The organism is Ochrobactrum sp. S1502_03 (genome assembly GCF_044435015.1).
Lineage (GTDB): Bacteria > Pseudomonadota > Alphaproteobacteria > Rhizobiales > Rhizobiaceae > Brucella > Brucella chromiisoli.
Window position 1 is genome coordinate 1 of the sequence record NZ_JAYEXN010000008.1, and the last position, 115,343, is coordinate 115,343.

Below are 115,343 nucleotides of genomic sequence, written 5' to 3' on the forward strand. Positions count from 1 at the left end.
AAACCCAATCCCTTGACCAAACCATGATCTGAAAAACATACTCGAAGGTGGCTCAATTCTCGGTGAAAAAACCGGCTCAGTTCCGCGTGAAAACCAACACTTTACGCTCTGTTTGCGTGACGCACGACACCGTCTGCCCCATTGAGTGCACCCGGTACCAGTTCGCAGGCGAGCATCCGCCGGGGATTGACTGGTGCAGGCATAATCATCGAACCGGGCTGCACCATATGAAACCCAAATGGTCCATAATAGGGCTCATCGCCAACAAGAATGACCAGTTTGTGGCCAGCATTCTTTGCAGCTTCCAATGACATCCGCATCAATGCGCTGCCAATGCCGCGCTTTTTCCAGTCCGGCCGCACAGCAAGTGGCCCCAGCAGCAAGGCCGGAGTTTCCCCCACGACAACAGGTGTCATACGCAGCGATCCGATAACAATGCCGCCCATCAGCGCGACAAACGACAGGCTCTGGTCGTGAGGCCCACCCTCCCGGATAAAGTGCGCTGCACGGGTAAAACGACCGGGACCGAACGCTTCCGCATTCATATCTTCGATCTCAATGTCGTGCGCCGGGTCTTCCTGCGCGTAGGTCAGTTCAAGCTGTTGCATGGGTAAAATTGCCTGAAGAGAAGTCGGCAGCCAAAAGGCCAATGGAATGCATTCCGTGCGTTTTAAGCACAGTCCCAATTTCATCGTCGGATGAAACGCATTCTGGTCATACTTCTCTCCTGAGCGGCGGAACATCAACGGGTGCCGCAATTTGAAACCCACCTATCACCAAATTGATCAGTCGTAAAACATTTTCTTTCAAATTGGCGGTACTAACTTCTCTTTTTGGCACCGTTACGCACTGTTCACGGCTTTGACGGGTGCAAAATGGCAGTTTTCGCTCTATTTTCCTGTCAAAAGGAGAATTCACATGGGACTTCTGGTCGATGGCAAGTGGCACGATGTCTGGTACGACACCGAAAGCACAAAAGGCCGCTTTGAGCGTTCAAAATCGCAGTTTCGCAACTGGGTGACAAAGGATGGCAGCGCAGGCCCAACCGGCGAAGGTGGCTTTAAGGCTGAAGCAGGTCGCTATCACCTCTATGTCTCCTATGCCTGCCCATGGGCGCATCGCACGCTGATCGTCCGTGCTTTGAAAAAGCTCGAAGATGTCATCTCCATCTCGGCTGTCGATTATCTCATGGTCGAGGAAGGCTGGACCTTCTACGGCACCACCGGCAGCACGGGCGACACGCTTTATGGCGCAAAGCGCCTGCATGAGATTTATACCCGCGCCGATCCGACCTATTCCGGCCGTGTGACAGTGCCTATCCTCTGGGACAAGCAACGCGAGACGATTGTTTCAAATGAGTCATCTGAGATTATCAGAATGCTCAATTCGGCTTTCAATGCGTTTGGCGATGCGTCACTTGATCTTTATCCAGAAGCCCTTCGCAGCGAGATCGACGCCATTAACGAGTTTGTCTATCCAAACATCAACAACGGTGTTTACCGGGCTGGCTTTGCGACTTCACAAGAAGCCTATGAAGAAGCCTTTGGACAAGTCTTCACAGCGCTTGATGCGCTGGAGGAAAAACTTTCGAAGCAGCGCTATCTGGCAGGCCCAAGCCTCACAGAAGCCGACTGGCGTCTGTTCACCACGCTATTGCGCTTTGATCCGGTCTATGTCGGGCACTTCAAATGCAATCTGCGACGCATTGCGGATTATCCAAATCTCTCCAATTACACGCGCGACCTGTATCAGGTTACGGGCGTGGCCCCGACCGTGAATATGGAGCACATCAAAGGCCATTATTATCGCAGCCACAAGACGATCAACCCGACCGGCATTGTTCCTGCTGGCCCGCAAATCGACTTCTCCGCACCGCATGACCGGAACCGCTTCGACAATTGAGACTTTCCTGCAACAGTCCCCTCCAAACAGCATCTGCTGCACATAACCAGAGCGGCCCATTGATCCAAATCAATGGGCCGCATTGTTGTGTGGTCCAGATTGCGGCCATCACTACCCAGGACTTTCAGGTTAAGAATTTTAGGAGAGACTGATGAACCGCTTTGCCAAAGGGCTCCTCGCAGCAACAGCACTGACATTTACAGCACCCACAGCTTTTGCTGCTGATGCGATTGTGGCCCAGCCTGCGACCGAAATCGTTGCCGTGCCACAGGCTTTGTCGCCATGGCAGATTCGCGTGCGTGCGCTTGGTGTGGTCGCCGAAAACAAGGGTTACGTAAACGGCGTTGATGGTTCCGGTCTCGATTACTCAAAGTCGATCACGCCTGAACTCGACATCACCTATTACTTCACCGACAATCTGGCTGCTGAACTCATCCTTGGCACCACCTATGCCAACATCAACGGCAGGGGTTCGATCGAAGGTCTGGGCAAGATTGGCAAAGTCTGGATGCTGCCTCCAACGCTCACCATGCAGTATCACTTCACCAACTTCGGTGCGTTCAAGCCCTATGTTGGCGCAGGCGTGAACTACACAATCTTCTACAATCAGGATGCCGCAGGCGTTGATTATCTCAAGGTCAAGAACACCTTTGGCGGTGCGCTTCAGGTCGGCTTCGACTACATGCTCAATGAGCATTGGGGTATCAACTTCGACGTGAAGAAGCTGTTCCTTGAACCAAAATTCGACGCCACTCTGGCAGGCGGCACGCAGGTCAGCGGCAAGGCCAAGCTCAACCCATGGCTGATCGGCACCGGTATCACCTACCGCTTCTAATATCTCAAATGGAGGGCGCGAAAGCGCCCTTTCTCCTACCAGTGTGGCAGAGGATCAAGATCATGCAGCGCTTCCTGCAAGCGACGCTTGGTTGAAGGCGTTGTGCCTTCAGGCAAATTATCCAACGAAAAAAAACCGGCCTCGGCGATCTCCCTGTCTCGCTGTTTAGGCTCCGTCTGCTCGAACGCACGGCAAACATAAAGCGCCACATGATCTCGGTTTGAAGCATGGGCGTTTTTATAAAGCGCAAAAAGCTGCGGTCGACCGGTGAGGTAAATATTGCCTTCCTCACGCAGCTCCTTTTCCAGTGCCTGCGCAAATGTCTCACCACGATCAACGCCGCCGCCTGGCAATTGCCAGCCGGGTACGTAAGTATGCTTGACCAAAAAAACAGAGTTTTTTTTCTCATCAAATACAACTGCCCTGACACCCAGTGTCATCGGGCGCGTAAGCAAAAAATAGGTATGAAATAAAAAATGGCGGAAGGGCATACCGTCGATCCTGAGCAAATATTCCTGATAAAATCATTGAAGCAAAGTCATCAACAAAAAGTCGCTAAACACGGTTTCGATTTAAAAAATAATACAGTACACCAATTATATGTTTCGTCTTGCCCATATTTCCGACATCCATCTGTCGCCTCTCCCCCGCATTCGCTATCGCGAATTGGCGTCGAAACGTATCACAGGTTATATCAACTGGCTGCGTAACCGTAAAAACGCGATGCACGGCACAGTGCTGGACAATCTGATTGCCGATATGCTGGCGCAAAATCCCGATCATATTGCGGTCACTGGCGATCTGGTAAACCTTGCGCTCAATCTGGAAATCGACATCGCCCATGACTGGCTCATGCAACTGGGCGACCCTGACAACGTATCTGTCGTTCCGGGAAACCACGATGCCTATGTGCCCGGTGCGCTGGATAAATCCTGCCGCAAATGGGAGCCATGGATGCGTGGCGATGGCGTGCATAATCACGGCAAGCGACCCGTGTTTCCCTATATGCGCGAACGCGGACCAGTGGCGCTAATCGGCGTATCGTCTGCACGCGCGACCGCTCCCTTCATGGCCAGTGGTGATTTTAAATCCGCGCAGGCCAAGCGCCTTGCCATGGCGCTTGATGAAGCAGGCGCACGCGGACTTTTTCGCGTTGTGATGATCCACCATCCACCCATCCGCGGCGCCACGCCGACGCATAAGCGGCTTTATGGCATCCGTCGTTTCCAGAATGTCATTCGCAAGCACGGTGCCGAACTGGTCATTCATGGCCATACACATCTCGCAACCCGCTATGATATCGATGGGCCGACCGGACAAGTGCCGGTTATCTGTGTGCCGTCAGCCAGCCAGAATTTCGGCGGGCATAAGCCCCCCGCACGTTATAACATCTTCGCTGTTGATCGGAAGCCGCAAGGCGGCTGGCTATGCCAGTGGGAACAGCACGGCATTGAAGATGAGAGCGAACGCATCATCAAAATTTCTGAAGACAAACTCTATTAGAGCGTATTTTAACACGCATCTTTGTCCGAAAGCCGTTTCACACTTTTCGGGATGCGCTCTAAAAAAGGCGGCATAAAAGCCGCCTTTTCTTTCAACTCACTTACCAATCACCCGATTGGCCGCCGAGACAATCGCTTCAAGCGAAGCGCTCACGATATTGTCGTTGATACCAGCGCCGAACAATTTTCCATCGGGATAGGCAATTTCAACATAGGAAATTGCCGATGCATCAGACCCCTGCTTGAGCGAGTGCTCGGAATAATCGACAACCGACATCTTCACACCGAGGTATTTCGACAGCGCATCAATAAAGCCGTCAATTGGGCCTGTGCCCTTGCCTTCGATATTCTTCGTCACGCCATTATCGGTGATTTCGGCGGTCAGGATGCGGCGACCCTTCTGTTCCGGATCAGGATAGGTGTGGTGATCTACGAACTTGATACGACCCTCCGCCTGCTCAACATAGAGTTTCTGGAACTCGTCATGAATGCGCTTGGATGGCAGTTCCTTGCCTTCATCATCCGTGATGTTCTGAATGATCTCACGGAACTCAACCTGCAAATTGCGCGGCAGGTTCAGACCATAGTCAGCCTGTAGAATATAAGCGATACCGCCCTTGCCTGACTGCGAATTGATGCGGATGATCGCTTCATAGGAGCGGCCAACATCCTGCGGATCAATTGGCAGATAAGGCACTTCCCAGATTGGCGAATTGGCGGTCTTGCGAACCTTCATGCCCTTGTTGATCGCATCCTGATGCGAGCCTGAGAAAGCAGTGTAAACCAGTTCGCCAACATAAGGATGACGCTCTGCGATCTTCAGCTGGTTCGAATATTCGTAGACATCCTTCATACGATTGATGTCTGTGCAATCCAGCATTGGATCAATGCCCTGCGTATACATATTCAGCGCCAGCGTCACCACATCGACATTGCCGGTGCGTTCGCCATTGCCAAACAACGTGCCTTCAACGCGATCAGCACCCGCCATCAGGCCCAGTTCAGTTGCGGCGATACCCGTTCCACGATCATTGTGCGGATGCAGCGAAATGATCAGGTTTTCGCGATTGTCGAGATTACGGCACATCCATTCGATCTGGTCGGCATAAACATTTGGCGTGTTCATTTCGACAGTGGATGGCAGATTGAGGATCAGCTTGTTTTCCGCAGTCGGCTTGACGATTTCTGTCACCGCATTGCAGATTTCCAGCGCCACTTCCAGCTCGGTGCCGGTAAAGCTTTCCGGCGAATACTGGAAGCGATAGCCACCGCCCGCCTTCGCAGCCATATCCATGATCATCTTTGCGGCATCGGTCGCAATCTGCTTGATGCCCTTGACGTCCTTGTTGAAAACGACGCGACGCTGCAATTCACTGGTCGAATTATAGAAGTGTATGATTGGCGTTTTTGCACCTTCCAGTGCTTCAAAGGTCCGCGTAATCAATTCTGGACGGCACTGCACAAGCACCTGCAAGTCAACGTCATCAGGCGTATCGCCCTGCTCGATTGCCCAGCGGCAAAAGTCGAAATCGGTCTGCGACGCCGATGGAAAGCCAATTTCGATTTCCGGGAAACCCATATCGACCAGCAGGCGGAACATGCGTTCCTTGCGATCATGACCCATCGGGTCAACCAATGCCTGATTGCCATCGCGCAGATCAACCGAACACCAGATTGGTGCCTTCTCGATGCGCTTTGACGGCCAAGTACGGTCATCGAGCTTTGGGTAAGGAAACGGCGAATATTTAGTAGCCGCGTCTGGCATACCTTTATGCTGCGCTGCGGGATTCAGTGTGTTTGCATTCTGATTCATGGTCATCTCATCCTCCCGGCGTACTGAACAGTTCTGCACTGTCGTAACGACACGGATATCTCGTCTTAAAATTCAAATTCGGATTTTGAGAAAGGAGCATGCGTCAGCGGGACCTCAATCGACCGCCGGACGCTCCTTTCAACGAGCCCGGCGATCGCCGCTAAGGCCGAGGGTAAGAAGCGAGTTTAGAACGCAGACATTTACGCGCGCGCTCAAAGCGGCTGCGTAATGTTCCAAAGATGTTGCGTTCTTCATAACCATGGAGACGCTTTTACACGTGAGGTTTGAAACGTGCAAGACTGCGGCAAGCAAAAACAAAATCCATCAGCTTTTATTTTTTACAGGTAACCGCCACTAAAACATCGCAAAGCCTGCCTATGCGCCGCCCTTTAAAGAACGGAACTTGAAATGCGCTTAACTTTGATTCCCACGCTTGCCGTGTTCGCACTCTGCACACAACCAGCTTTTGCAGCCTGCACAGTTTCAGGCGCTTCATCCCTGCAAGTGAAGAATGAAACCGTTCTTGATACCAAAAATGGCCTTATCTGGCAGCGTTGCGCCAGCGGAATGGCCTGGAACGAAGCGCTCGCACGATGCACAGGCCAACCTGATTTGATGACCCAGACAGATGCAGTTTCTGCTGCTCGGACGAAGGGAGCTGGCTGGCGGTTACCATCCGGCGAAGAACTGGAAACGCTTTTAAGCGCAGCCTGTGACGGCTCAAAAGTCAACCCGGCAATTTTTCCAAATATTGCGGCTTCAGACTTTGGCGAAGGCGCAAAATTCTGGACAACGAGTGAAGCCCTGCCGGGCATGTTTTACTACTTTAATTTCACGCATCATTACGCCGATATGCACAGCGCAGGTTTTGGTCTTTCAGCTCTTTATGTGAAAAATAGGTAACAGCTGAAAGATTTAAGCAAAAGGCACTGAACTCGTGCCAATGGGTAGTTTCGCCTCGTCCTCCGGTTCAACATGGATCACGACGCGCGCACTGTCGATCTGTGCCTTCAACGCATCTTCGATTCGGTCGCAAATGATATGCGCGTCGCCAACACTCATATCAGCGGCCACAACCAGATGAAATTCGATGAAGGTCACACTGCCTGCAATGCGGGTCTTGAGATCATGAACCTCAATCGCACCGCCGGCATTTGCCGAAATCACATCGCGAATCCGCATTTCCTCCACAGGCTCGACACCAATATCCATCAAGCCCTGTATGGATTTATTGATGACACCCCAGCCCTGCCAGAGAATGTTGATCGCAACCAGAATGGCAAGCAACGGATCAAGGATTGCCCAGCCTGTGACCACGGCTCCAACAAGGCCGATCAGAACACCGACCGATGTAAACACGTCAGTCATAATATGCTGGCCATCGGCTTCCAGCGCCGGTGAACGCGCACTGCGGCCCGTGCGAATGAGCAGCATGGCCCAGAAGGCATTTATCGCAGCAGCACCCATATTAATCGCAAGGCCGAGCCACGGCTCTTCCATCTGGTGCGGCGCCTGCAATGCTGACCACGCTTCTTTGGCAATCAAAAGTGCTGCGATCGTGATCAGAACACCTTCGACGACCGCTGAGATATACTCGGCCTTATGATGTCCAAAAGGATGATTGCCGTCCGCAGGTTTATGACTGACACTGATCGCCCACCACGCCCCAACTGCCGCGATGACATTGACGATAGATTCCAGAGCATCCGAATAAAGTGCCACAGAGCCGGTCAGCGCATAGGCCAGATATTTCAGCCCCATCACGCCCAGCGCAACAGGAATCGACCAAGCGGCGAGCCGCCGAACTTTTACATTCGCGTTCATCATGAACCTTCAGATACTTATATTCTTATCCCGCCAGGCGGGTTCAGGCTAACCAATCAGCCTATTGCGCATTCACCCTGGCCGAGCCAGTCAGCAGCATTTCAATAGCCGTTCTATAACCCAGATAGTTCAAATATCGAACCCCTCTTCTGCACTTCTCGCATTAAATTTTCTCTTGCAAATGCAAGGCATTACAGTTGCAAATGGTTCGCCAAAGCAGTTCCGAAAAGACGTTATTTTTGAAACCCATAAACGAAAAACCAGCCGCAGTTTTCACTACGGCTGGTCCTTTGGGTGCCACGTAAAATCAGGTTTAATAGTTACTGCGGCGCGCTTTATGCTTACCTGCCAGATGCGTGACAACATTTTCAATCATCCGCATCCCCGCATTATGACCCAGCGTCATGATGGATTCGGGATGGAACTGGACCGCCGCCACCGGCTCTTTCTTATGTTCAAAAGCCATGATGACACCGTCTTCCGTTTCCGCCGTGACCAGAAAATCATCTGGCAAACGTTCAGGGTCGGCAAAGATCGAATGATAACGACCAACAGTCACTTCCTTCGGCAGACCAGAGAAGATGCGCTCAGGCTTTGAGACCCGGATACGCGATGGCTTGCCATGCATCGGAATGCGCAGCTGGCGCAGCGTCCCGCCATAGGCTTCTGCCAGCGCCTGAAGGCCAAGGCAGACACCGAAAATCGGCAGCTGACGCTTGCGCGCCTTGTCGATGGTTGCCTTGCAATCAAAATCCTGTGGCGTGCCCGGTCCGGGCGACAGCACGACAAGATCAGGATTGATGCGGTCGAACACTTCTTCGGCGACCGGCGAACGCACCGTTGCAACCGTTGCACCCGTCTGGCGGAAGTAATTCGCGAGTGTATGCACGAAGGAATCTTCGTGATCGACCAGAAGGATCGAAATCCCCTCGCCCACCTTTGCCGCCACGCGCTCTTCTGCAACCTGATTGCTCTTCTGCGCTTCACGCACAGCAGCGATCATCGCGGATGCCTTTAATTCGGTTTCGGCTTCTTCCTCTTCAGGATTGGAATCAAACAGCAGCGTCGCACCAGCACGAATTTCGGCCACACCTTCCTTGATGCGGATTGTGCGCAGTGTGAGGCCGGTATTCATGTCACCGTTAAAGTGCATCATGCCGACAGCACCACCATACCATGCACGCGGGCTGCGCTCGTTTTCTTCAAGGAAACGCATGGCCCAGAGCTTTGGCGCGCCGGTCACAGTCACAGCCCAGGCATGGCTGAGGAAGCCATCAAAAGCATCCATACCATCACGCAAACGGCCTTCAATATGGTCAACCGTGTGGATCAGACGCGAATACATTTCGATCTGACGACGACCGATTACCCGCACCGAACCCGGCTCACAAACCCGGCTTTTGTCGTTGCGATCAACATCCGAGCACATGGTCAGCTCGGACTCGTCTTTCTTGGAATTGAGCAGTTTCAGAATCTGCTCAGAATCCGAAATCGCATCTTCACCGCGCTTGATCGTGCCGGAAATCGGGCAGGTTTCAATGCGGCGACCATTGACGCGCACAAACATTTCCGGCGAAGCGCCGACCAGATATTCATTCTCTCCCAGATTGATGAAAAATGAATAAGGCGATGGATTGATCGACTTCAGACGACGGAAAATTTCCGAAGGTGCTGTGTGGCAACGCTCATAGAAAGTCTGCCCCGGCACCACTTCAAACAGATCACCGCGCTTGAAGCTATCCTTCGCGCGTTCAACCAGCTTGGCATATTCGCCCGGATTGTGATCGCCACGCGGCAGATCACGCTCGGCAGGCTTGAAGGGCTGCACCGGCGTCGCCCGCGCCAGATCATGCGTTGAAGAACCGCCACAGGAAAATTCATAGCGATCCACCCATGCGCGCGCCGAGTAATGATCCGCCACAAAGATTTCGTCCGGGATGAAAAGTACCAGATCACGCTGATCGTCCGGGCGCTTCAGCTTGTACTGGATCGGATCGAACTGGAATGCGAGATCGTAACCAAACGCACCATAAAGGCCGAGATTTGCATCCTCTTCGGAGAAGAACAGGCCGACAATCGCACGCAGCACAGTAAAGACCGATGGCATGCGGGAGCGTTCTTCTTCGGTGAATGTGCCGGTAGGTTCAGCAATCGTCAGCTCGATCCGATCTTCATCGGCCTTATCGACCTTGACTTCACCAAGTGCCTGCACCGTCTTGAGGATCGGGCGCAGCAAGATCACGCCGCGCTTGTTCAGCGCTTCAATCCGCATTTGGCGCGCGCGTGAGGTGATTACCACAGGCGGATCAACAATTGCCGTGTCCCATCGCGTGTAGCGGCCCGGATATTCGTAATTGGAAGAAAAGACCGCGCCCCGCCGCTCATTCAGAGCATCGATATAAGTCTCGATGGCCCCCTTATAAGCGGTCAGATGGCGCACACGTTCGACAACAATGCCGCCCGCTGTCTCGTGCGTGAATATCTCGCTATCCGCAATCTTCGCATTCATGACTGGCAATTCCCAAGTGTTATTCGTTATCGAGCACTTCCAAGACCCGGTCTTATTCAAACAGCCAAACAAAAAGGCCGCCCGGATAATCCCAGCGGCCTGTTTCTGAAACGCAAATGCACAAACGCCTGCGTGGCCGCTTTTAGCGAGCCCACCACCAGATTTTTGTGTCAATGCGCGAAATGTTCATGGCGATACTGTTAGCCTTCCCTTGCATCGCTTGCAACTGGAAAATTTAAAACCGCAAAACCAGCCGCTTTCGCTATCAGCGCGGCTAGTGCCTTACCAAATAAAAGCGTTCCGACTGTTTCAGCAGCAACACGAACAGAAAATCCGGACTTCTTTAAATAGTCCGGATTCTCCCTTGTCCTTGACACGGACAAATTGGCTAAAGGCTGGAGTACCTTTTCCGGCCTGCCGTGGGTATAACACCTGCCCAAAGCCATTATGCAAAGCCTGAATGCTATGCGTGCAGTATCACTTTCAGTACGCGCACATACTGCTATGGATTTGCACCATCCTACAACTGTCAAGACTATCGCTGTAGCCTTCTACCAAACCGTGTAGTGCAGCCGTAATTTAACTATGCTTCAAAAATTTTGCCTTGCGCCCGGCCTGGAATTCAGATTCATTTCGTACGCAGATTATTTGCAAACAAACAAAGAAGCCACCCATGCAGGTGGTCGATGGGGACAAGATGAAAAATCTCGATGTGATGGACAAAAACATTTTGTCTGCGCTTCAGGAAAACGGGCGCCTGACCAACACTGAACTTGCCGATCGCATTCATCTTTCGCAGACGGCCACCGCTGAACGGGTGAAACGACTGACACGCGAGGGTTATATTCTGGGCTATTCAGCCCTCCTGTCGCCCAAAATGCTCGATCGCTCAATGCTGGTTTTTATTGAGATCAAACTGGATCGCACCACCCCGGAAGTTTTTGAAACCTTCTCCAGCTTTACGCGCAGCAACCCCGACATTATGGAATGCCACATGGTCGCCGGCGGCTTCGATTATCTGATCAAGGCACGTGTCGCGGATATGGATCACTATCGGCGCTTTTTATCAGAAGCACTTCTATCCCTGCCAGGTGTGCGCGAATCCCACACTTACGCTGTAATGGAAGAGGTCAAGGAAACATCTCACATCGCCGTGTGAAGATGACGGCAATATCCAAAGGCACTTGCCAGCAATTATTTACGGGTATATACCCGCATTATGTCGAATCCATGTTTCTGCATTCTTCTGCGTCAGGCAGCCAGAAAATCGTCCGGCGTTTATGACAAGGCGCTGGCACCGCTTGGCATCAATGTCGCGCAGTTCAGCTTGCTGCGAAAAATCGCACGTGCAAGCTCTATCTCATTAACGGAGCTTGCACGGCTTGCCGACCTTGACCGCTCAACAATGGGCCGCAATGCAAAGGTGCTGCAGCGTATGGGTTTGATTGAACAGACGCACGGCGAAGACCATCGTGAAATCCAGATCACGCTGACCGAACACGGCCACGATCTCGTCAAACAAGGTGGACCACTTTGGGATGCGGCTCAGGAAGAAATCGAAGCCAAACTGGGCAATGAAGGCGTGGAGCAATTGCTTACTCTGCTGCGTGCCTTTGACTAAAAACAATGACCAAAGCCCATTGTGCCTTTAACTGGCGACCGGGTTGACCTTCAATTTGCGGCTGTTCAAAACATCAGCCCACGTCCGAAAGCATCGACGATGATTTCTGCGAGACTTGCCAGCTTTCTTCAGGAACGAAACATCCATTATGGATGGGTTGTTGCTGCCATCACATTCGTGACCATGCTTGCGACCGCTGCGGCAATGGGCTCGGCTGGCATTCTCATTGAACCGCTTCAGAGAGAATTTGGCTGGACCAATGCCAATATTTCCTTCGCCATGGCGCTGCGTCTGGTGCTCTTCGGACTGATGGGGCCTTTTGCGGCGGCTTTCATGAACCAGTTCGGCTTGCGCAGTGTCGTTGCGACGGCACTTGTCATGATCGCCGGTGGGCTGATCGGGTCGATTTTCATGACGCAAGAATGGCAGATGGTCGGTCTTTGGGGCATCATAATCGGCCTTGGTACCGGCATGACTGCACTCGTTCTGGGCGCAACCGTTGCTGCACGCTGGTTTGAAAAGCGTCGCGGTCTTGTGGTTGGCCTCATGACGGCCAGCAATGCGACCGGCCAGCTTGTCTTCATGCCCATTCTTGCAAGTGTCAGCCAGACGATTGGCTGGCGCACATCTTTGACCATTGTTGTTGGTTTTCTGATGACAGCACTGGTGCTGGTGCTCGTCTTGATGCGTGATCACCCGGCAGATATCGGCCTCAAGCCTTATGGCCGCACGGCCCCCCTTCCCGCTCCTGAACCAAAGAAAAGCTTTGCATCGCTGCTTGCGTCACCGCTGATCACCTTGCGCGAAGTATCGTCAACCTCGACCTTCTGGGTACTGTTCATCACCTTCTTTGTCTGTGGCTTTTCAACCAACGGTCTGATCCAGACCCATTGGATTGCCCTCTGCGGTGATTTCGGCATCGTGCCAGTCGGTGCCGCCGGCATTCTGGCGGTCATTGGCGCGTTCGATCTGATCGGTACGATCGGCGCTGGCTGGCTTTCCGATCGCTTCGACAATCGCTGGCTGCTGTTCTGGTTCTATGCGCTGCGCGGATTATCGCTGATCTATCTGACTTTCACCGATTTCACGCTTTATGAGCTCGCCCTTTTCGCTGTGTTCTACGGCCTCGACTGGGTTGCAACCGTTCCACCGACCGTGAAGCTTGCCGCTGAAAAATTCGGCCCCGAAAAAGCTGGAATGGTTTTCGGCTGGGTATTCACAGGCCATCAGGTGGGAGCAGCAGCCGCAGCAGCCTTCGCGGGCTTTGTCCGCACCGATTATGACAGCTACCTGCCAGCTCTCATCCTTGCAGGAGCCCTGTGCTTTGCAGCGGCGGCAATGGTGTTCATCATCAACAGACCCGCAGCACAAACAGCGCTTCAGGCGTCATAAATAAGCGTCACCCCAATCAGCACGGCGAGCCCAGCGGAAAAGCTCGCCGTCACGCTTGGTCACAAGGCGTTCTTCCGAAGATCCATTCTCATTACAAAGCTTGATTGAGACCTTGCCGCCACCGACACGCGTCGGTGCGATCACCCGCGCAGAAGCATGAAGGGACGGATCGCGTGTCGCTGCAAGATAGATGAACTTCTCATCTTCCCACGGCACTTCCGCATCTTTGGTCAGACGGTGAATACGCGAACGCGCAACGCGGCGCGAAAAATGGCACCAGTCCGGTGCAATCAGTGGACACTCAAGCTGGTGAGCACAGGGCGCTGCAATGTAAGCGCCTTTGGCGATAAGCACCTTGCGCGCGTCCAGAATACGTTGCCAGCCAGCAGGCGTCCCCGGTTCGACAATGACAAAGCTCTGTCGGGCCGATGCCCAAAGTTTCTCAATAAGTGTTTGTCGATCAAGAGGCGCCAGCTCATCCAGAACATAGGCAATCGTCACAAGATCAGCCTTTGGAAAATCAAGCTTTTCCTTAATCAGATCACCCGCGCGCCATTCCGTATCAAGACCGATATTTTCGGCAAGCTTGCTTCCAACCGCGCGGATGGCCGGGCTTGCCTCGATCATGGTAGCAGATGATAAATCAGGCCAGCATTCGCGCGCAGCCCATAGGGCCGTCCCCGGCCCGCAGCCGACATCCAGCATGGTCTGCGGTGCAAAATCAGGGCATACCTCTGCAACACTCTCTAAACTCGCACGGACGGCGGCATAGGTCGCAGGCAGTCGTGCAGCCAGATAAGCTTTTGCAGCAAGCTCATCCGAAATATGCAGCCGCCCATCGCGCGTTTCCGCACGATAACGACGCGACAGCATATCGGAAGCGCGTTTCAGATCAGCCAATGCCACGCCCTCAAGCGCAGCATCGACGGACTGTCGCAGTCGTGATGGCAATTCCATTAAAGACTATCGCTCCAAGACTTGCTTGATGTCCACCAGATTGGAGCGAACGCGCAATATGTAAAAGCCCATAGTTGTCAGATGCGACGGGGTAAACCATGCATCCGGGCTGCCGTTGGAAACGATGAATGGCTGCATATCAAGCGCCGAACGCAACTGCTTTTCCATTTCGTCCCAAACACCGTCAAGATGCTTCTCCGCCAGCACAGCACGGAAATCCGAATGCGCCGCACGCAGCAAACCGTAATAGGCGTAGAGCTGACCATAGGCGAACCAGAAGCGATCATCGGCACGGGTATCAAACCAACCGGCATGATAATTCTCGGCGCGATCCTTGAGGATCGCAGAGGTTGAGCCAAGATCACTGGCAATACGATCAACAAACTGGATCAGATTGTCTGCACGTGCATCAAACGTCGCCTGACAGTTTTCAAGCCGCGTATTGAAGGAGCGCAGATCCTTGATCGCCGAACGATAGTAGCTTGGCGTCGGGGTCTTGGGACCAAAGGGGCTCAGACCAAAATACCACGCATCCTCTGCAAACTGGAGGTTGCCGCGTGCCTTTTGCAGATCGCTATCAATCTGCGATGTACCACGCAGACGACCAATATTATCCACCAGTTCAATGGCGGTACGGCGCACCGCTGAATTGATGCCGCGCTGGAACGAAGCCTTGTTATCCAGGAACGGCGTCCGGTCCCAGTCGAGACCGAAAAAACCAAGTTTGTAAAGCAGCATGGAAGAAATCCATGCATTTTGATTGACGTTGAAATCCGTGAGATCAGCAGCGACTTCGGCAATGGCCGATGGCGAGCACTTGCGCGCAGTCGAAGGGATCTGTGCGGCCTGCATCGGCTGCGTTTGAGGCTGACTATCAGGCTGTGTTGCCGTGTCGGCATCGCCAGCGGCAGGCGTGGTGTCTGTTCCGCTGATGCTGCTTTCAGACGGCGTTGGCGTTACAGGTTCCTGTGTTGCCGCAAGTGGTGCAGGCGTATTCTGAACCTGCTCGCCAGGCGTAACCGCATCCTGATAGCTATACTTGGCCGGATAGTCTGGATTGAAATTTGCCCAGGCCTGTGTTTGCCAGATAAAATAGGCATAAAGGCCACCAAAGCCGATCACGACCACTGCAACGGCAAGTTTCCACAAATTTCCGAGCTTCATAAAAAGCCTCCAAAGAGCGCCAAGCGGAACCGCGATCAATCGTGCCAATGCCGCGATAAAACGGCCAAGGAAGGAGAAAACGCCCCGAACTGCATTCCACACTGTATCAAGTCCTTCCTGTTGCCTGCAATGACAGGCTCTCTGACACTTTTACCTTACCGGCAATGGCGGGCTAAAAATCCCGTCCAGCACTGGCCAGCATGCGCTGACAACTTTTACCCTCCTCAAATAGAGTGTGGCTGGCTTTTCGACAACCATTGAGCAGCGTCTCACACCAATTATCGAAGCTTTTCCTGTTGCGAGGGTTGAAACGAAACAAGCGGTGGGTAACATGGCGCCACTTCACCCTGCTTCGGCCAGAACGCTTTATGTGCCGAATTTTTTACCTGCCGGTCCAGAAAAACGAGTACAACGCCCCCGAAAGTCGCAATCAGAAATATTTTCGCCGCAATGGTACTTGATCGGCGAAATCTTTGGTGTTTGCTAAAAGCTGGAACCGGAAAAACAATCAACCGTCAAAACGGCCCGGTTAATGGAGAGAAAAATGAAGTCCACATCGACGCCTTCGCTGAAACGCGCCCTGAATATGCTGGCTATCACCACAGCAATTTTTGCGATTCCCGCAGCAGCCCAGGCTGCCGAGCCTGAGAGCTGCTCAACGGTGCGCTTCTCCGATGTTGGCTGGACCGACATCACTTCGACCACGGCTGTCGCCACTGAAATTCTCAAAGGCCTTGGCTACAAGACCGACATCAAGGTTCTTTCCGTGCCTGTGACCTATGCGTCGCTGAGCAAGAAGGACATCGATGTGTTCCTCGGCTATTGGAACCCGTCCATGAGCGCCGATCTCAAACCATATCTTGATGACAAAAGCGTCGAGACGCTGCGCACAAACCTGACGGGCGCAAAATATACGTTGGCTGTGCCAAAATATGCCTATGACGAAGGTCTCAAGGACTTCAAGGACATTGCCACTTTCAAGGATAAGCTCGGCGGCAAGATTTACGGCATCGAGCCGGGCAATGACGGCAACCGTCTCATCCTCGACATGATCACCAAAGATGCGTTTGGTCTGAAATCGTTTGAATTGGCGGAATCTTCTGAACAGGGAATGCTGGCGCAGGTCGCACGCAGCATTAAAAGCAAAGACCCGATTGTCTTTCTCGCATGGGAGCCGCATCCGATGAACAAGCGCTTTGAAATCGCTTATCTCACCGGCGGCGATGATTTTTTTGGGCCGAATCTCGGCGGCGCAACGGTCGAAACCAATATCCGCGCAGGCTATGCGCAGGAATGCCCCAATGTCGGCAAATTCCTGACCAATCTCGAATTCCAGCTTGAAATGGAAAACGAGATCATGGGCAAGATTCTGGATGATGGCGAAGAACCGGCGAAAGCTGCAACCGCATGGCTCAAGGCGAATCCTGCTGTCCTCGACAAATGGCTTGATGGCGTCACAACCGTTGACGGCAAGGAAGGTCTGCCAGCTGTGAAAGCGACACTCGGCCTGTAACGTTCACGCATAAAAAGGCCGCGGGACCCCGCGGCCTACTCTTTTGCACAAGATGAAAACCAGAAAGCACGCAGCAGGAGTCACAATCGTTGAACTGGCTGACGGATTATAAAATTCCGGTCGGACCCACCGCAAAGTCGGTAGTCGACTGGCTTACAGACAATATGGGCGGCTTTTTTGATACGCTGGCCGCTGTCATGCAGTGGCTTATTGATGGCTTGCTGTACCTGTTGCAACTGCCGCACCCGCTTGTTCTGATCCTCATTTTTGCAGCCATAGCCTGGTTTATACAGCGCCGCATATCCGTGGTGATCCTCACCATCATCGGCTTTCTGTTCATCATCAATCAGGGCTATTGGGACGCGACACTTAAAACGCTGACGCTGGTTCTATCAGCCTGTTTTCTTTGTATGGCAATCGGTGTGCCGCTTGGCATTGCAGCCGCACACCGCCCCACGCTTTATGCTGTTATGCGGCCCATTCTCGATCTCATGCAGACGCTGCCAACATTCGTCTATCTGATCCCGGCCATCGTCTTCTTCGGCATCGGCATGGTGCCGGGACTTCTGGCAACGGCGATCTTTGTTTTGCCCGCGCCAGTACGTCTTACACATTTGGGCATTTCGTCCACGCCCTCCGCTCTGATTGAAGCCGGTGAAGCCTTCGGCGCATCTCGCCGACAACTTCTCTGGAAGATCGAATTGCCCTACGCGATGCCGCAAATTCTGGCAGGCCTGACACAAACGATCATGCTGTCACTCTCCATGGTGGTGATTGCAGCGCTTGTGGGGGCTGATGGACTTGGCGTTCCAGTGGTTCGCGCTCTGAACTCGGTCAACACTTCGCTCGGTTTTGAGTCGGGCTTCGTTATCGTCGTGGTTGCCATTGTGCTCGACCGCATCTTCCGCGCCGGGCGCGAAAAATAGGAGAGCCGACTATGACGATCATTTCTGTAGAAGATGTCAGCATCATTTTTGGCAAAAATGTCGATAGCGCGCTGGAACTGGCTGATCGCGGGGCATCGCGCTCAGAAATTCAGGCTGAAACCGATCTCGTTCTGGGCGTGCATGATTGCTCGCTCAACATTCAGGAAGGCGAAATTCTTGTCCTGATGGGATTGTCGGGCTCTGGCAAATCGACGCTTCTGCGCGCCATCAATCGCCTTAATCCGATTTCACGAGGCCGCGTTTTGATCCGTGATGGCGAACGTACATTTGACGTGGGAAAAGCAGACCGCAAGACATTGCGGCATCTTCGAACCGAACTCGTTTCCATGGTTTTTCAGCAGTTTGGCCTGCTGCCATGGCGAAGCGTTGAAGAGAACGTGGCCTTTGGTCTCGAAATATCCGGCATGGGTAAGCAGGAACGGCTTGCACAAGCACGCCAGCAGCTTGAGCTGGTGGGTCTTCAGGATTGGGCCAGCCGCAAAGTAAGCGAGCTTTCCGGCGGCATGCAGCAGCGCGTGGGCCTGGCCCGCGCCTTTGCAACCGGCGCGCCGATCCTGCTGATGGACGAGCCTTTTTCAGCGCTCGATCCGCTGATCCGCACACGTTTGCAGGATGAGCTTCTGACCTTCCAGTCGCGGCTCAAGAAGACCATTGTTTTCGTCAGTCACGATCTCGATGAAGCGATGAAAATCGGCAACCGCATTGCCATCCTCGAAGGGGGGCGGATCGTCCAGTGCGGCACACCGCAGCAAATTCTCTTGCAGCCTGCCAATCAGTATGTAGCGGATTTTGTCGCCCATATGAACCCGCTTGGTGTCTTGCGCGCAGGCGATATCATGACACCTTTTGACCGGAACGCGGCACCCCGCCCCTTTGCCGCCACCACACGCCGTGAGACGCTTGTGCGCGAGTTGATGAGCGCTGTTGCAGACAGCAGCGGCGATGTGGGCATCGTCGAAAACGGCGCCATCATCGGCAAGGTCAATGCGGATGACATTGTGCGCGCGCTCGCGTGGCACCAACAGCGATAAACAAGACAAAAAACAAACAAAAACGCCGCCTCAAAGGGCGGCGTTTTTATTATCGATAGAAGGCTTTACGCCCTTGCTGATTCTCGTGCTGCCGCACGCGCTGCAACACGGGCGCGGATCGCATCCACATCGGCACGCGGTGTGGCTGCAAAAAGCTTCTTCGTGTAGTCATGCTGTGGATTGTTGAAGACGTCATCACGCGAGCCGTACTCAACAACCTCACCAAAATACATCACCATCACATCGTCAGCGATATAACGCACAACCGAGAGATCGTGGCTGATAAACACGTAAGTCAGGCCAAACTCTTCCTGCAAATCCGCAAGAATATTAAGCACCTGCGCCTGCACCGAAAGATCAAGTGCCGAAACCGGCTCATCAAGAATGAGCAGCTTCGGATTGAGCATCAAGGCACGTGCAATCGCGATACGCTGACGCTGGCCGCCCGAAAACATGTGCGGATAGCGATTGAAGTGCTCTTTGCCAAGACCAACCTTGAGCAGCATTTCCATTGCTTTTTCACGGCGTTCCGCTGCTGACATCTTGGTATTGAGCAGCAAAGGCTCCGCCAGCACATCACCGATCTTCTGGCGTGGGTTGAGCGAGCCGTAAGGGTTCTGGAACACGATCTGCACCTTCTGGCGCATTTCGGCGGTCAGACCATCACGGGCAATATTGACATCCTGTCCACCAATCAGCAATTCGCCGGATGTCTGCGGGTCAATCATCGTCAGAATGCGCGCAAGCGTTGACTTGCCACAACCCGATTCGCCAACGATTGCCAGCGTTTTACCCTTCTCAACCTTGAAGCTCACACCTTTAACGGCATGGACGACTTTCGGCTTGCCAAAGAGACCGCCACCAACATGGTAATCGCGCTTGATGTCGCGCGCTTCGAGAACAATCTCGCTCATCACGCTTCTCCTGCCGCACTGTTCTGATACACAAAGTCGGAAACCGTCGGCAGACGATCACCGGTCGCATTTTCCGGCAGCGCCGAAAGCAGCGCGCGTGTGTAAGGGTGCTTAGGCTCCGTAAACAGCGACAAGACGTCAGAATCCTCCATCTTGTGGCCCTTATACTGAACGATCACACGGTCAGCCGTTTCCGCAACAACGCCCATGTCATGCGTGATCATGATGAGGCCCATGCCATGCTCGACCTGGAGACGCATCAACAGATCAAGAATTTGTTTCTGGATCGTCACATCAAGCGCAGTTGTCGGCTCATCCGCAATCAGCAGCTTTGGATTGCACGCAATCGCAATCGCGATCATCACACGCTGGCACTGGCCACCCGACATCTGGTGCGGAAAGCTCGACAGGCGTTCGCCCGCATCACGAATGCCGACCAGTTCAAGAAGTTCAATCGCGCGTGCGCGACTGGCCGAACCTCTCAACCCCATATGCTGCTTCAGCACTTCCTCAAGCTGATAGCCGACCGTGAAACACGGATTAAGGCTCGCAACCGGTTCCTGAAAGATCATCGAAATATCACGTCCGATGATCTGACGGCGCTCCTTGTCAGACATTGCCTGCAAGTCTTTGCCGTCAAACATCATCCTGTCGGCGGTCACCGTGGCAGTTTTGGGCAGCAGACCCATGACTGCAAGCATACCAACCGACTTACCCGAACCCGACTCACCCACGATAGCAAGGACTTCGCCCTTATCCACCGAGATGTCGATGCCATCGACTGCTTTGAAAGGCCCGGTGGATGTTTCAAACGAAACCGTGAGATTCTTGATATCAAGCAAAGCCATCGATCAGCTCCTCTTCAGTTTCGGATCAAGCGCATCGCGCAGACCATCGCCGATCAGATTGATCGCGAGAACGGTGATCAGGATCGCAAGACCGGGGAAAGTCACAATCCACCAGGCACTCAGAATGAACTCACGCGCTTCCGCGAGCATCGTGCCCCATTCCGGTGTCGGCGGCTGCGCACCCATGCCAAGGAATCCAAGCGCTGCAACGTCCAAAATAGCGTTAGAGAACGACATGGTTGCCTGAACCACAAGAGGCGCAAGACAGTTTGGAAGAATCGTCTTGAACATCAGACGCAACTTGCTTGCGCCCGCGAGCTTAGACGCAGTCACATACTCGCGCTCCTTTTCAGCCATCACCGCCGCACGGGTCAGACGCGAAAAATGCGGAAGCAGCACAAGCGTGATTGCGAGAATTGCGTTGATCAGACCCGGTCCGAGAATGGCCACCAGCACCAGTGCCAGCAACAGCGATGGAAAGGCCAGAATAACATCCATAATGCGCATGAAGATCGTATCAACGCCACCACCGAAATAACCGGAGATGAGGCCGATGGTGATCCCAAGGCACATCGAAATGATGACGATCACGAAGCCTACGAGCAGCGAATATTGTGCGCCATAAATCAGGCGGGACAGGATATCGCGACCCACCGCATCTGTGCCCAGAAGAAACTGCGTCGTCCCGCCCTGCTCCCAGAACGGCGGGACCTTAACAAAATCCCGAAACTGTTCGACCGGATTATGCGGTGCAATTAAAGGCGCGAAAATCGCAACCAGAATAATCGCAAGAAATACGAAAAGACCAAGAACAGCGCCGCGGTTGACGCTGAAATAGAACCAGAAATCTTTCAACGCGCGGATTTTTCCGACGTCGTTTGCGGCTTCCGGCTGAATTGCTGAGTGTGTCATGATACCCTCACTTATGCCGGATACGCGGATTGATAAGACCGTAAAGCAGATCAACGATCAGGTTTACGATCATGATCATGAACGCAATGATGAGCAAACCGCTTTGAACGACCGGATAGTCACGACGGAAAATGGAATCGAGCATCCATTTGCCAATACCGGGCCATGAGAAAATGGTTTCCGTCAGGATCGCCCCTGCCATCAGCACGCCAACCTGCAGGCCAATCGTCGTGATCACCGGGATCATCGCATTGCGCAGCGCGTGAAGGCCGATCACGCGACGAAGCGGCAGACCCTTTGCACGTGCGGTGCGCACATAATCTTCACCGAGCACTTCCAGCATCGCCGAACGGGTCTGGCGCGCAATGACCGCAAGTGGAATGGTTGCAAGCACAATGGTCGGCAAAATGAGGTGTGAAGCTGCGGAAGCAAACGCGCCTTTCTGGCCAGACAACAGGCTGTCAATCAGCATAAAGCCGGTCACAGGCGGGAAGTAGTAAAGCAACGAGATACGACCCGAAACCGGCGTCCATTGCAAAACACCTGAAAACAGGATGATCAGCAGCAAGGCCCACCAGAAAATCGGCATCGAATAGCCAACAAGCGAAATGCCCATCAGGCCCTGATCGAACCAGGAACCGCGCTTTACAGCAGCAAAAACACCTGCGGGAATCCCCAATGCAACGGCAACGATAATGGCGCAGACTGCAAGTTCAACCGTCGCGGGGAACAGGGAGAAAAACTCATCCAGCACTGGCTTTTTCGTTACAAGCGACTGCCCGAAATCACCATGCAGGAGGTTCCACACATAGTGAAGATATTGCTCCCAAATGGGCTTATCAAACCCGAGCTGGGACAATAGCTGCGCATGGCGCTCAGGACTGACGCCGCGCTCGCCCGCCATCAGAAGGACAGGATCCCCCGGCAACACGCGAACGAAAGCGAAAGCGACAATCGTGATGCCGATAAATGTCGGTATCAGATAAAGAAGTTTGTTTAATACAAAACGAAACATACAAAAACTCCGACCGGGTGCGGAGGAAACCTCCACACCCGGCCGCTGGTGTTGTTAAATATTACTCTGCGATATCAACTTCGTCGAAGCGATAATCGCCAAGCGGGCTCTGCTTGAAGCCGGTAACCTTGGCCGACATCGGCACGAAAACCGTCGAATGCGCAATGGTGTTCCATGGAGCCTGCTCCTTGAAAATCACCTGAGCTTCTTCATAAAGCTTCACACGTTCGTCGTGGTTCGTCGAAACCTTTGCCTTCTGGATCAGGTCTTCAAATGGCTGATAGCACCACTGAGCACGGTTGTTCGAGCCAACGCCAGCGCAGCCGAGAAGCGTGCCGAGGAAGTTGTCCGGATCGCCATTATCGCCGGTCCAGCCAAGGATAACAGCGCCGTCGCGGTCCTTTTCGCCCGACTTCTTGAGGTATTCACCCCATTCCATCGAAACGATTTCCGCATCCACGCCAACCTTGGCGAGATCGGACTGCATGAGTTCAGCTGTACGGCGCGCATTTGGCATGTAAGGACGGCTGACAGGCATCGCCCACAGCTTCATCTTCAGATTCTTGACGCCAGCCGCTTCAAGAGCCTTCTTAGCAGCTTCCGGATCGTATTTGTCGTCTTCGATCTTGTCGTTATAACCCCACATTGTCGGTGGGATCGGGTTCTTGGCAACTTGGCCCTGACCTTCATAAACGCCATCGATGATCGCCTGCTTGTTGACAGCCTGATTGAGCGCCTTGCGCACTTCTGGCTTATCAAATGGAGCGACCATCGTGTTGTAGGCGAAGTAAGCAACGTTCAGGCCGGCCTGTTCGTCAACCTTGAGGTTCTTATCAGCCTGAAGACCCTTGATGTCAGCAGGTGCGGGATAAGACATCAGGTGGCATTCGCCAGCCTTGAGCTTCTGCGCGCGAACGGCAGGATCAGTGGTGATTGCAAAGACGAGATCGTCGATCTTTGGCTTTCCACCCCAATAGTCAGGGTTAGCCTTGAAGCGAACAACTGCGTCTTTCTGGTAAGCAACAAACTGGAAGGGACCAGTGCCAACCGGAACCTGATTGAGATCCGACTGCTTGCCATCCGCTGTAAGCTTGTCCGTGTATTCCTTCGAGATAATCGAAGCGAAAGGCATCGCAATATTGGCAAGGAATGCGGCTTCAGGGCGATTCAGCACGAACTTGACCGTGTTGTCGTCGATCTTCTGAATTTCCTTGATCAGCGACCCCATTTCCATGGAATCAAAATATTCGTAGGTGATCCCCGCTGTATATTCGTGCCAAGGATTTTCCTTGTTGCCCATGCGGTCAAAGGACAGGATCACGTCATCGGCGTTGAAATCACGGCTTGGCGTGAAATTGTCACTCGAATGGAACTTGACACCCTTGCGCAAATGAAAGGTGTATTCCTTACCATCTTCAGAAACGTCCCAGCTTTCAGCAAGGCCCGGTACAACTTCCGTCGTGCCGTTCTTGAATTCTGCAAGACGGTTATAGACAGGATGCGCGGACGCATCAAACGTATCACCGCCTGTGTAAGCTGCCGGATCGAAGCCCTCAGGCGATGCAGGCGAGCAATAGACAAAGGTCTTTGCCGATGCCGCGCCGCTCATGAGAGCGACAACTGCCGTTGCCGCCAGGAGTGTTTTATAAAATTTCATTTGGTGCCCGCCTCCACGGAAATATTATTGCGCGCACCCTAAGCACGCAACCTGCTCTTATCGAAACGCTTGCCATGTCACAATGCAAGCGGAATTTTTAAAATAATGTCGCATTCTCAACTGTTTTTGGCCGATCGAATTAGATTTTCATTTCTCAATCTTATTATTTTATAGAAAATTGCGCTAAGCACGGATTATTTATAATATTATTTGCTTTGTTACGATGCCTGTCCCCAGGGGCGAAACACATCTCCAGCATTGCCTTCTAACGAATATGAAAGAGGTACGGTTTTCTCATTTTTGACATGCAGTCTCGGTGCAGCAGCCGTGAGACTGTTTTCATTTCGATGCAATCACGCAAATTAAGCATAATCTTATCAATCCTCGTTTCGCTCCGGCAGGACTTATGCTGTAATCAAAACATATTCGAACGAGGACCCGTTGCAATGCCAGAGATCAATCCCATTCGCCCCACGACGCCCGAAGCAATTCAGCTTGCGCAGACTATGTTACGGGTATCACGCTATGGCGCACTGGCCGTTCTCGACGCAAAAACCGGCAAGCCAATCGCAACGCGTGTTGCTGTTGCAACGGATACGGATGGAACGCCGATCATTCTTGTCTCAGGCCTTGCGGCACACACGCCCAGCCTCATTGCGCATCCTTCCTGTTCGTTGCTTTTAGGCGAAGTGGGCAAAGGTGATCCGCTGGCGCACGCGCGCGTAACACTTCACTGCGAAGCTGAAAAAGTGGACCGCAATTCGCCGGAATATCCCCAAATTCGGCGGCGCTATCTCAATCACAATCCAAAGGGCAAGCTTTACGTCGATTTAGGCGACTTCATTTTCTTCCGGCTAAACGTGGAAACCGCTAGTTTGAACGGGGGTTTTGGCAGAGCTTTTGATCTAACGCATGACGATTTAATCAGCGACCAGTCCGCCTCTAAAGCGATAGCATCAGGCGAGCAACAAGCGCTCGAGATACTCAACCAGCAGTACGCTCCAGCGATTAAAGCCTATATAGCTGGTATTAAAGACAGCTTGGCAAATTGGAAAATAACAGGCTTAGATCCTGATGGCTTTAATCTCGCCAATGGTGATCAAATTGTCCGCGAGCATTTTTCATCCCCCTGCGATTCCATCGAAAAGTGCAGCGACGCGCTTGCCAAGCGGCTGAAAGATTGCGCCTGAAACAAAAAGCCAAAAGTTTTGGGACATATATACAAACCTTTTATGTCTACGAATATAAGCAAGGGCTTTTCAATTTATCAATATAGTATTAGTTTTGAATTGTCGGCCACACTAAAAAGTGGCGGGCATTTTTTTAACCGATGCAGTCTTACGGGGGTATGACCGCGAATGACTACAGATAATAATTTTATTGATTTAATAGATAATGCAGATCAAGTTGCCGATTTCTTATCAGCACTTGCAAACAACAAGCGACTGCTCATTTTATGCAAGCTTTTGCACAATGAAATGTCAGTCGGCGCCTTGGCCAAGGCTATTGATCTTAGCCAATCCGCACTTTCGCAACACCTTGCCAAGCTACGAGCCCTTAATCTCGTATCGACGCGACGCGATGCTCAAACGATCTATTACATCGTTTCATCGCCGCATATCGAACTGATGTTGTCTACGCTTTCAAGTCTGTATATGAGTCCAACACCGCGTCGACGTGAAATGGCGGCGGTCGTTCACCAGTAGCACATCCTATGAGGCATAAGTCGTGCGATGAAGGAACCCCAAACCGGATCGCACGACTTTGTCGTAGAAATTTCTGATCCCGGCGATCAGCGCCTGTCTCCCTACAAAAACATACGTGAAAAAGATCTGATCGGTCGCCATCAGCGTTTTATTGCTGAGGGCAAAGTCGTCCTGAATGTTCTCTTTTCAGAATCGGCCCGTTTTGAAACGGAATCGCTGCTTGTTCTGGAAAATCGTCTGAACGGCCTTCGCGAACAGCTTGATCATCTGCCAGCCGGTGTCGACGTCTATTCTGTTCCGCAGTCAGTCATGGACGAAGTGGCCGGCTTTCACGTCCATCGCGGAATTTTGGGCGTCGGACGCCGCAAACCGCAATCAGAACTTGGCGAAATAATCAGCCAGTTGCCAGAAACATCGCTGGTCGTTGTCTTATGCGGCATATCCAATCACGACAATCTCGGCTCGATCTTTCGCAATGCCGCAGCTTTCGAAGCTGACAGTGTTCTGATGGATGAAACCTGTTGCGATCCGCTTTACCGAAAAGCGATCCGTGTTTCTGTCGGAGCGACGCTGAAAGTCCCCTATTTTCACGGCGCATCCATTGAAACGATTGTCGCAGCGTTGCAAGCAGCGCAATTCGATATCCTGGCGCTCAGTCCATCCGCTGAAATGAATATCTATCAGGCACCGCAGCATAAACGTCAGGCGCTGCTGCTTGGCACGGAAGGTGACGGACTTCCAGCGCATCTACTCGAACGACTGACCGGTGCGCGCATTCCTATGTCCAAAAGCTTTGACAGCCTTAACGTCGCCACGGCCTCCGGGATTGCCCTCTCCCGCTTCAGTAAGTTTACCTGACCGCAAAAAAGCCTCCGGCAAATGCCGGAGGCTTTCATATTCAATCAAGAACAACAGCACTCAGGCCGCTGAAACATTGCCGGCATTGGCAGCCAGACGGCGCAGCATTTCTTCCGCCCGTGGTTCACGTTCGGAGCGACCAATAAAGCCACCGCCAAATACCCGCGCCGTATTGCTGTCGTCCGAATAAAGGACACAGGCCTGACCGGGTGCGATACCGCTTTCGCCATCCACCAGCTCGACCCAGGTCTTGCCATCTCTATGATGCAGCACAGCAGGACGCGGTGGACGCGTTGAACGAACCTTGGCAAACACTTCGACGCCGCCTTCGGGGAGTGCGTCAAGCGCATCATCGCCAAGCCAGTTCACATCGCGCAAAAACACCTTGTGCGTTTCAAGTGCCTCGCGCGGGCCAACAATCACCCGCGTATTGGCAGCATCAAGATGCACGACATAAAGCGGCTCACCTGTTGCAACGCCGATTCCACGACGCTGACCAACGGTATAATGCACAATCCCTTCATGGCGACCCAGCACACGCCCATCAATATGAACAATATCGCCCGGCGTCGCAGCTTCCGGCTTCAGCTTGGAAATAATGTCGGAATATTTGCCCTGTGGAACAAAGCAAATGTCCTGACTGTCCTGCTTTTTGGCAACCGTCAGGCCCATTTCTTCAGCAATTTCGCGGACCTGCGCCTTCGGCAAATGCCCAAGTGGGAAGCGCAGATAATCAATCTGCTCCTGCGTGGTCGCAAACAGGAAATAGCTCTGATCGCGGTCCGTATCGACCGGGCGGAACATCGCACGGTGATCGCCATTGATACGGCTACGGATATAATGCCCGGTCGCCAGTGCATCTGCCCCCAGTTCGCGTGCCGTCTGCAACAGATCGGCGAATTTGACAGTCTGATTGCAGGAAACGCAAGGAATCGGTGTCTCACCGCTCACATAGGAATTCGCAAATGGATCGATCACGGCTTCACGGAAACGCGCTTCATAATCCAGCACATAATGTGGAATGCCGAGGCTTTCTGAAACGCGACGGGCATCTTCGATATCCTGCCCCGCACAGCACGAACCAGCGCGATGCACAGCCGCGCCATGATCGTAAAGCTGCAGCGTTACACCAACAACATCATAGCCTTCACGTTTGAGGATACCGGCCACAACAGAGGAATCGACGCCACCCGACATGGCAACGACAACGCGCGTGTCTTCCGGCTTTCCCGGCAGATCGAGGCTGTTCAGGCTCATGATTAAATCCAGCTTCCGGGCAAAGGCCCTGCTTCTCACAGTTCAGATTTGCGCCTTATATAGGTCACATAGGGGGTACTTGCCAAGATGTCGCAGTAAAAACAAGGCGCATTTTGCAGCCATGCGGTCACAATTTCGCGTGAATCCTTCAGGCAAAGGGCGGGAAAAGGCGCCTTTTTAAAACTTTCTCTCTAAATAAGGCTTTTTTTTGCAAGTGTTACCAGAGAGTTACCAGCAGTTTAGGTAATTCTTAAAGCTGTGCGGTTAGTCTCAATCTCGATTAGGTCCTTGAGTGTTGTGTAGAGAGTACAATGACCGATCTGGCAAGACCGCGTATAAAATATGTTATTGGTCCCGATGGCAGCCCGCTGACCATCGCTGACCTCCCCCCCGCCAATACAAGGCGCTGGGTCATTCGCCGAAAGGCTGAAGTTGTCGCCGCTGTTCGCGGTGGGCTTCTCAGTCTTGAGGAAGCATGCCAGCGTTATACATTGACGGTGGAGGAATTTCTGGGTTGGCAATCCTCGATCGATGAGCATGGTCTCGCCGGTCTCAGGACGACACGAATCCAGCAATACAGACACTAAGAGTCTGCCCGATTCTTCGGAAAAGGCAGAAACGCAAATTAAGCCCCGGCTGGGTCAACTGGCCGGGGTTTTTCGTTGGTCAATTCTGATTATAGGAATAGGAATGACAGCGCTTAAGGCATTTCCAGCAAAAGTGCGAAGCCGTTTTGCGTGGGATCATGCTTAAAACAAGAAGATAGAGCGAGCATATTGGGGGCGACTAAGCGCGATAGGCTCTAGCGTAACTCGCGAATCCGCGATGCAAGGCTCTTGGGTCGTGCTTTATCACTCTTTTCAGAGCTGTCTTCTTTGATAAGCGCAGGGATAGGTGAGTCCTCACCTTCCTTTTCGGCAGTTGCCGCAACCATCCGTGCGGCCAAAGCCGCCATTTCTTCCCGAAGAATCGCGTTTTCTTTGACCATGTCTACCGACATAACAGGCTGTGCGCCGGGTGTGGGACCACTGCGCATATGGCGTTCAAGCCGCTCCTGCGCATCCGAAAACTCTGAAATCAGCTTGTCCAGCTTCTGTTGCAACTCCGCATTACGGCGCTTTTCAGTTTTCAGTTCTGTTTGTGCTGCGGTCAATTGCGTCGAAACCTCATTATAGCGCGCAGATGCATCTTTCCGTTCCCGACGCATTTCGCTCATTTCATTCATCAGACGACTTTGATCAGCCTCTTTGGCTCCCAGTTCGATGCGAAGCGTATCGGACAGATTTTCGAGAGACGAAAGATGATTTTGCAGACGTTGAACTTCAGCCTCAATAATTTCTGACTTTTCCGCAGAATTATCGCGTTCTACGATCATGTCCTGTATGTTCTTATCCCGCTCAGCCAGCGTTTCTCTCAGCTTGGCGAGATCCTCTTCGAGCGCGGCATACCGTTTAAGTTCGTCATATTGCCTGCCAATCGTCATGCGCTGTTCGGATGACTTTTCCCGCTCAAGACGCAACTTCTGCTCAAGCTTGCTGTAGGCAACCGCATGCTCCGCGCGCAATCCGTCACGCTCGGCTCTGATTTCTGCAAGCGTCATCGGAAGCTCAGCATGGATTTGGCGCCGTGCAAGAAAAAATGCACGACGCCAGACCGACGGACCAAGCAGAACCACGACGAAAACCGCCACAAGAACGCCAAGAATGAAAATGAGCGCAGATTGGATCACGGCTTTTTCACATTTAAGCGCATCCCGAAAAGATGGAAACGGTTTTCGGACAAGATGCGCGTTTAAACAGGAGTTGAAAGGCGCCGATCTCATTTTTCAGATCGGCGCCTCTTAGAAAATCAGAACGGATTCCAGGTCGGCGCGGATGTGAGTTTAAGATAACCGATATTCACACCAAGCCTTGCGCCAACGCCCGTGCGGATCGGAACCAGCATGATATTCTCACGCTTGAGCACGTTAAAGCCCACACCGGCAATAATATAGGCAGAACCGGCAACACCAGCATAGCGACCATAGAGACTCTGGATGTCGTCAAGATTATAAACGAGCATCATGACGCGCGATCCCTGTCCGCCAAAATCCCAGCCGAGCGATGGCCCCTGCCAGAACGTGCGGTGATCACCGGCATTCTTTGTATAGAGCGTACCCTCACCATAGGTAAGGCCGCCAATGAAAGCACCTGACCCCTCTTCGCCCAGAATATAACCGTTGGGCAAGCCAAAGCTTTGAAATGCCTTTTCGACAGCACTGGCGATTCCGCCGGATGTGGACCCAAAAAAGCGGTGCCCGGATTGTACAATTTCCTCGGCCGTATATGAATTACTGCTCTGTGCCTGCGCATTGTGCGGCACGGCGATGATGGAGATCAGAAAAGCCGCAATAAACGCTAAACTATACGCCGCGTTGCGGAGCCTGATCTGCGACAGGGACGGTATGGCCATTTATCATTCCTTTTGCCTACCAGCTTCTCTGTCTGACGCCCTGTTAAAAGCATGGCTACGCTTCTTACGAGCGCTTTGCCGAATCGTGCGTATTCTAACCGCGAATTTATTGTCTAAATCTTTATGCCCTGAAATAGACTTTAGAATGGCAGCAAATAACAGCTTTCTTGCGGCAATCGGGTGTCACGTGTATCCAGATTCCAAGGTTTCCGACGTTGATTCGTCGGGATTTATGCTCATCAACTGATTGCCGCCTGACATTCGACCAAAGGTCGATCAGCAGAGACGGTTCGCGCCTGGAGAAAAAACCATGCCATTGCCTGTTACCCTGTCCGCACTCGATCTTGGTGCGCTTCTGTGCAGCCGTATCTGTCATGACATCATCTCGCCGGTTGGCGCCATCAACAATGGCCTTGAACTGCTCGAAGAAGGCGGTGCTGATGAAGATGCGATGGCGCTCATCAAATCAAGCGCCCGCAATGCTTCAGCCCGCCTCCAGTTTGCCCGCATCGCCTTTGGCGCTGCCGGTTCCGCAGGCGTACAAATCGATACGGGCGATGCACAGCACGTTGCCATGCAATATTTTGCAAATGAAAAGCCAGAACTGACCTGGGAAGGCGCACGCGTTTTACTGCCGAAAAACAAGGTCAAGCTTCTGCTCAATCTGCTTTTGATCGGTAATGCGGCTATTCCGCGTGGCGGCTCGCTGGCCGTTCGACTTGAGAATGGCGACACCAATCCCCGTTTTGTCATCACAGCCAAAGGCCGGATGCTGCGTGTGCCGCCAAAATTCCTCGAACTGCATTCGGGTGCAGAACCGGAAGAGCCAATCGATGCGCATTCGGTGCAGCCATATTACACGCTTCTGCTCGCGGAAGATGCCGGCATGACAATCTCCATCCATGCAACGGCCGAAGACATCGTCTTCGTCGCAGAATAAGCGGCTTTGATGACGCAAAAAGCGCAGGGTAAAACCTGCGCTTTTTTGTACCGGATGAAAGAAAAGGCTCCACTTTCGCGGAGCCTTTTTCATTTCAAGCATATGTTGAATGCTTATGCGCTTTCACGCAACTCGCTGCCATCCGGCTCGCGCAGCACATAGCCACGGCCCCAAACGGTTTCAATGTAGCTCTGGCTGCCAGAAACAGCATCAAGCTTTTTGCGCAGCTTGCAGATAAAGACGTCGATGATCTTCAGCTCAGGCTCGTCCATACCGCCATAAAGGTGGTTAAGGAACATTTCCTTGGTGAGCGTGGTGCCCTTGCGCAAGGAGAGAAGCTCAAGCATCTGATATTCTTTGCCGGTCAGGTGAACGCGCTGACCACCAACTTCGACGGTCTTTGCGTCGAGGTTAACAATCAGGTCGCCCGTGGTGATGACCGACTGGGCATGGCCCTTGGAACGACGAACAATCGCGTGAATACGGGCGATCAGCTCGTCCTTGTGGAACGGCTTCGTCATATAGTCGTCTGCGCCGAAGCCCAGACCACGAACCTTGTCCTCAATACCGGCCATGCCGGAAAGGATAAGGATTGGCGTCTTGACCTTTGAAAGGCGCAAGGTACGCAGAACTTCATAACCGGACATATCCGGCAAGTTCAGGTCCAGCAAGATGATGTCATAATCATAAAGCTTGCCGAGATCGATGCCTTCTTCACCCAGATCGGTGGTGTAAACATTGAAGCTCTCGGACTTAAGCATCAGTTCAATGCTTTGTGCGATAGCACTGTCGTCTTCAATCAAAAGGACGCGCATATCTTATCCCCTTTCCGCCGCTGACCAGTTTTCCCTCACGGCAGCTGACGGAACTGTCGTTGCCTTAGCATGAAGGTGCCTGCAAATGGTTAACAAAATATGATTCCTGTTGGCAAGCCTAATTCTCATCGTATTAGAAAAAAACCATATCCAACTGAATCATAAGCAATTCTTCTGTTCGTTCGATACTCAAGAATCACATTAAGAAAATCCCTTAAGTGATTCAAATGACTCTCGCTTTCACCTGTTACTCAAAAACCACACCGTATTTACCGAGCCTTAATTCCTAACGCGTATGATTAACGTTGCCGGTAAAGGAATAGTTACCAAAAGGGCGAAATCTTAACTTTTTGTTTCGCTTAAAGAGACTGTTCTTATGATTGGCAGCAGAGCTTACGCCCTGAAAAGCAAGGCTTTGCAATGGTTTAGATGGCATATTACGGGAAAACGGCTCCCTCATATGCCTGTTAATAAAGTCGGGGGGAACGCCCCAACATTAAGAGAGCTGGTTGGTGTTCAAGGAGTATTGCGTATGAAGCCACGTGAAAGCCTCGTCAGGCTGAAATTGTTCCAGGTGAAGGAAAAGCGCCGTCAACTGGGCCAACTTGATCTGATGATGGGTGAGTTCGAGCGGATGGCAGGAGAACTCGATGCCCAGATTCTATCAGAAGAGAAGAAGGCAGGCATCACTGACATCAATCATTTTGCTTATCCGACCTTCGCAAAGGCAGCGCGTCAGCGCCGCGACAACCTGTTTGGTTCTATTCGAGACCTGATGCAGCAGAAAGAAGCTGCGGAAGCTGAACTGGTGGTTGCAGAAGCGGACCTCGCCAAAGCCGAAGCGCTGGAAGAGCGCGATGGCATCAAGGCCCCACGGGACGTTATGGAGCGCCCGATCAACCAGCGTCGCGCGATGATCGGCTAATCCTGAAGAAAATAAATTTAAAAAGGCACGGCTTCTGAGGGGAAGCCGTGCCTTTCGTATTTGCGGCATCACAACATCAGCAGATAATCCTCAAAGCGCTGTCCTTTCTGGTGCCGAAAGACCTGCCCTGTGGTTTCAACACTGATAATCCGGTCGAGACGGAAATTTCGGAAATCATTGCGGCTTTCACACCATGCCGTCAGCAGCCAGACCGCATCAAACATCGTCAAGCCAACCGGCTTGATCGTTCGTTCACTCACCTTTTCGCGCAAGTCCAGGTAATGGAGTGTCACAACCACACGATCACGAACCGCACGCCGCAAAAATGAAAGATACAGGTTCGCCTTGCTGTTTTCCTCGGTCATTTTCGAAACAGCCCTCAACGGCAGGTTCCTGTAACGATCCCCTGCCCCGGCCTGCATGGTTGAACTTATTTTTCCCGAAACACGCTGCGCTGCAACACCAAGATCGCCATCACCTCTGGCCATAACAAGCCTCACACCGAGCATAATGGCTTCCAGCTCATCTGCATCAAAATGCAGCGGCGGCAGAAAATAGCCTTTCTCCAGCTGATAGCCCAAACCGGACTCACCCCTGACCGGTGCCCCCATGGCCTGCAACGTCGCCATATCGCGATAAATCGTCCGGGGAGAAACCTCCATCATCTGCGCAAGTGCCTCCGCAGAAACGGGGCCAGATGCACAGCGAAGCCGATCAAGCAAAGAAAAAAGCCGCAATGTTTTCATGCGCCAAGCTTATAGCACACCCCTGACAAAAACTGTCAGGGACTCCGTGTATCTGCATCATATCAAACACAGGAGTTTTTCGTGAACACGCCATACTTCGAAATTGTCACATACAAGATCAACGATATAGCCAGCGCCGACAAGGAGCGCGAAAAGGCACGTGAACATATCAGCGCCCTTCCCGGTTTCATCTCTTGGGTGCCATTTAGTGGCGCAACCGATGCGCAGGATCGTGTCGACCTCGTTTCCTGGTCCACGCTGGATAATGCGCTTGCGGCAGCAAAGCGCGTTGGCACAGCCCCCGAATTTGCCGCTTTCAGAGAAACGCTAAAAGAAATGGTATCGATAGGCCATTACGAAGCGCAGACACAGCCTCAGCAGCCGGTAACATCAGGCAACGGCATCGAACTCGGGCGCTTCCGATTGAAAGCTGGCGCGGATGAACAAGCCATGCGCGCTGCCTATACCGCGATGGTGAGCAACCACCTCTCGCAGCAGCCGGGCTGGCTAGCACATCATCTGGTGAAGCTCGCAGATGGCACATTTGCCGATCTGGCCTTCGCCAATAATCAGAACACCGCCACCGAGATTTGCGCAAGCTGGCAAGGCAATGCCGACTGCGATGCATTTCTGTCGCTGATCGAACCTGTCAGCATGGAATTCGGCACCATCCTCTAACAAGACAGGCCGCGAGAATTTATTCTTGCGGCCTGCACCATCTTGGAAAAATCCCGTTTGCATTCGCCCCCGCCCTGGTTGTAGGGAAGAAGCGCCATGCAGAAACCCGTCCCTCCCGGGCAAGAAAAGGCCCGCAATACGTTCACGTTCAGCAATACGCCAAAGCCAGCCCAATGGGGTTTGCTGCTGCTCGCGTCTGCCATTTTCATCTATATCGGTGAACGATTAGGACTACCGGCTGCCTTTCTTCTCGGCGCGATGCTGGGCGCGATTGCACTTGCTTCGCGCGAAAGTGCGATCAAGGTTCACAAGCATTTCTCGCTGCTGTCGCAGGCTATTGTCGGCCTGTTGATCGCGCGTGCCATGACCGCTGAATTCTTCAGCAACATGGGACAACACCTGCCGATCATTCTGTTTTCGACAGGCTTCACACTGCTCGCCAGCACCACAATCGGCTATCTTCTGGCTCGCTTTCGCGTTTTGCCCGGAACAACCGCCGTCTGGGGTGTTTCACCGGGGGCTGCAACTGCAATCGTGCTCATGGCCGAATCCTTCGGATCAGACGCACGGCTCATCGCCTTCATGCAATATTTGCGCGTGGTGCTGGTGGCAACAACCGCTTCGCTTGTGGTGATGTTTACCGCCGATGTCCAAACAGTTGCTCCAGCGGCCGTAGACTGGTTTCCAGCGATCAACTGGCATACGCTCGGCCCAACGCTCGCTTTGATCGTCTGCGGGGCTTATCTCGGCAAAATATCACGCATTCCAACCGGCGCAATGCTCGTACCATTAGCGCTTGGCGCATTGTTACAGGATATTGGCCTGATGACCATCGACCTGCCGCCATGGTTGCTGGCAGGGAGCTATATTTTTATTGGCTGGCGCATAGGCCTTGGCTTTACCCGCCAAATCATCGCACACGCAGCACGCGCTTTTCCGGCAGCCCTCGCCTCAACACTCATTCTGATCGCAGTCTGCGGATTGTTTGGCATGGTCCTCGGCCATGCACTCGGCCTTGATCCCCTCACAGCCTATCTCGCCACCAGCCCCGGCGGGGCCGATACAGTGGCCATTATTGCAGCGTCAAGCCATGTCGATCTGCCTTTCATCATCGCCATGCAAACCAGCCGCTTTTTCATCGTACTGCTTGCGGGCCCGGCAATCGCCCGCTTCGTTGCATCGCGCATTGCTAAACGTCAAAAATAAAAAAACCCGGCTTTCGCCGGGCTTTCTCTGATCACAGATGAAACAGGCTTATTTGCCGTGGAAACCACGGATCGCGCCGATGATCTTGTCCTGATCTTCTTCCGAAAGATAAGGATGCATCGGCAGGCTCAAAATGCGCGTAGGCAGCGCCTCCGAAACCGGTAGACCGCCCGGTGCAACCGGATAATGCTTGTAAGCCGTCTGCAGATGCAGCGGCCTCACATAATAGATGACCGACGGAATGCCCGCTGCCTGAAGATGCGCCTTCAGACCATCGCGGTTTTCACTTTCAATCGAATATTGTGCCCAGGCCGAACGATTGCCGGCAGGCAAAGCCGGAACCTTGACCACATCCTTGAGCCGTTCATTGTAGCGCTTGGCAATGCGATCACGCGCTTCCATTTCATCTTCAAGGATCGTCATCTTTTCCAGAAGAATAGCGGCCTGAATCGTATCGAGACGCGAATTGATGCCAATGCGAACATTGTCATACTGTGTTTCGCCCTTGCCGTGGAACAGCACAGAGCGCAGCGTATCGGCCAGTTCAGCATCATTGGTGAACATTGCACCGCCATCGCCATAGCAGCCAAGCGGCTTGGCAGGATAGAAGCTCGTCGCACCGACATGGCCGAAAGCACCACACATGACATTGTCGCGCTTGCCGCCAATCGACTGCGCCGCATCTTCAATCACGAAGAGGCCTTCGCGCTCAGCAATGACAGTAATGCGGTTGTAATCAGCCGCAAGACCAAACAGATCAACGGGAATGATTGCCTTGGGCTCAAGGCGACCTTCTTTACGAACGGCTTCAATCGCAGCTTCAAGCTGCTCGACATTCATATTGTAGCTGTCGGCATCGACATCAACGAAAACCGGCTCTGCGCCAACAAGGGCGACAACTTCAGCCGTTGCAGCAAACGTGAACGACGGAACAAAAACCGCATGACCCGGACCGATGCCGCGCGCCATCAAAGGCATCTGAAGCGCATCGGTACCATTGGCGCAGGCGATCACATGTTCCACGCCCAAATATTCACCGAGCTTCTTTTCAAACTCCGCCACTTCAGGGCCGAGAATGTAACGGCCTTCTGCAACAACCTTGGAAACGGCGGCATTAAGACGGTCTTCGATACGCGCGCGTTGCGCCCCAAGATCAATGAACTGCATGTTGGCTCCAATTTATCTGGTTTACTGAGAATGCTCAGCGAATCCACGACAATTCTCTTAGTCCTTCACGCCCCGCCCTGCCATGGGTGGAGCGTTCAAAGTTTTGCTACGTCCGTAACACCGCTTGACAGAAATTTTTTGTCAAAAGCGCGTTATCAGGAATGATTGACCGATCCTTCGGTCAGAATACGCAAGACGCTGATTGCTTCCTGCCCATCGGTGCGCGGATTTTCGCGCGTTTCGATGCAATGCAGAAAATGCTGCAATTCGCGTGTCAGCGGCATGCCTTCTTCGACCGGGATATAGACCGGATCGACCGATTTGAAAGTCCACTGATCGTTCTCGCGCCATACTTCATGCTTGTAGAATGCAAGCTTGCGATCCCAGGGTTCGGCATCGTCAAAGACCAGCATACCCTTGGTTCCCGTAACACTCAGGCGACGCTCGCGATAGGCGTTCATTCGGGAAGCGAAAAGATGCCCGCGAATCCCGCTCGGGAATTCGAGATGCACATGCGCAAAATCGCTGATCTTATCGATGATCGCCGTGCCTTCACCGCGAACAGCCGACGGCTCTTCACCGGTGATGGCGAGGATCATCGAAAGGTCGTGCGGCGCGAGATCCCACAGCGCATCGAACTTGTCGTGGAACTTGCCAAAGCCAACGCGGTGCGAATGTACGTAGCGAACATCGCCGATCTCGCCGCTCTTCACCATGTCGAGCAGCTTTTCAAACGCCGGATGGAAGCGCAGAATATGCCCAACCATGAACACGCGACCATTTTCGCGTGCAGCGGCAACTTCGGCTTCCGCATCAGCAACTTCCAGAGCGATCGGCTTTTCAACCAGAACGTCTTTGCCGTTCGTCACTGCTTTAATCGCATACTGCGCATGAAACTGCGCAGGCAGCGCCAAAACGATGCCATCAATATCGGGACGCGTGAAGAGTTCATCGACCGGAATGTTGGGAACACCGAACTCGGAAGCGAATCGTTCCGCATTCTGTGGATTGGCGTCAGAAACACCCTGAAGGACCCCAAGGCTCTTCAAGGTACGAATATGGTTGCCGCCCCAATAGCCACAACCCAAAACCGCAATACGAGGTGCCATAAACTTAAGCCTTTGCTTTCCGGTAGTTACTTATCTACGCAAAACGTGGAAAACAAGACGAAACCTATGCGAAGAATGCTTGACAGGGTTTCATTCCCCACATATACCGCCGCCATTCCTTGCATGAACACAGTTCAGGAAACGCTGGAGACGGCGCAGAAAACTGTTTTACTGCAATGTGTGGCGGAGTAGCTCAGTAGGTTAGAGCAGAGGAATCATAATCCTTGTGTCGGCGGTTCGAATCCGTCCTCCGCTACCAACCATTTTCTGCGGATATTGTCGCCTCGGGCAAACTTTCATCTCAACAAATCAGTCAAACTACGATAACCATCAGCCAAAAGCGTGAGTTGGTGGTATGATTTATCTGAACTTTATTTTCCTCGCTCTTCATTTGATTTCAGTTGTAACTGGCGTGGCCGCTGGCATCCTCTGGATGCGGTCAGCAGGTGTTGACGTTCCCGCTATTAAACCATCGAGAAAGCTGCGAAAGCCCGATGGGACAGTATCTGAAGAATGGGTCAATGAGGTCGCAACGAATCTCGATTCGCATCATAAAGGCTGGGTGAAAGCAACGCAGTATAACAAAGCGGCAGCGACCGCCGCCGCTGTTGCCGCCCTTGCGCAGGCCGCTGTTTATGTTCTCAACATCGTACAGAATCTCATGTCACTATAAATAGCCCCTCGAATCTGCGAAGCTTCAATTCACAGCCAAAGCAACTTAGCGGAGCCGAAATGAAATCACTGATCCTATTCATCACATGGATTTTCGGCCTTGCATGTGGCTTGTCCCTCGCAAGCTGGATGATGGCAAATGAACGCATCGGCGATGCAATCGTGATGCTGTATACATCCAGCATTTTCGCGGTGGTTGCCTTCATCGCCCTCGTCTATCTGGTTCTTCGCCACGAGTGGAAGAATAAGAACCAGCGTTAGGCGCATGACTCAGAATTAGCTTCAGGCAGCCAGCAGCATATGACTTCTCTCATCAATCAGCCTCATCCATCCATCGACAAGGCGTCCATCAAGCAACTGGTGGATACATTTTATGGACGTGCTCGCGAGGACGACGTCATTGGCCCGATCTTCAAGCAAGAAGTCGATGACTGGGACCATCATCTCGAACAAATAGCTGAATTCTGGTCGTCGGTGATTCTAAAAACCGGCAGATACAGCGGACGCCCCATGCCGCCGCATCTGCGGCTTGGCTTGAAAGGCGATCATTTCGACCGCTGGCTGCAACTGTTCGAACAAACGGCGCACGAGATTTTCCCACCCGAAGGCGCCGTGATTTTCATCGATCGCGCACGGCGTATCGCCGATAGTTTCGAAATGGCGATAGCAACCCATAGCGGGAAATTCTCTGCCCCGCGTCACGCGCGTAAACCATTATAAAAACGCCCGCCTCTCATTGAGTGGCAGGCGTTTCATTTTTATGCGGCAGGCTTGGCCTTCTCCACTTGAAGCTGCTGCTTGTGTCGAAGCAACATGCCGTAAAGATCGCGAGGCTCATCAGGATCAGCCAGAAGATCGAGCTGCTCATAGAAACCCGTATCCTTCAGCTTGTCACGAACGTAGCGCAGTGCTGAAAAATCTTCCGTTGCAAAACCGACCGAGTCAAACAACGTGATCTGACGCGCATCCTTGCGGCCTTCGGTCTTGCCGGTGATCACTTCCCACAATTCATTGACGGGGTAATCTTCGGGAAGCTGCTGGATTTCACCTTCGATGCGGGTCTGCGGCGGATATTCGACAAAGATGTCCGAACGGCGCAGAATATCGCCATGCAGTTCAGTCTTGCCGGGGCAGTCGCCACCAACTGCGTTGATGTGCACACCCGCGCCAACCATGTTGTCGGTCAGGATCGTGGCATTAAGCTTATCGGCAGTGACCGTCGTGATGATATCCGCACCCTCGACCACTTCTTCAACATCTTTGCAGATCACAATCTCAAAGCCTGCGCCTTCGAGATTGCGTGCGCATTTCTCCGAAGCCGTGCGATCAATATCGTAAAGACGCAGCTTGTCGATGCCGAGAATTGCCTTGAACGCCAGCGCCTGAAATTCGCTCTGCGCGCCATTGCCGATGATTGCCATCGTGCGTGCATTCTTTGGCGCAAGATGTTTGGCCGCAACGGCCGAGGTTGCAGCCGTGCGCAGTGCTGTGAGAATGGTCATTTCGGTCAGAAGCATCGGATAACCGCTGCCAACATCTGAGAGAACGCCGAAGGCCGTGACCGTCTGCAAACCATCACGCGTATTCTTCGGATGACCGTTCACATATTTAAAGCCGTAAAGCGTTCCATCGCTTGTTGGCATCAGTTCGATCACGCCTTCATCGGAATGCGAAGCCACGCGTGGCGTCTTGTCAAAACTTTCCCAGCGGCGGAAATCTTCTTCCACATAATCGGCGAGTTCCTTGAGGAAGGTTTCAACACCGACGGAAAGCACCAGCTTCATCATGTGATCAACACTGACAAAAGGCACGATATTGAGGTTCGATTGGGTCATTCTTACTCCTTAACATTCAGCGGCGAACCGTTTGATCTCGCCAGCAAGGAATGCGTTTTCTGAAATCAGTAATTGATGGTTGGGCGATCCATGACGCTGCGGCCCAACAGGCTCGCCATCAGATCAACCATCACGGTTGCGGTGCGCCCGCGTTCATCGAGAAACGGGTTCAGCTCCACGAGATCGAGACTTGTCACCAACGCGCTGTCATGCAGCATTTCCATGATGAGATGCGCTTCACGGAAGGTCGCACCGCCCGGAACCGTGGTGCCGACGGCTGGCGCAATCGATGGCTCAAGGAAATCGACATCAAGGCTCACATGCAGAAGGCCATTTTCGTCTTTCACGCGTTCAAGGAAACGGCGCAGCAGCGCTGCCACACCATGCTCATCGATAAGGCGCATGTCATAAACGGCAACTTCGGTCTGTCTGATCGCAGCGCGCTCTGCCGGATCGACGCTGCGAATACCCATCATGCAGACATTGGCCGGATCAATCGGGGCCGCCAATGCCGGGAAGTAGCCTTCAAAACCCTTCTGCCCCGTGTAATAGGCGACCGGCGTGCCATGCAGATTGCCGCTGTCCGTTGTTTCCAGCGTGTGGAAATCCGTATGGGCATCAAGCCACAGCACAAATTGCTTGCGCCCCTTTTCTGCTGCGCGGCGCGCGATGCCGGGAACAGTGCCTGCTGCAAGCAGATGATCGCCGCCGAGAAAAATCGGGAAACCTTCTTCGCTCTCGCGGTAGGCTGCTTCGCTGATGGCTTCAATCCAGGCAACAGCCTGCGGCAAGGCCTTGATCGCAGGATTGGGGTGCGTCAGCGGGCGCAGCGCTGCCGGGGCCAGATTGCCGAGATCGGTAAACGCGTGGCCCAACTCGCGAATTGCATCGGCAATGCCAGCGGCGCGATAACCGTCCGGGCCCATATTGCAGCCCAAACGACCTGTGCCTTCCTGAACCGGCAATCCCAAAATCTTGCAATGCATAAAGTGCTACTCCTGAAAAAAATATCGTCTTAGATTGAGCATTTACGCTTGGCGAAGTGAAGCAACCGGATTGGCAATTTTAATGGTTTGGTTTATCAGAATGTCGGATTGGCTTTTCAAAATGGAGAAAACATGGACGATCTGGATGAAAAGCTCATCACGCTTTTACGTCACAATGGCCGACGCAGCATTTCGGATGTAGCAATTGATCTTGGCGTTTCGCGTGCGACAGTTCGCTCGCGCATGGAACGTCTGGAACAGTCTGGCGACATCATCGGCTATACGGTGATCCTGCGCTCTGATGCGGTTGATCTGCCGGTGCGCGGTATCATGATGATCGAAATTGAAGGCCATGTGGCCGACCGCGTTGTCAAGGCGCTTGGCGGCTTCTCGGAAATTTCAGCCATCCACACCACCAATGGCCGTTTCGATCTGGTGGTGGAATTGGGTGCCGCAACACTGACGGACTTCGATGCCGTGCTGCGCCGCATCCGGCTAGTGCCTGGGATCAAGGCCAGCGAAACAAATCTGCTGCTTGCCACCCCACGCTCGACGCGCGCACGTCTTTAATAAAAAAGCCGGAGGATACTCCGGCTTTTTTCACTTCTATCAGGCGAGGACCGGATAATCCGTGTAACCCTTGGCACCGCCGCCATACATATGCTGCTGATCCAGCTCATTGAGCGGGGCATTTTCCTTAAAACGGCGAACCAGATCAGGGTTGGAGATGAACGGCTTACCAAAAGCAACCACATCGGCACGGCCGCTTTCGATCTCCTGTTCCGCCAGCGCGCGATCATAGCCATTATTGACCATCCAGGCAGCCTTACCACCCGCATCGCGATACACCTGCTTGAGACGCGCATAATCGAATGGCTGCGGACCCTGCTGAAAATCGCGTGGACCGCCGGTCGCACCTTCGATGATGTGAATATAGGCAAGACCATAAGCGGCAAGCTTTTCGAGCACATAATCAAACAGCGGCTGCGGATCGGGATCCGATGCGTCATTGGCAGGCGTGACCGGCGACAGACGAATACCCACCTTGCCCGGCGCAACCGACTTGGTAATTGCATCCACCACTTCAAACAGGAAGCGCGCGCGGTTTTCGATGGAGCCGCCATATTCATCGGTGCGGTGATTGCTGCCTGAACGCAGGAACTGATCAATCAGATAGCCGTTTGCCGCGTGAATTTCGACACCGTCAAAACCAGCCACTTCGACAGCATCCTTTGCAGCCTTGGCATAGGTGGCAACGATTTCTGAAAGCTCGCTCTTTTCAAGCGCACGCGGCTCAGACGTTGGCGCAAATTCGCCGGTGCCGTCTGGATGCACGAGATAGGTCTTAGACTTCGCGGTAATGGCTGAAGGCGCCACCGGCTTGCCGCCATTTGGCTGCAGGCTGTTGTGCGAAATACGCCCCACATGCCACATCTGCACAACAATCTTACCGCCTGCACTGTGAACCGCATCGGTCACGCGCTTCCAGCCTGCAAGCTGCTCGTCTGAGTAAAGGCCCGGCACATCGGCATAGCCCTGCCCCTGATGGCTGATCGGCGTCGCCTCGGTGATGATGAGACCGGCACTTGCGCGCTGTTCATAATAGGTGACGTTGAGGTCGTTTGGCACAGCACGCGGCGAGCGATTGCGCGTCAGCGGTGCCATAACGATACGATTGGCAAGCTTGAGATCGCCGATTGTGACTGGATCGAACAATGTGGCCATAGATGCATTCCTTCAAATGGGAAAGATTGGGCAAATGGGAAAGATTGGGCTAAAGATCGGATAGCGATTTGAGCAAGGCGGCAATCGCCTCCTCATCGCGCTTATAGAAGGTCCATTGGCCAACGCGGTGGGGCGTAATCAGCCCCGCTTTCGTCAGCACGGACAAATGCGCAGAAACGGTGGACTGGGAAAGGCCACACCGCTCGAACTGACCGGCGCACACACCCATCTCCAGGGGCATGTGCTGTGCGGAGAAATGCTTCTCCGGTTGCTTGAGCCAGCTCAAAATGTCGAGACGAACGGGATGGCCAAGTGCCTTGAGTATCTCGTCCAACGGCATAGCCAGTGAATGAGACTGTGCTACAGATTGAATGTCCGACATCATGGTCACCTCGCTGATCTTCGTTCATATCGCCATTTAACGATATATGTATCGCGTAAATCCGATTTAAAAAGGGGTGAGATCTTCACATACGCGTGAATGGCAATAATCGCAGCTTTCCTGTGGACCACCGTCACGGCCTTGATTGCGTCAAACGCGCATACGACTATGTTCGCTGTAAATTTTGAGATTGGAATGAATATGGCCAACGATATTAAGCGCATTGCCGGGATTATAGCGCTCGAGATCAATGCAAAGCCCGAACAGGCAATCGCCGCCATTGGTCTTCTTGACGAAGGCTCGACCGTGCCATTCGTCGCCCGTTATCGCAAGGAAGTCACCGGGGGGCTTGATGACACGCAGCTGCGCCAGCTTTCGGAGCGCCTCGCCTACTTGCGCGAACTCGAAGCACGCCGCAACTCCATTCTCGAATCAATCCGTGGCCAGAACAAGCTCACACCAGAGCTTGAACTGAAAATCGCAGGCGTTCAGACCAAGGCCGAGCTTGAAGACCTTTATCTTCCCTATAAGCCCAAGCGCCGCACCAAAGCAGAAATTGCCCGCGAACGCGGTCTTGGGCCGCTTGCTGAAGCAATCCTCACCGACCGCAGGCTAGTTCCCATAGAAATTGCTGCGCAATATGTCACCGGAGACGTTGCCGACGTGAAGGCCGCTCTTGATGGCGCACGCGACATCATCGCCGAAGGCTTTGCTGAAAATGCCGAACTGATCGGCAATCTGCGCAACTATCTTAAAGAGCGCGCTGTGCTGCGCTCCCGCGTTGTCGATGGCAAACAGGAAGCTGGCGCAAAATTCTCGGATTATTTCGATCATTCCGAACGCTGGGCCAATGTTGCAGGCCATCGCGCTCTGGCCATGTTGCGCGGACGCAACGAGGATTTTCTGTCACTCGACATTGAAATCGACGCCGACGACACTTCGCCTGTCAAACCGGTCGAACGCAAAATTGCCGCCGCCTATAATATCGGTGCAACGCTCCCCGGTGATCGCTGGATGATGGAAGTCGCCGGCTGGGCATGGCGCGTCAAACTCTCACTCTCCCTTTCACTCGACCTCATGCGCGACCTGCGTGAACGCGCCGAGGAAGAAGCCATCAACGTCTTCGCCCGCAACCTCAAAGACCTGTTGCTCGCAGCGCCTGCCGGTTCTCGCGCCACCATGGGGCTTGATCCGGGCATCCGCACGGGCGTCAAAGTCGCAATCGTTGACGGCACTGGCAAACTGCTCGACACAACAACGGTCTATCCGTTTCCGCCAAAGAACGATGTGCGTGGCACCCAGGCCGAACTTGCAAGCCTGATCCGCAAACACAAGATCGAGCTGATTGCGATTGGCAACGGCACAGGCAGCCGTGAAACCGAACGTCTTGTCGTGGATATGCTCAACGACCTGCCAGCGCCAAAGCCGCTTAAAGTCATCGTGTCAGAAGCAGGCGCATCGGTCTATTCGGCATCAGAAGCCGCAGCGAACGAGTTCCCGCAGCTTGATGTGTCGCTGCGCGGTGCCGTCTCCATCGCCCGCCGCTTGCAGGATCCGCTGGCGGAGCTCGTCAAGATCGAGCCTAAATCCATCGGCGTTGGCCAGTATCAGCATGATGTGGACCAATCCCGTCTGGCGCGTTCGCTTGATGCCGTGGTCGAAGATGCGGTGAATGCGGTTGGTGTTGATCTCAACACAGCTTCTGCCTCGCTGCTGGCACGCGTATCGGGCTTGGGAAAATCTCTCGCCGAGGCAATTGTTGCGCATCGCGATGCAACGGGCGCCTTTAAGAACCGCAAGGAACTTCTGAAAGTCGCCCGCCTCGGCAATCGCGCTTTTGAACAATGCGCAGGCTTCCTGCGTATCGCCAACGGCACCGAGCCGCTTGACGCCTCCTCCGTTCACCCGGAAGCCTATGGCGTTGCCAAGAAAATCGTTGCCTCCTGCGGTCGCGATGTGCGCAGCCTCATGGGCGACAGTGCGGCGCTCAAAGCGCTCGACCCGCGTGTCTTTGTCGATGAGCGTTTTGGTCTGCCAACTGTGCGCGACATCATTGCCGAGCTTGACAAGCCGGGCCGCGATCCGCGGCCTGAGTTCAAGACCGCGACCTTCGCCGACGGCATTGATGATATCAAGGACCTGAAACCCGGCATGATGCTCGAAGGCACCGTCACAAACGTTGCGGCCTTTGGTGCCTTCGTCGATATCGGTGTGCATCAGGACGGACTTGTCCATGTTTCACAACTCGCCGACCGCTTCGTCAAAGACCCGCATGAAGTGGTCAAGGCTGGCGATGTGGTGAAGGTGCGCGTGACGGAAGTGGATGTGCCACGCAAACGCATCGGCCTCACGATGCGCAAGGACGGTGGCGAAGCTCCCGCCCCGCGCAACAATGCACAGCGCGACACAAAACCTGCACCCAAGCAAAACTTCACCCCGCGCAAACAGGAACAGCCATCAACCGGCGGTTTCGGTGCAGCCCTTCTGGAAGCGATGAAGAAGAAATAAGCTAAATCTTGTTGCCGATTGGAAAGCCGGTTGAGACTTTTCTCACCGGCATTTCATCGGTGGGAATAATCCAGCCACCGCGAATGGCGATGCGAACTTCATCGCCTTCTTCCAGCCGTATCGGATCGCGCACTTCAAAATGCAGATGAATATCCGGCTTGGTGAGCGGATGCGCCTCAATGCGTGAACCGCCACCGCGATAGACGGAACGTTTGACACGCACCCGAATGCCGCCGATTTCAGTCAATGCCAGATCTTCTGCACGAACGCAGAGTTTCGCATTGGCTCGCGGCATTTCGATGCCGGAACAACGCACCTCTGCACGGCTTCCCAGCACCAGCGCCTCGCAATGTCCCGCTTGCGCAAAGGACACCACCTCCGCAGCCAGAACCATGCCATGCGCGATGAAGGACGCGACCATTTCGCTGGCCGGTTCCTCGTAAAGCTTGCGCGGCGTATCGAACTGCTGAAGCTTGCCGTGATCAAGCACCCCAATCCGGTCCGCAAGCGCCATGGCCTCGGCCTGATCATGGGTGATGTAGATAATCGTCGTGCCGGTGCGCTTGTGAAAAGCTGCAAACTCATCTTCCATCGAAGCACGCAAATGCACGTCGAGATTGGCAAGCGGTTCATCAAACAACACCAGCGAAGGGGCTGCTACCAGACAACGGGCCAAAGCCACGCGCTGCCGCTGACCACCCGAAAGATTGGCCGGACGGCGGTCGCCGAAACCATCCAGATCGACCAGAGCCAAAGCTTCCGTGATGCGACGCTCACGTTCTGCCTTCGGCACTTTCGCGACTTTAAGGCTATAGCCGACATTTTCGGCGACCGTCATATGCGGCCAGAGCGCATAATTCTGGAAGACGATACCGACCTGCCGCTTTTCCGGTGGCACGCTGCCATCAACATGGGAAACGCGGCTGTCACCAATGTGGATTTCACCACCGTCAACATCTTCAAAACCTGCAATCATCCGCAGAAGCGTGGTCTTGCCGCAGCCGGATGGTCCGAGAATGGCAACAAACTCGCCGTCCTTCACATCAAGCGACACTTCAGACAGGGCCTGAAACTCGTTGAAGACTTTGGAAACAGAAGCAATTTTCAGTCGCGCCATGGCAGCACCCCGTTTGGAAGACGCCGCGCAAACAGATTTGTTGTAAGCATCAGCATGAATGTCACCGCAACGGCCAGAATGGATATGGCAGCCGCATAGGCGGAATCGCCCGCCTGTTCAAAAGAAAACATCACCACACCCAGCGTTTCCGATCCCGACGCCCAGAGCAGCGCTGACACCGTCAGTTCACAGAATGCGGTCATGAAAATGAGCACGCCGCCTGCAAGTGTCGCTGGTGCGACCAGAGGAAATATAATGGTCCTGAGCCGATAGAAAAGGCCAGCGCCTGCAATTCGCGCGGCTTCTTCCAGCGCACGGTCAATCTGATGCAGACCAGCAACCGTTGGCCGCAGCGCCAGCACGAAGAAGCGTGCGAGATAAGCAAACAGGATGATCCAGAGCGTATTATAGAGGCTAACACCCACTACCGGCAGCGGCTTCAAGAACATCAGCAGACAGGCGATGGCCAGCACAACACCCGGCAAAGCGTAGGGCATCTCGGCTGCGAAGTTGAGGATCGGCGTCCAGCGCCGTTTGCGCCATGCCAGCATATAGGCAAGCGGAACCGCAATCAGCACGGCAAAACCCGCCGTCACGACCGACAGCAGAATACTGTTGCCAAACGCACGGGCTGAACCGCTGTGTTCAAGCATGACAAAGCGGAAATTTTCAAGCGTGGCCGTCGCAAATGTCAGCGGCACGCCATAGGCCGGAACCAGTGCTGAAAGTGTTAGACCAATCAACGGCAGAAACAGCACGATCACGATCAACAGCCATGCAGCCATTTCCGCCCAAACACGCCATGCGCCGAGCGCAAAAGGGGCCGCTGGCAGCGACGTCGAAACAATGCGGAAATCACGACGACGCGAGGCATAATCCTGCGCGGCAATGCCTGCCATGGCAATCAGACCAATCAGCACCGAAAGCACTGCAACACTGGAGAGAACAGCCGGCCCACCGCCCGCAAGACGCTGATAAATCAGCGTTGGCAGAACGAGATAATTCGATGGAATTCCCAGGAAAGCCGGGATGCCGAAATTGCCGACACACGACACGAAAGCCAATGCCGCAGCACCGATAATTGATGGCGTCATCAGCGGCAGGATAATGGTGCGCAGAACGGTCCATTTGCTTCCACCGGCACTCAGACCTGCTTCGACCAGCTCGCGCGGGAGTTTGCGCAAACCCGCCCGCACAATCAGAAAGACCAGCGGTCCATATTGCACACCGAGCAGAAAAATAATGCCCCATACGGAATAAAGCGGATTACGGCTTCCCAGCGGCGGCGCCATGCCGATAATCTTGAGGAACTGGCTTGAAGGCCCGAAAAGCTGGAGCCAGGCCAGCGCTGTTACCTGCGGGGCAATCAGCAGCGGAGTAACGTAAAAAAGCACAAAGACATTGCGCCCGCGCATATCCGTAAGGCCGACGAGCAACGCCGCCACAATGCCAAACACCAACGCCAGCAGCGTGCCGCCAATACCGATTTGAAGGGAATGCCATGTGGCAACCCATGTCGAACGGTGGCTGAGTGTTTCAGAAAGAACGGATGTCGAAAACTGCCCTTGCGGCGCAACAAGCTCAACGAGCAGACGCATAATGGGCAGAAGCGACAGCACCGCAACAATCAGCGTTACACCAACAATCAGGGCCGCATCACGGCCCTGAATATCTCGAAACATGCGCATTTCGTTTTATCCGCCAAACAGCTCGGAAAACTGCTTCTTATCGGCATCCGTCTGATCGAGAACCTTCTGGGTGTCGATAGACATGATATTGATCTTGGTGCCTTCCGGCAACCATGCAGGGCGACCGACACCTTCCTTGGCAGGCAGATAGCCCTGCTCAAGTGCCAGCTTCTGGCCATCATCCGACAGGATGAAATCAACGAACTTCTTGGCACCATCAACGTTCTTGGCGGTCGCCATGATCGCAACGGGTTCAGTCACGGCAGGCACACCTTCCGACGGGAAGACGAACTCAGTCGGTGAGCCTTTGGCCTTGGCATTGAGCGCCATGAAGTCAACCAGAATACCGTATGGCTTTTCGCCACTCGCAACAGATTTCAGCACGGCGCCATTGCCCTTGACGCTGGCCAGTTCATTGGTCTTGAGGTTCTTGAAATAATCCCAGCCAAGATCCTTGTTGAGCGCGAAACCGCTTAAGAGATAGGCCGCAGCACCCGAATAAAGCGGGTTCGGCATCACAACCTGACCCTTATACTCGGCCTTGGTAAGATCGGACCAATGCTCCGGCTTCTCAGCCGCGCCCGTGTTATAAGCAATCCCAGTGGTGATCAGCTTGGAGCCGAAATAGGTCTTGTCGGCGTCATAGCTGTCCACAGAAAAACCATCGACTTTGGCGTCCGTGTAAGGCAGCAGACGCTTGTCCTTCTTGAGACCTTCCATTGTCACCGCATCAGCGATCAGCAGAACGTCAGGCTGTGGCGCACCAGCCGAAAACTCGGCGGCAAGCTTGGTGAGGAGTTCGCTCGTTCCCGAACGGAAAATCTGAACATCCGTATCGGGGTTCGCCTTGCGGAAAGCTTCAACCGTCTTGGCCGCATCGGCCTCCGGCTGCGACGTGTAAAGCGTCAGCGTGTCGGCCTGTGCGACCGCCATGGACAGAGCAAGAAGAGCTGGAATGGCCGTTGCCCGCTTCAACATCTTGGTCATTGAGATTGCTCCTCGAATTTCTGTGTGATTTTCAGCAGCATGGGCTGCCGCTCCGGCGTGATTACGCTGCATACGAGCTGAAATGGCGCAGATACTGTCATATCGAGAAGCGCGATCATTCCTGTTCATGACTCACCTGTCAAACAAATCTCTAAAACATCTGCCGGAAAATCGGAAATGATTTCAAAAAGCAAAATGCCCTCCAGCAGATTTCTGATCCGCAGAAGGGCATTGATCAAATGACCCATTTAACCTTCCGCATCCCTCCAACTCGGAGGCGATGCGGATGCCATAAAGGTCTTAGACTTCAATTATATGACAATGTGAATCAGATTCAAATAATTATCTCAGCGGCGTGCGCAACCTGTGCGCCTGCTTCATAATAAGCTTCGCGCAAACCACGGAAGCTCTGCTCTTTGGGATCGCTGACCGGCAGAGGAAGACCGGCCTCACCGATCTCGCCTGAAACAAGCTGCGCGAGACATTTGCCAAAAACCGTACCCGGCGCAATGCCACGCCCATTATAGCCGGAGAATCCCACGACATTGCGCGCAAGGCGATGAAACTTCGGTAGACTGTCATTGGTCATGCCGATCTTGCCATACCATTCGGCTTCAAACTCAACGTTGCCAATTTGCGGGAAGAGACGCTTGAGCGACTTCTTCGCCCATGCCTTGTGCACACTCGCACCCGTGTTGCGCAGCGCACCAACACTGCCAAACACCAGACGGCCCTGTTGGTCAAAGCGGAAAGAGGAAAGGACTTCCTTTGTGTCCCATACGCCCTGACGTTCCGGCAGAATGCTTTTCTTCAAATTGTCTGAAAGCGGCTTTGTCGCCATGTTAAAATAGGGCAGATGCACAAGCTCGGCGCGCACTTCTGCCCATGGCGCATTGGTATAGGCATTGGTTGCAACCACCACCCAATCAGCTGTCACCGTGCCGGAAGCAGTCTTCACCACCCATTTGCCGTTCTGCTCACTGGCACCTGTCACAGGGCTTTGCGTAAAAATCTGGGCACCCGCAGCAGTGGCTGCATGGGCCAGCCCGCGTACATAGGCAAGCGGCTGAATGGTGCCCGCACGCAGGTCCAGCAGCGACCCCGCATAGGCTTGGGTACCAACCTTTAATTCCGTTTCCTTCCCATCAAGCAGCTTCACATTGGCACCGCGCCGCGCCCATTGTTCGTAGCGATCTTCAAGTTCCTTGAAACCTTTTTGACCGACAGCGCAATGAAGCGTGCCCTGCTTTTCAACTTCGCAGGCAATCTTGTGTTTTTCGATGATTTCAAAAACCAGCTTGGGCGCATTGCCGAGCACCTCAAGCAAACGGTCGCCATATTTTTCGCCCAGCACACCCGGCAAGTCATCCGGCATAACCCACATGCCGGCATTGACCAGACCAACATTGCGGCCCGAACCGCCATAGCCGATCTCAATGCCTTCCAGCACGATTGCCTTTGTGCCTTTCTCGGCCAGATGCAACGCGGTCGAAAGCCCGGTAAATCCGCCGCCAACAATCACCACGTCGGCAGTCAGATCGCCCCTAAGTGCCGTGGTTTTCGGTGCAGCCGGTGCGGTCTTTTCCCAAAGGCCATGAGAGCGCGGATCATTAAGCATGGAGAGACAACCATTTCATATAACGAAAAACAAACGGCTTTTACCGTCCCAACTATTTCACGCGCCGGAAGTCTCAAGAACAGCAATATTTCTGCAACAATTCATGCCGGTTTGGAATGAACTACCCCAAAGCAATTGGGTTGCTCACCTGCCCCCCAATCCACTGGCAGAAAACCTGTGTCAGCGGATTTTCGAGTTTGCCTTCCGGGACAACGAGATAGTAATCATTTTCGGTCCGCATCGGCTGCTCGAAAAGCATGACCAGTTCGCCATTACGCAATTCCTGCTCAATCAGATAAAGCGGCAACAGCGCAAAGCCTAGACCTGCAAGTGCCGCCCCAATCACCATCGAAAACTGATCGAAACGGTGGCCACGATAAGCGGACTTGCCTTCAACGCCACAACTTTCAAACCATTGCGCCCACATTTTGGGCCGCGTTGCGAGATGCAGCAGCGGCTCATCTTCCAGCTCTTCCGGCGTTGCCGGATGCCGTGCTTTAAGAAGACTCGGACTTGCCACAGGCACAATCACCTCTGAGCAGAGAAAAGTGCAGGTCGCATGTGCCCACACCGGCTGACCATAATGGATAGCCAGATCAAACGGCTGTTCTTCAAAGTCGAAAACACCAGAGCGTGAAGCCACATTGATGGCAATGCCGGGATGTTTTTCGACGAAATCAGGAATACGCGGCATCAGCCAGCGTGTGCCAAAAGTTGGCAAAGTCGCTATGCTGAACGAGGATGTCGACTGTGCTGACGCCATGGCGCGCAGCATCGTGTCTTCCGTCTGGTTGAGCAGCCGCCGCACTTCCGGCAGAAATTTTCGTCCTGCATCCGAGAGAAGAATACGCTGGCGAATGCGCTCAAACAGCAGCACACCCAGCTGACTTTCAAGATCCTTGATCTGGCGGCTGACGGCACTTTGCGTGAGATTGAGTTCATGTGCGGCTTGCGTAAAACTCCCGTGACGGGCTGCACACTCAAAGGCTTGCAGCGTGGCAATATCAGGGATCAGTCTCCTGCTCAGCTTCATTCCAATCTCGCATTAACATAGTTGCTTTCGTCGCGATCATAACCCCAAAACGGCTGATATGATACATTTTCATCATAATCGCGGTATGTTTTTTGAAAATCGACATACCAGTTAAGCAGACGGTCCAACTTCTACGGAAGCTCTTGCAATGAACGCGCAGAAATTCGTTTCGCCGGACGCCATTCGCTCCGCCTTTTCGGCAGCCATGTCGGCCATGTATAAGGAAGAAGTGCCTGCTTATGGCACGTTGATGGAACTCGTCTCCGATGTGAACGCAAAAGTTCTCGCAGACGACAAGCATCTGCATGAGCGTCTGACGGAAACAGATTCGCTCGAACGCATTTCCGAAGAACGTCACGGTGCCATTCGTTTGGGCACTGCCGCTGAGCTTTCCATGATGCGCCGCGCTTTCTCGGTCATGGGCATGTTCCCGGTTGGTTACTACGATTTGAGTGCCGCTGGTGTGCCAGTGCATTCCACCGCCTTCCGCCCGATCGACGATAGCGCACTCAAGCACAATCCGTTCCGTGTTTTCACCTCGCTCCTGCGCCTTGATCTGATCTCTGATGAGAAGCTGCGCGAAGAATCGGAAGACGTTCTCGCGAAGCGCCAAATCTTCACGCCGGGCGCAATTGCGCTTGTCGAGAAGGCGGAAGCCAATGGCGGCCTTGATGAAGCTGACGCGAAGACCTTCGTTGCAGAAGTGCTCGAAACATTCCGCTGGCACGATCATGCCAATGTCAGCGCTGAGCTGTACCACCGCCTCCACGATGCGCATCGCCTGATCGCCGACGTTGTTTCCTTCAAGGGACCGCACATCAACCACCTGACACCACGCACGCTCGACATCGACGCCGTGCAGGCCCAGATGCCGGATCGCGGCATTAATCCGAAGGCAGTTGTCGAAGGTCCACCAACCCGCAAATGCCCGATCCTTCTGCGCCAGACCTCGTTCAAAGCACTGGAAGAAGAAGTTTCGTTCGTCAACGCAGACGGCACCTGGACCCCAGGCTCCCACACTGCCCGTTTCGGTGAAATCGAACAGCGTGGCGTTGCCCTGACGCCAAAGGGCCGTGCGCTTTACGACAAGCTGCTCAACGACACCCGCGCCATTGTCCGCCCAGCGCCTGATGGCTCGAATTCGGCTGAATATGTGAAGGCACTGAGCGACACCTTTGCCGCTTTCCCGGATACATGGGCAGGCATTCGCGAAGAAGCGCTTGGCTATTTCGCCTATTCGGTCAAGGATGCTGCACGTCTTGCAGCTTTCAAACCCGATACCGATATTGAAACTCTGATCGAAGGCGGCGCAGTCCAGTTCGATCCGATCATCTATGAAGACTTCCTGCCGGTCAGTGCGGCTGGTATCTTCCAGTCAAATCTGGGCGACGACGATGCGCAGGATTTTGTGGAAAGCCCGAACCAGAAGCGTTTCGAGGAAGACCTTGGCGCCAAAGTTCTTAATGAATTCGAGCATTATGCTCGCATCGAACGCGAAACCATTAGAGCTGTACAGGCCCGCCTGAGCGGTCTTGAAGCAGCAGAATAACTAAGCATTTCCAGCAAAAGTGCGAAGCGGTTTTGCGTCGGACAATGCGTAAATATAAACAACGAGAGCAGTAACTACGAACCCGCTCTAATTTAAACTGCTCTCGTGATTAAGCCGGTTAAGAGGATAAACATGAACACCACTGTTAAAAAGCTCGACGTGAAAAAAGAAGCCGCAGAGCTGCTTTCAAAGCTTGGCGTTGACGCAGCCCTTTACACGTCGGGCGACCTCGCTGGCTTCAGCCCGGTCTCCGGTGAGCAGATCGCATCGGTCAAGACCCACAGCAAGGACGATGCAGTCAAGATCATCGACAAGGCTGATGAAGCATTCCGCGCATGGCGCACCGTTCCAGCGCCAAAGCGTGGCGAACTGATCCGCCTCCTGGGTGAAGAACTCCGCGCTTCCAAGGAAGATCTCGGCCGTCTCGTTTCGCTTGAAGCTGGCAAGATCCCTTCGGAAGGCCTCGGCGAAGTACAGGAAATGATTGACATCTGCGATTTCGCGGTCGGCCTGTCGCGTCAGCTCTACGGTCTCACCATCGCAACCGAACGCGCTGGCCATCGCATGATGGAAACCTGGCATCCGCTTGGCGTTGTCGGCGTTATCTCGGCCTTTAACTTCCCTGTTGCTGTCTGGTCGTGGAATGCTGCGCTGGCCATCGTTTGCGGCAACTCGGTTGTCTGGAAGCCTTCGGAAAAGACTCTTCTGACCGCTCTTGCCTGCGACGCAATCTTCCAGCGCGCACTCAAGCGTTTCGGTGAAGCGCCAGAAGGCATTGCGCTGCTTCTGCTCGGCGACCGTGAAGTTGGTGAAGTCCTCGTTGACAGCCCGAAGGTTCCAGTTGTTTCGGCAACCGGTTCGACCCGCATGGGCCGCGAAGTTGGCCCACGTCTTGCAAAGCGTTTTGCGCGTGCGATCCTCGAACTCGGCGGCAACAATGCCGGTATCGTCTGCCCATCGGCAGATCTCGACATGGCACTGCGCGCCATCGCTTTCGGTGCAATGGGCACCGCTGGTCAGCGCTGCACCACACTGCGTCGTCTCTTCGTGCATGAAAGCGTTTACGACGCACTCGTCCCACGTCTGCAAAAGGCTTATGCCAGCGTTACCGTTGGTTCGCCACTCGAAACCACAGCTCTGGTTGGTCCATTGATCGACAAGGTTGCTTTCGACAACATGCAGAAGGCACTGAAGGAAGCAGCCGCTCACGGCGGCAAGGTTCAGGGCGGCGAACGCGTCGAAACCGGCCATGAAAACGCTTACTATGTGCGCCCGGCAATCGTGGAAATGCCAAAGCAGGAAGGCCCAGTTCTCGAAGAAACTTTCGCACCGATCCTGTACGTCATGAAGTATTCCGATTTCGACGACGTGCTGGCGAGCCACAACGAAGTTGGCGCAGGCCTGTCCTCGTCGATCTTCACACTCAACCTGCAGGAAGCAGAACGCTTCCTTTCGGTTGAAGGTTCGGATTGCGGCATTGCAAACGTCAATATCGGCACTTCGGGTGCTGAAATCGGCGGCGCATTCGGCGGCGAAAAGGAAACCGGTGGCGGTCGTGAATCGGGTTCGGATGCGTGGAAGGGCTATATGCGCCGCGCAACCAACACCATCAACTACTCGAAGGCTCTGCCGCTCGCACAGGGTGTTTCCTTCGACATCGACTAATCGGTCTCACGATAGATAAAAAGAAAACCCCGCTTTTGGCGGGGTTTTTTGTTGAGCATAACCAATTTCTCATATTGTGGATAATACACAATAGTTGCATTGCAACAAGCCTGCGCCTCCCGAATAAGCACCAGCATGTTTTCTTATTCACTGCGGGGCGGCATGTCTAAATCGACTTTATCTCTTCTGCTTGGTATTTTGGTCGGCTCTCTTGTTTTAAGTGGTTGCAATACCAGCTCGGACCCTACAGCGCTTAACAAAAGCGCGATTGAAAGCGCGCGCAAGACGGAGGGCTATGTCGCTGCGAAAGGTGCTGCAATCGTCGCTCGCGTGACGATTAATGGTAAAATATGCCATCAGGCGAACATTCAATTGCAACCACTGGAGAATGGCCTGTTGGTGCCGCATAATGTTACGAATATCGGGCAAAATTTCAGCTTCGCTGATCTTGGTAAGATTACTCTCAGGATGGCTACCTTGAACATTCCTGGTGTCTTCGACGTATTGGATAGTCAGGATATTCGCGTGTCATTCCAGCCGATAGCACCGGGCGAATATGGCATATCGCGCATCATCTGTAGCTGGGACGCCAATCATCGAAGCGTACTTGAAGCCAGCAGTCGCGGCTTCTTTGGACTGGGCGCGAAAAAATCGCTTGTACCATTGCAACTTGACGGTAAAATTTCGATAAAAAGGGGAGAGATTGTCGACGCTGGCGTTCTTAACATCATCTCCAGCAGCAAGGGACGCGCTATAATTCTGGCATCGCCAGCACCACAATCATATCGCGACACCATCAAACGAAATTTGCCGGAGCTGTATCCGAAAATCACATTCCGACAGTTTAGCCATTAAAGTCTAAACCGGACAATACATGAAAGCATTTCCAGCAGAAGTGCGCAGCGGTTTTGCTGGAAATGCGTAAAAACAATAAGATAGAGCGAGCTAGGCGATCCGATTAACCGCGGCACGCTCTAATCTATCATTTATAAGAGATTCCATCTGACCTTAAATTGATCCAACGCCAGTGCTCATCTCTTAACCCGAAACAGGGTGCCAACAGCCGTCATTAGACGAGTAGCACATACCACGCTCACCCGTCACATCATCATCGTTAGCTGCTTCACACTCGTCCTGTGAGCCATAAAGACATTGGCTATCGAAAGCTAAGTATTTATTTGTTGCTGACGCAAAATTTCCATTATAAAGCACCCGCGATGCATTCATAGCTGATGTATTAAATGTACTGGATGGCACTATGTGCGTGATATTTTCCTGGTTCGCATAAACAGGGGTGGAAGCAATCAATGTCAACATTGAAACAATAGATAAAAAATAATTTTTCATAATTTCCTCTTACAGATAACATAAATTTTTTTTGAATTACTGCTCAAGACATCAATAACAATTTTTTCTTCACAACTATTGTAAAAAACCTTCAATAAAAAAAGCGACCTATTAGGCCGCTTTTTAAGAGTTATTCAGCTTGGATTTCACCCCACGCGCTCAGATGCGAACGACCCGGGGCTAGCCGGGAAAACAACGGTACGATTGCCGTTGAGGAATGAACGATGATGAATATGCGCGTGAACGGCGCGCGCCAGAACCTGCGCTTCGACATCACGGCCAATGGACACGTAATCGGCAGCACTTTGCGCATGCGTCACGCGCGCCACATCCTGCTCAATGATCGGACCTTCATCAAGATCGGCAGTCACATAATGCGCTGTGGCGCCAATCAGCTTCACACCACGCTCATAGGCCTGCTTGTAAGGGTTTGCCCCCTTAAAGGATGGCAGGAAAGAATGGTGGATATTGATGATCTTGCCCAACATTTGCTGGCAAAGCTGATCGGACAGAACCTGCATATAGCGCGCCAGAACCACCAGTTCCGTGCCCGTGCTCTCAACAATATCCATCAGACGCTGTTCGGCCTCTGGCTTGTTAGCTTTGGTCACGGCAATATGATGGAATGGAATGTCGTGATTAACAACGACCTTCTGATAATCGAAGTGATTGGACACAACGCCCACAATATCGATCGGCAGCGCACCGATCTTCCAACGATAAAGAAGATCGTTAAGGCAATGGCCAAAACGCGACACCATCAACAGCGTCTTTGTACGGTGGGCATCGTCGTGAAAATCAAAATCCATTGCGAAAGGCGCGGCTATTGCTCCAAATCCTTCGCGCAAGGCTTCGAGTGCAACACCTTCTTCGGAAATAAAGCTGACGCGCATGAAGAAGCGGCCGGTATCCAGATCGTCGAACTGGGCGCTGTCAATGATGTTACACCCCTTACCCGCAAGATAACCCGAAATAGCAGCAACAATACCGCGCGTGGATTTGCAGGTGACGGTCAAGACAAAATTATGCATCGGAATTCCTCTATTACGCAGGCATAACCACACCGTCCGTTCTACTGTACGATAAGGTGCCAACCATGCCAGAATGCGTAATGCACTGACCGGATTGCGCTATCAAGTCGATAATGCGTTAAGACCTCAAGAAGTGGAGTTAAACCGTCGATGTCACCTTGTTCAGATGACGCGGCTTATCCGGATCATAGCCCTTACGGCGCGTGACCGCCTCAACAATCCGATAATAATTAATGAGCGAAACCAGCGGATCAAGATGACCATTCCCGGTAGATGCAGAAGGCACCCGATGGCCCGGAACGTCGGCATCGCCGAATGAAACAAGGTTTGCACCAAAGGACTTAAGCCTGTTGAGGGCCTGAATGCTTGTTTCAAGCGCCTCATCCTGCGGTATGAACGATAGAATCGGAAAGCCTGGCTCCACCAGCCGCATCGGTCCATGCATCAGCTCTGCAAGCGAGAACGCCTCCGCGTGAATATTGGCCGTTTCCTTCGCTTTAAGCGCCGCCTCAAGCGAAATGGCATAGGCTGTGCCGCGTCCGCCCGTGAACAGTGATTTTGCCTCGACCAGCAAGTCTTCCACCACCGCACGGCCTTCCGGCCTTGTTGCAGCCAAGGCTTCCGGCAGGCGGCTCAAACCATCTTTCAATCTTGCATCTTGGCTGGCTGAGGCCACCACACCCGAAAGGGCAGCAACAGAGGCAATGAAGGACTTGGTCGCCGCAACGCTTTTCTCTTCGCCCGCATGAAGAGCGAGCACAATATCAGCCCCTTTTGCAAGCGGGCTATCGGTCACGTTTACAACGGCAACAGTCGTCGCTCCTCCATACTTTGCAGCATCCTGCACCGCAATGATGTCCGGGCTTGCCCCCGATTGCGACACAGTGAAATGCAGCCCCCCCTTCAATCTGAGTTTCGCGCCATAAACGGAAGCCACCGATGGCCCGACAGAGGCAACCGGAATGCCTGTGGCAATCTCCATCAGATACTTGAAAAATGTCGCCGCATGATCGGAAGAGCCACGTGCAGCCGTCGTAATGACTGCGGGCGATTTTTCAAATAGCCGTCCGATCTCAGCAAATGTCCCGGCCTCTGCAGCAAGAAGTTTCGCCACCACGGATGGCGACTGTTCGGTTTCTTGCAGCATCAGGGATGGAACAGTTTGCATGCTTATTCTCCGGATACGTCTTCAAACTCATATCAATGTTGTGGCTGCGGCCCCACCTCTGTTTGATCCGGCTCCTTGACGCGAAACCATGCCACGTAAAGGGCCGGGAGAAACAGAAGCGTAATCGCCGTCCCGGCAATGATTCCGCCCATCATGGCATAGGCCATAGGCCCCCAGAAAACTTCTCGCGCAATCGGAATGAGCGCCAGACTTGCAGCTGCAGCGGTCAATGCAATAGGCCGCATACGATGCTGGCTTGCCTGCACAACCGAATCCCACGGATGCATGCCCTCGCTGATATGTTCTTCCACCTGCACGATCAGAATAACCGAGTTACGGATAAGAATGCCGATCAGCGCCAGCACGCCAAGAATGGCAACAAAGCCCAGCGGCTTCCCGCTCGGAAGCAAGGCTGCAACCACGCCAATCAGACCAAGAGGCGCAACTGCAACCACAAGAAACAAGCGCTGAAAACTCTGCAATTGCAGCATCAGAACTGTTGCCATGACAAACAGCATCAGCGGCACAACGGCGATAATCGGCCCCTGACTTTTGCCGCTTTCTTCCACTGTACCCGCCGTCACAATCGAATAACCCGCCGGCAGATTTTCGATGAATTTATTCACCGCAGGCTGCAATTCACTCACAATCGTATCCGGCATTGTATTGTCATTAATACCGGCAGCAACCGTGATGGTTGGAATGCGCGAACGGCGATAGACCACCGGCTGCTCCAGCTCATAATGGAAGTTGGCAATGGCTGCGAGCGGCACGGAGCTGCCGTTGCCGGTTGCGATTTGCAGACTCTGCAATGTGTCGATGGAATCGCGTTCGTGTTCTTGCGCCCGCACGATGACATCAATCAGATAGATGGAATCACGCACCTGCGTAATCGGAATGCCACCCACCACGCCATTGAGCGTCGTGGCAATATCCTTGGACGAAATGCCAAGCTTGCGCGCCTTGTCCTGCATGACATCCACACGGATAACACGGCCGGGTTCATTCCAGTTGTAGCTGACGACACCCAATCGCTTATCTGCATTCATGATGCCGGCAAAGTCCTGCGCGATACCACGCAATTTCTGAATATCAGGCCCGGAGATGCGATATTGTACCGGGCGCCCAACCGGCGGGCCCAGTTCAAGGAACTTCACATACGTATCCGTGCCGACATAATCCTTGCGCAAGGCCTCATCAAATTTTGCCTTCAAACGATCGCGCGCCTCCACGTCCTTGGCAACAACCACCATCTGCCCGAAATAGGGATTGGCAGGTTGCACATCGAAGGAAAGAATGAAGCGGATCGCGCTCTGCCCGATATAAGTGCTCCAGTGATCGACGTCCGGATTATCCTTGAGCATCGTCTGCTCAAAGCGCTCCATCTGCGCCTTGGTATCGGCAATTGAGCTGTTTTGCGGCAAGGTCCAGTCGATCACCAGTTCGGGACGGTCTGACTCCGGGAAGAACTGACGTTCAATAAAGCCCATTCCAAAAACCGAGATGACAAACAAGGCAATCGTCGTCAGAATCGTGATCCACTTATGACGCATCGCCAAAACCAGCGTCTTCGAAAAGGCCTCAAAGAAGCGGCCACGCTTTTCTTCATGGTGCTTCATCTTTTTGGGCAGGAAAGTCACACCCAGAAGCGGGGCAAACAACACGGCCACAATCCAGGAAACAATCAGCGAAACAGCAATCACCACAAAAAGCGTATATGTATATTCACCGGCCTGACTCGTGTTGAGGCCAATCGGTATAAAACCCGCAATCGTCACAAGCGTGCCTGTCAGCATTGGGAAGGCCGTATGCGAATAAACATAGGTCGCAGCCTTGTTGATGGGATCGCCATGCTCCAGCCGCGCAACCATCATCTCAACCGCAATCATCGCATCATCGACCAGAAGTCCCAGCGAAATAATCAGCGCCCCAAGCGACACACGTTGCAGCGAAATATCCATCAATGACATGACAAGGAAGGTGATCGCCAGCACCAGCGGAATGGAAAGCGACACGACAAAACCTGCACGCAGGCCAAGGCTGATAAAGCTTACCGCAAGTACGATGACAACGGCTTCAAACAGCGCTTTGGTAAAGCCGGAGACGGCATCCTGAACAACTTCAGGCTGATCGGCAACCTTGAAAACATTAACGCCAACCGGCAGTTCAGCTTTCACCTGCTCCATCATCGCATCAAGTTTTGCACCAAATTCCAGCAGATTGCCATTTGGTTTCATGCCGATGCCAAGACCAATCGCATCTTGGCCATTAACCCGAAAAATCGCTGATGGCGGATCGACATAGCCGCGCGTGATCGTCGCAACATCGGACAAGCGAAAGAAACGGTCATTCACGCGCAGATTGACGGCTCGCAGATCATCTTCAGAGTTGAACTGGCCGCTCACCCGTACGCTGATGCGTTCTGGCCCCGCCTGCACGACACCAGAGGGCGTGATCGCATTCTGATCCTGAAGCGCTTTGAGAATTGCCTGCTGATCAAGACCAAGGGCTGCGACCTGCCGCGTCGAGAATTCGAGATAAATTGCCTCATCCTGCGCACCGATCAGCTCAACCTTACCGGCATTGGGAATGGTGAGGATTTTTGTGCGCACATCTTCGGCATAATCGCGAAGCTGCCGCATCGACAACCCGTCAGCGGTGAAGGCAAAAATATTGCCGAATACATCACCGAACTTATCGTTGTAATAAGGCCCATAAACGCCATCAGGCAAACTTGGCTTGATGTCATCGAGCATGTGCCGCACTTCAGTCCAGGCTTCTGCCACCTGCTTCTTGCGCACTGTCGATTTAAGAAACACAAACACAACCGACTTGCCAGCCGTTGTCACGCTGCGTGTGTAGTCAAGCGTATCAAGCTCTTCGAGCTTCTTTTCAAGCCGGTCTGTGACCTGGTTCATCGTCTCATCGATGGAAGCACCTGGCCAACTTGCCTGAACGACCATCGTCTTGACGGTGAATTCCGGATCTTCGGCGCGACCGAGGTCGAGATAGGACACAAGCCCCGCGACCAGAAACACCATCATAAAATACCACACCAGCGAGCGGTGGTTCAGCGCCCAGTCAGAAAGATTGAAACCTTTTTTCACAGGCTGCTTCCCCTTGCATCCAACTGGACTTTTTGACCTTCTTCAAGCTGGTGCACACCAGCCGTCGCCACATAGCTTCCCACCTCCACATTGTTTGCCAGAAAACTGTCGGCGCGGCGCTCGACAAGCTCAACCTCGTGAAGACTTACAGTTTGCGTTTTTGGATCAATTACCCAGATTGCAGTTTTTCCGTCTTTTTCAAACAATGCCTGTATCGGCAAAGTGACATGATCTTTCTGAGCGCTTGCAAGCCCTGCCCGAATTGTTGCGCCAAGGCGGAAACCTTCCGGCGGATTATCAAGCGCAATCCGAACACGGCGCGTGCGGGTCTGCGCATCTGCTTGCGGCGCCACCTCGCGCACTCTGCCAAGACCTGTCACGCTCGGATCCGCCTGCAACTGAACATGAAAAGGCGTACCGGCCGCAAAATAGTCACGCATACTGTCAGGAATATCGAGAACTGCTTCGCGAATATCGGGGCGTGCAACCGTCATCACGGCTTGTCCTGCGGCCACAACCTGACCAACTTCTGCATTGGTGGCAGAGACGACACCATCAAAATCCGGGCTCAAAACAGCATACCCACGCTGATCTTCCGCCTTGCGTAAGCCTGCCTGCGCTTTTTCAAGTCCGGCTTCAGCACTGTCACGCGCCTGCTTTGCTGCATCGTAATCGGCTTGCGAAATGTTATTGCCCTTAAGCAGAATATGCAGGCGTTCTTCGCTACCGGCAGCATTGGCAAACTGAGCCTGCGCGCTTGCAAGGTCGGCTTTTGCCGATTGCACCGCAAGATCAAGCGTCGCAGGATCAAGCATGGCGACCGTCTCGCCTTTTTTCACCAGATCGCCGATACTAACAGGCCGCGCAATGATGCGACCAAGCACCCGAAACGCCAGATTTGTTGAATAACGCGGCTCAATGGAACCGGCAAAGCTGGTTTGTGTTTCAGGCTTTGACGCAGCAATTGTGTAAAGCACGGGACGAACAGGCTCAGTCCCTGCTATTTGATCGTCCTCCTTGCCACAGGCTGCAATTGTCAAAAGGACAGCGGAAAAAACGAAGGCGCAACAGAGTTTCAGCATCGGTTTCATTGCGCGCCCGCTCCTTCCAGACCCTGCATGATCTCTGTATGGGCACCAGAACGCAGCAATTGCGCGCCCTTGGTGACAACAAGGTCTCCGGCATTCAGACCAGATGCAACGATCACCCGCTCCTTCTCGAACGCCAACACCCGAACAGGAGCCAGCGTTGCAAGCTTGGTCTTCTTGTCCACCCGCCACACAGCCGTTTTCCCGGCATCCGATGTCATCACGCTCCACGGCAAAATGAAAACCTGCTGACCATCCATATGAACCGTGCCGGTCACAATCGCGCCGAGTGCCATTTGCGCTGGCACCTCTGAGATACCAACCTTCACACGCACAGTGCCTGTCTGCGCATCGACCACCGGAGAGATTTCACGAATACTTCCTTCGGTTTTAACATTTTCATCGGAAAGCAGGCCCAGTGTCACGCCCATGCCAATTTTGGCATGGTTGACCAACGTTTCCTGAACATCGAAAATCGCGTCACGTGCACCGTCTTCGGCAATTGAAAACGCGGTTTGTGCGGCCTGCACAACCTGCCCGCTCTCCACATTGCGCGCGGTTACAACACCGGCAGCCGGAGCGCGAAGCTCTGTGTAAGACAACTCGTCACGCGCATTGCTCAACTGGCTTTCAGCATTGGAAAGCGTACTTTGTGCCGTGCGTAAAACCTGTTGTGCCTGATCAAACTGGCTGCGCGTGGTAAACCCCTGCCCCAGCAAAGCCTGCTGACGTTTAAAACCGGCTTCTGCCTGAACGAGCTGCGCTTTTGCAGCATCCTGCGAGGCTTGTGCAACGCGCATATTGGCCTTTTGCTCGGCATTATCGATCCGGGCAAGAACCTCGCCTTTATCAACATGCTGACCAATCTCAACAAGGCGCTCGACAATCTGTCCATTCAGGCGAAAGGATACATTGACCAGAGAACGGGCAGCAACAGCCCCCGACAGCGTCAATTGCGGCTGGTAATCGACCAGCTTGCTTTCAATCACAGCGACCGGAATCGTTCCGCTCATTTCAGAATGCGCCACAAGGCCCGAAGCCAGAACCGCAGCGGCCGCAATAAGGACACGCGCGATTGCTTTGCACACCCTCCGCCCACCATGAACAAGGAGAAGAACTCTTGCGGCCATTTAACGATTCTCACTGTTTTTTCGCAGGCACAATGCAACCAAAAGGTTGCCGTTAAAAGCAGGCTTTATAAACATAATTAATGATAGAAAATTATAATTGCACCTCTTCGACAAGCCGGTGACCGACAGCGCTCAGCTCGTAACGGGTGCGTTGCGTTCGCTCGTCTCTTTGGCGGATGCGAAGAGAGCCGCCCTCTGCACCAAGCGTCACAAGCTCCCGCAACACAAGCGCATGCGCAACGCCAAATATCCGTGAAAAACTGCGGCTGTCCGATGCAATATCGCGTGCTGCGGCAGCAAGAATACCCGCGCCGAGCCGTGAAATTTTACCTGATGCCGCCTCAAGTGCATCGACCAGCGCCATATACTCGGCTTCTTCGCTCACGCGCGCACCGCCTGCACAGGACGAAATGACACGATAACCGATTTTGATGTCGGCGTATCGCTTCCGTCACCTGCACTGCCAAGTGGCACAAGGACATTCATCTCGGGATAATAACCGGCAATACAGCCACGCGGTATATCATAAGGCACAAAGCGGAAATTGCGCGCGACCCGTTCAATCCCATCATCAAAATCACCGACAATATCGGCCCGATCACCCGCTTCAACGCCAATATCCGACATATCGGCAGGGTTCATGAACACGACCTGTCGTTCGCCGTAAACGCCGCGATAGCGGTCATCCATGCCATAAATGGTCGTGTTATACTGGTCATGGCTGCGGAAGGTTTGCAGAACATAACGCCCCGGCTTATCACGTGCCTGCTGGTGCTCAACGGCTTCCGGCAGCGCACCGCTCCAGAATGTCGCCTTGCCTTTGGGCGTTGCCCATTCGAGTTCGCGCGCGCTGTTGCGCAAATGAAAGCCGCGCGGCACGCGAACACGCGCATTGAAATCATAAAAATCAGGCAGTACCCGCGCTATATGATTGCGGATGAGATCATAATCATCAGCCAGTTCAAGCCAATTAACCGGCTTTGGCCCCAATGTTGCATTGGCCAGACCGGCAATGATCGCAACCTCTGAACGCAGCAACGGCGATGCGGGTTTATTAATGCCCCCCGATCCATGAACCATGCTCATGGAATCCTCAACAGTCACAATCTGCGCAACGCCTTTGGAATTGAGATCAATTTCCGTGCGTCCAAGGCATGGCAGGATAAAGGAATCCTCTCCCGGCACAAGATGCGAATGATTAAGCTTGGTCGCGATATGCACGGTCAGCCTTTGACCGGATAATGCCTTGGCAATCATCGGGCTGTCCGGTGTTGCGCGCGCAAAATTGCCACCAAGGCCGATAAATGCCTTTGCCGAGCCATCAAGCATCGCACCAATCGCGGCCAGCACATTGTGCCCCGGCGCACGTGGTGCGCTGAAACCAAATTCTTTTTCAAGCGCATCAAGAAACGCTGCTGACGGCTTTTCATTGATGCCAACCGTGCGATCACCCTGCACATTGGAGTGGCCGCGAACAGGGCAAAGCCCGGCACCGGGCTTACCGATATTGCCGCGCAACAGCATGAAATTGGTGATTTCACGGATCGTGATCACCGAATGGCGGTGCTGCGTAATGCCCATCGCCCATGTGCAAATAACCTTGTCAGCCTGCATATAAATGCGTGCTGCGTGTTCAAGCGACGGACGCAGCAAACCGGACTGGTCTTCAATTTCCTCCCAGGTCGTCGCATCAACAGCCTTGCGATAGGCTTCAAACTCTGCCGTATGTTGTGCGAGAAACGCCCGGTCGAGAACCGAAGGCTCTCCGGCGGCAAGTGCTATATCATCGGCGGCAAACACAGCCTTGGCCATGCCGCGGAATGCCGCAAGATCACCCCCAAGACGCGGTTGATAATAGTCGCTTGCAATGGCTTCGCTGCCGCCATGCATCATTTCAAGTTTGTCCTGCGGATCAGAGAACCGCTCAAGGCCACGCTCGCGCACTGGGTTGAACACCACAATCTGCGCACCACGCTCCGCTGCGCGACGCAGATCGCCCAGCATCCGCGGATGGTTGGTACCGGGGTTCTGGCCGACCACGAAAATCGCATCGGCCTGCTCGAAATCTTCAAGCAGAACCGTCCCTTTGCCAACACCAACAGATTGCGTCAGAGCCACACCGCTGGCCTCGTGGCACATGTTGGAGCAGTCGGGGAAATTATTGGTGCCATAAGAGCGCACAAAAAGCTGGTAGAGAAAAGCGGCCTCATTGGAAGCACGGCCCGATGTGTAGAATTCAACCCGATCAGGGTTGTCAAAGCTCTTGAGAATATTGCCAATGGCAGCAAAAGCCTCATCCCATTCAACGGCTTCGTATGTATCAGTCGCCGCGTTGTAACGCATCGGATGCGTAAGGCGGCCCGTGTTTTCCAGCGCATAATCCGTCCATGCGCGCAGTTCGGACACCGTATGCTCGGTGAAAAATTTCGGTGTTGTGCGCCGCTCCGTCGCTTCCCAAGCGACAGCCTTCACACCATTTTCACAAAACTCAAAGGAAGAGCCGTGTTCCGGGTCGCCCCATGCGCAGCCGGGGCAATCAAAGCCGTCAGGCTGATTGGCCTTGAGAAGGGCGCGCGCACCTGTCAGCGGTGCACCGCTGGCCAGCAATTGCTTGCCACAGCTTTTCAACGCACCCCATCCGCCGGCAGCACTCGACTTCTTGCCAATAAATCTGGTGTCGTGAGTTTTGCTCATTTTGCTATCCTCGACTGCACAGCGTTTCAGCCCAACCCTTTATGTACAACAATGCTACTTTTTTCAGGCTATTGACCTTCAATATGCGTCAAAAATGGCCGCTAATTCTCACAAGCTTATCTGTACGTCATAGCATATGGCATCGATATCTCAGTCACAAAAGCCAGTAGATAGTATAGTTGAAAGAGAGATGTGATCAAATAACCGAGAGTGAACAACCAACGCCTGTTGGATCGCTCTTGATTTCCCTGAAACAATCAGTCATTCGACTGGTAAACAAAACTGACCACAAAGGGAGAGACCATGCCCAACATCGTCGAGATCGCTGATCTGAAGCGACTTGCCAAGCGCCGCGTCCCGAAAATGTTTTTCGACTATGCGGATTCAGGGGCTTGGACGGAATCGACTTATCGCGCCAACGAAGCTGATTTTGCGAAGATCAAGCTTCGCCAGCGCGTGCTGGTTGATATGACCAACCGTTCGCTTGAAACGACGATGATCGGCGAAAAAGTCTCAATGCCAGTGGCAATTGCCCCGACAGGCCTCACCGGCATGCAGCATGCAGATGGTGAAATGCTGGCCGCACAGGCTGCTGAGGCTTTCGGTGTTCCTTTCACCCTTTCAACCATGAGCATCTGCTCAATCGAAGATGTGGCCTCTGTGACCAAAAAGCCTTTCTGGTTCCAGCTCTACGTCATGCGGGATCGCGAATTTGTCAAAAACCTGATCAGCCGTGCCAAAGCGGCTGGTTGCTCGGCTTTGGTGCTGACACTTGATCTGCAAATCCTTGGCCAGCGCCACAAGGACCTGCGCAACGGACTTTCCGCGCCGCCAAAATTTACCCCAAAGCATATCTGGCAGATGGCGACCCGGCCCGGCTGGTGCATTGGCATGATGGGCACACAGCGCCGGACCTTCCGCAACATCGCAGGCCATGCAAAGAATGTAACGGATCTGTCCTCCCTTTCTGTATGGACGAATGAACAGTTTGATCCCCAGCTCAACTGGAACGATGTTGCATGGATCAAGGAACAATGGGGCGGCAAGCTGATCCTCAAAGGCATCCTTGATGTGGAAGACGCACAGATGGCAGCCAAAACCGGTGCCGACGCCATCATCGTTTCCAATCATGGTGGCCGCCAGTTGGACGGTGCCGCTTCATCCATTTCCATGCTTAAGCCGATTGTCGATGCGGTCGGCGACAAGATCGAAGTGCATATGGATGGTGGCATCCGCTCCGGGCAAGATGTGCTCAAAGCGCGTGCGCTCGGTGCTCAGGGTGTCTTTATTGGCCGTCCATTCCTTTACGGGCTTGGTGCCATGGGCAAGGAAGGCGTTACACTCGCGCTGGAAATCATCCGCAAGGAGCTCGACATTACCATGGCGTTGTGCGGCAAGCGCAACATCGATGATATTGATCAAACAATAATAAAATCGACGGACTTCAAGTAAAAAAAATATAGACACCGTATTTTAAAAAAACATTTAAAAACAAACAGATAAAGCGGCGATTTGATTGCATCAGATCGCCGCTGCGAAACTTATTCTTTACAACCCGCACTACATATTTAGCACTCCCTAATAGAAAGTAACATTAACTTAAGCATATTCATTTACCATCTTCAGCTAACGGTTCTGGGGCCGACATTGGTTTATTTTGGAGTTGGTTAGATGAAAAATGTTTCCGCGATTGCGCTCATGGCATGTGGGATGCTGATCGCTGTAAATGGAGCGCACGCAGCTGACATTATTCTTGACGATCCGGTTGTTGCGCCGGCTCCATTGCCTGTCGCTGCGGGTTGGTACATTCGCGGTGATATCGGCTATAATTTCAAAAACAAGACTGACGGCGATTGGGCCTTCTGGAATCAGTTTGACCCACCTTATCGCGGCATTGATGACAATCTGCGTTATGACGATTTCAAACTCAAAGGCGGCGCTTCATACGGTCTCGGTGTTGGCTATCGCTTTAATGAAATGCTGCGTACCGATGCCACACTGGATTTCTTCCGTGCCGGCATCAACGGACGGACCGCCTGCCCAAGCTACATCAAATCTGCCAAGGGCTTTAATCCCGTCGAAGACAATTGCAATTACGAAGATAACTCGACAGCAAATATCTGGACAGCCATGGCCAACGCCTATGTTGATCTTGGCAAGGTTGGCGGCCTGACACCTTATGTCGGTGCGGGGCTTGGCGCAGCATTCGTCAAATACGACACATGGAAAACCCATGAAGTTTGCGCGGGCTGCTCTTACACAAGCGATAAGGACGGACTGGACAGCTGGCGTTTTGCAATGGCTCTGATGGCCGGTGTCAGCTACGATCTCACCGACCAGCTCAAACTTGATGTTGGCTATCGCTATCTGCGTGTCAATGGCGGCAAAGCTTATGCGTTCGATGCGGCAGATCAGAGCACAAACCCTTACGGCAATGCGGTCGGCCCCGGCGCAACAGGCGCACAGGCACGCGATAACGGCTTTAACCTCCATACTGTCCGCGCCGGTCTTCGTTACGAATTCCGCTAAAACAAGCGTATGATCATCAAGAGAAGCCCGGCCCTGCGCCGGGCTTTTTCATGCACGACTTGTGGGCGCTTTTGACAAAAGCACGGTGCGGATCGCAAAGCTCGAATGAATGCGCGCAACGCCGGGCAGCCGCGAGAGAATTTCCTTATGAATGATTTCATAAGAAGCCGCATTCTCTGCCTCAACCCGCAGAATATAGTCGGCATCCCCCGTCATGAGATAACATTCCTGCACTTCAGGATGGCGGCGCACCGCCTCTTCAAAGCGGTTGAGATATTCTTCCGTCTGCCGGTCCAGCGTGATGCGCACAATGGCGACAAGCCGCTCATCGCCGCCTGAAGACCCGACAATGGCGGTATATCCGCGAATGACACCGCTTTCCTCCAAAATCTGCACGCGCCTGAGACAGGCCGACTGTGACAGCCCCACTTCGCCTGCAAGCTGGCTATTGGTCATACGACCATCGCGCCTGAGAGAGCGGATGATATTGCGGTCTATGCTATCCAGTATGGCCATGCAGAATCTTCAACTCAAAAGCTAATAAGTGCGCAAATCATGCAAAAATTCGCATATTATGCGAAAAATTGCAAAAACATTCGAATAGTCTTCGACTATCATGATCGCTATTGTTTTGGAGGCAATCCATTATGGCCTTTGCTTTCCGCAACAATCAGCTTTTTGGGGGGAAGCGGATCAGTCCTGTTCATCCCGCAATCATTTGAGTGAACTGGAAATGACCGATATGTCGATGCATTTTTCCCAGACCGAACACGACCTTGCTGCGGGTGGCATATTAACGATCGACCTTGCGGCTCTGCGTCATAATTATTCGACAATTTCCAGTCGCATCGCCCCCACGCGCACCGCCGCTGTGGTGAAGGCTGATGCTTATGGCCTTGGTGCAAATCGCGTCGCACCGGCTTTTTATGAAGCAGGCTGCCGCGATTTCTTCGTCGCCCATCTGGGCGAAGCCATTTCGCTCCGGCCTTTTCTCAATCCGGATGCAACGCTTTACGTGCTCAATGGCCTTCAACCCGGCACAGAAGCTGCCTGCGCACGCGAGAAAATCCTGCCGGTTCTCAATTCGCTGGAACAGATTGAAAACTGGTCGGCACTGGCTGCAAGCTTGAACGAAAAACTGCCCGCTTTGCTGCAAATCGATACCGGCATGTCGCGTCTTGGCCTGTCGGCCAAAGAACTTGACCAACTGGTCAATGACCAGCATCTGCTCGACCATATCGATGTCAAATTTGTCATCAGCCATCTGGCGAGCGGCGATGAGCCGCAAAATCCGGCCAATGCCCGCCAGCTTGCAGCCATGAATGCAGCGCTCGCGCGTCTGCCAAAACTGCCCGTGGCATTTTCAAATTCCGGCGGCTGCTTCCTTGATCAGATTTATCACTTCAATCTCGCTCGTCCCGGTGTCGCCCTTTATGGCGTCGGCCCGGACGCCCGCGAAAATCCAATCCGCCCCGTGCTCGAACTATCCGCACGCGTCATTCAGGTGCGCGATATCGACAAGGGCGCGGCGGTCGGCTATGGCGGCACCTTTATCGCAGAAAAACCCATGCGCATTGCAACCATTGCAGTCGGCTATGCCGATGGCTGGTTCCGCTCTTTGAGCAACAAAGGATCGGCCTTTTATGGTGACACGCGCCTGCCGATTGTCGGGCGCGTTTCGATGGATTCCATCACGCTTGATGTCACGGCCCTGCCGGAAGACACGCTCAAGCTCGGCAGTCTGGTTGAACTCGTCGGCCCGCATCAACGGCTTGAAGATGTGGCGCGGGATTGCGACACAATTCCTTATGAAATTCTCACATCATTAGGCCACCGCTATGCCCGCGTTTACAACGATAGCGAAGCCGGCACACACGCATAATAATAAGAGGCGAACATGCATATCATCATTCTGGGCAGCGGCGTTGTTGGCGTCACCACTGCATATTATCTGGCCAAGCTTGGCCACGAGGTCACTGTCGTTGACCGTGAAGAAGGCCCTGCACTGGAAACAAGTTTCGCCAATGCCGGTCAGGTGTCGCCAGGCTATGCTTCACCTTGGGCCGCACCCGGCATTCCGCTGAAAGCCGCAAAATGGCTGTTTCAGAAACATGCGCCGCTGATTCTGCGCCTGAGCTCTGATCCAAAGCAGTATAGCTGGCTGTTGCAGATGCTCGCCAACTGCACAGAGAGCCGCTACAAGGTCAATAAAAGCCGTATGGTCCGCGTGGCCGAATATAGCCGTGATTGCCTTATCGCGCTGCGCGATGAGACTGGCATTCAATATGACCAGCGCATGCAGGGCACCTTGCAGCTCTTCCGCGAACAGTATCAGCTCGACGGCATCGGCAAAGATATTGAAGTGCTGCGTCAGGATGGCGTGCCGTTTGAAGTGCTCGACCGCGAAGACTGCGTGCGCATTGAGCCTGCTCTGGCGCGCGCCCGCGATAAATTCGTCGGCGGCCTGCGCCTGCCAAATGATGAGACCGGAGACTGCTTCAAATTCACCAATGAACTGGCGAAAATTGCCGAAGGCCTTGGCGTCAAGTTCCGTTTCGGCATCGATATCAAATCGCTTTTGCTGACAGGTGGAAAAGTCTCCGGTGTCGAAACGTCGGAAGGCATTCTGACAGCTGATCGTTATGTTGTGGCGCTCGGCAGTTATACGCCCGCACTGGTCAAGTCGCTTGGCCTGAACGCTCCAATCTATCCGGTCAAAGGCTATTCGATCACCGCTCCGATCATCAATGAAGAACTGGCGCCGGTCTCGACCGTGCTTGATGAAAGCTACAAGATTGCCATCACCCGCCTTGGCGACCGCATCCGCGTGGGCGGGATGGCCGAAGTCTCCGGCTTTACCAAAGATCTGCCGGCAGCACGTCGCGCAACGCTTGATCTGTCGGTGAGCGACCTGTTCCCCGGCGGCGATCTCAAGGCTGCAACCTTCTGGTCGGGCCTGCGTCCCATGACGCCGGATTCAACGCCGATCATCGGAGCAACCCGCTACGAAAACGTGTTTATCAATGCGGGCCACGGCACACTTGGCTGGACCATGGGCCCCGGCTCCGGCAAGCTTCTCGCAGATCTTATTTCCGGCAACAAACCGGACATTCAGGCCGACGATTTAAGCATCGCCCGCTACTCATAAGCTGAACACTATCAAAAACTTGGTGGTGTGCAGGCGCTCACCACCTCGCAAGCCACCGGTCCCACGCATTTGAACCGATGCGGTAGCTTGCTTGAGAAATAATAGGCATCGCCCGGACCAAGAATGCGGCGCTCGCTGCCAACCGTCACTTCGATGCGACCGGAAATGACGATTCCCCCCTCCTCGCCTTCATGCATGAGCAGAACCTTGCCGGTATCCGATCCAGGTTCATAACGCTCTTTGAGGATTTGCAGCGAACGCGCAAAGAGGTGATCACCCACCTGCCGATAGGAAATCGGCCCCTTGCCGATCTCCACCAGCTCATCCGCCTGATAGAAAACCTTATGCGGCGCATCCGGTTCCAGCGCGAAAAATTCGGCCATTCCGATAGGAATTCCATCCAAAATGCGCTTTAATGCACCAACTGATGGATTGGACTGATTGGCTTCGATCAGCGATATGGTGGAATTGGTCACGCCAGCCCGTTTTGCAAGCTCTCGCTGAGACAGATTCTGCCGCATGCGCACATAGCGAAGCCTGCCACCAATATCGATACTCATCGACGCGTCCCCTTACTGTTTATGATGTTCGATATATCACAAACTCCCATTTCAAAGCACGAAATTTCAATGCTTTAATATTTAGGAGAAAAGGACTTGTTGCCTTCGAGAAAGCATGTCCTCTTACCCTCAAAAATAGGAGGTTCTAATGCTTAACAACACCAACGCGCCAAGCCTTGATAACTTCTGGATGCCGTTCACAGCGAACCGCCAGTTCAAGGCCGCTCCACGCCTGCTCGCAAGCGCTTCGGGCATGTATTACACCGATGTCGACGGCAATCAGGTTCTCGATGGTACGGCTGGCCTTTGGTGCTGCAATGCCGGTCACGGCCGCAAGCGCATCACGGAAGCCGTCGAGCGCCAGATCTCGACCATGGACTTCGCGCCAACCTTCCAGATGGGCCACAACATCGCTTTCGACTTTGCTGAAAAGCTCGCAGCCATTGCGCCCGGCGGCCCGGATGCCAAGCTGGACCGCGTGTTCTTCACCAATTCCGGCTCGGAATCGGTTGATACCGCTCTCAAGATCGCCATCGCCTATCAGCGCGCCATCGGTCAGGGCACCCGTACCCTCGTGATCGGCCGTGAAAAAGGTTATCACGGCGTTGGCTTCGGTGGCATTTCTGTCGGCGGTCTCGTCAACAACCGCCGCGTCTTCCCGCAAATCCCTGCCGACCATATGCGCCATACGCTTGATGTTGGCCGCAATGCATTCTCCAAAGGTCTGCCGGAGCACGGCATTGAGCTTGCAGACGATCTGGAACGTCTGGTTCAGCTGCACGGCGCAGAAAAGATTGCCGCCGTCATCGTTGAACCAATGTCCGGTTCCGCCGGTGTCGTTCTGCCACCAAAGGGCTATCTCGAACGCATCCGCGCAACCGCTGACAAGCACGGCATTCTGGTGATCTATGATGAAGTCATCACCGGCTTCGGACGCCTCGGCACACCATTTGCTGTCGATTATTTCGGCGTCAAGCCTGATCTCGTCACCACCGCCAAGGGCCTGACAAACGGCGCAATCCCGATGGGTGCTGTCTTTGCAAGCCGTGCGGTGCATGACGCACTGATGACCGGCCCGGAAAACGCCATCGAGCTGTTCCACGGCTACACCTATTCCGGCCATCCGGTTGCCTGTGCTGCCGGTCTTGCAACGCTTGAAATCTACGCCGAAGAAGGCCTGCTTACCCGCGGCGCTGAACTGGCCGAGCATTGGCAGAACGCACTTCATTCGCTCAAAGACGCACCAAATGTCATCGACATCCGCAACTTGGGCCTCGTAGGCGCAATCGAACTGTCGTCACGCGAAGGCGCCATTGGCGCACGCGCTTACGATGTCTTTGTCGATTGCTTCAAGAAGGGTCTCCTGATCCGCGTCACCGGCGATGTGATCGCGCTTTCGCCACCGCTCATCGTGGAAAAGGAACAGATCGACACCATCGTTTCCATGATTGGAGATGCGTTAAAACGCGCGGCCTGATCGCCACCCAGATTAAGCCGCAACTTGGCCGCCGCTTTCCCCTGCGGCGGCTTTTTCATGAATCACATTCTTCGTTGAAGTCGATAAACCGTTCTGAAACCGATTATTTTAGCGCACCATTCTTAAAAGCAGGCCAAAGCTGAAATAACATTACGTTACATGCCTGTCTTTGGCTCTTTGACGCTTTCCAAATTGCACTCTGACGCATGCCGCCAGTCGCCGGCCCCCCTCCTTGAAAACCTCAAATCACCTGAAAATAGATGTTTCACTTGAAGCATTGAACGCTTAAGAAATTGCTGCGATGTTGTTCGCAATTTTCCCATCTCAGGACAGACCATGGCTATTTCAGCAGCACTTGAAAACCGCATCGTTTACGTGAATGGCGAATATGTTGCCGCCCGCGATGCCCGTATTTCCATCTTTGACCGTGGCTTTCTCTTCGGTGACGGCATTTACGAAGTGACCGCCGTGCTTGACGGTAAGCTGGTCGATAGTGATCCGCATATGAAGCGCCTGCGTCGTTCAACCGGTGAAATTGGTATTCCGATGCCGATGAGCGAAGATGAGATGGTCGAGATCGAGCGCGAACTGATCCGCCGTAATAACCTGACCGAAGGTCTGGTCTATCTTCAGGTCACGCGCGGTGACGGTCGCGACCGTGATTTTGTCGCCAAGGGCTTGAAGCCATCGGTCGTTCTGTTCACTCAAGTTAAGGCCCTTGCCAACAGACCGGAAGTCGAAACAGGCATCCGCGTGCTGTCACTTGATGATCTGCGCTGGAAACGCCGCGACATCAAAACCGTCTGCCTTCTGCCGCAGGCGCTCGCCAAAGAAATCGCAAAGAATGCCGGTTGCGATGAAGCCTGGATGCTGGAGGACGGATTTGTCACCGAAGGCGCATCTTCGACCGGCTATATCGTCACGCAGGACGATGTCATCGTCACCCGCCCCAATTCCAATGCGGTGCTTCCGGGCTGTACACGCCTGTCGCTGTTGCAGCTCATTGCCGAGACCGGCATGACGCTCGAAGAGCGTGCTTTCACGCTTGATGAAGCCTATGCTGCGAAAGAAGCCTTCATGACCAGTGCGGGTACGTTCGTAACGCCGATTTCGTTTATCGACGACAAACCAATCGGTGGCGGCAAACCCGGTCCGGTGGCGCTCAAGCTGCGTGAGATCTATCTCGACCACGCGCGCCGCACAGCGATTTAAAAATCATAAATCAAGTTGAAAACAGATCGGGCCGGAACTGAGTTCCGGCCCGACTGGCTCACGCCTCCCTCTCCCAAAAGGGCGGAGCAAAAGCGCGAAAACGCGCTTTTTCTGAGCATTTTTCCGCGAAAAGCGATGTTTAATTCGCGAAAAGTGATGTTCAAAATGTGATTTTCACGGCAAGCTCGTGTTCATAATATGGCCAATTCATGGCAAATCCCTATTTTAGCGGCGTTGGTTGTAAACATCGATGCAAACAGCGCCCAGCAGAACGATCCCCTTGATGACCTGCTGATAGTCGATCCCGATCCCGAGAATCGACATGCCGTTGTTCATCACACCCATGATCAGCGCGCCGATCACAGCCCCCGTCACACGCCCCACACCACCATAAGCCGATGCGCCACCGATAAAGCAGGCAGCAATCACATCAAGCTCAAATCCAAGACCGGCCTTTGGTGTCGCCGTGTTCAGACGTGCTGCAAAAACCAGACCGGCAAGGGCTGCCAGCACACCCATATTCACAAATGCAAGGAAGGTCAGCCGCTCGGTCTTGACGCCCGAAAGCTTCGCTGCATGGCGATTGCCACCGACCGCATAAATCTGACGACCAATAACCGTGCGGCTTGTGAGAAACGCATAGGCCGCGATCAAAACAGCCATGATAATCAGTACGTTAGGCATGCCGCGATGCGACGAGATCAGCAGCGCCAGATAGGCGATACCTGCAAAGAACAGAATATTCTTGACCACAAACAGGCCGAACGGTTCTGTCTCGACCTCATGCGCAATATGACGTGCACGCGAGCGTGTGTTCTGCCAGACGATAAAACCAGCAAGAACCAGACCAAGGATCAGCGATGTGAGATAAATACCGCCTGTCACACCAATGAATTCAGGAATAAAGCCTGACGAGAGCTTCTGAAACATCGGTGGGAATGGACCGACCGACTGTCCGCCGAGCACCGCCAGCATCAACCCCTTGAAAACCAGCATGCCAGCAAGTGTGACGATAAAGGACGGGATATTGAAATAGGCAACCCAGAAGCCCTGCATCGCGCCAATAATCCCACCGGCAATCAGGCACAGAATGGCGGCAATCGGAAACGGAATTCCCCATCGCACCATCATCACAGCAGCCAGCGCGCCGATGAAACCACACACCGATCCGACCGACAAATCGATGTGCCCGGTCACAATAATCAGCAACATTCCAAGCGCCATGATGACGATATAACTGTTTTGTAACACGAGGTTAGTCAGGTTCAGCGGCTTCATCAGTACGCCGCCGGTAACAATCTGGAAAAAGATCATGATTGCAATCAGCGAGAGCAGCATTCCCGATTCACGCAGATTGTTCTTTAAATAGCGCCCCACGCTGCTTGGCGCCTTCTGACCGCCCTGGATAACGTTCTCGCTCATTGTTGTTTTCCTTTGTTCTGCATGATGGCGCGCATGATGTTTTCCTGCGTTGCTGCCTCGCCCGCCACTTCGCCGACGAAAGCGCCCTCGTGCATGACGACAATGCGGTCGCAGATCCCGATCAGCTCCGGCATTTCGGATGAAATGACGACCACGCCCTTGCCGCTGTCAGCCAGTGAATTGATGATTGTATAAATGTCGTATTTCGCGCCCACATCGATGCCACGTGTCGGTTCATCGAGGATCAGCACATCGGGTCCGGTGAACAGCCATTTCGACAGCACCACCTTCTGCTGGTTGCCGCCTGAAAGCGTGCCGGTTTCCTGATAAACATTGTGGCAGCGAATACTCATTTGAGAGCGGTAGTCGTTCGCGACCTTCATTTCGCGAATACTGTCGATCACCCCCTTGGGGCTGACGCCGCGCAAATGCGCGAGTGATATGTTGCGCGAAATATTTTCGCCCAGAACAAGGCCCAGCTTCTTGCGGTCCTCAGTCACATAGGCGAGACCCGATTTGATGGCGCGGGCAACGCTCGAAATATCAACCGGCTTGCCATGCATGCGCACATCGCCGGAAATATTTGTACCCCATGAGCGTCCGAACAGGCTCATGGCAAATTCGGTACGACCCGCACCCATAAGGCCAGCAATGCCGACGATTTCGCCCGCTTTCACTTTGAACGACACGTTTTTAACCGAGTGACGTTCCGGGTGCAACGGATGATAAACCGACCAATTGTCGACCTCGAAAATCACATCGCCGATCTTCGGATCGCGCTTTGGATAGCGGCTTTCCAGATCACGATCGACCATCTTGCGGATAATGTCATCTTCCTCGACTTCGCCCGCATGACAATCCAACGTCGCAACCGCGCGTCCATCGCGCAGCACGGTAATCTTGTCAGCCACTTCGCGGATTTCATTGAGCTTGTGCGAAATCAGGATCGAAGTGATGCCCTGCGCACGAAATTCTTTCAGCAGTGCCAAAAGCGCCGCACTGTCGGTTTCATTCAGACTTGCCGTTGGTTCATCAAGAATGAGCAAGCGTACCCGTTTGGAGAGCGCTTTGGCGATTTCAACAAGTTGCTGTTTGCCAACACCAATATCCGTCACCAGCGTATCAGGCGACTCCGTCAGTCCGACTTTCTTCAAAAGCGCCTTTGTGCGCTGATAGACTTCGTTGCGATCAATCACACCGTAAGAGCCGGGTGGATTGACGAGAAAAATATTCTCGGCAATCGACATCAGCGGCACCAATGCAAGCTCCTGATGGATGATCACGATGCCAAGCGCCTCGGAATCATTGATGTCGCGGAAATGCCGCTCCTCTCCGTCAAAGACAATCGAACCGTCATAACTGCCAGAGGGATAAACACCCGACAGCACTTTCATCAGCGTGGATTTACCCGCACCATTTTCACCCACAAATGCGTGAATTTCTCCCGGCATTACCGTGAAATTGACGTCACTCAACGCCTTCACAACGCCGAAAGATTTGCTGATGCCGCGCATTTCCAGCAGTGGTTTACCGGCACTATCCGGCTGTCCACTGTTCTGCTCAAGCGGGACAGAATTGGTTACGTTCATCGCTCGCTCCCATAACGAACCTGCCATGCCACCACTCCCGGTTTTATCGCCTTCAAAAAGACAACGCTGTCAATCTGTTGGCCTAACCCAGTTCGAAAACTGGGCGGCGGGGATGATGGCATTAGAGCAGGCATGCCGGACGCACTTGTTTTGCGGCGCGTCCGGGCACAAAATTTACTGGATCTGATCTTCTTTGTAGTAACCGCTATCGACCAGAACTTCCTTCCAGTTCGACTTATCGACGATCACCGGCTTGAGCAGATAGGACGGCACAACCTTGACGCCATTGTCATAGGTCTTGGTGTCGTTCACTTCCGGCTCTTTGCCGCTCATCGCAGCGTCAACCATATCAACGGTGACCTTGGCGAGTTCGCGGGTATCCTTGAAGATTGTCGAATTCTGTTCGCCAGCAAGGATCGACTTGACCGAAGGCACCTCCGCATCCTGACCGGAAACGGCAGGCATCGGCATGTCGCCGCTGCCATAACCAACACCCTTAAGCGACGACAGAATACCAATCGAAATACCGTCATAAGGTGACAGAACAGCGTCAAGCTTCTTGTCGGAATAAAAGGCCGAGAGGATTGAATCCATACGTGCCTGAGCGGTTGCCCCATCCCAGCGCAGCGTTGCGACCTTGTCCATGCCGGTCTGGCCGCTGCCAACAACAAGCTTGCCGCTGTCGATGTAAGGCTGAAGAACGGACATTGCGCCATTATAGAAGAAATAGGCGTTGTTATCGTCAGGCGAGCCGCCGAACAATTCGATATAGAAAGGGCCTTCCTTGTTCTTGAGATCAAGTGCCTTTTCAATCGACTGTGCCTGCAACACACCAACCTGGAAATTATCAAAGGTCGCATAATAGGACACATTCGGTGTGTCGCGGATCAGGCGGTCATAGGCGATGACCTTGATGCCTGCATCATTGGCTTTTGCCAGAACATCGGAAAGCGTGGTGCCGTCGATCGATGCCACGACCAGAACCTTGGCACCCTTGGTCACCATGTTTTCGATCTGGGCCAACTGGTTCGGAACATCGTCTTCCGCATATTGAAGATCGGTCTTATAACCGCGCTCCTGAAGCACCTTGACCATGTTATCGCCGTCAGCAATCCAGCGCGCCGACGACTTGGTTGGCATTGCTACACCAACGAGGCCCTTGTCCTCGGCTTGTGCAAAGCCCGTAAAGGCAAATGCAGCTAATGCTGCCGCCAGTGTGAATGATTTTATGCCTGCCATTGTCTCACTCCCATCGTAGGACAGGCTTTTAAGGCCTGCCGTTCTCCCAAAATTTCCGCCCCCGCCGTTAGGCCCTGCGGAATTCCTCCAAAACAAGTCACAACAGCACTCAGCCTGCGATCTTGTCCCATGCCTCAACTGCACGCTGCGCGCGGTCGCGAACCTCAGCAGCAGTCAGTCCAGCCTTATAAAGACTGGAACCTAGTCCAAAACAGCGCACGCCCGCGCCGACATAAGTGGCAAAATTATCTTCCGATACGCCACCCACAGCACCCACCGGAATATCTTTTGGCAAGACTGCACAAATGGCCTTGATGCCATCGGCCCCCAGCACACTCGCCGGGAAGAACTTCAACGCCGATGCGCCTGCATGAATGGCGCTGAAAGCCTCAGTCGGCGTGAACACGCCGGGCATTGTCACCATGCCATACGCACTCGCGCGGCGAATGACATCCGGCTCGACATTCGGGCTGACCAGAAGCCTGCCGCCGACATCATGAAGCCGATCCACATTCTCAACCGACAGCACGGTGCCAGCACCAATCAGCACATTGCCCGGCGCAAGCTTTGCAGCTTTCTCAATGGAGACAAACGGCTCCGGCGAATTGAGCGGAATTTCAATCGCCTCAAAGCCCGTCTCAATCAGAGTGGAGACAATGGCTTCGGTTTCTTCCGGCCGAATGCCACGCAGAATGGCAACCAGCGGATAGCGCAGTTTGGGCCATGCGATATGATCGCTCATTGCGCACCTCCCGCAAAAGCATGGCGGGCGGCCATGAACAACCCATCGCGCACCAGTTCATCAGCCTCGATGTGGCTCACTTTCACACCGGCAATCTCAAGTGCAGACGCATAAAGCGCGCCCATCATGCCGTCGGAAAGCAGCAGAACTTCATGAGGTTTGCCAAACAATGTGCGGCCACCGGCAACCTCCAGCCCGATCAGCAGACCCGACAGACGTGCAAGCTGATCGGTCGGCTTATAGTCATGCACCAGCCAGCCAGCACGCACCGTAAAGAGCGCGTTGGCGATAAGCTCCGGTGTTTCAAGCGAAGCTTTCACGCCTCTAGCAAAGGCAGCACTCTTTGGGTCAACCGGTCCGGCCCCTTCAAGCGCACCGGAGAGAACCGACTTGTCTTTGAGAAGCGCAAACAATTCACCCGTCATGAAAGAGCGATAATCGTTAAGCTTGCCGTCTGCAATCTGCACCCATTTGGCGTGCGTTCCGGGCATCACCACCACGGCATCCCGCGTACCGCGATGTACCAGACCAAGCAGCTTGGTTTCCTCGCCGCGCATCACATCCGGCGCATCGACGCTCCGCCGTGCAACACCCGGCAGCATGATGACGGGGCGCTTTGCAGGCACGCGAACCGCAGCAGCAACGACGCCTTCAAGCCCGGCGGGCAAGCTCATATAAGGTGCTTCGATCCAGCCAGTGCGCGAACCCGCCATGCCGCAGATCACCACCGGCAGATCATCCGGCGCACCAAGCTTCGCCAGATGCTGTTCAAGCAGCGTTTCAAAGCCCGTTTCTTTTGCAGAGATCAGCCCGTCATCACCACGGCTTTCATTGAGCACGTTGCCATCAACATCCAGCGTCCAGAGGCGGAACCGGGTTGTTCCCCAGTCCGCAACTGCCGCAAATGGTGTTTTGACTCCCAACATCAATGGTTATCTCGTGGCAGGCCACGCGTATGCGCAATGTCCTGATACTTGACCGCGTTTTCGAGAACCGCACCTGTTTCCATCTGACCAACAACCGCGCGCTGGATTTCCTGCCACGGCGTCTGGCTTTCCGGATATTTATAACCACCGGCAGCTTCCAAAGCCTTGCGGCGTTCGGCCAGCTCGTCATCCGAAATCAGAATATCCGCCGTACCACGACCAATATCGATGCGGACCCGATCACCCGTCTTGAGGATGGCAAGGCCACCGCCAGCGGCTGCTTCCGGCGACGCGTTGAGGATCGACGGCGAACCCGACGTGCCCGACTGGCGACCGTCGCCGATGCAAGGGAGCGAACTGATGCCCTTCTTCAAAAGATAATCAGGCGCGCGCATATTCACGACTTCCGCTGCCCCCGGATAGCCTATTGGACCCGCACCACGCATGAACAGCACCGAACGCTCGTCAATTTCGAGCGACGGATCATCAATCCGGTGGTGATAATCTTCCGGGCCATCAAACACAATCGCCTTGCCTTCAAAGGCATTCGGGTCTTTTTCGTCTGTGAGATAGCGATTGCGGAATTCTTCCGAAATAACGCTCAATTTCATGATCGCCGACGAGAAGAGATTGCCGCGCAGCACGCGGAAACCGGCATGTTTCTTCAATGGCTGGTCAAAGGTCTTGATGACATTGCTGTCTTCAATCGTTGCGTTTTTGCAGTTTTCACCGATGGTCTTGCCGTTGACAGTGAGCGCATCCTCGTGAATGAGGCCCTGCCCCATCAGCTGATTGACGACTGCTGGCACACCGCCCGCGTGGTAGTAATCTTCACCGAGATATTCGCCCGCTGGCTGGAGATTGACCAGAAGCGGAATTTCCTCGCCATATTTCTGCCAGTCATCGACGCTCAGCTCCACGCCGACATGACGTGCCAGTGCATTGAGATGGATCGGCGCATTGGTCGAACCGCCAATCGCGGAATTGACGCGGATCGCATTGATAAAGGCTTCCTTCGTCATGATGTCAGTTGGCTTGAGGTCTTCATAAACCATTTCCACAATGCGGCGGCCGGTCAGATAAGCCACTTCCTGACGATCACGATAAGGCGCTGGAATCGCCGCCGAACCCGGAAGCTGCATTCCGAGTGCTTCGGCAAGCGAATTCATCGTCGTGGCCGTACCCATCGTGTTGCAATAACCGGTCGATGGTGCGGAAGACGCAACCAGCTTTACAAAGCCCGCATAGTCGATCTCACCCTTGGCGAGCAGCTCACGCGCCTTCCAGACGATGGTGCCCGAACCCGTGCGTTCACCCCGGAACCAGCCATTGAGCATCGGACCAACGGAGAGCGCAATTGCCGGAATATTGACGGTCGCAGCAGCCATCAGACAGGCAGGCGTGGTCTTGTCGCAACCAATGGTCAGCACAACGCCATCCAACGGATAGCCATAAAGCACTTCGACGAGGCCGAGATAAGCAAGGTTGCGATCAAGGCCTGCAGTCGGACGCTTGCCGGTTTCCTGAATCGGATGGACCGGAAATTCGATCACGATGCCGCCCGCTTCACGCACACCTTCACGCACGCGATTGGCCAGTTCCAGATGATGACGGTTGCACGGCGAAAGATCAGAACCCGTCTGCGCAATGCCGATGATCGGACGACCGGATTGCAGTTCTTCCTGACTGAGACCGTAATTCATGTAACGCTCAAGATAGAGCGCCGTCATATCAACATTGTCCGGGTTATCGAACCATGCGCGTGAGCGAAATCTCGGTGCTTTCGGCGTAACGGGCTTATTCATTTCATTGTCCTGCATGGGTAAGAGACCGCCGCGCGGCCCCAATTCCTAGTCTTCAAAAGATTCAACGGCATGGCGCTTTCCGAGAAGGAAAGCATCGGCAACATGGGTCAGAGGTGCTAGGTCAACATCGCTCTGCCCTTCGCCAACCAGCTTCACAAAATTCTGGTAAAGACGCTGATATTCACGATCAGGCTCCGCCATTTTTTCCGTGCCTGCGATCGTCAGCCGACTGCCGCCATGACTGAGAAGCAGCGTTCCCTTGTCTGTCTCGACCCGAATATCCCATGTCTGCGGACCCGTCTGGCGCCAGTCGAGTTCAAAGGAAACCGGCACGCCGCCTTCCGTTTCAAACGCGAGATCAGCGGCAATCGGTGCCGCCCGATTTTCTGGAAAATAGAGGTCGGACTTGGTGAGAAAAAACCGTTCCGGCAGAATATGCGTCACGATTGAGAGCGCATTGATGCCCGGATCGAACACACCAAGACCACCCGGCTCCCAGATCCATTGCTGGCCGGGATGCCAGTGGCGCACGTCCTCTTTCCACGACACCGCAACAGATTTGATTGCGGCATCTTTCAGAAATCCGCGTGCCGGTTCAACGGCTGCGGCTTCGCGCGAATGCCAGGTCGCATAAAGCGTAACGCCCTGCTTTTCAGCAAAACGCGTCAGCGCCTGCACTTCCGAAATCGTCGCGCCCGGAGGTTTCTCCAGCATCACATGCTTGCGCGCCGCAAGGGCTGCATAAGCCTGATTGAAACGCCCCTGCGGCGGCGTGCAAAGCGACACCGCATCGATTGCAACATCACTCTCAAGCAGCTCTTCAATGTCATGGAACGACGGCAACCCATCAAGACCCGCATTGCGGCTGGCAATGGCTTTGAGTTCAATGCCACTCGTCGCTTCAATCGATGGCAGATGCTGGTCGCGGGCAATCTTGCCAAGACCAACAATTGCCAGATTGATATTGGACGCCACTGTCATCTCAAAGCGCCTTCACGGCAATATCTTCGGCTTTCGCCTGCGCCAGCCTGTTGACCAGCGGATAACGGAAAGGCTTTGCGGAAATTTCGAACTGGTCGCCGTTTTCCGTCTTAACACCTTCCGAAAACGACAATGTCGCCGTGCCGAAGAAATGCACATGAATGTCTCCCGGACGACGGAACAGTTCATATTTGAAATGATGATGTTCCAGATTGGCGATCGTATGCGACATGTTCGCTTCGCCCGACAGAAACGGCTTTTCAAAGATCACCTGATCGCCACGCTTGATCCGCGAAACACCCTCAACATGATCCGGCAGAGCGCCCACATAAAGCTCTGGCCCCAGCGACGCCTGACGCAGCTTTGAATGCGCCAGCCACAGATAATTCTGCTTTTCGATCACATGATCGGAAAACTCATTGGCGAGGCAGAAGCCAAGGCGGAACGGCGTACCGTCCGGGCCGATCAGATAGATGCCTGCGAGTTCCGGCTCTTCACCGCCATCCTCGGCAAAAGCTGGAGAGACGAGTTCACCGCCCGTCGCGACCAGCGCCGACCCATCGCCTTTGTAAAACCATTCCGGCTGAACGCCCGTCTCACCGCGCTTTGGTTTACCGCCTTCAACACCCATCAAAAACATGCGCATCGAGTCGGTCGGCTTTTCAGCGGCCTGTGCTGCCTTGTGCATCTTGTCACGACCATCCGCCGAACCAAGATGTGTGAGGCCTGTCCCTGCAACAATCAAATGCGCGGGATCTTCATGGGTAATAGGCAGGTCAACCTGACCATCAGCAAGTGCGGCATCAAGATCGACAGCTTCACCTTTGCCATTACGCTCAACCTGCTCAGCAAGGCTAATGCCCGCAGAGATCGCCGCCCATGCCAGTTCGTAAGTCGTCGTCACGCCATTGACGATATGGGCCGCGCCTTCATCATCGCAAGCGGCCACACGTGTTTCTCCGCGCAAGTCGCGGATTTGTACCAGACGTAACATTAAACCTCCCATTTTCCGCAAAACGCTTGCGGAACATTCTTCTCGACCGTTCAAAAACACAGGTATGCGGATGAACGGCTCCTTCTCATTAATATGACTATTTCGGCAAATACCCACTTGTCAAGCAAGGGAAACACAGCGCGCACCACCCCCATACCAAGACCATTGCCGCCCCTTTAATAAACGCATGATTTCACTATAAAATTCGCCATCATGCACGTTTGTCGCACCCCCAATTTTCAGCGAATATACGAAATGTACTTGCCATAAAGTAATATTATATGCTTCATAAACACGAAGGCTGGGAGAGCCTTTTTATTGGGAGGACTTAATATGAAACGCAGTCTGACGGCTCTGACAGCCGCATTTTCATTCGCTCTGATCTCAAGCGCATCCGCCGCTTCCCTGACGGTCGGCTTCTCGCAGATCGGTTCAGAATCGGGCTGGCGCGCCGCCGAAACAAGTGTAACAAAGCAGGAAGCTGAGAAGCGCGGCCACACTCTCAAATTTGCCGACGCACAGCAGAAGCAGGAAAATCAGATCAAGGCCGTTCGCGGCTTCATTGCACAAGGCGTTGATGCCATCCTGATTGCGCCGGTTGTTGCAACCGGCTGGGACGCCGTTCTGAAAGAAGCCAAGGAAGCCGAAATTCCGGTCGTGCTTCTCGACCGCCAGATTGACGCACCGGAAGACCTTTATCTCACCGCTGTCACCTCCGATCAAGTCCATGAAGGCAAGGTCGCGGGCGACTGGCTGGTCAAGGAAGTCGGCGACCAGCCTTGTTCGGTCGTCGAGCTTCAGGGCACGACAGGTTCTTCTCCGGCGATCAACCGCAAGAAGGGCTTTGAAGAAGCACTTGCAGGCCACGATAACATCAAGATATCCCGCTCGCAGACTGGCGACTTCACCCGCACCAAGGGCAAGGAAGTCATGGAAAGCTTCATCAAGGCGGAAAATGGCGGCAAGGACATTTGTGCAGTCTACGCGCATAATGACGACATGGCCGTCGGCGCCATTCAAGCCATTAAGGAAGCTGGTCTCAAGCCCGGAACCGACATTAAGGTCGTTTCAATCGATGCCGTGCCGGATATTTTCCAGGCAATGGCCAATGGCGAAGCCAATGCAACGGTTGAGCTGACGCCAAACATGGCAGGTCCTGCTTTCGACGTCATCGAAGCACTCAAAGCCAATGGCACTGTTCCGCCAAAATGGATCCAGACCGAATCCAAGCTTTACACACAGGCTGATGATCCAAAGGCCGTTTATGAAGCCAAGAAGGGCCTCGGCTACTAAGCCTCAGATCACACCTTCATGCCTCCGGGCCGCTTCTCATCGCGGCCCGGAGCGAGTTCTGCAAGATGCGAACGGAAGACTGCCATGGCTCGCCCCGACATCGCTGCGCGCGAGACGCCAGCAACGCCGCTTCTTGAAGCGCGCTCAATAACCAAATCCTTTCTCGGAGTAACTGCGCTTGATCACGTCGATTTCGTGCTCAATCGTGGTGAAATACACGCGCTGCTCGGCGAAAACGGGGCAGGAAAATCAACGCTTATCAAGATATTGACTGGCGCCTATCATGGCTTTGACGGTTCGGTTTTGCTTGATGGACAAGAAATTGCGCCCGCTTCCGTGTCAGAAGCACAGACGCTCGGCATCGGCACGGTCTATCAGGAGGTCAATCTCTTGGAGAACCTGACCGTTGCCGAAAACCTGTTTCTGGGTCGTCAGCTACGGCGTTTCGGTTTCATCGACCGGCGCCGCATGGAGACCGACGCGGCCACCCTGCTCGCGCGCTATGGCCTCACCATTGATGTCGGCGCACCACTGTCCGCTTATTCGGTGGCGATCCGACAGATTATCGCAATCGCTCGCGCGGTGGATGTTTCCGGCAAGGTGCTGGTGCTGGATGAACCGACCGCCAGTCTTGATGCCCGCGAAGTCGAGATGCTGTTTGGTGTGCTGCGTCAGTTGAAAGCCGAAGGCCTCGGCATCATCGTCATCACGCATTTTCTGGATCAGGTCTATGCCATTGCCGATTGCGTCACCGTACTGCGCAATGGCCGGCTGGTTGGCAGTCGCAATCTTTCAGAACTACCGCGCACCGATTTGATCTCAATGATGCTTGGCCATCAGTTGCAGGAAACCGTCCGCAGACAGCTGACGGAAGAAGCAAGCGATAACGGGACTGCCCCCATTCGCTTTTCAGGCTTTGGTAAAAAAGGCAGTGTTGCACCTTTCGATCTTGCCATCAAGCCGGGTGAAGCGGTCGGCATTGCAGGCCTTCTCGGCTCTGGCCGTACAGAAACCGCATTGCTCATGTTCGGCGTCGATCAGGCAGACAGCGGTGCACTCATGGTTGATGGCAAAGACACAAAGCTGCCCTCACCTGTTGCAGCCATTGCCGAACGCTTTGCCTTCTGCCCGGAAGAGCGCAAAACCGATGGCATCATCGGCGATTTTTCGGTGGCAGAAAATATCGCGCTCGCCATACAGGCAAAACACGGCTGGTCGAAGCCGATTTCCTCACGCGAAAAAGCAGCGCTTGCAGAGCGCTATATCAAGGCGCTGGATATCCGCCCCGCAGATCCAGACAAACCGATCAAGTTTCTATCGGGCGGTAACCAGCAAAAGGCCATTCTGGCACGCTGGCTGGCCACCGATCCGCGCCTGCTGATTCTGGACGAACCAACCCGCGGCATAGACATCGGCGCCCATGCGGAGATTCTCAAACTCATCGGTGAACTCTGCACCGAAGGCATGTCTCTGGTGATTATTTCATCCGAGTTTGAGGAGCTTGCAGCCGTGGCAAACCGCGTTGTCGTGCTCTCAGACCGCCGCCATGTGGCAGAACTTTCGGGCGCAGAAATCACCGCCGACAATATCGTGCGTGCCATCGCCGAGACCGGAAGCATAAAGGAAGATGCAGCATGATGGCGCGTATTGGCAAAAAACTGAAAAGACTAAGCCCACAGCTCGCAGCCCTTGCGCTCATTCTGATTGTAAACACCATCATATCACCGGGCTTTCTGGGCATTTCCTTTCAGAACGGGCGCCTTTACGGAAGCCTTATCGATATTCTGGTACGTGCTGCGCCCGTTGCCATTCTCGCCGTCGGCATGACACTGGTGATTGCGACACGCGGTATTGATCTGTCGGTCGGCGCGGTCATGGCAATCAGCGGCGCTGCGGCTGCATCGCTCATCGTTTCTGGCTATCCGCTGGCGATCGTCATTCCCGTGGCACTCGGCGTGGGTCTGCTCTGCGGCTTGTGGAACGGCTTTTTGGTAGCGGTTTTCGACATTCAGCCCATCATCGCAACGCTGATATTGATGGTGGCTGGGCGTGGCATCGCGCAGCTTATCACCGAAGGCGCAATCCTCACCTTCAACAATGATTCCTTTGCAACTCTTGGCTCCGGTTCGTTTCTTGGCGTGCCGGTGCCGGTGCTGATCTGGATATTGGCAGGCCTTGTCGTCGGGCTTGTCGTGCGCTCGACAGCGCTTGGCTTCCTGATTGAAGCAACCGGCATCAACCGCCGCGCCGCCATGCTGGCAGGCGTTAAAGCCCGCTTTCTTCTGTTCAGCGTCTATGCAGTATCAGGCGTTTGTGCAGCGCTTGCCGGTCTCATTACGACCGCCGATATTCGCGGCGCAGATGCCAACAATGCCGGCCTATGGCTTGAACTCGACGCCATTCTGGCGGTCGTCATCGGCGGCACGTCGCTGAATGGCGGGCGCTTCTCAATAATGGCATCGCTGCTCGGCGCGCTGATCATCCAGTCGATCAATACCGGCATTCTGATGGCTGGGTTTCCGCCAGAATTCAACCTCATCATCAAGGCAGGCATTATCGTGATCGTACTCACGTTCCAGTCGCCTGCAATAGCTGGCTTCTTCACCTTCCTGCGCGCTGAACGCAAAGGCAATACAGCCAATACAAACCAACAAAGTCAACAGGGAGCACGGCAATGAGAGTGCTTCGCAATCTGCCTTTCGTCACAACGGTCGCGATTTTCCTGCTCGCCTATGCGGTCTGCGTGATCCAGTTCCCGAACATGCTGTCAACACGAGTGATCGGTAATCTTCTGACGGACAATGCCTTTTTAGGTATCGCAGCCGTTGGCATGACCTTTGTGATCATCTCCGGCGGCATTGACCTATCAGTCGGATCAGTCATCGCCTTTACCAGCGTTTTTGTGGCAGTCCTTGTAGGACATGGCATGCATCCGTTGATCGCCTTCGCACTCATTCTGGTGATTGCCGCAATGTTTGGCGCGTGGATGGGTATGATGATCCATTATCTCGGCATCCCGCCCTTTGTTGCGACCCTTGCAGGCATGTTTCTGGCACGCGGTGCGGCATTCCTCATTTCAACGCAGTCTGTGCCGATTTCGCACCCTTTTATCGAAACATTGCAGGGCTTTTACTTCCGGCTTCCGGGTGGTGGCAGACTGACATTTGTCGCCATGCTGATGCTGGCGGTCTTCATCATCGGCGGTATCATCGCGCATCGCACACGCTTTGGCGCAAACATCTATGCGCTCGGCGGCAATGCGCAATCGGCGGAACTGATGGGCGTTCCGATTGGCCGCACGACAATCGGCATCTATACAGTGTCGGGCGTGCTTTCCGGCTTGGCAGGCATCGTTTATACGCTCTACACATCATCCGGCTATTCGCTCGCAACCGTTGGAGTGGAACTTGACGCCATTGCATCGGTGGTCATCGGCGGCACACTTCTCACCGGTGGGGCCGGTCTGGTGGCAGGTACGTTCGTCGGTATTCTGATACAGGGCCTCATACAGACTTATATCGTTTTCGATGGAACGCTGTCTTCGTGGTGGACAAAAATAGCAATCGGTATCTTGCTGTTCCTGTTCATTGCGCTACAGCGAGGACTTGTATGGTTTTCCGATATAAGACTCGCGCGTCAACGCATGAAGGAGGCCTGAATTGGGATTACTGGAAACGGCCATAACCGGACGCAAGCGCCATAACAGCCACGCCGTTGTCGTGGGTGAACTGGGGCGCGGCATCGTCGCAGGCACCATTCCCGAAGGCTCGATACTTCCGGGCGATAACGAATTGTCGCTGCGCTTTGGCGTTTCCCGCACTGTTCTGCGCGAAGCGATGAAAACGCTGTCTGCAAAACGCCTGATCGAACCAAAAGCCAAAGTTGGAACCCGTGTGCTCGGCGCAAGCAGCTGGAACTTTTTTGATCCTGACGTGCTGACATGGCGGTTCGAAGCAGGCTTTGATGAGGTCTTCGTCGATCATCTGGCGGAAATGCGCATGGCGCTTGAACCCGCTGCCGCCGCCGCTGCCGCAAAAAATGCAACCAGCGAGGAACTTGTTGAGCTTTATGCGCTTGCTGCGAAATTTGACGACCCCATGCATACGCCAGAATCCATCGCTAAGGTCGACCTTGAGTTTCATCTGGCAATTGCCCGCATGTCAGGCAATCCATTCATGCGTTCCGTGAGCAGCCTGATTGAAGCAGCGCTTGCAATTTCGTTCCAGTTATCGTCTCCGGCAAGTTCACCCGAAGGCATTGCAGAATGTGCCGCCAATCACATGCGCATTGCCCATGCGATTGCCTCGCGCGATCAGCAAAAAGCACGTGCTGCGATGGAAAGCGTGATCGCGCTTGGCGTTGACCGTATACGCGAAGAAATCTGATTACGTGACTTTGAGATCGAACTTCGGATCGCCGCGCAACGTATTGCTGACGGTGCAGATTTGCTCGGCCACCTCTGCAAGACGATGCTTTTCATCTTCCGTGAGATCGCCATCGAAATGAAATGTTACAGCGAATCGTTCGATGCGTGACGGGCCTTCATGGGCCTTATCGCCTTTTACCTCCACCCGAACATGGTCAAGCTTTTCACGCAATTCGAGCTTGGTCGCAGCAACACGCGCACTGAGCGCCATGCAGGCTGCAAGTGATGCATAGATCAGATCGAGCGGGTTAAAACCCGGCTGGCTGACGCTGGTGACAATCTCCACCGCGCCGCCTGTCGGCGTTGTGATTGTCGGCAGCTTGCCATGTGGCATTTCCGCAACCGCCCCGGTTTCGCGGGTTCTGAATTTCAGTTCAGTCATGGCTCAACTCTCCTGTATTCAACACCGCGTGCAAGCCAGCAGCCGACGCTCAAATCTGTGATCGCACCCTTGTCATCGCGGCGGAAAACAAGCTTCCACTCGCCGGGCGACGGTGCATCCATCGAGCGCTGAACAGGCATCAGCCAGACATCAGCCCCGACACTATAAAGCGGATACATGTCGCTCTTGCCAAGGAAGCCTTCAAAAGCGCCATAGATTGCGCCGCCTTCGGAAATCAGCAGCAGATCAGCATCAAGCTCATCGCTGTGATAGTGCCCGATGATATCCTGTCTCGCTTCGCCTTTGACACGGTTCATAACCAGCGAAAGGTTTTCACTTTCGCGGGAAAGTTCAATCACATCGTCTTCGCGCTGAATCGTGGTCATAGCTGAACGTGCCTCATTTGCGCTCACCACATCCATAATTTCCGGGCTGGTGCCAAAACGCGCCTTCATGCGGCCATGACCAGCATCTTCAAGACTGAGAACAAGCCCCGTCTTCTCATCGAGCCACGAACCAAACCATGCCGCATCGGCTTCGACGCGCACCACATCGGATGACGATACGCCCAAAGCAATATTCATCAGTTTGAAGGCAACCTCGGAGGCCCCGCCTTCAAAATTGAACATGGCGATTGTCGAGAGACGTTCCTCCGCACAATGCCAGCGCTGGCAGCGCCAGCCGCGCAATGCACCACCATGACCCGTTAGGCGCTTGCCGCCTGTTTCGTGAAAATTGAGGCCAAAGCCATAAGGTGCCGCAGCACCGTCTTTAAACGTTTGCGGCCCGCTCAGCCGACGATAGAGACCCTGTTCATCATCACGCGTTGCATCGATGAACTGCTCCCACGCAATCATATCATTGAGCGAAGCGCAGATGCCTGCATCGCCTATCCAATGAATACGATTCGTGGCAGGCAGAAACCCGCGAACCGTATCGCCTTCATAACCCGTACATTCCTCAAACAGCGCCGTATCGGGGATAAGCGCGGCACGCTTCATTCCTGCAGGCTTGAAAATCCGCTCGGACAGAAGATCAACCAGCGTACGCCCGGTATGCGCTTCGATCAGGTCCGCCAGAATGCGGAAATTGCCGTTGCAATAAGAGTAATGCGAACCCGGTTCAAAATGTGTGGTCTTCAGGCGGCGCAACAGGCTTTGCGCCTGCTCTGGCAAAAACACACCTTCCGGATCGGCACCGCACAGGACAGTTAGTGCCCAATAATCGCGCAGGCCGGACTGGTTGTTGCAGAGATCGCGAGCGGCGGGGCGCTCGTCTTCGAACTTGTCGAGGTAGGCTGCAAGCGCATCATCGAGCAACTCAGGCTCGCCCACCGCATCAAGCATCACAGCACAGGTAAACTGTTTGCTGACCGAACAGATCGGCATCCGCGTATCGAGCGTCATGGGCTTTCGCGTGCGAAGATCGGCAAAACCCCAGGCGTGCTGCAACACGACCTCACCGTCCTTCACAACGGCGATAACGCCGCCCGGACCTTTGTAGTTTTGAGGAATGTGACGAACAAAGGCTTCTAGGGCAGACGTATCAAACTTCGACATGATCGACTCAAGACTCACAAAAAATCAACGCCTGCGAAGACGCATTATTTTATGCGATCAATCAAGGCCATTGCAGCTTGTGGGTTGTGCGCCTTATGGCCGCTGATGACATAAAGATAAACATCGCGGGCAACGTTATCGGGAAGCGGCGGCGTGATGGTTTTGAGACTATCGGGCACATGCCCAACCGCAATTGCTTTGGCCCGCTCTGCCCAATGGTCAAGATCCGCCTCGCTGTAGCCGAGCTTCTGGTCTTCCTGCGTACCCATGATGCGCAGATAGGCAAAAGGCGCAGTCATATCAGCAATTTCCACGAATTTGCTGTCGCCCGCAATCACCACCGCAACGCCATATTCCCGCAGCAGCGCGATGAAATCCGGCGAGTTGAAACTGTCGTGGCGCACTTCGACCGCATGGCGCAGATCACGCCCATCGACACGTTTTGGCAGAAGCTTGAGAAAAGCTTCAAAATCGGCTGGATCGAACTTTTTCGTACCCATGAACTGCCAGTTGATGACACCAAGCTTGTCTTTGAGCTCAAGCAGGCCGCCGGTCACGAATTTCTCGATGCTCTCTCCCGCCTCGGCCAGCACCCGCCGATTGGTCGAAAAGCGCGGTGCTTTCAGCGAAAAAACGAAGTCAACCGGCGTTTCATCATGCCATTTGGCAAAAGTCGTGGGCTTCTGCGGACCATAATAGGTACTGTTGATTTCGATAGAGGTCAGCTTGCTCGAAGCATATTCGAGCTGGCGTTTTTTGGAGAGCTTTTCCGGATAGAAACTCTTGTCCCACTCCTCGAAAGCCCAGCCGCCAATACCCACACGGATTCTGCCTGAATTTGTCTCACGCATTTCATCCATACCTTCGCGACATGAGTTCATCAGCTTTGCTCATCATATTTAGGCTGTTTTCACAGCCTCCGCTATGCTGTTATCACTGTGCTTTACTGGAGGAGTAAACAAATGTCGGAAACAAAAGATCCGATCGTTATCGCCAGTGCGGTACGAACACCGATCGGAAGTTTTCAAGGTGCGCTCAAGGGGGAGAGTGCAACAGCACTGGGCGCAGCCACAATCAAGGAAGCCGTTCACCGGGCGAAGCTTGACCCCGATCAGATCGACGAAGTGCTGATGGGCTGTGTGTTGCCCGCAGGACTGGGGCAGGCACCCGGACGTCAGGCCGCAATTCATGCCGGTCTCCCACAGGCTGTGCCTTGCTCGACCATCAACAAGGTTTGCGGATCGGGTATGAAAACCGTCATGCTGGGCGCCGATCTCATTGCCGCAGGAAGTGCGGACATTGTGGTCGCAGGCGGCATGGAAAGCATGACCAATGCACCTTATTTGCTTGAAAAAGCACGCAGTGGCTATCGCATGGGCCACGGCAAAATCTACGATCACATGTTTCTCGACGGTCTTGAAGACGCCTATGACGAAGGCCGCGCCATGGGAACATTCGCGGAAGAAACAGCAGATCACTACCAGTTCACGCGTGAGCAACAGGACGAATTTGCCCTCCGCTCACTTTCGCGCGCACTCAAGGCAGCTGAGGCGGGTTCTTTCGCACAAGAGCTGGTCCATGTTGCAGCGCTTGACCGCGACGAGCAGCCAACCCGCGCAAAGCCCGAAAAAATACCAAACCTCAAGCCTGCCTTCCGCGAAGGCGGCACGGTTACAGCCGCCAATTCTTCATCGATTTCCGATGGTGCGGCATCGCTTACCCTGATGCGCCTGTCCAAAGCCCAAAAGCTGGGCGCAGAACCGCTTGCCATTATTCGCGACCACGCAAGCCACGCGCAACAGCCCTCGCTCTTCACCACGGCCCCGATTTTTGCGATGAAAAAACTCTTCGACAAAACCGGCTGGACTGCACGCGACGTTGATTTGTTTGAAATCAATGAAGCTTTCGCTGTGGTTGTTATGGCTGCAATGCAGGAACTCGACCTCCCCGCCGACAAGGTGAATATCCATGGCGGTGCCTGCGCTATGGGCCATCCGATTGGCTGCTCTGGTGCACGCATCATCGTTACCCTGCTTCATGCCATGAAGCAGAACGATCTCAAGCGCGGCATGGCTTCAGTCTGTATCGGTGGCGGCGAAGCAACAGCCATTGCTGTTGAAACAATATGAGGGGGAAAATGGATATTGAAGGAAAAATCGCCATCGTCAGCGGTGGTGCATCAGGCCTTGGTGCCGCAACCGCACGTGCGCTTGCAGCCAAAGGCGCGAAAGTTGCAATCCTCGATTTCAACATTGACGGCGCCAATACAGTGGCAGCCGAAATCGGCGGCATCGCCATTCAATGCGATGTTTCAGACGCTGCAAGTGCTGAGGCCGCGTTCAAGGCAATCGGCGAAAAGCTCGGATCACCACAGATTCTTGTCAATTGCGCGGGCGTAGCACCAGCAAAGAAAATGCTGGCGCGTGATGGCAGCGTCATGCCGCTTGATGATTTCCGCAAAGCGGTTGAGATCAACCTGATCGGCTCGTTCAATCTGCTGCGGCTGTTTGCCGATGTCGCCTCCAAAAGCGAAGCCCTGTCAACGGGCGAGCGCGGCGTGGTCATCAATACGGCATCGGTTGCAGCCTTTGACGGCCAGATCGGCCAGACGGCCTATGCAGCGTCTAAAGGCGGCATCGTTGGCCTGACTCTGCCTGCGGCACGCGAACTTGCCCCCCTTGGCATTCGTGTGTGCGCCATTGCACCCGGTATTTTTGAAACCCCCATGCTCAAAGGCTTGCCGCAACCTGCACAGGATGCGCTGGGCCAGATGGTTCCTTTCCCCCCACGTCTGGGTCGGCCAGACGAATATGCGGCACTCGCGCTGCATATTATCGAAAACAGCATGCTCAACGGCGAAACCATTCGGCTCGATGGTGCGCTGCGTATGCCTCCGAAATAGAGCGCATGCGCGCCAAAGTCGTTCAGACATTTTGAGAGTAGGGAAATGCATAAAACCTCAACAAACAGCAACATGCGGACCGGTGGCCAGATATTGGTGGATGCACTCGGCATTCACGGCGTTGACCGCGTTTTCTGTGTGCCCGGCGAAAGCTACCTTGCGGCGCTCGATGCTTTCCATGACGTCAGTGACCAGATCGATCTTATCGTCTGCCGTCAGGAAGGTGGGGCTTCTTACATGGCGGAAGCCTATGGCAAGCTGACCGGCAAGCCCGGCATCTGCTTTGTCACACGCGGTCCCGGTGCGACGAATGCCTCCGTCGGCGTTCATACCGCGTTTCAGGATTCCACACCGATGCTTCTGTTCATCGGGCAGGTTGCAAGCGATCAGGTGGAACGGGAAGCATTTCAGGAAGTTGATTATCGCCGCATGTTCGGCCAGATGGCCAAATGGGTGGTGCAGATCGATGACGCAGCCCGCATCCCGGAACTGGTCAGTCAGGCTTTCCATCGCGCCATCAACGGTCGCCCCGGCCCTGTGGTCATCGCCCTGCCCGAAGATATGCTGACCTCACACGCAACCGTCAGCGATGCGCCCGCTTACAAGCATGTCGAAATGCATCCGGGAAGCGATCAGCTACAGGACATGAAAGCACTTCTCGAAAAAGCCGAGCGGCCACTAATGATCGTGGGCGGCGGCGGCTGGAATAGCCAAGCGGTTCGCGACCTGCAAACATTCGCTGAAAACATGTCGCTGCCTGTTGCAGCATCCTTCCGTTGTCAGGATATGTTCGACAATCATCATCCACTTTATGCCGGTGAAATGGGAACGTCGATCAGCCCGAAACTCGCCGCCCGCGTTAAAGATTCAGACCTTTTGCTGGTGGTGGGTGCGCGCCTTGGTGAAATGACCACGCAGGGCTATGAACTGATCAATATCCCTGTGCCAAAGCAGAAGCTCATCCATATCCATCCGGGTGCGGAAGAGCTTGGCCGTGTCTATCACGCTGATATTCCGATCAATGCTAGCATGGCTGCCTTCACCAAAGCAGCTTCAAAGCTTGAACCTATCTCTAACCCCCGGTGGAAAGCATGGGCTGAAAGCGCCAAAGCCGATTACCGTGACAATCTGAAAACGCCGACAATTCCCGGTGACGTTCAGATGGGCGAGATCATGGAATGGCTGCGCGCACATCTCGCCGATGATGCCATCATCACCAATGGCGCTGGCAATTATTCGGCATGGCCGCACCGCTTTTATCAGTACCGCACCTATCGCAGCCAGCTGGCACCAACCAATGGCTCCATGGGCTATGGTGTGCCAGCTGCCGTTGCCGCCAAGCTGACCGCACCAGAACGCACAGTCGTCTGTTTCGCTGGTGACGGCTGTTTCCTGATGAATGGTCAGGAGCTTGCAACGGCTGCGCAATATGAAGCCAATGCGATTTTCATTGTGGTCAATAACGGCATGTATGGCACGATCCGTATGCATCAGGAGCGCACCTATCCGGGCCGCGTTTCCGGCACTGGCCTTGCAAATCCCGACTTTGCAGCGCTTGCCCGCGCCTATGGCCTGCATGGGGAAACGGTGGAAAAGACCGCAGACTTTGCGGAAGCTTTCAAGCGCTGCGAGCAATCGGGTAAGCCGGGGCTGATTGAAATCCGCATCGACCCGGAAGCCCTTTCGCCCAAAATGACGCTCAGCCAGATGCGCGAACAGGGATTAGCCAAACAGAGATAACGAGTCTCTTTTGCTTTCGACTTCAAGCCGAGTTTTTCACCATCATGAAAACTCGGCAAGATCCCGCAGGCGCCGATTCAATCCATTTAAATGGCGCGAATCCCCCTACCGTTCGGAGATATTGCCGTGATGTCACGTATGAACAGGTCTTAAAGCAGACAATACAACTTTAGTTTATATCGATACAATTTACAGTAGACTTCATCGCTCAAGTCGCACATAAACCGCCCGGGTTGCAATGGGAGGGGAAATTGCGAACACTTAATCTTTTTATTATTGGTTTTGGCTTTAGCGCACTTGTCATGACCTGCATTTATGCACTTGTTGGTGGATTACATTAAGATTGAAGAAGGCTCTCGCCTAAGAAGCTTGCCGAGGCTTCGCGCACTGCTCCAAGCATAAAATCACTGATCACTCTGATACGCGGTGCGGCCATAACATCGACATGGCAATTCATCCAATATTCGCGCTCAAGATACATTTCCTTTGGCAGAACCGGCACAAGTTCAGAATATTGGCTGGCAATGAAAAATGGCAACACACACAGCCCATAGCCTGTCAATGTTGCCACCAGTTGCGCATGAATGCTTGAGCCTTGATAATTGCAACGCTTTCCAGGCAAAATTTCACGCATGTAATCAAGACCGGGTGTAAACACCATATCGTCTATATAGCCGATAAAAGGATGCTGGGTCATATCTTCGCGCGTTTTGATCGCTGAATGACAATTCAGATAGTCGCGATGCCCATAAACAAACAAACGATAGGGCGTGAGTTTTTCACTGTGATAAGGTCCGGTGCGCGGCATATGCAGCGTGATCGAAAGCTCCGCTTCACGCCGCGACAATGACATAATCTGCTGGATTGTCACCACCTCCACCGAAAGACTGGGATAGGATTGCGCCAACACCGGCAGCCGATCCGCCAGAAAGAAATTGCCAAAACCTTCAAGGGTTGAAAGCCGCACCACACCTGACAATGCCGAAAAACTGCCCGTCGTCTCTGTCTGGAATTTCAGCGCCTCTCGCTCCATCACTTCCGCAGGCTCAACCAGTCGCTCGCCCATCGGCGTTAAAAGATAGCCGCGCGGATTGCGCTCAAAAAGCTTTGTTGCAAGCGCTTGCTCCAGACGATCGATGCGCCGCAGAACCGTAACGTGGCTGGTGCGTAATTGTCTTGCGGCAGTCGAAAGCTGGCCGGTGCGCGCGACCGCGAGAAAATATTGCAGATCATCCCATGAAAACTGCCGCAACGTTTCCTCCTTAAAGCTTCTGTACATTTTTGAACAGACACTGTTCAAAAATTGCTATTCTTGTACGCATTTGTCAATGCTACCGTCCATAGGACAAGCCCGCATGGAGGCCCTAAAGGAGGAACGAGCCGGGCGGAAGCATATGGGTGCCTAATCATGAGGAAGATTGGCCACCCTGTCTGAAAAGACGGCTTCAAATAAGCATTTCGTCCGACTTTGTCGCGACGATCATACGTTTTTGGGAGGAACACTGAATGAAACTTTTTGCACTTGCTACGGCTGCACTTTTTGCTGCAACCGCAATTTCATCCGCAGCGGAAATATCAGACGGCAAAGTCAAAATCGGCATTCTGAACGACCAGTCTGGCGTTTATGCTGATTTCGGCGGCAAATGGTCGTATGAGGCGGCCAAAATGGCTGCTGAAGATTTTGGCGGCACTGTGCTGGATGCGCCGATTGAAATCATCACTGCCGACCACCAGAACAAGCCGGACGTTGCAGCCAACATCGCCCGTCAGTGGTATGATACCGAACAGGTCGATGCCATCATGGAGCTGACCAGCTCCTCCGTGGGTCTCGCTGTTCAGGCACTTTCAAAAGACAAAAAGAAAATCACCATTAATACAGGTGCCGCGACATCGGAACTCACAGGCAAGCAATGCACGCCTTACGGTTTCCACTGGGCCTATGACACCCATGCGCTGGCGGTCGGCACAGGTGGCTCGCTCGTTGAACAGGGCGGCGACACATGGTATTTCCTGACAGCGGACTATGCTTTCGGCTATTCGCTGGAAGAACAGACGTCGAAATTCGTAGAATCCAAGGGCGGTAAAGTTCTTGGCTCGGTTCGCCATCCACTGAGCAGCACCGATTACTCTTCCTTCCTGCTACAGGCACAGGCATCGGGTGCCAAGGTCGTTGGCCTTGCCAATGCCGGTCTTGATACATCCAATGCGATCAAACAGGCTGCGGAATTCGGCATCGTGGCCGGTGGCCAGCGCCTTGCGGCCTTGCTCTTCACGCTTGCGGAAGTGCACGGACTGGGCCTTGACGCGGCACAGGGCCTGACACTCACCGAAGGATTTTACTGGGATCGCGACGATGAATCGCGCGAGTTCAGCAAGCGCTTTTTCGACCGCACCGGCCGTATGCCGAACATGATTCAGGCAGGCACCTATTCGGCGGTTCTTCAGTATCTGAAAGCCATCAAGGAAGCAGGCACCGACGATACGGAAGCCGTCGCCAAGAAGCTGCATGAAATGCCGGTCAATGATGTTTTTGCCCGCAACGGCAAGGTCGGACCCAATGGCCGCATGATCTATGACATGTATCTCATGGAAGTGAAAAAGCCTGACGAAAGCAAGGCGCCATGGGACTACTATAAGGTGCTGGCCACCATCCCCGGCGATCAGGCTTACATGAAGCCGGAAGAAAGCGGTTGCCCACTGGTCACACAATAAGAGGCTAATGGGATGAACACAGCAACTCAAAATGCCACGGCTCTGCGAGAAGCAGAGCCGTCAGGGACGGTTCTTTCTGCGCGCGGGTTGGGCAAGTCGTTTGGCGGCTTTCATGCGGTGAAGAATGTCGATCTTGATGTCGAGCACGCCCGCGTTCATGCGCTGATCGGGCCGAATGGCGCAGGCAAGACGACCGTTTTCAACCTGCTTACCAAGTTTCTCCAGCCGACAAGCGGCGAGATTACGCTGCTTGGCGAAAGCATCACCAAAACCAACCCTGCCAAAGTGGCGCGGATGGGGCTGGTGCGTTCGTTCCAGATTTCCGCAACTTTTCCGCATTTGACCGTGCTGGAAAACGTCAAGGTCGCGCTTCAGCGTCCGAGTGGTCTGGCCACGCAATTCTGGCGGCCTTTGTCGGCACTTGACCGGCTGAATGCTCAGGCGATTGAACTGCTGGAGCGCGTCGGTCTTGCCGATGCCCGTCATGCGCTGGCCGCTGATTTGTCTTATGGTCGCAAGCGCGCGCTTGAAATCGCAACCACACTTGCACTTGATCCGAAAGTGCTGCTGCTCGATGAGCCAATGGCCGGCATGGGGCACGAAGATGTGCACACAATTGCCGCCCTCATCACCGATGTCGCAAAAGATCGCGCGGTGCTGATGGTCGAACACAATCTCAAAGTGGTGGCCGACATCGCCCACCACGTCACGGTGCTGCAACGCGGAGAAATCCTCGCATCGGGCACTTATTTAACCGTTGCACAAGATGAGCGCGTACGCACCGCTTATATGGGAACCGAACATGAATAGAGGCCAACCCCTGCTTTCCGTGCGCGGGCTTAATGCCTGGTATGGTGAAAGCCATGCGCTGCACGGCGTCGATCTCGATATCTACCCCGGTGAAACCATCACGCTTTTGGGCCGCAATGGCGTTGGTAAGACCACAACGCTGCGCACGATCATGGGCATCATCCGCAAGCGCACCGGCACCATCACGCTTGATGGCAAAGATATTCTGCGTGTGCCGCTGCATCGCATTGCCCGCACGGGTCTTGGCTTTGTGCCGGAAGAGCGCGGGATCTTTGCAACGCTCAACGTGCATGAAAATCTGCTGCTGCCACCGGTTGTCGCCAAAGGCAGCGGCGCCATGTCACTCGATGAGATTTACGAACTGTTCCCCAATCTCTATGAGCGCCGCAACAGCCCCGGCACCAAGCTTTCGGGCGGCGAGCAGCAGATGCTGGCGATTGCCCGTATTCTGCGCACCGGCGTCAAAATTCTGCTGCTGGATGAGCCAACTGAAGGGCTTGCGCCCGTCATCATCCAGCGCATCGGTGATGTGCTGGTGGAACTCAAAAAGCGCGGCATGACGGTGCTTCTGGTCGAACAGAACTTCCGCTTTGCCGCCAAGGTCGCAGACCGCTTTTATCTGATGGATCATGGTGTGGTGACGGAGAACTTCCCCACCGCTGAGCTGCCCGAACGTATGGCAGCCCTAAACGAAGCTCTGGGGGTCTGAACCAATGACAATGATCTTCGGCATCCCTGTTCAGGCACTTCTTGGGCAGTTGCTCGTGGGCCTTATCAACGGGTCTTTCTATGCAATTCTGAGTCTTGGCCTCGCCATCATCTTCGGGCTTTTGCGCATCATCAACTTTGCCCATGGCGCGCAATATATGCTTGGCGCCTTTGTCGGCTATCTGCTGTTGAGCGGCCTTGGCATCGGCTATTGGCCAGCGCTTATTCTGGCTCCGCTGATCGTGGGTCTGGGCGGCGCCATCATCGAGCGAGTTGCGCTTTCAAGGCTTTATAATCTCGATCCGCTTTATGGGCTGCTGTTTACCTTTGGTCTGGCACTCGTGATCGAAGGCACTTTCCGCTATTATTATGGCGCCGCCGGTCAGCCCTATGCCGTGCCGCCATCCCTTGCAGGCGGCAACAATCTCGGCTTCATGTTCCTGCCCAACTATCGCGCATGGGTGGTTGTGGCATCACTCGTCATCTGTATCGGCACCTGGCTTTTAATCGAAAAAACCAAGCTCGGCGCTTATTTGCGTGCAGCAACCGAAAACCCCACACTGGTTAAAGCCTTTGGCATCAATGTGCCGCTGCTTCTCACCTTCACCTATGCTCTGGGCGCAGCCCTTGCTGGCTTTGCCGGAATTCTGGCAGCACCCATCTATCAGGTCAGCCCGCTGATGGGCTCCAACATCATCATCGTGGTTTTTGCCGTGGTCGTGGTTGGCGGCATGGGGTCGATCTTAGGCGCGATCATTACCGGCTATGTGCTGGGGCTGGCCGAAGGTCTGACCAAGGTGTTCTATCCTGAAGCCTCCAGCATCGTCATCTTCGTTATCATGGCTATCGTCCTTCTGGTGCGACCCGCCGGACTGTTCGGGAAGGAGGCCTGATATGACTGATACCGCTCTTAAAGCAACGGCTGCACCGCACGCGGCAAAGGCACCAGCCCTCAACAGCCTCTCGGCGATCGTTTTGGCTGTAGCCCTCATCGGCCTGATCGCAGCCCCGTTCATGGTCTACCCGATCTTTCTGATGAAGATGCTGTGCTTTGCGCTGTTTGCCTCCGCCTTCAATCTGCTGCTTGGCTATACCGGCATTCTGTCGTTCGGCCATGCGGCTTTCTTTGGCGGCGCTGCCTATGTGACGGCCCATGCGGTCAAGGAATGGGGTGTCACGCCCGAAATCGGCATTCTGCTTGGTATGCTCACAGCAGCTGTGCTTGGCCTCATCATCGGCTATCTCGCCATTCGCCGTCAGGGTATCTATTCGACAATGATCACGCTGGCCTTAGCGCAGATGTTCTTCTTTTTCTGTCTGCAGGCGGCCTTCACGCATGGTGAAGACGGGTTGCAGGGCGTGCCACGCGGCTATCTGTTTGGCATCATTGATCTCAACCAGCCGATGAACATGTATTATCTGGTGCTGGCACTCTTCGTGATCGGAGTCTTTGCGATCTGGCGCATCATCAATTCGCCGTTCGGGATGATCCTCAAATCGGTGCGTGAAAACGAGAACCGCGCCGTGTCGCTGGGCTATTCCGTCAATCACTACAAGCTTGCAGCCTTTGTGATGTCGGCAGCGCTTGCTGGCCTTGCAGGCGGTATGAAGGCCCTGGTCTTCCAGTTTGCAACACTGACCGATGTAGGCTGGCAGATGTCGGGCGAAGTGATCCTGATGACGCTGCTTGGCGGTATTGGAACGCTGATTGGCCCAATCGTCGGTGCAGCCTTCGTGGTGGCTTTGCAAAACTACCTCGCAACCTCCGACTTCCCCGTCACAATCGTGACCGGCATCATCTTCATGGCCTGCGTTCTGCTCTTCCGCAGAGGCATCGTCGGCGAGTTCTATGCCTCGCGGCTTGGAAAGAAATTGTTCGGATAACCGACGGAGCCGCCTGTTCATAAGATAGCGGCTCCACTTTTTACTGGATATGAAATCATGACCGACACCTACGATTACATCGTGGTTGGCGCGGGCACGGCAGGGTGCGCGCTTGCGAACCGGCTTTCCGCAGATAAGAACCGCTCCGTGCTGCTGCTTGAAGCCGGTGGCAAAGACAATTACGCGTGGATTCACATCCCCGTCGGCTATCTCTATTGCATCGGCAATCCGCGCACCGACTGGTGCTTTACAACAGAAGCGGAACCCGGCCTGAACGGTCGTTCTCTGGGCTATCCCCGCGGCAAGGTGCTTGGCGGCTGTTCCTCGATCAACGGCATGATCTATATGCGCGGACAGGCGCGCGATTATGATCTGTGGCGCCAGGCCGGTTGCGACGGCTGGGGCTGGGACGACGTGCTGCCCGTCTTCAAAAAGTCGGAAGACTATTTTGAAGGCGCGAGCGAATTGCATGGTGCGGGCGGTGAATGGCGCGTTGAAAACGCACGTCTGCACTGGGATATTCTGGATGCATTCCGCGATGCAGCGGTTGCGGCCGGAATTCCGGCAACCGACGATTTCAATCGCGGCGACAATGAAGGCGTGTCCTATTTTAAGGTCAACCAGAAACGCGGTATTCGCTGGAACACGGCCAAAGCCTTTCTGCGACCGGCCCTTGACCGCCCCAACCTGCGCGTTGAAACCGGCGCGCATGTTCGCCGCATAGAGATCGAAGAATTACGCGCAACGGGTGTTACCTTTGATCAAAATGGCACAACCCGAACCGTCAAAGCAAAGCGCGAGATTATTCTGACGGCAGGCTCTGTCGGCTCGCCGCAGATATTGGAGCTTTCCGGCGTGGGACGGGGCGATGTACTGCAACAGGCAGGCATTGCGCCTAAACTCGAACGCAACCAGTTGGGCGAAAACTTGCAGGACCATCTGCAACTGCGCTGCGCTTATAAAGTGACCGGCATTCCAACGCTCAATGAAAAGGCCAGCAAGCTTTTCGGCAAAGCCATGATCGGCCTTGAATATTTCCTGCGCCGTTCTGGTCCCATGTCGATGGCACCCAGCCAGCTCGGTGCTTTCACCCGCTCAGACCCGTCCTATGAAACAGCCAATCTGCAATATCATGTGCAGCCATTGAGCCTTGAGAAATTCGGCGAGGCCGTTCACCCCTTCCCGGCCTTTACCGCCTCCGTCTGTAATCTGCGCCCCGACAGCCGCGGCTCAATTCATATCAACTCCCCCGATCATCGGACCCAACCGTCCATCCGCCCCAACTATCTGGCAACGGAAAGTGACCGCCGCGTTGCAGCCGACGCCATCCGCCTCACCCGCCATATCGTAGCACAGGCACCTTTGCAGAAATATCGCCCGGAAGAATTCAAGCCCGGTCCGTCTTACGAAACGCAGGAACAGCTGGAGAAAGTGGCAGGCGATATTGGTACCACAATTTTCCATCCCGTCGGCACATGCCGAATGGGCGCGGATGCAGAAGCAATTGTCGATCCGCGTCTCAGACTGAACGGCATTCAGGGGCTACGTGTGGCCGATGCCTCGGTCATGCCCACGATCACCTCCGGCAACACAAACTCACCCACTTTGATGATTGCAGAGAAAGCCGCACAAATGATTATCTCAGACCATCGTTAGAACCAGATTCTGGTCAATGCCGTGAGCGGAAATAGCAATCCGCTCACATGCCTGTGAACGCAATTTCAAAATCGCTAACTCGCACGAATCAGAAATAATTTTCCTTGTTTATTGCCGTACAAACAGGAATTATCGGCCCCAAGGTGGGCAGGGGGAGAAAGATCATCTAACATGATCACTTTCCGGGACCGGCTCTCCAAAAAACTTGAGACAAGGAAATTAAAAATGTCGTCAGTCCTTTCCCGCTATTCGCTGACCCGCCGCGCGGGTCTGAAAGCTGCTCTCTTCACCGCAGCAGCCCTCACCCTTGGTTTTGCAGCCGCGCCAAGCCACGCAGAAGACAAGACCATCAAGGTCGGCATCATGGGCGGCGAAGATGAAGACGTCTGGAAAGTCGTTGCCGAAGAAGGCAAGAAGCATGGCCTCATCATCGAACGCGTGACATTCAATGACTATAACCAGCCAAATGAAGCGCTGGAACGCAAGGAAATCGACGCGAACGCCTTCCAGCACAAGCCTTACCTCGACGAACAGATCAAGCAGCACGGTTACAAGATCAGTGTGGCCGGTTACACCGCTGTCTGGCCAATCGGCATCTATTCGCGCAAGATCAAAAACCTTGATGAAATCAAAGAAGGCGCGGTTATCGGCGTGCCGAACGATCCATCGAATGAAGGCCGCGCACTGCGCGTGCTTGAAGAAAAAGGCCTCATCAAGCTGAAGCCAGATGCAGGTATTCTGGCAACCCCAATCGACATCATCGAAAATCCAAAGAAGCTTGAAATCAAGGAACTTGACGCCGGTGTCGTTGGCCGTTCGATTGATGATCTGGATGTCGCCATCGTGAACAACGACTGGGCCGCCAAGGCTGGCCTGAAAAAGGAAGAAGCGATCGGTTGGGAATCCAAGGAAAACAACCCATACAACAACTTCATCGCGGTCCGCACTGAAGATGAAAATGCTGACTGGGTAAAGAACCTTGTTGCCTCCTTCCAGAATGACGCAGTGAAGGCAGAGCTTGACCGCGTTTACAAGGGCACAGGCATTCCAGCCTGGAATTAATTCCTTAAAGCGCCTTAAAGACCGCGCCGGAAAAAGCTTTTCCGGCGCGGCTTTTATTGACGTACGCAAAAAAATTGCCCAAAAGCATCGGCGCGCGCTTGATAAAAAGCGCCCATGCCCTTTGGCGTCATTTTCCTTGAAGCCTTATCGATTTAGCAAGTCGCGGTTTTAACGCGGCATAAGAAACAGAAGACACGACCGTGACCATTGAACCGCCACCAGCAACATCCGCGCCCATCGTCGCCATGAAAGACGTGCGCCGAATGTTCGGCGAAACACCGGCAATCAATGGCGTCTCTCTTTCCGTCGCACGCGGCGAAATCCTCGGTATCATCGGACGCAGCGGCGCGGGTAAATCCACGCTGATTCGTTGCGTCAACGGCCTTGAAAAGCCGGATAGCGGCTCAATCCAGATTGAAGGGCGTGAAATCACCAACCTTGATGAAAACGCGCTGCGCCCTGTGCGCCGCCGCATCGGCATGGTGTTTCAGCACTTCAATCTCCTGTCCGCCAAGACCGTCGCGCAAAACGTTGCCCTGCCGCTCAAAATTGCCGGTATGCCAAAAGCCCAACGCATCAAGCGTGTTGCAGAGCTGCTTGATCTCGTCGGTCTTTCCGACAAGGCCAAGCAATATCCGGCACAGCTTTCCGGCGGCCAGAAGCAGCGCGTCGGCATTGCGCGTGCACTTGCTGCCGAACCCGCCGTTCTGCTTTCTGACGAAGCCACCTCGGCGCTCGATCCTGAGACAACCCAATCAATTCTGGCGCTGCTCAAAGACATCAACACCAAGCTTGGTCTGACCATCCTGCTCATCACCCATGAGATGGAAGTCATCCGCCGCATCGCCGATCGGGTGATCGTTCTGGATCATGGCGCAATCGCCGAAGAAGGTCCGGTCTGGAAAGTCTTTGCCAATCCGCGCTCGCCCATCACGCAAAGCATGTTGCAGGTGCTGGCGCCGGAACTGCCTGTCGTGTGGCGCGAACGTCTGGAGCAATCTGGCGATCTTGCCATTCTCAAGGTCAAGCTTTCAGGCGATGCCGCCAAAAGCGCATTTTTTAGCGAAGCAACGCTTGCGACAGGTATTGCGCTGCAACTGATCCATGGCGGCATGGATACCATTCAGGGCGAGCCGGTTGGAACCATGTTCATTGGCCTGCCCACGCAGGACGAAGCAAAACTGGACGCCGCACTCGCCTATCTCAACACCCATGCAGACGCCACGGAGGTTCTCGGCTATGTCTCAGGCAATGCTTGATCTTCTCTGGCGCTCCTTCTGGGAGACCATCATCATGACCGGCTTTTCGAGCCTGATTTCGCTCGTTGTCGGCCTTCCGCTGGCTCTCATCATGATTCTGACCGAACGGGGTGGCCTTGCGCAAAATCTGACAGTCAACACCATCCTCGGTGCCATCATCAATGGCTTCCGTTCAGTGCCTTTCATCATTTTGCTGGTGGCACTCATTCCGGTGACGCGTTTTGTTGTCGGCACATCAATCGGCACGTGGGCGTCTATCGTGCCATTGTCAATCGCAGCCATTCCCTACTATGCGCGTATCGCTGAAGTCTCTTTGCGTGAAGTGGATAACGGCCTGGTGGAAGCGGCCCGTTCAATGGGCGCAAACCGCTGGACAATCGTGCGTGAAGTGCTGGTGCCCGAAGCGCTACCGGGCATTATCGCAGGCTTCACCGTCACCATCATCACGCTTATTGGCGCGTCCGCAATGGCTGGTGCCATTGGTGCGGGGGGCTTGGGTGATCTGGCTATCCGCTACGGCTATCAGCGCTTTGAAACGCAGATCATGATTGCTGTGGTGATTATTCTCATCATTATGGTGTGCGGCATTCAGCTGATCGGCGACTCTCTCGTCAATCGTCTCGACAAGCGCAACCTGCGTTCAAGGGCTTAAACCAATTTATCTTGCTCTCTGACGGAAACCTGCTTCCAGTGTGTTTCCGTCGGGATCGAAAACGAGAGCCGCATAATAGCCCATTTCTTCCGGTCCCTGATAGGCCGGTGATGCGCTCTCTTTGCCGCCGCCCTGAACGGCTGCACGGAAAAAAACCTCTACATCTTCACGACTGACCGCAGTAAACATCAAGTGAAGATGATTGCCCGGCTTGCCGTCAGGCACGTCTGCATCCGGTTTCCGGCTTTTATGGATCCACAAAAATGGCACAGGCGCCCTTTCCCCACCATTAACGAAGAAACCTCGGTCTGCGTGGGAAATAACCGCCAGCCCAAGCGTGGGCATGCAGCTTTCATAAAAAGAAAGGCTGCGGCGAAGATCTCTAGTTTCAAAGCCAATATGATCGAAAAGCGACATACAGCTATTATATGTCGCCTTTAAATAAAGGAAAGCGGCACCCCCTATTTTGGAGAGTACCGCCCTTATTATTATTCACAAAGAAATGATCAGCTGCGCGTGCGCGCCAGACCAGCCTTGGCAGGCTGATAATTCGGATCAAGCTGCGTGGCGCGCAAGTAAGAATTGGCAGCCTTGGCCTTATCACCACGGTGTTCGTAAACCAGCGCCTGATTGGCCCAGCTTTCAGCGATATTTCCATCAAGCGTAATGGCTGTATTGAAATCGTCAAAAGCATTGTCGTAGTCGCCCAGAGCAACATAGGACAGGCCGCGACCATTATAAGGTTCCGGTGCAGTGGAATTAAGCGAAATGGCTTTTGAGAAATCTTCAATCGCCTGCTTATGCTGCCCCTTGGCCTGATAGATCAAACCGCGATTGTGATAGGCGCGTCCATCTGTGGTCTGAAGCGCAATCGCCTGATTAAAGTCGCTCAATGCCTGATCAAGGCGTCCGGCCTGCCGATAGACATTACCGCGCCCGATATAAGCGGCATCATACTGCGGATTGATCTGGATCGCCCGGCTATAATCCTGCGCGGCTTTACCGCTGTCACCCATATAACGATAGATCAGCGCACGGTTTGCATAAGCCTGATAGAAATTCGGGTTGAGTGCAATCGCCTGATCGAAATCGCGCAGCGCCTCCTTGTAACGGCCAGCTTTGCCATAGGCAGAGCCACGCACATTATAAGTTTCAGGATCACGCGGATTGCTCTGAATGACACTGGTCAGCGAACTGATGTTCTCACTTGAACCCTGCGCACGATCAATCGAAGTCAACACATTGTTGGAGGAACTCTGACAACCGACAAGGCCAAGTGCCAGAACGGCAGTTGCAGCCAACAGGCTGTTACGGGCAAAAAAATTCCCGGACGAATGCATACCCTTAAAGCGCATTGGCAACGGCAGTGTTCCTTTCTGCATGAGCGGAGCAAAGGAGCCTATCTTCAACTTTGTCCCCGGCTGCTTTAACAGCCACAATATTCTCATTCTATCGCACAGGAGAAGGCGGCAGGCAAAACCGCCGATCAACCCAACTGACGCAACAAGCTCAACGCCACAATAAAGGTCAGTATATGGCAGTCCGCTGACACTTCAAAACGACATGTCTTATCGCGTGAAGTGGCTCAAAACACCAACCCGATGTTCAGACATGCAAAAACCGGCGCGAGCCATAAGCTGCACCGGCAAGCAAAAGGCGCTACAAATGCAGCGCCAATTTCAGGTCACTTAGCGAGCTGCGGTACGACCGCCGCCGATAAGACCTTCACGCTGTGCGCGCTTACGAGCCAGCTTACGCGAACGGCGAACGGCTTCAGCCTTTTCGCGGGCGCGCTTTTCAGATGGCTTTTCATAATGGCCACGCATCTTCATTTCGCGGAAGATACCTTCGCGCTGCATCTTTTTCTTAAGAGCGCGGAGAGCCTGATCAACATTGTTATCGCGGACGAGTACCTGCACGTGTAATCCCGTATCGGTTAGAATTTCGATTGAGCCTGAGGCATTAAGGGCGTCTCTTAACGAGTTCCAGCTGATAGAGTCAACTGTATAAACGCCGAAAGGCTCCCAAGCTTCGCAACATAAACGCTGCAAATTGGGGCTGGCTTTACCAGATAGTCCGGCTTTTGTCCATATCAAGATAAAGCTTTGCCCGGCGTTCCGCATAAATAATGGACTCACGATAAATTATAGTGACGAAATCGCACCCAATAGGCTAGAGAGCCCCCACCTTCCGCACAATTCAGCCTCATTGCTCCACGATAGAAGCAATCCGGCAGTTCATAGCCTTTTCCCCTCGATTGATTCCTTCGCATCATATTCATGTCCCCACGCACACGACTCGTTATTCAATTCACAGGCTATGAGGGCCTGCACCCCAAAGCCGTCCGCGTGCGACATGCGCTCGCGTTGAAAGATTTTGACCGGTTATGGAAAGCCAAAACAAAACTTTCGCCCATGACCGACGAGGCGGATGATTGCGGAACGCTGACCGCTCGGACAAAAGGCAATGGGTGGGAGACGGAAACGGAATTCTGCCAGTTTGGCACTGCGGATATCTTCGATGATTATGCGGCACGCTCCACGCCAAAACGGATGCTTACCGGCTTTCGCGCTTTCATGAATATCTTATCTACAGGCACCCTGCTTCGCTATCTGCTAACCAGCTGGCGCTTTGTGATGTTTTTCCTATGGCCGTTTCTGCTGTCCATCCTCATCATAGCGATTGCAGCTCTGATCGCATCAGCACCCACGCTTGCAGGTTTCCCATCCTGGAATCTCGTCTGGTCGCTGCCGCTTGCTGCTTTGATTGCGACCTTGCTCGTGCGCTGGCCGGGCGACCGATTCTTCATGTCTTATCTGCTGGATGACTGGTCGGCAGCCTATGACCGCATTTATGGTCGCAATGACACGCTTATTGAGCGCCGCAAAGCGTTTGCCGAAGCGCTCAAAAAGAAAATCGAGCAAAGCAATGCCGACGAAGTGATTATTGTCGGCCACAGCCTGGGTACAGTACCTGCGGTTGAAGCACTAGCCGATGTTCAGCGCGAGCGGCCTGATCTGCTCACAAAACAGCCTGTGTCGATACTGGCCATTGGCTCATGCCTGCTGATGATCGCGCTTCACCCAAAGGCCCGGGCTTTGCGCGAAGACATGCGCGTGGTGATGAACGAAAGCCCTGTGCTCTGGTCGGAGTTTCAGGTTCTGACCGACATTATCCATTTTTACGGCTCTGATCCGGCCAAAGCATTGAAAATAAAGACTGAGAACCCGCCGCTCATCCATCATATCCGCTTCAAGAACATACACAGTGAAAACCGCTACAAGCGTTCAAAAGGCAATTTCTTCCTGATGCATCTGCTTTACATGCGCGGTGCTGAGAAGAAGAATTTTTACGACTTTGGCATGTTCCTGCATGGCCCCTTCTTTTTCCGTGATCTGATGACCACCCAAAAAGACAAAGCCGCCCCTCTCGATGAAGAAGGACGACTTATCAATCCATAAGAACAGACGGATCAAGCCTTGGGCGGCTCAACCACAGCAATGGTGAGCCATGTCGCGGTGAGTGCTGGCTTGACCATATTCTCGACTTCCAGCGTCACTTCGTAATGATTGACCACGCGGCCTGAGGGACGAATATCGGCATCAGCGAGCTTGAACCGCGCGCGCACCCGCGCACCGGTCTTCACCGGTGACATGAAACGCACTTTGTCGAAACCGTAATTAATCCCCATCGTGGCACCTTCCAGCATCGGCAGCGCTTCAAATGCCAGCGTCGAAAGCAGCGACAAGGTCAAAAAGCCATGCGCAATCGTGCCGCCAAATGGCGTTTCCTTGGCAGCACGTTCTGGATCAACATGGATGAACTGATGATCATCCGTTGCATCCGCAAACTGGTTGATCATTTCCTGCGTGACTTCACGCCACTCGGAACATCCGATTTCCGTGCCAATCGCCTCGCGCAACTGGTCGAGCGTAATTGCGTCCTTCATGCCCTCAAACTTTCTGCTGAACTCAGACTCTCTTGTTATCCATTAATGAGCACACGGCAAGACTGTGGATCAGGCTGCGGCCAGTATTTCACGTGCAATATCATCCCAATGGCCAAAAACCTGTTGCGCGCCCTTGGAAGACAAACGTTCTGCATGCCCTTCATAGGTATGCCCGCCGCCCGTATAGCCAAAGGCTGTCATACCGGCTGCAATCGCCCCCTCAACACCAAAGGGCGAATCTTCGATCACGACACACCGTGCCGGATCAATTCCCATTTTGTCGGCAGCAAACAGGAAAAGATCGGGCGCTGGCTTCCCGCGCTTAACCATGCTGGATGAATAGACTGCATCGCCAAAATATTGATCAATGCCTGTCTTTTTCAAACTGAATGCAATGCGCTCAGGCTGCGAGGAGGAGGCAACACAACGCTTATAGGGCAGCACTTTCAGAAAATCGGCGATTCCCACCGCCGGCTGCAAATGCTCAGCAAAAAGGGTTTTGGTTTCGGGCCAGAACTGGCTCAAAGCCTCATCTGGCAAACGATGGCCCGTCAGATCAGCAATCATCGCTAATATGTCAGCCTGCTTCATGCCGATGCCTTTGGCGACGGTTCCTTCCGGCAAAATCATGCCGTGATTGGCATAAACCTGCTCAAACGCGCGACAGGAAAGTGGTTCACTATCGACAAGAACACCATCGCAATCAAAGATAACGAGGTCGAAGGAAGATGCATTGCTCATAAAGGCTCCGGTAAATTGCATATTTTGTCGCGCCGATTTGAGATGCGCGTTTGTCTCTTTCGATATAGAGACTGTTCGTCGATTGCGCATCTATAACAACAGAAGCGTGACAAAATTATCGCGGAGACTCTCATGACGACGAATGTGGCACTGGTTGGACTGGCGCGGGACTTGCAGGCACGCGCAGAAACAGGAAAACCAATCCGCATCGGCCTCATAGGCGCTGGCGAGATGGGCACAGATATCGTCACACAGGTTGCCCGTATGCCCGGCATCGAAGTCGGCGCGCTTTCCGCGCGTCGTCTGCCGAACACATTCAAGGCTGTGCGCACTGCCTATGGTAACGAAGACAACGCCAAAGAAGCCAGCACTGAAAGCGCTATGACCAGCGCCATTGAGAGCGGCAAGATTGCCGTCACCGGCGACAATGATCTGATCCTTTCAAATCCGCTGATTGATGTGATTATCGATGCAACCGGCATTCCGGAAGTGGGCGCTGAAACCGGCATCAAGGCGATTGAGCACGGCAAGCATCTTGTGATGATGAATGTCGAAGCCGATGTCACCATCGGACCTTACCTCAAGGCACAGGCCGACAAGCAGGGCGTCATCTATTCGCTGGGCGCTGGCGACGAGCCCTCCTCCTGCATGGAGCTGATAGAGTTCGTTTCAGCGCTTGGTTATGAAGTGGTCTCTGCTGGCAAGGGCAAGAACAACCCGCTCAATTTTGATGCCATCCCTGATGATTATCAAGAAGAAGCCGACCGCCGGAACATGAATGTCCGCCTGCTGGTCGAATTCATCGATGGCTCAAAAACCATGGTCGAGATGGCAGCCATTGCCAATGCAACAGGCCTTGTTCCAGATATTGCTGGTATGCATGGCCCCCGCGCCAGCATTGACCAGTTGAGCAGCACGCTCATCCCTCAGGCGGATGGCGGCGTTCTCAGCAAAAGCGGCGTGGTCGATTATTCCATCGGCAAAGGTGTTTCACCAGGCGTATTCGTTGTGGCCAAGATGGACCACCCGCGCCTGAATGAACGGCTTGAAGACCTGAAAATCGGCAAAGGGCCCTATTTCACCTTCCACCGCCCCTACCACCTTACATCGCTTGAGGTACCGCTGACAGTCGCGCGTGCAGTCCTATACGGCAAATCCGACATGGTGCCACTGCCAAAGCCAGTGGCAGAAGTCTGCGCGGTCGCAAAGAGAGATTTGCAGCCGGGCGAAAAGCTCGATGCGATTGGCCAATATTGCTATCGCTCATGGATCATGACCACGCCGGAAGCACGGGCCGCGAAAGCCATTCCGTGCGGCCTGCTGCAAAATGGCACCGTCACCGCATCAATCAAGAAGGGTGAACTCATCACCCATGCCAATGCAACACCGCAACCCGGCTCAAAGATCGCCGAGCTGCGCGCTTTGCAGGACAAAATGATC

At 53.8% G+C, this 115,343-nt stretch carries 107 protein-coding genes and 1 tRNA gene (1 of these 108 running past the window's edge); 52 read left to right on the forward strand and 56 right to left on the reverse strand.

Annotated features, from left to right (window positions below):
• Positions 1–101 precede the first annotated feature (101 nt).
• Positions 102–608, reverse strand: a complete 507-nt coding sequence (locus VBH83_RS07960) for a GNAT family N-acetyltransferase (protein ID WP_396997085.1) — start codon at positions 606–608, stop codon at positions 102–104.
• A gap of 310 nt (positions 609–918) precedes the next feature.
• On the opposite strand from VBH83_RS07960, the gene VBH83_RS07965 reads away from it, so the two are divergent.
• Together VBH83_RS07965 and VBH83_RS07970 are read left to right on the forward strand one after the other, a co-directional pair.
• Positions 919–1,902: a glutathione S-transferase family protein gene (locus VBH83_RS07965; RefSeq protein ID WP_396997087.1), complete on the forward strand. Its 984-nt coding sequence runs from the start codon at positions 919–921 to the stop codon at positions 1,900–1,902.
• Positions 1,903–2,053: 151 nt separating this feature from the next.
• Positions 2,054–2,737 carry an OmpW family protein gene (locus VBH83_RS07970; protein ID WP_396997089.1) on the forward strand — a complete coding sequence of 228 codons (684 nt, stop codon included), beginning with the start codon at positions 2,054–2,056 and terminating at the stop codon, positions 2,735–2,737.
• Positions 2,738–2,772: 35 nt separating this feature from the next.
• Here the strand turns inward: VBH83_RS07970 and VBH83_RS07975 are convergent, their stop codons facing one another.
• Positions 2,773–3,228 (reverse strand): NUDIX domain-containing protein, encoded by a 456-nt coding sequence (locus VBH83_RS07975; protein ID WP_265985595.1) that lies wholly within the window; start codon positions 3,226–3,228, stop codon positions 2,773–2,775.
• A gap of 109 nt (positions 3,229–3,337) precedes the next feature.
• On the opposite strand from VBH83_RS07975, the gene VBH83_RS07980 reads away from it, so the two are divergent.
• Positions 3,338–4,240 carry a metallophosphoesterase gene (locus VBH83_RS07980; protein WP_265985597.1) on the forward strand — a complete coding sequence of 301 codons (903 nt, stop codon included), beginning with the start codon at positions 3,338–3,340 and terminating at the stop codon, positions 4,238–4,240.
• A 96-nt stretch (positions 4,241–4,336) separates the two neighbouring features.
• Here VBH83_RS07980 and leuA read toward each other — a convergent pair whose 3' ends face one another.
• The gene (gene leuA, locus VBH83_RS07985; protein ID WP_265985599.1) at positions 4,337–6,058 is read right to left on the reverse strand and encodes a 2-isopropylmalate synthase; all 1,722 of its coding nucleotides are present in this window, start codon (positions 6,056–6,058) and stop codon (positions 4,337–4,339) included.
• A 402-nt stretch (positions 6,059–6,460) separates the two neighbouring features.
• Between leuA and VBH83_RS07990 the strand changes: the two genes are divergently transcribed.
• Entirely contained in the window at positions 6,461–6,955 is a 495-nt protein-coding gene (locus VBH83_RS07990) for a DUF1566 domain-containing protein (protein WP_265985602.1), read from the forward strand.
• 12 nt (positions 6,956–6,967) lie between these two features.
• Here the strand turns inward: VBH83_RS07990 and VBH83_RS07995 are convergent, their stop codons facing one another.
• Entirely contained in the window at positions 6,968–7,876 is a 909-nt protein-coding gene (locus VBH83_RS07995) for a cation diffusion facilitator family transporter (RefSeq protein WP_265985703.1), read from the reverse strand.
• Positions 7,877–8,189: 313 nt separating this feature from the next.
• The gene (locus tag VBH83_RS08000) at positions 8,190–10,385 is read right to left on the reverse strand and encodes an anthranilate synthase component I (protein ID WP_265985606.1); all 2,196 of its coding nucleotides are present in this window, start codon (positions 10,383–10,385) and stop codon (positions 8,190–8,192) included.
• Between the two features lie 697 nt (positions 10,386–11,082).
• On the opposite strand from VBH83_RS08000, the gene VBH83_RS08005 reads away from it, so the two are divergent.
• The 3 genes from VBH83_RS08005 to VBH83_RS08015 all read left to right on the forward strand — a co-directional run bounded on the left by VBH83_RS08005 (position 11,083) and on the right by VBH83_RS08015 (position 13,398).
• Positions 11,083–11,544, forward strand: coding sequence for an Lrp/AsnC ligand binding domain-containing protein (locus VBH83_RS08005; protein ID WP_265985704.1), 462 nt, complete (start codon positions 11,083–11,085; stop codon positions 11,542–11,544).
• Positions 11,545–11,604: 60 nt separating this feature from the next.
• Entirely contained in the window at positions 11,605–12,006 is a 402-nt protein-coding gene (locus VBH83_RS08010; protein WP_265985610.1) for a MarR family winged helix-turn-helix transcriptional regulator, read from the forward strand.
• Positions 12,007–12,105: 99 nt separating this feature from the next.
• Positions 12,106–13,398, forward strand: a complete 1,293-nt coding sequence (locus tag VBH83_RS08015) for an MFS transporter (protein WP_396997094.1) — start codon at positions 12,106–12,108, stop codon at positions 13,396–13,398.
• Here the strand turns inward: VBH83_RS08015 and VBH83_RS08020 are convergent.
• Positions 13,393–14,355 (reverse strand): small ribosomal subunit Rsm22 family protein, encoded by a 963-nt coding sequence (locus tag VBH83_RS08020; RefSeq protein WP_265985612.1) that lies wholly within the window; start codon positions 14,353–14,355, stop codon positions 13,393–13,395. The two genes, VBH83_RS08015 and VBH83_RS08020, sit on opposite strands and share 6 nt — an antisense overlap.
• Positions 14,356–14,361: 6 nt before the next feature.
• Positions 14,362–15,519 (reverse strand): DUF2333 family protein, encoded by a 1,158-nt coding sequence (locus VBH83_RS08025; protein WP_323054555.1) that lies wholly within the window; start codon positions 15,517–15,519, stop codon positions 14,362–14,364.
• 544 nt (positions 15,520–16,063) lie between these two features.
• Between VBH83_RS08025 and VBH83_RS08030 the strand changes: the two genes are divergently transcribed.
• The 3 genes from VBH83_RS08030 to choV all read left to right on the forward strand — a co-directional run bounded on the left by VBH83_RS08030 (position 16,064) and on the right by choV (position 19,010).
• Positions 16,064–17,032 (forward strand): choline ABC transporter substrate-binding protein, encoded by a 969-nt coding sequence (locus tag VBH83_RS08030; RefSeq protein WP_396997097.1) that lies wholly within the window; start codon positions 16,064–16,066, stop codon positions 17,030–17,032.
• 89 nt (positions 17,033–17,121) lie between these two features.
• On the forward strand, positions 17,122–17,958 hold the full coding sequence (gene choW, locus VBH83_RS08035; protein ID WP_265985614.1) for a choline ABC transporter permease subunit: 837 nt from the start codon (positions 17,122–17,124) through the stop codon (positions 17,956–17,958).
• Between the two features lie 11 nt (positions 17,959–17,969).
• The gene (gene choV / locus VBH83_RS08040) at positions 17,970–19,010 is read left to right on the forward strand and encodes a choline ABC transporter ATP-binding protein (protein ID WP_265985615.1); all 1,041 of its coding nucleotides are present in this window, start codon (positions 17,970–17,972) and stop codon (positions 19,008–19,010) included.
• A 65-nt stretch (positions 19,011–19,075) separates the two neighbouring features.
• On the opposite strand, the gene VBH83_RS08045 is transcribed toward choV, so the two are convergent.
• The 5 genes from VBH83_RS08045 to VBH83_RS08065 form a co-directional block, all read right to left on the reverse strand.
• Positions 19,076–19,924, reverse strand: a complete 849-nt coding sequence (locus VBH83_RS08045; RefSeq protein WP_265985616.1) for a dipeptide ABC transporter ATP-binding protein — start codon at positions 19,922–19,924, stop codon at positions 19,076–19,078.
• Positions 19,924–20,772: an ABC transporter ATP-binding protein gene (locus VBH83_RS08050; RefSeq protein ID WP_265985617.1), complete on the reverse strand. Its 849-nt coding sequence runs from the start codon at positions 20,770–20,772 to the stop codon at positions 19,924–19,926. The genes VBH83_RS08045 and VBH83_RS08050 overlap by 1 nt, the downstream gene beginning before the upstream one ends.
• Before the next feature lie 3 nt (positions 20,773–20,775).
• Complete coding sequence (locus VBH83_RS08055) at positions 20,776–21,684, reverse strand: ABC transporter permease subunit (protein ID WP_265985618.1); 909 nt, start codon at positions 21,682–21,684, stop codon at positions 20,776–20,778.
• A gap of 7 nt (positions 21,685–21,691) precedes the next feature.
• The gene (locus VBH83_RS08060) at positions 21,692–22,699 is read right to left on the reverse strand and encodes an ABC transporter permease subunit (protein ID WP_265985619.1); all 1,008 of its coding nucleotides are present in this window, start codon (positions 22,697–22,699) and stop codon (positions 21,692–21,694) included.
• A 61-nt stretch (positions 22,700–22,760) separates the two neighbouring features.
• On the reverse strand, positions 22,761–24,356 hold the full coding sequence (locus VBH83_RS08065; protein ID WP_265985620.1) for an ABC transporter substrate-binding protein: 1,596 nt from the start codon (positions 24,354–24,356) through the stop codon (positions 22,761–22,763).
• Positions 24,357–24,802: 446 nt separating this feature from the next.
• On the opposite strand from VBH83_RS08065, the gene VBH83_RS08070 reads away from it, so the two are divergent.
• The 3 genes from VBH83_RS08070 (at position 24,803) to VBH83_RS08080 (ending at position 26,920) form a co-directional block, all read left to right on the forward strand.
• A complete protein-coding gene (locus VBH83_RS08070; RefSeq protein ID WP_265985621.1) occupies positions 24,803–25,546 on the forward strand; it encodes a HugZ family protein in 744 nt (247 codons plus the stop codon).
• Positions 25,547–25,714: 168 nt separating this feature from the next.
• Complete coding sequence (locus VBH83_RS08075) at positions 25,715–26,062, forward strand: ArsR/SmtB family transcription factor (RefSeq protein WP_396997102.1); 348 nt, start codon at positions 25,715–25,717, stop codon at positions 26,060–26,062.
• A gap of 27 nt (positions 26,063–26,089) precedes the next feature.
• Positions 26,090–26,920: an RNA methyltransferase gene (locus VBH83_RS08080; RefSeq protein WP_265985623.1), complete on the forward strand. Its 831-nt coding sequence runs from the start codon at positions 26,090–26,092 to the stop codon at positions 26,918–26,920.
• Positions 26,921–26,980: 60 nt separating this feature from the next.
• Here the strand turns inward: VBH83_RS08080 and mnmA are convergent, their stop codons facing one another.
• Positions 26,981–28,177, reverse strand: a complete 1,197-nt coding sequence (gene mnmA / locus VBH83_RS08085) for a tRNA 2-thiouridine(34) synthase MnmA (protein ID WP_265985624.1) — start codon at positions 28,175–28,177, stop codon at positions 26,981–26,983.
• Between the two features lie 311 nt (positions 28,178–28,488).
• Between mnmA and VBH83_RS08090 the strand changes: the two genes are divergently transcribed.
• A complete protein-coding gene (locus VBH83_RS08090) occupies positions 28,489–28,764 on the forward strand; it encodes a DUF1153 domain-containing protein (RefSeq protein WP_109707414.1) in 276 nt (91 codons plus the stop codon).
• A 215-nt stretch (positions 28,765–28,979) separates the two neighbouring features.
• Here VBH83_RS08090 and VBH83_RS08095 read toward each other — a convergent pair whose 3' ends face one another.
• Both VBH83_RS08095 and VBH83_RS08100 read right to left on the reverse strand, forming a co-directional pair.
• The gene (locus VBH83_RS08095) at positions 28,980–29,882 is read right to left on the reverse strand and encodes a hypothetical protein (protein WP_265985706.1); all 903 of its coding nucleotides are present in this window, start codon (positions 29,880–29,882) and stop codon (positions 28,980–28,982) included.
• Positions 29,883–30,025: 143 nt separating this feature from the next.
• The gene (locus tag VBH83_RS08100) at positions 30,026–30,628 is read right to left on the reverse strand and encodes a DUF1134 domain-containing protein (RefSeq protein WP_265985625.1); all 603 of its coding nucleotides are present in this window, start codon (positions 30,626–30,628) and stop codon (positions 30,026–30,028) included.
• 310 nt (positions 30,629–30,938) lie between these two features.
• On the opposite strand from VBH83_RS08100, the gene chpT reads away from it, so the two are divergent.
• Positions 30,939–31,568 (forward strand): histidine phosphotransferase ChpT, encoded by a 630-nt coding sequence (gene chpT, locus VBH83_RS08105; protein WP_265985626.1) that lies wholly within the window; start codon positions 30,939–30,941, stop codon positions 31,566–31,568.
• A gap of 113 nt (positions 31,569–31,681) precedes the next feature.
• Here chpT and ctrA read toward each other — a convergent pair whose 3' ends face one another.
• Entirely contained in the window at positions 31,682–32,383 is a 702-nt protein-coding gene (gene ctrA, locus VBH83_RS08110) for a response regulator transcription factor CtrA (protein WP_024899367.1), read from the reverse strand.
• 532 nt (positions 32,384–32,915) lie between these two features.
• On the opposite strand from ctrA, the gene VBH83_RS08115 reads away from it, so the two are divergent.
• Positions 32,916–33,308, forward strand: coding sequence for a flagellar export protein FliJ (locus tag VBH83_RS08115; protein WP_265985627.1), 393 nt, complete (start codon positions 32,916–32,918; stop codon positions 33,306–33,308).
• Between the two features lie 68 nt (positions 33,309–33,376).
• Here the strand turns inward: VBH83_RS08115 and VBH83_RS08120 are convergent, their stop codons facing one another.
• A complete protein-coding gene (locus VBH83_RS08120; protein WP_396997108.1) occupies positions 33,377–34,054 on the reverse strand; it encodes a helix-turn-helix transcriptional regulator in 678 nt (225 codons plus the stop codon).
• Positions 34,055–34,135: 81 nt separating this feature from the next.
• On the opposite strand from VBH83_RS08120, the gene VBH83_RS08125 reads away from it, so the two are divergent.
• Both VBH83_RS08125 and VBH83_RS08130 read left to right on the forward strand, forming a co-directional pair.
• Complete coding sequence (locus tag VBH83_RS08125; RefSeq protein WP_265985629.1) at positions 34,136–34,732, forward strand: hypothetical protein; 597 nt, start codon at positions 34,136–34,138, stop codon at positions 34,730–34,732.
• 96 nt (positions 34,733–34,828) lie between these two features.
• Positions 34,829–35,938, forward strand: a complete 1,110-nt coding sequence (locus tag VBH83_RS08130) for an AbrB family transcriptional regulator (RefSeq protein WP_265985630.1) — start codon at positions 34,829–34,831, stop codon at positions 35,936–35,938.
• A gap of 48 nt (positions 35,939–35,986) precedes the next feature.
• Here VBH83_RS08130 and VBH83_RS08135 read toward each other — a convergent pair whose 3' ends face one another.
• Both VBH83_RS08135 and VBH83_RS08140 read right to left on the reverse strand, forming a co-directional pair.
• Entirely contained in the window at positions 35,987–37,105 is a 1,119-nt protein-coding gene (locus VBH83_RS08135) for a DegT/DnrJ/EryC1/StrS aminotransferase family protein (RefSeq protein WP_265985631.1), read from the reverse strand.
• Between the two features lie 155 nt (positions 37,106–37,260).
• Positions 37,261–38,214 (reverse strand): Gfo/Idh/MocA family protein, encoded by a 954-nt coding sequence (locus VBH83_RS08140; RefSeq protein ID WP_265985632.1) that lies wholly within the window; start codon positions 38,212–38,214, stop codon positions 37,261–37,263.
• 182 nt (positions 38,215–38,396) lie between these two features.
• Here VBH83_RS08140 and VBH83_RS08145 point away from each other — a divergent pair.
• The 4 genes from VBH83_RS08145 (at position 38,397) to VBH83_RS08160 (ending at position 39,606) form a co-directional block, all read left to right on the forward strand.
• Positions 38,397–38,473, forward strand: a tRNA-Met gene (locus VBH83_RS08145).
• Positions 38,474–38,569: 96 nt separating this feature from the next.
• Positions 38,570–38,887 (forward strand): hypothetical protein, encoded by a 318-nt coding sequence (locus tag VBH83_RS08150; RefSeq protein ID WP_265985633.1) that lies wholly within the window; start codon positions 38,570–38,572, stop codon positions 38,885–38,887.
• Positions 38,888–38,946: 59 nt separating this feature from the next.
• On the forward strand, positions 38,947–39,147 hold the full coding sequence (locus tag VBH83_RS08155; protein WP_265985634.1) for a hypothetical protein: 201 nt from the start codon (positions 38,947–38,949) through the stop codon (positions 39,145–39,147).
• A 39-nt stretch (positions 39,148–39,186) separates the two neighbouring features.
• A complete protein-coding gene (locus tag VBH83_RS08160; RefSeq protein WP_265985635.1) occupies positions 39,187–39,606 on the forward strand; it encodes a group III truncated hemoglobin in 420 nt (139 codons plus the stop codon).
• A gap of 38 nt (positions 39,607–39,644) precedes the next feature.
• On the opposite strand, the gene VBH83_RS08165 is transcribed toward VBH83_RS08160, so the two are convergent.
• Together VBH83_RS08165 and rocF are read right to left on the reverse strand one after the other, a co-directional pair.
• Positions 39,645–40,721, reverse strand: coding sequence for an ornithine cyclodeaminase (locus tag VBH83_RS08165; RefSeq protein ID WP_265985636.1), 1,077 nt, complete (start codon positions 40,719–40,721; stop codon positions 39,645–39,647).
• Between the two features lie 65 nt (positions 40,722–40,786).
• Positions 40,787–41,707: an arginase gene (gene rocF, locus VBH83_RS08170; protein ID WP_265985637.1), complete on the reverse strand. Its 921-nt coding sequence runs from the start codon at positions 41,705–41,707 to the stop codon at positions 40,787–40,789.
• Between the two features lie 132 nt (positions 41,708–41,839).
• Between rocF and VBH83_RS08175 the strand changes: the two genes are divergently transcribed.
• Positions 41,840–42,277 carry an Lrp/AsnC family transcriptional regulator gene (locus VBH83_RS08175; RefSeq protein ID WP_007876167.1) on the forward strand — a complete coding sequence of 146 codons (438 nt, stop codon included), beginning with the start codon at positions 41,840–41,842 and terminating at the stop codon, positions 42,275–42,277.
• A gap of 39 nt (positions 42,278–42,316) precedes the next feature.
• Here VBH83_RS08175 and VBH83_RS08180 read toward each other — a convergent pair whose 3' ends face one another.
• A complete protein-coding gene (locus VBH83_RS08180; protein ID WP_396997114.1) occupies positions 42,317–43,432 on the reverse strand; it encodes an alkene reductase in 1,116 nt (371 codons plus the stop codon).
• Between the two features lie 49 nt (positions 43,433–43,481).
• Entirely contained in the window at positions 43,482–43,772 is a 291-nt protein-coding gene (locus tag VBH83_RS08185) for a helix-turn-helix transcriptional regulator (protein ID WP_007876169.1), read from the reverse strand.
• A gap of 243 nt (positions 43,773–44,015) precedes the next feature.
• Between VBH83_RS08185 and VBH83_RS08190 the strand changes: the two genes are divergently transcribed.
• Complete coding sequence (locus VBH83_RS08190; protein WP_396997116.1) at positions 44,016–46,322, forward strand: Tex family protein; 2,307 nt, start codon at positions 44,016–44,018, stop codon at positions 46,320–46,322.
• 1 nt (position 46,323) lies between these two features.
• Here the strand turns inward: VBH83_RS08190 and VBH83_RS08195 are convergent, their stop codons facing one another.
• The 6 genes from VBH83_RS08195 to VBH83_RS08220 form a co-directional block, all read right to left on the reverse strand.
• A complete protein-coding gene (locus VBH83_RS08195) occupies positions 46,324–47,439 on the reverse strand; it encodes an ABC transporter ATP-binding protein (RefSeq protein ID WP_396997118.1) in 1,116 nt (371 codons plus the stop codon).
• Entirely contained in the window at positions 47,427–49,127 is a 1,701-nt protein-coding gene (locus tag VBH83_RS08200; protein WP_396997120.1) for an ABC transporter permease, read from the reverse strand. Before VBH83_RS08200 ends, VBH83_RS08195 begins: the two co-directional genes overlap by 13 nt.
• Before the next feature lie 6 nt (positions 49,128–49,133).
• On the reverse strand, positions 49,134–50,114 hold the full coding sequence (locus VBH83_RS08205) for an ABC transporter substrate-binding protein (protein WP_396997121.1): 981 nt from the start codon (positions 50,112–50,114) through the stop codon (positions 49,134–49,136).
• Positions 50,115–50,239: 125 nt separating this feature from the next.
• The gene (locus VBH83_RS08210) at positions 50,240–50,362 is read right to left on the reverse strand and encodes a hypothetical protein (protein WP_265985643.1); all 123 of its coding nucleotides are present in this window, start codon (positions 50,360–50,362) and stop codon (positions 50,240–50,242) included.
• 86 nt (positions 50,363–50,448) lie between these two features.
• A complete protein-coding gene (locus tag VBH83_RS08215; protein ID WP_265985644.1) occupies positions 50,449–51,732 on the reverse strand; it encodes an FAD-binding oxidoreductase in 1,284 nt (427 codons plus the stop codon).
• Positions 51,733–51,853: 121 nt separating this feature from the next.
• Positions 51,854–52,765 (reverse strand): LysR family transcriptional regulator, encoded by a 912-nt coding sequence (locus VBH83_RS08220; protein WP_323054556.1) that lies wholly within the window; start codon positions 52,763–52,765, stop codon positions 51,854–51,856.
• A gap of 148 nt (positions 52,766–52,913) precedes the next feature.
• Here VBH83_RS08220 and VBH83_RS08225 point away from each other — a divergent pair, with 148 nt between their 5' ends.
• The 3 genes from VBH83_RS08225 to VBH83_RS08235 all read left to right on the forward strand — a co-directional run bounded on the left by VBH83_RS08225 (position 52,914) and on the right by VBH83_RS08235 (position 56,834).
• Positions 52,914–54,314 (forward strand): VOC family protein, encoded by a 1,401-nt coding sequence (locus VBH83_RS08225; protein WP_265985645.1) that lies wholly within the window; start codon positions 52,914–52,916, stop codon positions 54,312–54,314.
• A 132-nt stretch (positions 54,315–54,446) separates the two neighbouring features.
• Positions 54,447–55,979: an aldehyde dehydrogenase family protein gene (locus VBH83_RS08230; RefSeq protein ID WP_265985646.1), complete on the forward strand. Its 1,533-nt coding sequence runs from the start codon at positions 54,447–54,449 to the stop codon at positions 55,977–55,979.
• A gap of 162 nt (positions 55,980–56,141) precedes the next feature.
• Complete coding sequence (locus VBH83_RS08235; RefSeq protein ID WP_265985647.1) at positions 56,142–56,834, forward strand: hypothetical protein; 693 nt, start codon at positions 56,142–56,144, stop codon at positions 56,832–56,834.
• A 183-nt stretch (positions 56,835–57,017) separates the two neighbouring features.
• Here VBH83_RS08235 and VBH83_RS08240 read toward each other — a convergent pair whose 3' ends face one another.
• The 8 genes from VBH83_RS08240 to VBH83_RS08275 form a co-directional block, all read right to left on the reverse strand.
• A complete protein-coding gene (locus tag VBH83_RS08240; RefSeq protein WP_265985648.1) occupies positions 57,018–57,326 on the reverse strand; it encodes a hypothetical protein in 309 nt (102 codons plus the stop codon).
• A gap of 146 nt (positions 57,327–57,472) precedes the next feature.
• Positions 57,473–58,357, reverse strand: coding sequence for a formyltetrahydrofolate deformylase (purU, locus tag VBH83_RS08245; protein ID WP_265985649.1), 885 nt, complete (start codon positions 58,355–58,357; stop codon positions 57,473–57,475).
• Between the two features lie 139 nt (positions 58,358–58,496).
• Positions 58,497–59,525: an SIS domain-containing protein gene (locus tag VBH83_RS08250; protein WP_396997125.1), complete on the reverse strand. Its 1,029-nt coding sequence runs from the start codon at positions 59,523–59,525 to the stop codon at positions 58,497–58,499.
• A gap of 32 nt (positions 59,526–59,557) precedes the next feature.
• Complete coding sequence (locus VBH83_RS08255; protein ID WP_265985651.1) at positions 59,558–62,632, reverse strand: efflux RND transporter permease subunit; 3,075 nt, start codon at positions 62,630–62,632, stop codon at positions 59,558–59,560.
• Positions 62,629–63,723 carry an efflux RND transporter periplasmic adaptor subunit gene (locus VBH83_RS08260; RefSeq protein ID WP_396997127.1) on the reverse strand — a complete coding sequence of 365 codons (1,095 nt, stop codon included), beginning with the start codon at positions 63,721–63,723 and terminating at the stop codon, positions 62,629–62,631. The genes VBH83_RS08255 and VBH83_RS08260 overlap by 4 nt, the downstream gene beginning before the upstream one ends.
• The gene (locus VBH83_RS08265; RefSeq protein ID WP_396997132.1) at positions 63,720–64,850 is read right to left on the reverse strand and encodes an efflux RND transporter periplasmic adaptor subunit; all 1,131 of its coding nucleotides are present in this window, start codon (positions 64,848–64,850) and stop codon (positions 63,720–63,722) included. Before VBH83_RS08265 ends, VBH83_RS08260 begins: the two co-directional genes overlap by 4 nt.
• A 91-nt stretch (positions 64,851–64,941) precedes the next feature.
• Positions 64,942–65,214 carry a hypothetical protein gene (locus tag VBH83_RS08270; protein ID WP_265985710.1) on the reverse strand — a complete coding sequence of 91 codons (273 nt, stop codon included), beginning with the start codon at positions 65,212–65,214 and terminating at the stop codon, positions 64,942–64,944.
• A 17-nt stretch (positions 65,215–65,231) separates the two neighbouring features.
• On the reverse strand, positions 65,232–67,544 hold the full coding sequence (locus VBH83_RS08275; protein WP_265985654.1) for an FdhF/YdeP family oxidoreductase: 2,313 nt from the start codon (positions 67,542–67,544) through the stop codon (positions 65,232–65,234).
• A 303-nt stretch (positions 67,545–67,847) separates the two neighbouring features.
• Between VBH83_RS08275 and VBH83_RS08280 the strand changes: the two genes are divergently transcribed.
• Complete coding sequence (locus VBH83_RS08280) at positions 67,848–68,996, forward strand: alpha-hydroxy acid oxidase (RefSeq protein WP_265985655.1); 1,149 nt, start codon at positions 67,848–67,850, stop codon at positions 68,994–68,996.
• Between the two features lie 219 nt (positions 68,997–69,215).
• Positions 69,216–70,073: an outer membrane protein gene (locus VBH83_RS08285; protein WP_265985656.1), complete on the forward strand. Its 858-nt coding sequence runs from the start codon at positions 69,216–69,218 to the stop codon at positions 70,071–70,073.
• Positions 70,074–70,121: 48 nt separating this feature from the next.
• On the opposite strand, the gene VBH83_RS08290 is transcribed toward VBH83_RS08285, so the two are convergent.
• Positions 70,122–70,589 (reverse strand): Lrp/AsnC family transcriptional regulator, encoded by a 468-nt coding sequence (locus VBH83_RS08290; protein ID WP_265985657.1) that lies wholly within the window; start codon positions 70,587–70,589, stop codon positions 70,122–70,124.
• 217 nt (positions 70,590–70,806) lie between these two features.
• Here VBH83_RS08290 and alr point away from each other — a divergent pair, with 217 nt between their 5' ends.
• Both alr and VBH83_RS08300 read left to right on the forward strand, forming a co-directional pair.
• A complete protein-coding gene (gene alr, locus VBH83_RS08295) occupies positions 70,807–71,955 on the forward strand; it encodes an alanine racemase (protein WP_265985658.1) in 1,149 nt (382 codons plus the stop codon).
• 15 nt (positions 71,956–71,970) lie between these two features.
• A complete protein-coding gene (locus VBH83_RS08300; protein ID WP_265985659.1) occupies positions 71,971–73,221 on the forward strand; it encodes a D-amino acid dehydrogenase in 1,251 nt (416 codons plus the stop codon).
• Between the two features lie 11 nt (positions 73,222–73,232).
• On the opposite strand, the gene VBH83_RS08305 is transcribed toward VBH83_RS08300, so the two are convergent.
• The gene (locus VBH83_RS08305; protein WP_007876209.1) at positions 73,233–73,781 is read right to left on the reverse strand and encodes a cupin domain-containing protein; all 549 of its coding nucleotides are present in this window, start codon (positions 73,779–73,781) and stop codon (positions 73,233–73,235) included.
• A 148-nt stretch (positions 73,782–73,929) separates the two neighbouring features.
• On the opposite strand from VBH83_RS08305, the gene VBH83_RS08310 reads away from it, so the two are divergent.
• The gene (locus tag VBH83_RS08310) at positions 73,930–75,258 is read left to right on the forward strand and encodes an aspartate aminotransferase family protein (RefSeq protein ID WP_265985660.1); all 1,329 of its coding nucleotides are present in this window, start codon (positions 73,930–73,932) and stop codon (positions 75,256–75,258) included.
• Positions 75,259–75,594: 336 nt separating this feature from the next.
• Positions 75,595–76,470, forward strand: coding sequence for a D-amino-acid transaminase (locus tag VBH83_RS08315; RefSeq protein ID WP_265985661.1), 876 nt, complete (start codon positions 75,595–75,597; stop codon positions 76,468–76,470).
• 225 nt (positions 76,471–76,695) lie between these two features.
• Here VBH83_RS08315 and mmsB read toward each other — a convergent pair whose 3' ends face one another.
• The 8 genes from mmsB to araD1 form a co-directional block, all read right to left on the reverse strand.
• On the reverse strand, positions 76,696–77,892 hold the full coding sequence (mmsB, locus tag VBH83_RS08320; protein ID WP_396997138.1) for a multiple monosaccharide ABC transporter permease: 1,197 nt from the start codon (positions 77,890–77,892) through the stop codon (positions 76,696–76,698).
• Complete coding sequence (gene mmsA, locus VBH83_RS08325) at positions 77,889–79,481, reverse strand: multiple monosaccharide ABC transporter ATP-binding protein (RefSeq protein WP_323054557.1); 1,593 nt, start codon at positions 79,479–79,481, stop codon at positions 77,889–77,891. The genes mmsB and mmsA overlap by 4 nt, the downstream gene beginning before the upstream one ends.
• Positions 79,482–79,655: 174 nt before the next feature.
• Positions 79,656–80,720: a multiple monosaccharide ABC transporter substrate-binding protein gene (chvE, locus tag VBH83_RS08330; protein WP_265985663.1), complete on the reverse strand. Its 1,065-nt coding sequence runs from the start codon at positions 80,718–80,720 to the stop codon at positions 79,656–79,658.
• A gap of 109 nt (positions 80,721–80,829) precedes the next feature.
• The gene (locus tag VBH83_RS08335) at positions 80,830–81,462 is read right to left on the reverse strand and encodes a 2-dehydro-3-deoxy-6-phosphogalactonate aldolase (RefSeq protein WP_265985664.1); all 633 of its coding nucleotides are present in this window, start codon (positions 81,460–81,462) and stop codon (positions 80,830–80,832) included.
• On the reverse strand, positions 81,459–82,388 hold the full coding sequence (locus tag VBH83_RS08340) for a 2-dehydro-3-deoxygalactonokinase (RefSeq protein ID WP_265985665.1): 930 nt from the start codon (positions 82,386–82,388) through the stop codon (positions 81,459–81,461). Before VBH83_RS08340 ends, VBH83_RS08335 begins: the two co-directional genes overlap by 4 nt.
• Positions 82,388–84,193, reverse strand: a complete 1,806-nt coding sequence (locus VBH83_RS08345; protein WP_265985666.1) for an IlvD/Edd family dehydratase — start codon at positions 84,191–84,193, stop codon at positions 82,388–82,390. Before VBH83_RS08345 ends, VBH83_RS08340 begins: the two co-directional genes overlap by 1 nt.
• Positions 84,194–84,238: 45 nt before the next feature.
• On the reverse strand, positions 84,239–85,174 hold the full coding sequence (locus VBH83_RS08350) for a Gfo/Idh/MocA family protein (protein WP_265985667.1): 936 nt from the start codon (positions 85,172–85,174) through the stop codon (positions 84,239–84,241).
• A 1-nt stretch (position 85,175) separates the two neighbouring features.
• A complete protein-coding gene (gene araD1, locus VBH83_RS08355; protein ID WP_265985668.1) occupies positions 85,176–86,168 on the reverse strand; it encodes an AraD1 family protein in 993 nt (330 codons plus the stop codon).
• 333 nt (positions 86,169–86,501) lie between these two features.
• Between araD1 and ytfQ the strand changes: the two genes are divergently transcribed.
• The 5 genes from ytfQ (at position 86,502) to VBH83_RS08380 (ending at position 91,846) form a co-directional block, all read left to right on the forward strand.
• The gene (gene ytfQ, locus VBH83_RS08360; RefSeq protein WP_265985669.1) at positions 86,502–87,461 is read left to right on the forward strand and encodes a galactofuranose ABC transporter, galactofuranose-binding protein YtfQ; all 960 of its coding nucleotides are present in this window, start codon (positions 86,502–86,504) and stop codon (positions 87,459–87,461) included.
• 84 nt (positions 87,462–87,545) lie between these two features.
• Entirely contained in the window at positions 87,546–89,099 is a 1,554-nt protein-coding gene (locus VBH83_RS08365) for a sugar ABC transporter ATP-binding protein (RefSeq protein ID WP_265985670.1), read from the forward strand.
• Complete coding sequence (locus VBH83_RS08370; RefSeq protein ID WP_265985671.1) at positions 89,096–90,139, forward strand: ABC transporter permease; 1,044 nt, start codon at positions 89,096–89,098, stop codon at positions 90,137–90,139. The genes VBH83_RS08365 and VBH83_RS08370 overlap by 4 nt, the downstream gene beginning before the upstream one ends.
• Positions 90,136–91,119 (forward strand): galactofuranose ABC transporter, permease protein YjfF, encoded by a 984-nt coding sequence (gene yjfF / locus VBH83_RS08375; protein ID WP_265985674.1) that lies wholly within the window; start codon positions 90,136–90,138, stop codon positions 91,117–91,119. The genes VBH83_RS08370 and yjfF overlap by 4 nt, the downstream gene beginning before the upstream one ends.
• A gap of 1 nt (position 91,120) precedes the next feature.
• A complete protein-coding gene (locus VBH83_RS08380) occupies positions 91,121–91,846 on the forward strand; it encodes a FadR/GntR family transcriptional regulator (protein WP_265985676.1) in 726 nt (241 codons plus the stop codon).
• On the opposite strand, the gene VBH83_RS08385 is transcribed toward VBH83_RS08380, so the two are convergent.
• Genes VBH83_RS08385 through VBH83_RS08395 form a run of 3 tightly spaced genes read right to left on the reverse strand, consistent with a single transcriptional unit; the run spans position 91,847 to position 94,709 of the window.
• The gene (locus VBH83_RS08385) at positions 91,847–92,269 is read right to left on the reverse strand and encodes an OsmC family protein (protein WP_265985677.1); all 423 of its coding nucleotides are present in this window, start codon (positions 92,267–92,269) and stop codon (positions 91,847–91,849) included.
• Complete coding sequence (locus VBH83_RS08390) at positions 92,266–93,828, reverse strand: D-aminopeptidase (RefSeq protein ID WP_265985679.1); 1,563 nt, start codon at positions 93,826–93,828, stop codon at positions 92,266–92,268. Before VBH83_RS08390 ends, VBH83_RS08385 begins: the two co-directional genes overlap by 4 nt.
• A gap of 44 nt (positions 93,829–93,872) precedes the next feature.
• Positions 93,873–94,709, reverse strand: a complete 837-nt coding sequence (locus VBH83_RS08395; RefSeq protein ID WP_396997146.1) for a DUF72 domain-containing protein — start codon at positions 94,707–94,709, stop codon at positions 93,873–93,875.
• 81 nt (positions 94,710–94,790) lie between these two features.
• Between VBH83_RS08395 and VBH83_RS08400 the strand changes: the two genes are divergently transcribed.
• From VBH83_RS08400 to VBH83_RS08410, 3 genes are read left to right on the forward strand one after another with little or no spacing between them, the layout of a single operon-like run.
• Positions 94,791–95,957: an acetyl-CoA C-acyltransferase gene (locus VBH83_RS08400; RefSeq protein WP_265985681.1), complete on the forward strand. Its 1,167-nt coding sequence runs from the start codon at positions 94,791–94,793 to the stop codon at positions 95,955–95,957.
• Between the two features lie 8 nt (positions 95,958–95,965).
• On the forward strand, positions 95,966–96,730 hold the full coding sequence (locus VBH83_RS08405) for an SDR family oxidoreductase (protein WP_265985682.1): 765 nt from the start codon (positions 95,966–95,968) through the stop codon (positions 96,728–96,730).
• Between the two features lie 45 nt (positions 96,731–96,775).
• Positions 96,776–98,470 carry a thiamine pyrophosphate-binding protein gene (locus tag VBH83_RS08410; RefSeq protein WP_265985685.1) on the forward strand — a complete coding sequence of 565 codons (1,695 nt, stop codon included), beginning with the start codon at positions 96,776–96,778 and terminating at the stop codon, positions 98,468–98,470.
• 337 nt (positions 98,471–98,807) lie between these two features.
• On the opposite strand, the gene VBH83_RS08415 is transcribed toward VBH83_RS08410, so the two are convergent.
• Entirely contained in the window at positions 98,808–99,722 is a 915-nt protein-coding gene (locus VBH83_RS08415) for a LysR family transcriptional regulator (RefSeq protein WP_265985688.1), read from the reverse strand.
• Positions 99,723–99,976: 254 nt separating this feature from the next.
• On the opposite strand from VBH83_RS08415, the gene VBH83_RS08420 reads away from it, so the two are divergent.
• The 9 genes from VBH83_RS08420 to VBH83_RS08460 all read left to right on the forward strand — a co-directional run bounded on the left by VBH83_RS08420 (position 99,977) and on the right by VBH83_RS08460 (position 109,213).
• Positions 99,977–101,182, forward strand: coding sequence for an ABC transporter substrate-binding protein (locus tag VBH83_RS08420; protein ID WP_396997149.1), 1,206 nt, complete (start codon positions 99,977–99,979; stop codon positions 101,180–101,182).
• A 12-nt stretch (positions 101,183–101,194) separates the two neighbouring features.
• Complete coding sequence (locus VBH83_RS08425; RefSeq protein ID WP_396997151.1) at positions 101,195–101,992, forward strand: ABC transporter ATP-binding protein; 798 nt, start codon at positions 101,195–101,197, stop codon at positions 101,990–101,992.
• Positions 101,985–102,701: an ABC transporter ATP-binding protein gene (locus tag VBH83_RS08430; protein WP_396997153.1), complete on the forward strand. Its 717-nt coding sequence runs from the start codon at positions 101,985–101,987 to the stop codon at positions 102,699–102,701. The genes VBH83_RS08425 and VBH83_RS08430 overlap by 8 nt, the downstream gene beginning before the upstream one ends.
• 4 nt (positions 102,702–102,705) lie before the next feature.
• The gene (locus VBH83_RS08435) at positions 102,706–103,593 is read left to right on the forward strand and encodes a branched-chain amino acid ABC transporter permease (protein ID WP_265987216.1); all 888 of its coding nucleotides are present in this window, start codon (positions 102,706–102,708) and stop codon (positions 103,591–103,593) included.
• Between the two features lies 1 nt (position 103,594).
• Entirely contained in the window at positions 103,595–104,584 is a 990-nt protein-coding gene (locus VBH83_RS08440) for a branched-chain amino acid ABC transporter permease (protein ID WP_396997156.1), read from the forward strand.
• Positions 104,585–104,641: 57 nt separating this feature from the next.
• Complete coding sequence (locus VBH83_RS08445) at positions 104,642–106,240, forward strand: GMC family oxidoreductase (RefSeq protein ID WP_265986539.1); 1,599 nt, start codon at positions 104,642–104,644, stop codon at positions 106,238–106,240.
• A 225-nt stretch (positions 106,241–106,465) separates the two neighbouring features.
• A complete protein-coding gene (locus VBH83_RS08450; RefSeq protein ID WP_265986538.1) occupies positions 106,466–107,302 on the forward strand; it encodes a MetQ/NlpA family ABC transporter substrate-binding protein in 837 nt (278 codons plus the stop codon).
• Between the two features lie 200 nt (positions 107,303–107,502).
• Positions 107,503–108,561: a methionine ABC transporter ATP-binding protein gene (locus tag VBH83_RS08455; protein WP_265986537.1), complete on the forward strand. Its 1,059-nt coding sequence runs from the start codon at positions 107,503–107,505 to the stop codon at positions 108,559–108,561.
• Positions 108,542–109,213, forward strand: a complete 672-nt coding sequence (locus tag VBH83_RS08460) for a methionine ABC transporter permease (protein WP_265986536.1) — start codon at positions 108,542–108,544, stop codon at positions 109,211–109,213. The genes VBH83_RS08455 and VBH83_RS08460 overlap by 20 nt, the downstream gene beginning before the upstream one ends.
• Positions 109,214–109,219: 6 nt before the next feature.
• On the opposite strand, the gene VBH83_RS08465 is transcribed toward VBH83_RS08460, so the two are convergent.
• The 3 genes from VBH83_RS08465 to rpsU all read right to left on the reverse strand — a co-directional run bounded on the left by VBH83_RS08465 (position 109,220) and on the right by rpsU (position 111,132).
• Entirely contained in the window at positions 109,220–109,630 is a 411-nt protein-coding gene (locus VBH83_RS08465; RefSeq protein ID WP_265986534.1) for a VOC family protein, read from the reverse strand.
• Between the two features lie 89 nt (positions 109,631–109,719).
• Positions 109,720–110,595 (reverse strand): tetratricopeptide repeat protein, encoded by an 876-nt coding sequence (locus VBH83_RS08470; protein ID WP_265986543.1) that lies wholly within the window; start codon positions 110,593–110,595, stop codon positions 109,720–109,722.
• 306 nt (positions 110,596–110,901) lie between these two features.
• The gene (gene rpsU, locus VBH83_RS08475) at positions 110,902–111,132 is read right to left on the reverse strand and encodes a 30S ribosomal protein S21 (protein ID WP_187544203.1); all 231 of its coding nucleotides are present in this window, start codon (positions 111,130–111,132) and stop codon (positions 110,902–110,904) included.
• A 360-nt stretch (positions 111,133–111,492) separates the two neighbouring features.
• On the opposite strand from rpsU, the gene VBH83_RS08480 reads away from it, so the two are divergent.
• Positions 111,493–112,674: an alpha/beta hydrolase gene (locus VBH83_RS08480; RefSeq protein WP_396997161.1), complete on the forward strand. Its 1,182-nt coding sequence runs from the start codon at positions 111,493–111,495 to the stop codon at positions 112,672–112,674.
• Positions 112,675–112,685: 11 nt separating this feature from the next.
• Here the strand turns inward: VBH83_RS08480 and VBH83_RS08485 are convergent, their stop codons facing one another.
• Together VBH83_RS08485 and VBH83_RS08490 are read right to left on the reverse strand one after the other, a co-directional pair.
• Positions 112,686–113,162 carry a MaoC family dehydratase gene (locus VBH83_RS08485; protein WP_265986531.1) on the reverse strand — a complete coding sequence of 159 codons (477 nt, stop codon included), beginning with the start codon at positions 113,160–113,162 and terminating at the stop codon, positions 112,686–112,688.
• Positions 113,163–113,231: 69 nt separating this feature from the next.
• Entirely contained in the window at positions 113,232–113,903 is a 672-nt protein-coding gene (locus VBH83_RS08490; protein WP_265986530.1) for an HAD family phosphatase, read from the reverse strand.
• Between the two features lie 132 nt (positions 113,904–114,035).
• Between VBH83_RS08490 and VBH83_RS08495 the strand changes: the two genes are divergently transcribed.
• Positions 114,036–115,343 carry the 5' portion of a 1-deoxy-D-ribulose 5-phosphate reductoisomerase gene (locus VBH83_RS08495; protein ID WP_396997164.1) on the forward strand. Its footprint extends 9 nt past the window's final position, so 1,308 of the gene's 1,317 nt are visible here — the first part of the coding sequence; it begins with the start codon at positions 114,036–114,038; the stop codon falls past the right edge of the window.

Bases quoted from the DNA above. Each gene is read 5' to 3' on its own strand.
- VBH83_RS07960 (WP_396997085.1), bottom strand. From the start codon at position 608: ATGCAACAGCTTGAACTGACCTACGCGCAGGAAGACCCGGCGCACGAC.
- VBH83_RS07965 (WP_396997087.1), top strand. From the start codon at position 919: ATGGGACTTCTGGTCGATGGCAAGTGGCACGATGTCTGGTACGACACC.
- VBH83_RS07970 (WP_396997089.1), top strand. From the start codon at position 2,054: ATGAACCGCTTTGCCAAAGGGCTCCTCGCAGCAACAGCACTGACATTT.
- VBH83_RS07975 (WP_265985595.1), bottom strand. From the start codon at position 3,228: ATGCCCTTCCGCCATTTTTTATTTCATACCTATTTTTTGCTTACGCGC.
- VBH83_RS07980 (WP_265985597.1), top strand. From the start codon at position 3,338: ATGTTTCGTCTTGCCCATATTTCCGACATCCATCTGTCGCCTCTCCCC.
- leuA (WP_265985599.1), bottom strand. From the start codon at position 6,058: ATGACCATGAATCAGAATGCAAACACACTGAATCCCGCAGCGCAGCAT.
- VBH83_RS07990 (WP_265985602.1), top strand. From the start codon at position 6,461: ATGCGCTTAACTTTGATTCCCACGCTTGCCGTGTTCGCACTCTGCACA.
- VBH83_RS07995 (WP_265985703.1), bottom strand. From the start codon at position 7,876: ATGAACGCGAATGTAAAAGTTCGGCGGCTCGCCGCTTGGTCGATTCCT.
- VBH83_RS08000 (WP_265985606.1), bottom strand. From the start codon at position 10,385: ATGAATGCGAAGATTGCGGATAGCGAGATATTCACGCACGAGACAGCG.
- VBH83_RS08005 (WP_265985704.1), top strand. From the start codon at position 11,083: ATGAAAAATCTCGATGTGATGGACAAAAACATTTTGTCTGCGCTTCAG.
- VBH83_RS08010 (WP_265985610.1), top strand. From the start codon at position 11,605: ATGTCGAATCCATGTTTCTGCATTCTTCTGCGTCAGGCAGCCAGAAAA.
- VBH83_RS08015 (WP_396997094.1), top strand. From the start codon at position 12,106: ATGATTTCTGCGAGACTTGCCAGCTTTCTTCAGGAACGAAACATCCAT.
- VBH83_RS08020 (WP_265985612.1), bottom strand. From the start codon at position 14,355: ATGGAATTGCCATCACGACTGCGACAGTCCGTCGATGCTGCGCTTGAG.
- VBH83_RS08025 (WP_323054555.1), bottom strand. From the start codon at position 15,519: ATGAAGCTCGGAAATTTGTGGAAACTTGCCGTTGCAGTGGTCGTGATC.
- VBH83_RS08030 (WP_396997097.1), top strand. From the start codon at position 16,064: ATGAAGTCCACATCGACGCCTTCGCTGAAACGCGCCCTGAATATGCTG.
- choV (WP_265985615.1), top strand. From the start codon at position 17,970: ATGACGATCATTTCTGTAGAAGATGTCAGCATCATTTTTGGCAAAAAT.
- VBH83_RS08045 (WP_265985616.1), bottom strand. From the start codon at position 19,924: ATGAGCGAGATTGTTCTCGAAGCGCGCGACATCAAGCGCGATTACCAT.
- VBH83_RS08050 (WP_265985617.1), bottom strand. From the start codon at position 20,772: ATGGCTTTGCTTGATATCAAGAATCTCACGGTTTCGTTTGAAACATCC.
- VBH83_RS08055 (WP_265985618.1), bottom strand. From the start codon at position 21,684: ATGACACACTCAGCAATTCAGCCGGAAGCCGCAAACGACGTCGGAAAA.
- VBH83_RS08060 (WP_265985619.1), bottom strand. From the start codon at position 22,699: ATGTTTCGTTTTGTATTAAACAAACTTCTTTATCTGATACCGACATTT.
- VBH83_RS08065 (WP_265985620.1), bottom strand. From the start codon at position 24,356: ATGAAATTTTATAAAACACTCCTGGCGGCAACGGCAGTTGTCGCTCTC.
- VBH83_RS08070 (WP_265985621.1), top strand. From the start codon at position 24,803: ATGCCAGAGATCAATCCCATTCGCCCCACGACGCCCGAAGCAATTCAG.
- VBH83_RS08075 (WP_396997102.1), top strand. From the start codon at position 25,715: ATGACTACAGATAATAATTTTATTGATTTAATAGATAATGCAGATCAA.
- VBH83_RS08080 (WP_265985623.1), top strand. From the start codon at position 26,090: ATGAAGGAACCCCAAACCGGATCGCACGACTTTGTCGTAGAAATTTCT.
- mnmA (WP_265985624.1), bottom strand. From the start codon at position 28,177: ATGAGCCTGAACAGCCTCGATCTGCCGGGAAAGCCGGAAGACACGCGC.
- VBH83_RS08090 (WP_109707414.1), top strand. From the start codon at position 28,489: ATGACCGATCTGGCAAGACCGCGTATAAAATATGTTATTGGTCCCGAT.
- VBH83_RS08100 (WP_265985625.1), bottom strand. From the start codon at position 30,628: ATGGCCATACCGTCCCTGTCGCAGATCAGGCTCCGCAACGCGGCGTAT.
- chpT (WP_265985626.1), top strand. From the start codon at position 30,939: ATGCCATTGCCTGTTACCCTGTCCGCACTCGATCTTGGTGCGCTTCTG.
- ctrA (WP_024899367.1), bottom strand. From the start codon at position 32,383: ATGCGCGTCCTTTTGATTGAAGACGACAGTGCTATCGCACAAAGCATT.
- VBH83_RS08115 (WP_265985627.1), top strand. From the start codon at position 32,916: ATGAAGCCACGTGAAAGCCTCGTCAGGCTGAAATTGTTCCAGGTGAAG.
- VBH83_RS08120 (WP_396997108.1), bottom strand. From the start codon at position 34,054: ATGAAAACATTGCGGCTTTTTTCTTTGCTTGATCGGCTTCGCTGTGCA.
- VBH83_RS08130 (WP_265985630.1), top strand. From the start codon at position 34,829: ATGCAGAAACCCGTCCCTCCCGGGCAAGAAAAGGCCCGCAATACGTTC.
- VBH83_RS08135 (WP_265985631.1), bottom strand. From the start codon at position 37,105: ATGCAGTTCATTGATCTTGGGGCGCAACGCGCGCGTATCGAAGACCGT.
- VBH83_RS08140 (WP_265985632.1), bottom strand. From the start codon at position 38,214: ATGGCACCTCGTATTGCGGTTTTGGGTTGTGGCTATTGGGGCGGCAAC.
- VBH83_RS08150 (WP_265985633.1), top strand. From the start codon at position 38,570: ATGATTTATCTGAACTTTATTTTCCTCGCTCTTCATTTGATTTCAGTT.
- VBH83_RS08155 (WP_265985634.1), top strand. From the start codon at position 38,947: ATGAAATCACTGATCCTATTCATCACATGGATTTTCGGCCTTGCATGT.
- VBH83_RS08160 (WP_265985635.1), top strand. From the start codon at position 39,187: ATGACTTCTCTCATCAATCAGCCTCATCCATCCATCGACAAGGCGTCC.
- VBH83_RS08165 (WP_265985636.1), bottom strand. From the start codon at position 40,721: ATGACCCAATCGAACCTCAATATCGTGCCTTTTGTCAGTGTTGATCAC.
- rocF (WP_265985637.1), bottom strand. From the start codon at position 41,707: ATGCATTGCAAGATTTTGGGATTGCCGGTTCAGGAAGGCACAGGTCGT.
- VBH83_RS08175 (WP_007876167.1), top strand. From the start codon at position 41,840: ATGGACGATCTGGATGAAAAGCTCATCACGCTTTTACGTCACAATGGC.
- VBH83_RS08180 (WP_396997114.1), bottom strand. From the start codon at position 43,432: ATGGCCACATTGTTCGATCCAGTCACAATCGGCGATCTCAAGCTTGCC.
- VBH83_RS08185 (WP_007876169.1), bottom strand. From the start codon at position 43,772: ATGCCGTTGGACGAGATACTCAAGGCACTTGGCCATCCCGTTCGTCTC.
- VBH83_RS08190 (WP_396997116.1), top strand. From the start codon at position 44,016: ATGGCCAACGATATTAAGCGCATTGCCGGGATTATAGCGCTCGAGATC.
- VBH83_RS08195 (WP_396997118.1), bottom strand. From the start codon at position 47,439: ATGGCGCGACTGAAAATTGCTTCTGTTTCCAAAGTCTTCAACGAGTTT.
- VBH83_RS08200 (WP_396997120.1), bottom strand. From the start codon at position 49,127: ATGCGCATGTTTCGAGATATTCAGGGCCGTGATGCGGCCCTGATTGTT.
- VBH83_RS08205 (WP_396997121.1), bottom strand. From the start codon at position 50,114: ATGACCAAGATGTTGAAGCGGGCAACGGCCATTCCAGCTCTTCTTGCT.
- VBH83_RS08210 (WP_265985643.1), bottom strand. From the start codon at position 50,362: ATGGGTCATTTGATCAATGCCCTTCTGCGGATCAGAAATCTGCTGGAG.
- VBH83_RS08215 (WP_265985644.1), bottom strand. From the start codon at position 51,732: ATGCTTAATGATCCGCGCTCTCATGGCCTTTGGGAAAAGACCGCACCG.
- VBH83_RS08220 (WP_323054556.1), bottom strand. From the start codon at position 52,765: ATGAAGCTGAGCAGGAGACTGATCCCTGATATTGCCACGCTGCAAGCC.
- VBH83_RS08225 (WP_265985645.1), top strand. From the start codon at position 52,914: ATGAACGCGCAGAAATTCGTTTCGCCGGACGCCATTCGCTCCGCCTTT.
- VBH83_RS08230 (WP_265985646.1), top strand. From the start codon at position 54,447: ATGAACACCACTGTTAAAAAGCTCGACGTGAAAAAAGAAGCCGCAGAG.
- VBH83_RS08235 (WP_265985647.1), top strand. From the start codon at position 56,142: ATGTCTAAATCGACTTTATCTCTTCTGCTTGGTATTTTGGTCGGCTCT.
- VBH83_RS08240 (WP_265985648.1), bottom strand. From the start codon at position 57,326: ATGAAAAATTATTTTTTATCTATTGTTTCAATGTTGACATTGATTGCT.
- purU (WP_265985649.1), bottom strand. From the start codon at position 58,357: ATGCATAATTTTGTCTTGACCGTCACCTGCAAATCCACGCGCGGTATT.
- VBH83_RS08250 (WP_396997125.1), bottom strand. From the start codon at position 59,525: ATGCAAACTGTTCCATCCCTGATGCTGCAAGAAACCGAACAGTCGCCA.
- VBH83_RS08260 (WP_396997127.1), bottom strand. From the start codon at position 63,723: ATGAAACCGATGCTGAAACTCTGTTGCGCCTTCGTTTTTTCCGCTGTC.
- VBH83_RS08265 (WP_396997132.1), bottom strand. From the start codon at position 64,850: ATGGCCGCAAGAGTTCTTCTCCTTGTTCATGGTGGGCGGAGGGTGTGC.
- VBH83_RS08270 (WP_265985710.1), bottom strand. From the start codon at position 65,214: ATGGCGCTGGTCGATGCACTTGAGGCGGCATCAGGTAAAATTTCACGG.
- VBH83_RS08275 (WP_265985654.1), bottom strand. From the start codon at position 67,544: ATGAGCAAAACTCACGACACCAGATTTATTGGCAAGAAGTCGAGTGCT.
- VBH83_RS08280 (WP_265985655.1), top strand. From the start codon at position 67,848: ATGCCCAACATCGTCGAGATCGCTGATCTGAAGCGACTTGCCAAGCGC.
- VBH83_RS08285 (WP_265985656.1), top strand. From the start codon at position 69,216: ATGAAAAATGTTTCCGCGATTGCGCTCATGGCATGTGGGATGCTGATC.
- VBH83_RS08290 (WP_265985657.1), bottom strand. From the start codon at position 70,589: ATGGCCATACTGGATAGCATAGACCGCAATATCATCCGCTCTCTCAGG.
- alr (WP_265985658.1), top strand. From the start codon at position 70,807: ATGACCGATATGTCGATGCATTTTTCCCAGACCGAACACGACCTTGCT.
- VBH83_RS08300 (WP_265985659.1), top strand. From the start codon at position 71,971: ATGCATATCATCATTCTGGGCAGCGGCGTTGTTGGCGTCACCACTGCA.
- VBH83_RS08305 (WP_007876209.1), bottom strand. From the start codon at position 73,781: ATGAGTATCGATATTGGTGGCAGGCTTCGCTATGTGCGCATGCGGCAG.
- VBH83_RS08310 (WP_265985660.1), top strand. From the start codon at position 73,930: ATGCTTAACAACACCAACGCGCCAAGCCTTGATAACTTCTGGATGCCG.
- VBH83_RS08315 (WP_265985661.1), top strand. From the start codon at position 75,595: ATGGCTATTTCAGCAGCACTTGAAAACCGCATCGTTTACGTGAATGGC.
- mmsB (WP_396997138.1), bottom strand. From the start codon at position 77,892: ATGAGCGAGAACGTTATCCAGGGCGGTCAGAAGGCGCCAAGCAGCGTG.
- mmsA (WP_323054557.1), bottom strand. From the start codon at position 79,481: ATGAACGTAACCAATTCTGTCCCGCTTGAGCAGAACAGTGGACAGCCG.
- chvE (WP_265985663.1), bottom strand. From the start codon at position 80,720: ATGGCAGGCATAAAATCATTCACACTGGCGGCAGCATTAGCTGCATTT.
- VBH83_RS08335 (WP_265985664.1), bottom strand. From the start codon at position 81,462: ATGAGCGATCATATCGCATGGCCCAAACTGCGCTATCCGCTGGTTGCC.
- VBH83_RS08340 (WP_265985665.1), bottom strand. From the start codon at position 82,388: ATGTTGGGAGTCAAAACACCATTTGCGGCAGTTGCGGACTGGGGAACA.
- VBH83_RS08345 (WP_265985666.1), bottom strand. From the start codon at position 84,193: ATGAATAAGCCCGTTACGCCGAAAGCACCGAGATTTCGCTCACGCGCA.
- VBH83_RS08350 (WP_265985667.1), bottom strand. From the start codon at position 85,174: ATGACAGTGGCGTCCAATATCAATCTGGCAATTGTTGGTCTTGGCAAG.
- araD1 (WP_265985668.1), bottom strand. From the start codon at position 86,168: ATGTTACGTCTGGTACAAATCCGCGACTTGCGCGGAGAAACACGTGTG.
- ytfQ (WP_265985669.1), top strand. From the start codon at position 86,502: ATGAAACGCAGTCTGACGGCTCTGACAGCCGCATTTTCATTCGCTCTG.
- VBH83_RS08365 (WP_265985670.1), top strand. From the start codon at position 87,546: ATGGCTCGCCCCGACATCGCTGCGCGCGAGACGCCAGCAACGCCGCTT.
- VBH83_RS08370 (WP_265985671.1), top strand. From the start codon at position 89,096: ATGATGGCGCGTATTGGCAAAAAACTGAAAAGACTAAGCCCACAGCTC.
- yjfF (WP_265985674.1), top strand. From the start codon at position 90,136: ATGAGAGTGCTTCGCAATCTGCCTTTCGTCACAACGGTCGCGATTTTC.
- VBH83_RS08385 (WP_265985677.1), bottom strand. From the start codon at position 92,269: ATGACTGAACTGAAATTCAGAACCCGCGAAACCGGGGCGGTTGCGGAA.
- VBH83_RS08390 (WP_265985679.1), bottom strand. From the start codon at position 93,828: ATGTCGAAGTTTGATACGTCTGCCCTAGAAGCCTTTGTTCGTCACATT.
- VBH83_RS08395 (WP_396997146.1), bottom strand. From the start codon at position 94,709: ATGAACTCATGTCGCGAAGGTATGGATGAAATGCGTGAGACAAATTCA.
- VBH83_RS08400 (WP_265985681.1), top strand. From the start codon at position 94,791: ATGTCGGAAACAAAAGATCCGATCGTTATCGCCAGTGCGGTACGAACA.
- VBH83_RS08405 (WP_265985682.1), top strand. From the start codon at position 95,966: ATGGATATTGAAGGAAAAATCGCCATCGTCAGCGGTGGTGCATCAGGC.
- VBH83_RS08410 (WP_265985685.1), top strand. From the start codon at position 96,776: ATGCATAAAACCTCAACAAACAGCAACATGCGGACCGGTGGCCAGATA.
- VBH83_RS08420 (WP_396997149.1), top strand. From the start codon at position 99,977: ATGAAACTTTTTGCACTTGCTACGGCTGCACTTTTTGCTGCAACCGCA.
- VBH83_RS08425 (WP_396997151.1), top strand. From the start codon at position 101,195: ATGAACACAGCAACTCAAAATGCCACGGCTCTGCGAGAAGCAGAGCCG.
- VBH83_RS08430 (WP_396997153.1), top strand. From the start codon at position 101,985: ATGAATAGAGGCCAACCCCTGCTTTCCGTGCGCGGGCTTAATGCCTGG.
- VBH83_RS08435 (WP_265987216.1), top strand. From the start codon at position 102,706: ATGACAATGATCTTCGGCATCCCTGTTCAGGCACTTCTTGGGCAGTTG.
- VBH83_RS08440 (WP_396997156.1), top strand. From the start codon at position 103,595: ATGACTGATACCGCTCTTAAAGCAACGGCTGCACCGCACGCGGCAAAG.
- VBH83_RS08445 (WP_265986539.1), top strand. From the start codon at position 104,642: ATGACCGACACCTACGATTACATCGTGGTTGGCGCGGGCACGGCAGGG.
- VBH83_RS08450 (WP_265986538.1), top strand. From the start codon at position 106,466: ATGTCGTCAGTCCTTTCCCGCTATTCGCTGACCCGCCGCGCGGGTCTG.
- VBH83_RS08460 (WP_265986536.1), top strand. From the start codon at position 108,542: ATGTCTCAGGCAATGCTTGATCTTCTCTGGCGCTCCTTCTGGGAGACC.
- VBH83_RS08465 (WP_265986534.1), bottom strand. From the start codon at position 109,630: ATGTCGCTTTTCGATCATATTGGCTTTGAAACTAGAGATCTTCGCCGC.
- VBH83_RS08470 (WP_265986543.1), bottom strand. From the start codon at position 110,595: ATGCAGAAAGGAACACTGCCGTTGCCAATGCGCTTTAAGGGTATGCAT.
- VBH83_RS08480 (WP_396997161.1), top strand. From the start codon at position 111,493: ATGTCCCCACGCACACGACTCGTTATTCAATTCACAGGCTATGAGGGC.
- VBH83_RS08485 (WP_265986531.1), bottom strand. From the start codon at position 113,162: ATGAAGGACGCAATTACGCTCGACCAGTTGCGCGAGGCGATTGGCACG.
- VBH83_RS08490 (WP_265986530.1), bottom strand. From the start codon at position 113,903: ATGAGCAATGCATCTTCCTTCGACCTCGTTATCTTTGATTGCGATGGT.